We start from the raw sequence: 83,756 nt of genomic DNA on the forward strand, positions 1-83,756 counted from the left end.
CGCGGTCCTGCGCGGCGAAGTCGCCGTGGGCGCCGCGGTCCGCCACACGCGCTTTCCCAATCTCGACGCGCTGCCGGCAGGCCGCGCGTTCGAGAAACCCGACGTCGTTCAGTGCGTCCGGTTCTGCCGATTCTCGATGAGGTCATCGACCACCGCCGGTTCGGCAAGGGTCGAGGTGTCGCCCAGCGACGAGAACTCGTCCTCGGCGATCTTGCGCAGGATTCTGCGCATGATCTTGCCCGAGCGGGTCTTGGGTAGGCCCGGCGCGAACTGGATCAAATCCGGCGAGGCGATCGGACCGATATCCTTGCGGACCCAGGTCACGAGTTCCTTGCGCAATTCGTCTGAGCCCTCCTCGCCCTCCATCAGGGTGACGTAGGCATAGATGCCCTGGCCCTTGACGTTGTGCGGGTAGCCGACCACGGCCGCCTCGGACACCTTCGGATGCGCGACGAGGGAGGATTCGACCTCCGCCGTGCCCATCCGGTGGCCCGACACGTTGATGACGTCGTCGACGCGGCCGGTGATCCAGTAATAGCCGTCCGCGTCCCGGCGGCAGCCATCGCCGGTGAAGTAGTTGCCCGGGTAGGTGGAGAAGTAGGTCTGCTCGAAGCGCTCGTGGTCGCCGTAGACCGTGCGCATCTGGCCGGGCCAGGAATCCTTGATGCAGAGGTTACCTTCGCATGGGCCTTCCAGGGTCTTGCCCTCGGCATCGACCACGACGGGCTGGACACCGAAGAACGGGCGCGTGGCCGAACCGGGCTTGAGCTTCGTAGCGCCGGGAAGCGGCGTGATGAGGATGCCGCCGGTCTCGGTCTGCCACCAAGTATCCACGATGGGGCAGCGGGATTCGCCGACCACCTTGTAGTACCAGTCCCAGGCTTCCGGGTTGATCGGCTCGCCGACCGAGCCGAGGACGCGCAGCGAGGCACGGGAGGTCTTCTTCACCGGGCCTTCACCGCCGCCCATGAGCGAGCGGATCGCGGTTGGCGCGGTGTAGAAGATGTTGACCTTGTGCTTGTCGACGACGTCCCAGAAACGCGAGTTCGAGGGGTAGGTCGGAATACCCTCGAACATCAGCGTCGTCGCGCCGTTCGCAAGGGGCCCGTAGACGATGTAGGAATGGCCCGTGACCCAGCCGACATCGGCCGTGCACCAGTAGACCTCACCCTCGCGGTAATCGAAGACGTACTGGTGCGTCATCGACGCGTAGACGAGGTAACCGCCGGTGGTGTGAACGACGCCCTTCGGCTGACCGGTCGAGCCGGAGGTGTAGAGGATGAAGAGCGGGTGCTCGGCCTCGACGGGCTCGGCCGGGCAATCGTCCGTCACCTGTGCGGCGGCCTCGTCGTAATAGACGTCGCGACCGGGCTCCATGGCGATCGACGAGCCGGTCCGGCGCACGACCACGACGTGGTCCACGCTGTCCTTCGGCAAGCGGGCGATGGCGGCGTCGACATTGGCCTTCAGCGGCACCTTGCGGCCACCGCGCAGACCCTCATCGGCGGTGATTACCATCTTGGAGGCGCAACCCTCGATGCGCCCGGCCAGCGAGTCCGGCGAAAATCCACCGAACACGATGGAATGGATTGCGCCGAGGCGCGCGCAGGCGAGCATCGCGTAAGCGGCTTCCGGGATCATCGGCAGGTAGATCGTAACCCGGTCGCCCTTGGCCACGCCGCGATTGCGCAGCACGTTGGCCATCTTGCCCACTTCGGAGTGAAGCTGGCGATACGTGATGTGCTTGGACTCGTTCGGGTCGTCGCCTTCCCAAATGATGGCGACCTGGTCGCCACGGGTCTCGAGATGGCGATCGATACAGTTATGGGCGACGTTGGTGCGCCCGTCCTCGAACCATTTGATCGCGATATTGCCGGGCTCGAAGCTGGTGTTCTTCACACGCGTGAAGGGGGTCATCCAGTCGATGCGCTTGCCGTGTTCGGCCCAGAATGTCTCCGGGTCGCTCACGGACGCCTGATACATGGCCAGATACTTTGCGTCGTCGACATGGGCGCCCTCGCTCCATGCCGAACGGACTTCGACCACCTTCTCGTCCATCGCTTCTTCCCTGTCGGTGCCCGATCGTATCGCGACTGTTCACGCAGCCGGGTCTTCCGAATACCGTCTTAGGCACAAGGACATACCGGCCGCAAGCGCGGATCGGGAAAGTTCCGGGACAGACAGGCAAAATTGTTCACGCGCGCTTTAATTGCACCCAATGCAGATTCCGGTTTCCACCTTCCGGTCGATTGCTTGCTGCTTACGGGTGGAATCCGAAACACGGTTCTCGTTAGGCGCGCCCCCGCCGCCCGGCGGCTTCGTAACACCGGTCGAGGTGATGTTCCGAAATTGGCCGGCCGAGCCGATATTCGTGTCCGGCGGCAGGCGCCCGGCCTCTTGTGCCTGGGCGGCGATAGGCAGGTTCAGCGCGAAAGCGAGGACGAGGATCGAAGCACGCATCGGAATCTCCATGATTGAAGGTCCAACGCGAAGTCGGGGCGCGGGTTTCCGCGCCCGCGTGGTCTGCGCTCAAGCCCGCCGGGTTGCGGCGGCGCCGGGAAAAAGCATCTCCACCAGGGTGCCTTCGTCCCGTCGGCTGTCGATGCGAAACCGCCCGTGATTGGCCTCCACCAGGGCCTTGGTCAGTGGTAGGCCGAGCCCGGTCCCCTTGCGAGAGCCTTCCTTCCCAATCTGTCGAAACGGCTGCAGCGCACCCTCGACCTCCTCGGCTGTCATGCCCAAGCCGGTATCACGCACGCGAAGTGCGATATCGCCACGATCCGCCATGCCGGTCGAGACGATGACCTGTCCGCCGGCTGGCGTGAACGCGATGGCGTTGGCGATGACATTGAGGGTGGCCTGGCGCACCGAGCGTTCGTCGGCCATCAGGATGTCGAGGTCGGCGGAGAAGCTGGTGCGCAGCACGATGCGCTCCCGGGCGGCCTGGGGCTGAAGTTGCGCGACGCAGAGCGCGACGACCTCGTTCAGCGGGATCGGCGCCACGCGCAGATCGAGGCGCCCGGCCTCGATCTGCGCGAGTTCGAGGAGGCCGTTCATGCGGTCGAGCACCTGGGTGCCGGAGGCATGGATCTCCCGCAGTGACGCGCGGTAGCGCTCGGATCCGAGGGGGCCGTGCGGTTCGCCGAGCATGCGGTCTGCCCTTGCCAGGATGGCATCGATCGGCGCTCGAATCTCGTGGGTCACCTGGGCGAGGAGATCCAAGGGCTGCCGGCGTGCGGCGTTCTCATCCGCGTCGGCCCCCGCATCAATCGCCTCGGGTCGACTTAGGGGGATGGCGCGGGTGATCACGGCGCAGAGACGAACAGGCCCATCCTCCTCCATCGGAAGCACCTTGACCCGCAACGCGATACCGGTGGCTCGCGCCGTGACGGCGGCGTCCACCGGCTCGGCCCCGGGCTCCGCGTGCAGTCGCGCGAGCAGGTCGACCGCGTTCTCGGGTGTAAACAGGCTGAGGAAGCTCGCACCGACGATCTCCCGGGCCGCCAATCCGAAAGTCACGGCGGCGCTGCGGTTCAACGCGAGGATGCGGGCCTGCCCGTCGAGGGTGGCGATCCCGTCCTCGATCCGGTCGAGCACCGCGATCGCCTCGGCGCCCCTACGGCCGGCAAAATCCTGCGCCAGGGCGTCGGCGGCGCTGGCGCGGACGGCATCGCTGGATTCGGAATCCCGCGCCAGGAGCAATTCGGCCGGTTGCCCGGCCCAGTCGAGGACGGAGTGCTCGATCAGGGCGCCGAACCGGCCGCCATCGCGGGCCGTGAGAACGACCGGGGTGTCGCTCTCGGCTCGGGCATGCGGCATCAGACCACCGAACAGCCGCGCGATCCCCCCGGCCGCGTCCAGCGTTGCCGTGTCCGCGTAGCCGGTCAGATCGAGAAGGCGCCGGTTGGCGAACAGCACGGTATTGTCGCGGTAGACCAGGATTCCGGCCGGCAGGCGCTCCAGGGTCGCCACCATGGCGGCATCCGGGCTCACAGCATCCACGCTGCGAAAAGCCGATGCGGGGAACGGCATCACGGCGCAGGGCAGGCCACGCTCGGTCGGCGCTGCGCCCGCGTCATCGCCGGCAAATCGCGCCCCAAGCGCGCGCGCGATCTCACGGAACGCCGCGTGCTCGTGGCTGGAGAGGCTCGGATCGAGCGGGGAGGCCCCAACCTCTTGGGTCGTCTCGATCCCCGGGGGCACCATCTCGACCGCCTGGGACTGCCCCGCCTCCACGGATCGATCCTGCACCACGGTCGGTGAAGCCGCGTTGGGGGCCGCCCCAGGGATCGACTCAAGCTCCACGATCAGCGGAGACGCCGCCGGTGGCGTTACGGATCGAACCTGACCGAAGCCGCGAAAACCGCGCCCGGACCGATCGACCGGCGATCCGGACAGCTCCATTTCGAAGACGCGGTCGCCGCCCGCGACGAGGGTCACGGGAATAGCGCGGAAGGTTCTGGCCTCGCCGAGAGCCGCCAGCAGCCCGTCCGCGTCCCGCAATGTTCTGGCGTCCGCGAGGGCCCGCCACGTCCGACCCAGCAGCTGCTGCCGCAGGCGATCGCCCGGTGCCCACGAGAGATCCGACACCGTGCCGTCCGCCTCGCTCTTCCAAGTGAAGCGTCGGAACACGGCGTCGGGATCCTCTCGAAGATTTGCTCCTGCCGGAATGAGGTTCGTTGCGTCGGGCGGAACGTCGAGGGGAACTAGCCGAGTCGCTACCTCGACGGGGTCAGGTACCGGGCGGGTGCGCAGACGGGGCAGGGGCGTGGCGGCGAGCAGGATCAGGGCATCGATGCCCGCCTCGGTTCGCGTGCGCAGAATCGTGACGAGGGCGGGCGGCGCGATCCGTCGCGGATCGATGTGAAGACGCAGGAGCAGGGGATTGTCGAGGCGCGGCCTTGCATGGGCGATCTGGGCTCCGACCCGCAACGCCGGCAGGACGTGGCCGTGCGAATCGGAGATCGCCTGGCGCAGGCCCGTCGCTGCCTCCGAAGCATGCAGGATGCGTTCGCCCGCCCCGTCGAGCACGAGAACCACTGCCTCCGAATCAGTCATGCGAGATGCGAGAACCGAATCACTCCCGGCGGCACGCCGGATCAGCACCTTCGCTGCGTCGTTCTCCAGCACCGCCTCCGACCCAATCTTTTCCAACATCCGCACCCGTTTCGCGTGACGATTCTCGAGACGTGACGCCCTTTTTACTGCGTTGCAGCCCTCCGGTAAGCCACCGAGGGGGATGAAGCGCGTTTACCTGTTGTCAACGTTAATGCGCCGCAGCAGGGTGGCATAGGGCTGGAGCTGTGCTATGTTGCAGCGCACAACAAGCCATCAACAAGTGTGAACAAGGAGAGGATAATGAGCAGCACCCCGAACTACGAAGTGCCCGCCGAGATGCGCGACTTCGCCGAGAAGAGCGTCGACCAGGCGCGCAAGGCGTTCGACTCGTTCATCAGCGCCGCCCGCCGCACGGCCGATACCGTGCAGGGTTCCGCCGAGATGGCCCGCACCAATGCCCAGGACGTCTCCGCGCGCGGCTTCGAGTTCGCCGAGCAGAACGTGACGGCCGCCTTCGACCTGGCCCAGAAGCTGGTTCGCTCGCGCGACCTGCAGGAAGCCATGCAGCATCAGGCCGAGTTCGTCCGCAGCCAGTTCGCCGCGATCCAGGCTCAGGCCAAGGAGTTCGGCGGTCTGGCGCAGACCGCGATGCAGCAGAGCGCCGAGAAGGCCAAGGGCGCCATGCAGGAGACTGCCGAGCACGCCCGCAAGGCAATGGAGCAGAGCACCGAGGCCGCCCGCAAGGCCGGCAGCGATGCCGAGCAGGCCATGCGCAACGCCACCAACTCCTGATCACAGCCGAGGCGCCGCTCCGGCGGCGCCTATCTCGCAGCCCGTTCCGCCGCGCGCGGGTCGGGCTGTTCTCTTGTGCGCGCCCGCGCTTGCCCCGGACGGTCGGGTCTCCTAACCCTGGCCGCCGAGCAGCCGCGCTTCCCCTTCGAGGCCGGCGCTGTCGAGAGGGGCGAAACGCCATGCGGTGCATCTACCGAATCAGTCTCTTCCTCACGCTCCTGGCGAGCCTCTTTGGTGCTCAAGGCGCCAGCGCGCAATACTACGACGACGGCTACGACCGGCCCCCGCCGCGCCGCTACTACGACGATCGCCGCCCGCCGCGCCCGGATTACCGGGATGACGGCTACGCCCGGCCCGCGCCCCGGCGTGAGGTCGGCCTGAACTGCGATGCGGTTCAATCCGGGCTCAGCGGTCTGCAGCCCTATTCCTGCCCGCTGCCCGGCCCGCGGCCGCTCGGTGCCCGTTGCTTCTGCAATATGCCGATGGCACCCTTGAGTTCGCCCCAGACAGCGGTCGGGCGCGTCGTGCCCTGATTCGCGCGACGAGCGGCAGCTTTCGCTGCGCGTTGCGCGGCATCGGTGCCAGGGCGAAAGCGATCCGCAGGATGCCGATCCATCGAGGTGGTGGTGTCGGCTCTACGGATCAAACGAAAGACGCCGCGCCCTCCCTCGGGAGTGCGCGGCGTCTTTCGTATGTAACGCGGATTTCGAGCGGGATTCAGTTGAGGACGACCACCTTCGCGCCAACCTTCACCCGCTCGTACAAATCGGTCACATCTTCGTTGGTCATCCGGATGCAGCCCGACGAGACGGCCTGACCGATCGTGTCCGGCTCGTTCGAGCCGTGGATGCGGTATTCGGTGCTACCGATATACATGGCGCGGGCGCCCAGGGGGTTTTCGACACCACCGGCCATGTAGCGCGGCAGGTCGGGACGACGCGCGATCATCGCGGCCGGCGGGGTCCAGGACGGCCATTCCTTCTTCGCCGTCACGGTCTTCACGCCGGACCACGTGAAGCCAGGCCGTCCGACACCGACGCCGTAGCGGATCGCCTCGCCGTTCGGCATCACGAAGTACAGACGGCGCTCGGCCGTGGAAACCACGATGGTTCCGGGCTTGTAGCTGCCGTTGAAGGCAACGATCTCGCGCGGGATCGGAGCGACCTGTGCCTGAGGCGCGGCCTGCACGCCCTGGCCGACCGTGCCCTGGTAGCCGTAGGGATCGTCGGTGGCGCGACCGTAGGCATAAGCCGGATCGCTGCCATAGTCATCGCCAGCGTTGCTGCCGAAGGGATCATAGGGATTCGCGAGAGCAGGACTCGCGGAGAGTGCGCAGACACCGAGTATGCCCGCCAGGGCAGTCGCCAAGGTCTTCATCGTGGATACCTTACCTGTGCCGTAACCTTTGCTATACAAGCGTAAGCGTAGGCTGGTGGTTCCATCGCACCTCGACGATTTCGTCATCTTCGTGGCGGCACTCGGTGGACGCTCTCCCGAGCGGTCAAGCGCACCCTGCTCCCGTCCGGTCCGACAACATCGGTTGCGGTCTTCAGTAGACCTCGTCGGTATGCACGTCGAAGCGGGCGAGGTGCGCGTAGCCGAAGTTCGTGGTGATCGCGACGTCGGTAGCGTCGCGCCCGCGTGCCATCACGATGCGACCGATGCGGGGCGTGTTGTGGCGCGCGTCGAACGTGTACCAGACCCCATCCAGGTAGACTTCGAACCAAGCCGAAAAATCCATCGGATCGGGCACCGCCGGGATGCCGATATCGCCGAGATATCCCGTGCAGTACCGGGCCGGGATGTTCATGCAGCGGCAGAACGCGACGGCCAGGTGCGCGAAATCACGGCAGACGCCGTGACGCTGCATGAATCCGTCCCAGGCCGTGCGGGTGGCGTCGGCACACATGTAGTCGAAGCGGATGCGATCGTGGACGTAGTCGCAGATCGCCTGGACCCGGGCCCAGCCGGGCTGCGTGCCGCCGAACAGCGACCAGGCCGTCTCGGAGAGCTTGTCGGTATCGCAGTAGCGGCTGCCGAGGAGGAACACGAGCACGTCGCTGGGCAGGTACTGCACGTCGATCTGCTGCGCGTACGGCGCGTAGGCGTCGAGCTGCCCGGAATCCTGCACCACGAAATCCGCCGAGATCGTCAGCCGGCCCGGAGGGGTGACGATGCGGGTGCAGATGTTGTCGAAGCTGTCGCGGTAATCCTGGTACGGAATGGGCGGATCGAAGTTGATGACGTGCGGGGTGAGCACATCGGGCATCCGTGAGGGGTGCACACTGAGTGCCAGGATCATGGGCGTCGGTTGAACCGATTCGAAGGCGATGTCGAACCCAGTCCTGATTTTCATGACAACCACCTGATCCTGTCGAGAAACACACGCTGCGGTTCTGCTTGCCCGCGGGTCCGGCCGCGGCCGATCTGTCAACGCACCAGTTTCGGTTCCGGCGACCCCGGCACATCCGGGCTGGGTTCGATCTCATCGACCTGAACGTTCACCGTCATGCCGAGGTCGTCCGCGGGGAAACCGAAGAACGAACCATGCAACGGCACCGCCTGACGGGGATCGCGGGCGACCGCGACACGGATCAGGTCGCGATTGCCCACGATGCCGTTGGTGGGATCGAACTCGATCCAACCCGCCCCCGGCAGGTAGACCTGCACCCAAGCATGAGTCGAGCCACCCCCCACGTGGCGGTTGCGATCCCCCCGGGGGTTGTAGAGGTAGCCCGAGACGAACCGTGCCGCCATGCCCAGCGCACGCACGGCTTCGATCATCAACACCGCGAAGTCGCGGCAGGAGCCGCGCTTCAGCCGCAGGGTGGTCACGGGGTCCTGCACGCCCTTCTCTGACCGCGCGAGATACGCGAAGTTGCGGCGAACGCTACGCGTCATGTCCGCGAGGAGATCCTGCGTGCCGATGCGGCCCTCCGCGGGCACGAAGGCGCGTGCCCAGGCATCTACCTCGTTGCGAGGGTCGGAGTACTGGCGCTCCATCGCGCGGCTGAGATCGGGTATGTCCTCCGCGCTGTAGCCGAAGGGGTAGTAGGCGGCGTGCGCCGAGATCGGGAAGACCGGCGCGGATTCCGGCGTGTGGTCGAGGGTGATCGCGCACTCGAAGGTCAGCTGCGCGGCGCGGCCCGTGAACGACGCGACCGCGACGCAATTGCCGAACACGTCGTGCAGCCAGCGCAAATTGCTCGGCTCGGGCGTGATCTTGAGCGTCGCCGCGATCAGGCGCTGGTCGTAGCTGTCGCGCGGGCGGAACAGGATGCGGTGCTCGCCGAACGCCACGGGCTGGCGGTAGCGGTAGGTCGTGACGTGGCGAACGGAGAGGATCGGCAAGGCGGGGAGGCTCCACCGCGCATCTGGCGCGGGCGTGTCGGCACGGACGCTGGCCGAACACGATGCAAAAGGTGCGCCGGGGTCGCAGGTCGCCCTGCGCGCGAAGGCTCCGCGGATTGTCCCCGCGAAACCCGGTGATCATGGAACGATCGGCTGGCGCTCGGTGGTGGCGCGCTCGGCCTCGACCAGTAGATCGAAGGGCCGCCACGGTTTCGGGATGAAGACCGCCTGCGGCGGCAGATTGGCTGGCCGCTCCGCCTTCCGGCCGGAGGTTACCACCATTCGGGCCGTCGGCCACAGCAGCGTGATGGCCGCGGCGAGTTGCAGGCCGTCCATCGGTCCCGCGAGACGGACATCCGCGAACACGAGGGCGACGCGCCCGCCCTGTTCCTGCATGATCGCGAGGGCCGCTTCGGCATTGTCGCAACCGATGACGCCGAGATCCGTGTCACTGAGGAGGGCCTCGGCGAGTTGCCGCGTCGCCTCGTCGTCCTCCACCACCAGGGCCACCCGGTCGGATTTGACGGGCGCCGCCGGCTCGGGCCGAACATTGCGAACGAGGCTGGCGAGGTGCTCGGGCACCCCCTCGGCGATGAGATCGTCGTAGAAGGCGGCCAGCGCCTGTCCGATCCGGTCGAGGGACAGGCCTGGGCTGAGGGTGTCCGCGGGCGCGGCCGGACGGGTGGACGAGGATCGGTCCGGCGGGGTGCCTTTCAGGTCCGGCAAGCGAAGCCTCCGACAAGTGTGCTCGTGACGCGCCCTGCACGGGCCGCACGGACATTAAAGCCGGGACGCCACGCTCAGTTGCCAGAAATCATCCCGCCGACCGAAAGCCATGTGCCTTTTCTCAAGCACGTGACGATTCTGGGAGGGCGCCGTCCGTCAATCGACGGCAGCGTCGGCATAGGCCATCACGCCGGCCACCGAGCGCACGTCGCGATAGCGGGCACCGCGCGTGCTCATCATGGCCTCGAACTTCTCGTGGACCTGAGCCACCGAAAGGCTGGTGGCCTTGCGGCGCCCTCGCTGGGCGGCGAAGAAGATCGACTTGTTGGCGCGTGCCGGGCCCGGCAGCATCTGGGCGGCGGCGGTCTTCGGTTTGTCGACGACGGAGGCCAGGAAATCCTCGGCATCGTCGGGGCCGAGGAAGTGAGCGAGGTAGACTTCGCCCAGGGTGAGTTCGCGGCCGATGCGCAGGGCGATCCGGGCGGCATCGCGCTTCAGCATCTCGCCGGCCATCAGGGCCGAGAGATAGGGGTCGCGGCGCATCTCCAGGATGCGGGTGCGCTCGGCCGCATCCGTCACCGTGGGGCGGCCGTTATCCCCCGCCACGACGAGGGCGGCGTCGCTGGCGAGACCGTATTTCGGCCCGAAGTCCCGGATCACGCCGAGCCAGGTCCGCTCGATGAACTGGTAGAGCCCGGTTGCCGAGGAGGTCTGCGCCTGCACTTCGGTCTTGAAGCTGGATTCCTTGTCCGCCACCGCCATGAGCAGAACCGGGTCGGTCTGGACCGCCTGCGCGGCGCGGATGATCTTCTGGACGAGGTGGCGGCGGATCCGCATCGGGCCGAACTCGAGGACGTCGTTCGGGTCGCCGACCGCGCTCTCGGTCAGGAGAAAGTCGTAGGAGACGCGGTCCACCGCGTTCGAGCCGAGCTCGGTGTCGAGGTCGTGGACCGCCGCGAAGGCGGAGGAGGCGGTCATCATGGCGGGCGCCGCCGGTGCGACCGGGCTGGCCTTGAGGACGACCGAGACCGGCTGGACACGCGGCTTCGGCATCGTGATTTCGGTCATCGCCTGTGCCGATTGGACCACCGCCGCCTCGGGCCCGATCCCGTAGGAGACGATGGCACCGAGGCCGCCGGCCAGGAGCAACATCGAGAGCACGGAGCGGGTGAGGGCGGGGCGGCTGCCATGAGCGCTACCGACCCGGCCGGACAGCATCAGGGCGTCGGATGTTGCGGTCGTGGCCCGCAGGCTCGAGCCTGCGACGAGGAGCCCTTTGGCGAGGTGCGGGCCTTTGGCGAAGACGGTCCGTGACGATCCGACGTTTCGACCCTGCATCTGTGCGACCCAACCCCGTTCCCTGGCAACGGATTGAGATTAGCTTGACAGATGTGGCGACAACACGGCCCAGTTTGGGGCAATCCCGTGGCAACTTCGCCACGGTGTCGAGAGCGTTTTGGCACATCTCCAACTGAGACGGCCCGCCAAAACGTATAAAGCGGCCATGCGATGCACGGCCGCTGTGACAGCGTCACGATACGTAGGCGTTAATGGTACCACTGCCCCGGCTCGAACGGGGGACCTCTTGATCCACAATCAAGCGCTCTAACCAACTGAGCTACAGCGGCACTGCGGGCGATCTATCCCGAGCCGCGCCGCATTTCAACCCGCCTTCGGCGGATCGTCGGCAAAAGTGTGCGCTATCCCCACCCGGGGGTGTTCGCGCTTGGCGGTCGACGTCGTGACATCGGGCAGGCTAAGCAGGGCGCGGGTCCGTCTCCCAAGCGCTCACCTCCCGGCCCCCGCCTCCGACACCGGTCGATGCCACCACAACCCGTCCCGTCCCGCCCGCCGATCGCCAGACAGGTTCTCGTGCAGGCGCCCGGACACCTGCGCGCCCTGGTCCGCGGCAGCGAGATCGGCCTGATCGTGCTCGCCGCGCTGATCGGGTGCTGTGGAGGCGCGGCGGTGGCGGCGATGAGTCAGGCGACGCAGGTCATGCGCGAGTTGCTGTACGGGCTGCCGCCCGGACTGCGCCTCAGTGCGGCCACCGACCTTCCGGTCCTGGTGCTGCTCCTGGCGCCAGCGTTCGGCGGCATCCTGCTCGCCCTGTTCAACCTCGCCCTGCGCTGGCGCGGCCGCCCCCGCCGCGCCGTCGTCGACCCCATCGAAGCGAACGCGCTGCACGGCGGCCGGATGTCGATCCGCGATTCCGCGATCGTGGTCGTTCAGAATACGATCTCCAACGGGAGCGGCATCTCGGTGGGGATGGAGGCGGCCTATACCCAGTTCTGTGCCGGGCTGGCCTCGCGCCTCGGTCTGTCCTTCGAATTGCGCCGGGCCGATCAGCGCACCCTGGTCGGCTGCGGCGCGGCGGCCGCCATCGCGGCGGCGTTCGGCGCGCCGCTGACGGGTGCGTTCTACGCCTTCGAACTCATCATCGGCACCTACTCCATTGCGACATTGACCCCGGTCGTCGTGGCCGCCCTGTGCGGGAGCGTCGTCGCCCGCGCCCTGGTGGCGCAGACCTCCCTCGTCACCGTCGAGCGGGCGGACGCCATCACCACGACGATGCTCACCCCCCTCGACACGGTGCCGAGCCTCGCCCTCGGTCTGATCTGCGCCGGGCTCGGCATCCTCATCATGCGCGGAGTGACGCTGGTGGAGGCGGCGTTCCGCGCCACGCGCCTGCCGACCCTGTGCGTTCCGGTCCTCGGCGGGCTCTGCGTCGGCGGACTGGCACTCCTCGCCACACCACAGGTCCTCTCCGGGGGGCACGGGGCGCTGCACCTGCACCTCGACGCACACGGCACCACCCTCGGGCTCTCCGCCCTGGTCCTGCTGTTCGTCGCCAAGGCGACTGCCTCCGCGATCTCCATCGGGTCGGGCTTCCGCGGCGGCCTGTTCTTCGCCTCGCTCTTCCTCGGGGCGATCGCGGGCGAGATCTTCGCCGCCGGGATGCCGCTGATCCTGCCCGGCCTCGCCGCCTTCGGGCTGACCCCGCTTGCCTACGCGGTGATCGGGATGAGCGCCCTGGCGGTCGCGGTGATCGGCGGCCCGCTGACCATGACGTTCCTCGCCCTCGAGCTCACCGGGAGCTTCCCGATCACCGGCCTCGTTCTCGTCGCGGTGATCGCCTCATCGCTGACGGTGCGCAAGACCTTCGGCTACTCCTTCGCCACCTGGCGCTTCCACCTGCGTGGCGAGAGCATTCGCAGTGCGCACGATGTCGGCTGGATCCGCACCCTGACGGTGGGCAAGCTAATGCGCCGCGAGGTGCCGACAGCACCCCTCGACCAGACGCTGCCCGCCTTCCTGCGCAAGCACCCCCTCGGCTCGCCCTCGCGGGTGGTGATGGTGGACGGGGAGGGGCGCTACGCCGGCATCATCCTGGTGCCGGAGGCGCATGCCGCCTTGCGTGAGGCCGAGGACGGCTCCCCCGACCTTTCCGCCCTGTTGCGCCACACGGCCGACGTCCTCACGGCCGACATGAACGCCAAGATCGCCACGGCGATCTTCGACCGGACCGAGAGCGAGGCCCTGGCGGTGGTCGAGGATCTGAAGAGCCGCAAGGTCATCGGTTTCCTCACGGAAAGCCATACCCTGAAGCGCTACAGTGAGGAGCTGGATCGGCAGCGTCGGGCGGTGCTGGGCGAAACGGGCTGAGGTCGTCGGCGGCGCCATGCAATCCCGCCCGACAGCGTTCGCGTTCGGAAGATTGGCGAAGGCGAACCGCAGGCCGCTCGTGGCGACATGAAAAAAGCACGCGGTGCGTCGGCGCCGCGTGCTTTCGGTAGGTCGGACGAAGGGTCTGCTCAGGCTGCCGAGAAGCGGGTCTTGCGCGTCAGCGCCTCTTCGACCGTGCCGTCGCCGTCGAGGTATCCGTGCCGCTTCGGGTTCGGCATGATCAGCGAACCGATGAAGGCGATGCCGAGCATGATCGTCACGTACCAGAAGAACGTGCTCTCGGAGCCGATTTGCTTGAGGTACAGGGCGACCGCCTCGGCGGTGCCGCCGAACAGCGAGTTGGCGATGGCGTAGGAGAGGCCGACGCCCAGCGCCCGCACCTGGGTCGGGAACAGCTCGGCTTTCACGATGCCGCTGATGCCGGTGTAGAAGCTGATGACGATCAGCCCGATCATGATCAGCGCGAAGGACAGGACCGCGTTCTGCGTCGAGCCGATGGCCGTCATCAGCGGCACCACCATCAGGGTGCCGAGGCCACTGTAGAGCAGCATGTTCGCCTTGCGCCCGATCCGATCCGAGAGCCACCCGAAGAACGGCTGGATGATCATGTAGACGAACAGGGCGGCGGTGGAGATCTGCGAGGCCGTGACCTTGTCGATATGTGCCGTGTTGAAGAGGTATTTCGGCATGTAGGTCGTGAAGGTGTAGAAGCTCAGCGAGCCGCCGGCGGTGTAGGCCAGCACCACGCAGAAGGCGCGCCAATGCTTGAACAGGGCCGAGAAGGTCCCGGACTCCTTATTGGCCATGTCCTCTTTGGTTGCGGTCTCGTCGAGGGACGAGCGCAGGTAGAGCGCGACCGCCGCCGCGATGGCGCCGATGACGAAGGGGATGCGCCAGCCCCAGGCCGTGAGCTGCTGGGCGGTGAGGAAGCTCTGCAGAATGATTAGCACCAGCGAGGCAAGGAGCTGGCCGCCGATTAAGGTGACATACTGGAACGAGGCGAAGAAGCCGCGCCGGCCCTTCACGGCGATCTCGCTCATGTAGGTGGCGCTGGTGCCGTACTCGCCGCCCACCGACAGGCCCTGGATCATCCGCGCGAGGAGCAGCAGGGCTGGGGCGAGATGTCCGACCGTGGCGTAGGTCGGCAGGATCGCGATCATCAACGATCCGGCGCACATCATCAGCACCGAGATCAGCATCGAGGTCTTGCGGCCGAGGCGATCGGCGATACGGCCGAACAGCCACCCGCCGATGGGGCGCATGAAGAAGCCGACCGCGAAGACCGCCGCCGATTTCAAAAGCTGGCTGGTGTCATCGCCCTCGGGAAAGAAAACCGGCGCGAAGTAGAGCGCGAAGAACGCGTAGCAGTAGAAATCGAACCACTCCACGAGATTGCCGGACGAGGAGGCGACGATCGCCTTGATCCGACGGCGGTTGTCGGCGGCTTCGTCCGCCCTGAGCGCCATGCTTTCGGCCCCACCTGTCATCCGTCTCACCCCTGTGTGCTCGGCGAAGCCGCTCCGTGGCCCGCTTTGCGCCGGACGTTACTGCGTGAGGCGGATTTCACAAGGGCTGCCAGACGGTTGCTGGCCGGAGCCAAGATAACGATGAAACCAGCCTGTTGAGGAGCTAGATTTAAGCTTGGCCGGGGCTCGCGAATAGGTTCCGGCTACAGCGCGGAAAGATCAGCGCAAGAAAGCCTGGAACGGTTTCTCGAAGATCCTCGTTGCGGGTGGCATCGACGTCGAGCGGCGTCTGGCACAACGAGAACGGAATCGATCCCATGAACAAGCTCTTACGGAGCACGGTGACGGCGGCCGCGCTGGTGATTGGTGCGGCGAGCGCGTTCGCGCAGGGTGGGCCCGGTGGTGGCGCCGGCGGCGCCGGTGGTGGCGCCGGAGGTGCTGGGGGCGGTGGCGCCGGGGGCGGAGCCGGCATGGGCGCGGGCGGCGGAGCCGGCGCGGGCGGTGGTGCCGGCGGAGCCGGAATGCGCGGTGGCGCGGGCGGCGGTGAGGCAGGCGGAGCCGGAATGCGCGGCGGGGCCGGTGGTCCGGAGTCCGGGGCCGGTCCGGCCGGTGGTGCTCAGCGCGGCGGGGCCGAAGGACCCGGCGCCCGTGGTGCCGAGGGTGGAGCAGGCCGCCAGGATGGCCGTCCCGGTTCGGCGGCCGGAGAGCGCGGTGGCCGCGAGGATGGTGGCGCGGCGACGCGAGACGGCCGGGGCGACCGCGACGGCAAGGCGGATCGCGATGGCAAGGGCGATCGTGACGGCAAGATGGATCGTGACGGCAAGGCGGATCGCGACGGCAAGGCCGATCGTGATGGCAAGACCGATCGTGATGGCAAGATGGATCGCGACGGTAAGGCGGATCGCGGCGGCCGGATGGACCGGGACGAGCGCGGTGGCCGGGGCGACCGCGAGGGCAGGGGTGCTCGAGGCGACCGTGGCGATCGCGGTGCCGTCCGGGGTGCCTATGGCCGGCTCGGTGCGCCGCAGCGCACGGAATTCCGTCAGAGCGCCTTCCGTCGCGGGATACCGCGCCTCGCCGCTGGAGCTTTCGCGCTGACGGTCGGCACGGCCATCGCCCGTAGCTACACCCTCTACGACCTGCCGCCGGACATCGTCCGGATCGCGCCGGAATACGAGGATTACCGCTACGTGCTGGTGGACGACGACATCGTCATCGTCGATCCCGACACCTACGAGATCGTGGACGTGATTCGGGGCTGATCCCGCCGGTCAGGACGTTTAGGGGGCGGGGCTTCGGCTCCGCCCCTTCGCGTTTCGTCTTAGCGTTTGCGGTCGAGGAGGCCTGAGACGACCCGAGCGGTATAGTCGACCATCGGCACGATGCGGGCATAGTTCAGCCGCGTCGGGCCGATGACGCCGACGACACCCACGATCTTCTGGGACCCATCGCGAAAAGGGGCCGCGATCATCGAGGAGCCAGACAGCGAGAACAGCTTGTTCTCCGAGCCGATGAAGATGCGCACCCCCTCGCCGCCCTCGGCGCGCGACAGCAGTTCGATCACGTCTTTCTGGGTCTCGAGGTCGTTGAACAGCAGACGGATGCGGTCGAGGTCCTCGGCCGCGCGCAGATCGTCGAGGAGGTTGGCCTGGCCGCGCACGATGAGCTGGCGCGCATCCGAGGGGCCGACGCTGACGGCGAGACCGGCATCGACGAGGCGCTCGGTGATGACGTCGAGTTCGCGCTTCATCGCCTGACGGCCCGACTCGATCTCGGCGCGCAGCGTTCCGAGGGTGCGGCCCTGCAGCCGGGCGTTCAGGTAGTTCGAGGCCTCCTGCAGGGCGCTGGCCGGCAGGCCCGGCGGCAGGTCGAGGAGACGGTTCTCCACCGAGCCGTCGTCGGAGACGAGCACGACCAGGGCCCGGGTCGGATCCAGGCGCACGAACTCGATGTGCTTGAGATGGACGTTGGTCTTCGTGGTGAGCACAACCCCGGCGCCGCGCGAGATGCCGGAGAGCAGCATCGAGGCCTCCGCGAGGGCGGAATCGAAGGTGTGGCCCGAGGCGGCCGCGCGCATCTGCGCCTCGATCCGCTCCTGCTCCTCGCGCCCGACATCCCCGAGTTCGAGCATGGCGTCGACGAAGAAGCGCAGGCCCTGCTCGGTGGGGAGCCGACCGGCTGAGGCGTGCGGCGCGAAGATGAGGCCTGAATGCTCCAGATCCGCCATCACGTTGCGGATCGAGGCCGGCGACAGGGCCATCGGCAGGATGCGGGCGAGGTTGCGCGAGCCGACCGGCTCGCCGGTCGAGAGGTAGCTTTCGACGATCTGTCGGAAGATCTCGCGCGAGCGCTCGTTCAGCGCACTGAGCACCTGCATCTGCTGCGACGACGAAAAGGGGCGGGCGGGCTCTGTCACGGTCTGTTCCTGAAGCCTGATTGTGACCGGCCGGCGTCGTGAAGACAATGCCGCCGACGATCGCCGCACAGCGGCGAAGGCGTGAGCACAGCCATGCCTCCATCCTGATCCCGCCGCGCGTCAAGCAAAGAAACCGTGCTTCGGCATGAGACCGTTTGGCGGTTCGGTTCGTTGGCTTTCCTCATCGTCCGGTCCCGGGCGCTGACGACGATCGTCGAAACGTGTCCCTAGGAGTGATTGCCCCATGAGAAACTCAGCCCGATCCGGTCTGATCCGATCCCTCGCCATCGTCCTCGCGCTTGTCGGCATGACCCTGTTCGGGGCTCCCCAGGGTGCCCAGGCCGCGCCCGCTATCGTGTCCACCGAAGTCGCCGGGCCGGCCGCTGGTCTCACCGCGGTTCAGTATGGCCGCCACTGGCACCATCGCGGGGGTCGCGGCTTCCGCCACCACCATCATCATCGCGGTCGCCACTTCGGCCATCATCACCGCCGCCATTTCGGCCACCATTTCGGTCACCGCCACGGCCATCATTTCGGCCATCGCCGCTACCGCTACTGATCCCTTTGGTGGGCCGGGCCGCTTCACGGGCAGCCCGGCCCATTCGCGACCCTCGCTTGCCGCGCTGGGCTTAGGCCCGTAAAGCCCGCTCCCGACCCTCAAACGAGAAGGAGAGCGGCATGCGGCCCTCGAAGCGCGGACACGACGAGTTGCGCACCGTCACCCTGGAGCGCGCCGTCTCCCGCCATGCCGAGGGTTCCTGCCTCGTCAGCTTCGGCGACACCAAGGTCCTCTGTACGGCCTCCCTGGAAGAGCGCGGCCCAGGGTGGCTGCGGGGCTCCGGCAAGGGCTGGGTCACAGCCGAATATTCCATGCTGCCCCGCGCCACGCATGAGCGCACCCGCCGCGAGGTGACGTCCGGCAAGCCCTCCGGCCGGACACAGGAGATCCAGCGCCTCATCGGCCGCTCGCTCCGTGCCGTCACCAACCTGCCGGCCATCGGCGAGCGTCAGATCACGGTCGATTGCGACGTGATCCAGGCCGACGGCGGCACGCGCACCGCTGCCATCACCGGGGCCTGGGTCGCCCTGCACGACTGCTTCACCTGGATGCGCGGTCGCTCGATCATCTCGGTCGATCCCCTGCGCGACCACGTGGCGGCGGTGTCCTGCGGCATCTACAAGGGCAAGCCCGTTCTCGATCTCGACTACGCCGAGGATTCCGGCGCAGAGACCGACGCCAATTTCGTCATCACCGGCTCCGGTGGCCTGGTCGAGGTGCAGGGCACCGCCGAGGGCAAGCCGTTCTCGGAGGACGAACTTCTCGAGTTGCTGCGTCTGGCCAAGGGCGGCATCCACGCCCTCGTCGCGCTCCAGAAGCAGGCGGTCGGCCAATGAGCGGGCACCGCATCCTCAGCGGCCGCGTCGTCATCGCGACCCACAATGCCGGCAAGCTCGTGGAGATGCGCGAATTGCTGGCGCCCTTCGGCGTCGATGCCGTCTCGGCCGGTGAACTTGGGCTGGCAGAGCCCGACGAGACCGGAACGATGTTTGCCGAGAACGCCGCCATCAAGGCGCTCGCCGCCGCGACGGCCTCGGGGCTGCCGGCCTTCGCCGATGATTCCGGGCTCTGCGTCAATGCGCTCGACGGCGCCCCTGGGCTGTTCTCCGCGCGTTGGGCCGGCCCATCCAAGGATTTCTCCGGCGCCATGGCGCGCATCGCCTCCGAACTCGACAAGCGCGGCGCCACCACCCGGCGGGCGCACTTCGTCTCCGCCCTGGTGATCGCCTGGCCGGACGGCCACACCGAGACCTTCGAGGGCCGCGTCTTCGGCGAACTCGTGGAACCGCGCGGCGCGAGCGGGTTCGGCTACGACCCGATGTTCCTCCCCGACGGCTACGACCGCACCTTCGGCGAGATCTCCTCGGAGGAGAAGCACGGGGTCGACTGGCAGACCGGCGATGCGCTCTCGCACCGAGCCCGCGCGTTCGTGCTGCTGGCGCAGACCTGCCTGCGGCGTCCGTGAGACGGGCGCCGGGGTTGCCAAGCGCTCCCCCGGCGCGCACATCCGCCCCATGACGTGCGCCCCATGACCGAACCGACAGGCCCGGACCATCCGACCCGCGACGCGGGCTTCGGGGTCTATGTCCACTGGCCCTTCTGCGCCTCGAAGTGCCCCTATTGCGACTTCAACAGCCACGTGCGCCACGCGCCCGTGGACGAGGCTCGCTTCCTGAAGGCCTTCCGGACCGAGATCGCCCACGTGGCCGCACGCACGCCGGGCCGCACCGTGTCGAGCATCTTCCTCGGCGGCGGCACGCCTTCGCTGATGCAGCCCGCCACAGTGGCCGGTCTCCTCGAGGCGATCGGGAAAGCGTGGGGCGTCGCGCCCGGCGTCGAGGTCACCCTGGAGGCGAACCCGACCAGCGTCGAGGCGACGCGCTTCCGCGGCTACCGTTCCGCAGGCGTCAACCGTGTCTCCCTCGGCGTTCAGGCCATGGACGATGCGTCCCTGAAGCAACTCGGACGCCTGCATAGCGCCGCCGAAGCGATGGCGGCCGTGGCGGTCGCGGCGGCGCATTTCGAGCGCTACTCTTTCGACCTCATCTACGCGCGTCCGAACCAGAGCCCGGCCGCGTGGCGGGCCGAACTCGAGGGCGCCATCGCCCGCGCCGCCGAACACCTGTCGCTCTACCAACTCACCATCGAGCCCGGCACGCCGTTCTACGGCCTCGCCGCTGCCGGCAAGCTGGTACCGCCCGACGACGATTCCGCGCGCGTGCTCTACGACGTGACGCAAGAGGTCTGCGACCGGGCCGGCCTCCGGGCCTACGAGATCTCGAACCATGCCCGGGCCGGCGCGGAATCGCGGCATAATCTCCTGTATTGGCGGTATGGCGAGTATGCGGGCATCGGCCCCGGCGCGCATGGTCGCCTCGTGACCGAGACCGGCCGTCTGGGTACGGTCACCGAGCGGGCGCCGGAAGCCTGGCTCGCCCGCGTCGAGCGCGACGGCCACGGCATCGTCGAGACCGAGACGCTGGCGCCGTCCGACCAGGGCGACGAGTTCCTGATGATGGGCCTGCGCCTGCGCGAGGGCATCGACCCCGTCCGCTACGCCGCCCTGAAGGGCCGTGCCCTCGATCCGGCGCGCATTGCCGACCTCGTCGGCGACGGCCTGATCGCCGCAAGCCCCGAGGGCCGCATCGCCGCGACGCCCGCCGGGGCGCCGGTCCTCAACGCCGTGGTGGCGGCACTTGCCGCATGATTTTGCCGTCTGATATCGCCGCCTGATCAGGTGCCCGAGGGGCCGAGGGTGCGCGGCGCCGGGCTGACGACGGCCGGGGCGCCGCTGCGGATCTCGTAGATCGCGAGAGCGCGGTCGCTCGGGCCGTCCGGCCGGAACCGGAAGGTGCCGTCGATGCCCGAGAAGCCGGACGGGTTGGTGAGAGTGGTGTCGGCGAAGCGCTGCGAGCCGTATTGCCGCGACAGGGCCGCCAGGAGCGACACGGCGTCGTAGGCAAGCGTCGCCACGCGCGGTGGGGCGCTGCCGAAGCGCGCCTGATAGCGCTGCGCGAAGCCGTTGAAGCCGGCAGCATCGGGGGCGGCGTACCAGCCACCCTGGAGCGCCGGCAGGGCATAGACTCGCGGATCGCCCCACACTGCCGTCCCAATTGGCCGGACGCGGGACGGCGAGAAACCCGCTTTGGTCAGCGTCGCCGCTGCCGCGCCGAGGCCATCCGGGGTGTCGGGCAGGAACAGGGCATCGGCCTGGGCGCCCGGCCCGGTGATCAGGCTCGAAAGCCGCGCGACGGCGGCTCCGGGATTGCCGGCCGGGTACCGCTCGATGGCCACGAGGCGGGCCCCCTTGCGCGCCACAGCTTCGCGGAACTGCGCCTCCACGGCGTTGCCGTAGGCGGTCTCGGGGATCATCGCCGCGAAGGATTTGCGCCCGGATGCCACGGACTCGTCCACGATCCGGTCGACCTCCGCTTGCGGCAGGAAGCTGAGCAGGTAGGTCCCGCGCGCGGCGACCCCCGCGTCGGTGGAGAAGGCGATGAGCGGCTTGCCGGCGGACCGGATCACTGTCGCGGCCGCCTGGACGTTGGTGGCAAACAGCGGCCCGAGCACGAGTTCGACCCCGTCCGCGACGGCCGACTGCGCCGCTTCGCGGGCACCCTCCGGCGACCCGCGATCGTCCTTCACCAGGATCTGCAGATCAGGCTTCTGGAAATCCTCGATCGCGAGTTCGGCGGCGTTGCGCATCGCGGCGCCCACGGCCGAGCCCGGTCCGGAGAGCGGCACGATGAGCGCGACCTTGACCGAACCGGTTCCGATCCGGCTTCCCGCCACGGGGGGCGGAGTGTCCGGGGAGGGGGCATCGGCGGGCGCTGCAATCGGAGCGGGCTCGCGCGCGACACGAGCCCCGCCATCCGGACCACCGACGCAGGCAGCCAACGCAACGACCAGCAACGCACCTGCCGCGGCCGGCGCGAACCATCGCGCGGCTCCGGTTTGCCGCCTGTTCGTGCACGCCATCGAAGGCCCCCCTGTCGCCGGCAGACGACCCACGCTTAAAGTTTAGAGCCCAAAAGTAAATGTGAGCTCACCCCGTCCGGCGCATTCCGCCGGGGGGGTGGAACGTGGCAAGGTCCCGCCATGACGCAGAAGACCGATACCCGGCCCCGCCGCCGACGCGACCCGGCGGATGCAGGCACGAAGCCGCCCGCGACCTTCACCGCCTTCGGGCTGGCGGCCGAAGCGGAGGCCATCGAACCCGGGCTGCACGTGGTGGCGACGCCGATCGGCAACCTCAAGGACGTCTCGTTCCGCGCCCTGGCGACGCTGGCCGCCGCCGATACCGTCCTGGCCGAGGACACCCGTGTCACCCGCACGCTGTTGATGCATTACGGGATCACGACGCCGCTGGTGGCCTATCACGAGCATTCGAACGCGGCGGTACGCGAACGGATGGTTGCGCGCATGCTCGCCGGGGAAGCCCTGGCGCTGGTCTCGGACGCGGGCACGCCGCTGGTCTCCGATCCCGGCTTCAAGCTGGTCCAGGCCGCCATCGAGGCCGGGGTGCTGATCACTCCGATTCCCGGGCCCTCGGCGGTGATGACCGCCATCGTGGCGGTTGGCCTACCGACGGACCGCTTCTTCTTCGAGGGGTTCCTGTCGGCGAAATCCGGCGCCCGCCGCAACCGGCTGGAGACCCTCGGTCAGATCCCCGGCACCCTCGTGCTGTTCGAATCGCCTCATCGCCTGCCCGAGATGCTGGTCGATGCCGCCGAAACCCTCGGCGGTGCCCGCCCTGCCGCCGTGGCCCGCGAGCTGACCAAGCTCTACGAGACGATCCGACGCGGCAGTCTGGCCGAGCTTGCCGCGACCTTCGCCGAAGAAGGGCCTCCGAAGGGTGAGGTGGTGGTGATCATCGGCACCCACGATGCGGCCCCCGACGCGGCCGAGACCGATGCGGGGATCGATGCGGCCCTCGCCGCGGCTCTTGCCCGGCACTCGATCAAGGATGCGGCGACCCTGGTGGCGGAGGAGACTGGCCAGCCTCGCCGCGTCGTCTATGCCCGTGCCCTCGCCCTGGCGCGCCGCGACGATGCGTGAAGCAGGGGAGCACCGGCGCGTTACAGAGCGACGCGGGCGCTCGGCCGAGACGCTGGCCCTGGTGGCCCTGATGCTGAAGGGGTACCGCCCCCTCGGCACGCGCTTCCGCGCGGCGGGCGGGGAGATCGACCTCATCGTCCGGCGGGGCGACACGGTCGCCTTCGTGGAGGTCAAGGCGCGCGGCACCCTGATGGCGGCTCAGGGTGCCATCGATGCGCAGAAGGTGGCGCGTTTCTCGCGGGCGGCGCGGGCCTGGATCAGCCGCCACGCGACCTGCGATGCCGCGACGTTCCGGGCCGATGCGGTGTTCGTCTCACCGGGCGCCTGGCCCCGGCACGTGGTCGACGCCTTTCCGGTCGGCTGAGGTCAGACGGGCGTTCTCAAGCCTTTGCGGCGGCGACGGCGGCGATGAGCGTGCGCTTGAGGTCGGCCTGACTGAAGGGCTTCTGCACGACCGGACGGTCGCGGAAAGGCTCGCGGATCCCGGCGCCGCCATACCCCGTCGAGAACACGATGGGCAGATTGCGCTTCACGATCGCCTCGGCCACCGGATAGATCGGCTCACCCGCGACGTTGACGTCGAGGATAGCCACCTCGAAGCTCTCGGTCTCGGCCATTTCAAGGGCCGTCGACAGGCGCGCGGCCGGACCGACGACCGTGCAGCCGAAATCGAGCAGCATGTCTTCGAGAAGCATCGAGATTGCGGCTTCGTCCTCGACGACAAGCACGCGAGCCCCATTGAGAAGGTCTTCGTCCACTTGAGCACTCACGCCGGGGCTTCTTCCCTTCGATTCGTTCGGAATTCCGGAAGACCTTCCAGGAAGGCCATTCGCGGGTTCGCTCCCACCGTGTCCGATCAGCGCCGCGCGTCGCGGACGATACAGTCTCCGCGCGGCGCCGGAGGATGGTTCGACCACCTCGGCAGAGAGCGAGCCGTCGCCCGTTCCGACTGGCGTGTCAAGCACCGAGACCCCGGCAAACCCTGTCTCGAAGGCCGCAATGTTACGGGCTGATACATTTCTTGGCGGTTCGCGCTTTCGGGTACGGTGCGCGCCTCGGAGCGCAAATAATCTATGTTAAGCAGTCATTTCTCGGCGCGGTCTGTGTTGCGGCGATCCGTCCTCGGTGGCCTTGGGCTTCTGGCTTGGCGCGCCGGCACCCCCGCCCTGGCCGAAGCCCCCCTCGTCGTTGCCTCCAAAAGCGATACCGAGGGCGCACTCACCGGAGCGATGATCGCGCAGGTGCTCGACAGGCTCGGGCTTCCGGTGACACGCAAGCTCGGCCTCGGTCCGACCCTGATCGTGCGGACCAGTCTTCTGTCGGGCGAGGTGACGATCTATCCCGAATACACGGGCAACGGCGCATTCTTTACCGGCACTGAATCCGACCCCGTCTGGAAGTCGCCGCAGGGAGCCTACGAGACGATCCGCCGCCGCGACGCGGAGCGCGGTCTCGTCTGGCTTCAGCGCGCGCCGGCCAACAACACCTGGCTGATCGCGGTGAACGGCGACCTCGCCCGGCGCGAGGGCTTGGCGACGATGGTGGATTTCGCGGGCGCCGTGCGACGTGGCTTGATCCGCCTCGCCGCCTCCACCGAATTCGTCGAGAGCCCGGCCGCTCTGCCATCCTTCGAAGCCGCCTACGGCTTCACCCTGCCGCTCGACCGCATCATCAGCCTTCCGGGAGGCGACACCGCGGTGACCGCACGCGCGGCGGCACAGGGCATCAGCGGCGTGAACGCCGGCATGGTCTACGGAACGGACGGTGCGCTCTCGGCCCTGGACCTGATCGTGATGAGCGATCCCCTGGCCGCGCAGATCGTCTACGAGGTCGCACCGGTGATTCGAGCCGACGCTCTCGCGCGGCACCCCGGTATCGCGCCGGCCCTGGCGCGGGTCTTCACCACCCTCGACGCTCCGACCCTGCGCCGCCTCAACGCCCGCATCACCGTCGACGGCGCGGTGGCCGAGTCCGTCGCCGAGCGATACCTCTCGGAGAACGGACTGCTGCCGTGAGGATGTTCGCTTTGCCTTTGGCCCTCCCGTTCGGTGTCCACCCGTCGCGGAACCTCCCTCGTCTCGCGGGTATCGCCTGGACTTGCGCCCTCGCCCTGGCGCTGTTCGGCCTGCCCGTACTCAGCATCGCCGAGAACCGTCTGGCGCTGGGGCGTCCCGTCCTCGGTCTCCAGGCGCTCGGATGGCAGGCCTGGCTGATCCTCGCCCTGGGCGTCGCCGGCCTCGTGATCCCGAGCCGCCAGGCGTCAGGATGGCGGAGCGGGTTCGCCGTTGCGGTCTTCGCCCTCACGATCCTCGTGCTCGGCACCGGCCTCGGCCGTGGCGCGATGCAGGCGCTCGTGGGTTTCCCCCCTGCCGCGCGGGCGAGACTGGACGGCGGCGCATGGCTTGCTCTCGCCCTCCTCGCGGGCGGGCTCGGTCTGGCATTGCGCCGTGCCCGGGCGCCGTGGCTCGGGCGCGCGACGGTGGCGGCCCTCGTGCTCGGCGTCGTCCTGCTGGCGCGCTCCGGTGCCGTCGATGCCCTGTCCTTGGCCGTCGAATACGCGGCGCGCCGCCAAACGGTGAACGCGGCCATCGGCGAGCACCTCGCCCTGTCGGGTGCGGCCCTGGCGTTGGCGCTCGCCGGGGCCGTGCTGCTGTCGCTGTGGCGCCGAGGGCAGGGCCTCGTGGCGATCGTTCTGAGCGGCATCCAGGTGGTGCCGGCCGTGGCCCTCCTCGGTGGCCTCGTCGCCCTGACCGGCGGCCTCCTGCGCGCCGCCCCGGCCCTGCGGGACCTCGGCGTGTCGGCCCTCGGCGCGGTCCCCGCCATCGTCGCCATCGCGGCCTACCTGCTGCTGCCGCTCTGGCGGGGGCTCGCCCTCGCTCTGCGTTCCCCCGACGCCGCAACCCTGGAGGCCGCCGGAGCCCTCGGGCTCACCCCCACGCAGACTCTGTTCGGCGTTCGCCTGCCGCTGGGGGCGCCGATCCTCGTGGCCGCCCTGCGGGTCGCCGCCGTGCAGGCCGTCGGCCTCGCGACCCTCGGCGCGCTGGTGGGTGCCGGCGGTCTCGGCCGGATCGTCTTCGACGGCATGGCGCAGTTCGCCCCGGACCTGATCCTGCTCGGGGCGATCCCGGTGATTACCCTGTCTCTGGGAGCCGAGATCGGCTTGAGCCGGATCGAGGCGGCGGTGCGCCGACGCTGGCACGCCTGATGGACCGCGCTGCGCAGCCGACCGTCCGTCACCCGGCCTTGGGTCTCGCCGTCACCGGGCTGATCCTCGCGGGCATCAGCCATCCGGCCGCCGCGAGCTTGATCGCCGCCGCTCTCGGAGAACCGGCCCGGCGGCCCCTCGACGTGGGGCGCCTCCTGGCCTTGAGCCTGCAGCACGTCTTCCTCGCCGGCGCGGGGCTCGCCCTCGTCACGATCCTGGGCGTCGGGCTCGGCATCTTGGTGACCCGCCGGGCCGCGAGCCCCTGGCGGCCCATGGTCGACGCGATCGCGGCAGGCGCGCAGGCCGTTCCGCCGGTGGTGGTGGTGGCGCTGGCCCTGCCGGTGCTCGGGTTCGGCGGCCCGCCGACCCTGCTGGCCCTCGTCGCCTACGGAATCATGCCGGTCCTGCGCGGCACGGTCGGCGGGATCGAGGGCGTGGCACCGGATATCCGCGAGGCCGGCCGGGCGGTCGGCCTGACCCGCCTTCAGATCCTGACGCGGATCGAACTGCCCCTGGCCGGGCCAGCCATCGTCGAGACTCTGCGCACGGCCCTCGTGCTCGCCGTCGCCACGGTCGCGGTCGGGGCACTCGCCGGGGCCACCACACTTGGCACGCCGATCGTCGCCGGCCTGCAGAACCAGAACACCGTGCCCATGCTCCAGGGCGCGGCGGCCACCGCCGCCCTGGCGTTCCTCGGCGAGGCCGCACTCCTCGCCCTGGTTTCGGCTTGGGGCGCTATTCGTCCTTGAAGACCACTTCGGCGCCGCGGGCGACATGCGTGGCGAGGTCGCGCGCATCCCAGTTGGTGAGCCGGATGCAGCCGTGGGATTCGGTCTTGCCGACCTTCTCGGGTTCGGGCGTCCCGTGGATGCCGTAGGAGGGAATCGACAGGTCGATCCAGACGATCCCGACGGGATTGTTCGGCCCCGGCGGAATCGTGAACTTGGTCTTCGCCTTTACGCCCGCGAACTCGTATTTCGGGTTGTAGGTGTAGGTCGGCACGAATGCGACCCCCTCGACCTTCGCCTTGCCGGAGGGGGCCGGCTTCTCCTCGCTGCCGATGGAGGCGGGATAGAACGCCACCAGCCGGCCCGCCTTGTCGAAGGCCAGGACGTTGCGGCTTCCCTTATCGACCTCGATCCGGGTCACGTCCTTCGCGTCGGCCGATTTTTCCTTGGTTTCCGCGTCGGTTTTCGGCTTGCTGGTGTCCAGCGGCGGTACGGCGGCCACCTGGAGCACGGTACCGGCCTTGGCAAAATCCGCTCCGGGATTCAGGGCAGAAAGCAGGTCCGGCGACATGTGGAAGCGCTCGGCCAGCATCTCGCGTGCGCTGGTGTAGCCCAGCGCGTCGAGGTCGGCCTGATCTTCCATCTTGGGCGGAATCCGGTCGACGAACGGCCCGGCCACGTCCGCGTCGCTCAAGGTGTATGCCGTCAGCACCGGATCGGCGCTGGTCGCCTGAAGCTTGTCGGCGAGGTCGGCCTCGAGCGCTCCGCCCGACTTCAAGCCGTTGGCCGCCGCGAAGGCCGCGAGCGCTCCGCGCAGGTTGTCGCCGTCGCGCCCGTCGATGGCGCCGGGGGAGAAGCGGGCGCGATCCAGCAGAACCTGCGCCTTGATCAGCGCCGGAACGGTACGCTTCGCGGCGCCGCCCTTCGGGGCCTCCGTCTTGCCCGCCTCACCCTTGTCGCCCGCCTGCGCCAGGGTCGCCCCCTCGACCGCCTCCCGGGTCAGGGCGGGCGCCTCCTCGGCATCCTTCGCGACCGCCGGGACCGCGATCCAGGCCAAGGTCAGCGCGGCCAAGCCGCCGCCGATCGTCCGTCCACCCATCCGCACCGGAAACTCCCGCACCATCGCATTGCAACCACGAGGGTAAGGCGGATCGTCCCTCCGGCGTTCCGTCACCTATTGGCAGAGGCGGTGACCGGCGTTGCGCGCGCGCTCGTCGAGGTGGAGGTGGTTGGCATGGGCCGGGTCCGTGCCGGGGCCGAGCACCGTGCGGAAGAAATCGCAGGCCCGGGTGCGTACCGCCGTCAGGAACACCGCTTCCGGCGAGCCCTCGGGTGCCGGCGCGACGCTGATCGCCGGGCGCCCCGCGAAGCTGAAACCCATCACGTCGACCCCGTTGGCGAAGCTATGCTCGCTCAGCTTGGCATCGGGATCATGATTCTGGCCCCGGCACTCGTAGGACGTCCCGATCGCGAGACCCTTCAGCGGCTGGCCTAGGTCACGCTGGGCGGCGACCTGTACCTCCGTCGTCCAGCGGGCCAGGGACTCGGCTGCCTCGCAGACCAGGGTGACGGGTGGGGCCAGGGCGAGGTCGTCGGCGAGCGCCGTGACCTTCAGGGGCTTGGCGGCCCCGCACTGGCCGTTGGAGATCGGCGGCAGTGGTTCGAACCGGGCACCGAGGCGTTCCAGTCGGCGCCGGCAGGCGCTGTCGTCCACCGGCGTCACGGTGATGGCGAGGGCGGTGCCGGCGAGTTCCGGCGGGCGCGGCGGCGGCACGGGCGTCTCACCGGTCTCCGTGGGCTTCACGGACGCGCCGGGCCCCGTCGCCTCGGCGAGTTTCGTCGCCTCGGAAGGCTTCGCTGTCTCGGGAGACTTGGCCGCCTCCGAAGGCTTGGCCGCGTCGGGAGACTTGGCCGCCTCAGAAGGCTTGACCGCATCGGACGTCCTGCCTCCATCGACGGGCCGGGGGAGATCCGTGGGCCGTTCGGGTGGAAGCGGCGTCACGACCGGATCGGGCGCGGCCGGCGCCCCGAGTTCGGCCGGGCGTGCCGGCGGCACAGGCGGCGGCATCGGGATCGCAGTGGCGTCGGAGGGGACCACCTTCTCCTGCGCACGCGCCACGATGACCGGGCAGGTGAGCAGGACCGGCGCTGTCAGGGCCACCAGAAACAATCCGTGCAGGCGCATCGCGTCTCGATCCTGGTGCGGCCCTCCGTTGCGGTGGGACGGTGCGTTCGGACCGGACGATCCAGGGGTTTGCGGCCGTCCGCAAGGGCACGCCGACCACGTCCGGCGGCAATCGACGGGCTGGGCCGAGTTTGCGCTTTCGCCGCGCGCGCTTACCTTGGCGCAGAGCATCAGACGCTGAGAACGTAAGGAATCCGGATGACCTCTGGTACGCCCGCCGACACGCGCGACACCGAAGCCCCGACGGCGGCGATGGGGCCTTTCGCCGAAACCGCGTGGGCGACGCCGCACGGCCTGCCACCCTTCGAGCGGATCACCCCCGCCCATTATCTGCCGGCCTTCGAGGCGGCCCTGGCCAGCCACAGCGCGGAGATCGCCGCCATTGCGGGCGAGAGCGCACCGGCCACCTTCGCCAACACCGTCGAGGCGCTGGAACGCGCCGGGCAAGCCCTCGACCGGGTGGCCTCGGTGTTCTTCAACCTCAGCGGCAGCCACACCAACGCGGAACTCCAGGCGGTGGAGCGTACCATCACCCCCCGGCTCGCCCGTCATGGCAGCGCGATCTACCTCAATGCCGATCTCTGGGCGCGCATCTCGGCCGTGGATGCCGAGGCCGAGGGGCTCAGCCCTGAGCAGGCCCGCGTGCTCGACCGCTACCGGACCCGCTTCCGGCGGTCCGGCGCCGACCTCGCGCCGGAGGCCAAGGCCCGTATGGCCGAGATTGCCGCCCGCATGGCCGAACTCGGCACCAGCTTCAGCCAGAACCTGCTCGCCGACGAGGGGGCCTTCGCGCTTCCCCTCGAGGGCGAGGACGATCTGGCCGGCCTTCCAGCTTTCCTACGTTCGGCCGCCGCGGCGGCGGCGGAAGAGCGGGGCGGCGACCACGGCCACGTCATCACCCTCTCGCGCTCGCTGATCGAGCCGTTCCTGGTGTTCTCGACCCGACGCGACCTGCGCGAGAAGGCCTACGAGGCCTGGATCCGGCGCGGCGAGAACGGCGGCGAGACGGACAATCGCGGTCTGATCGCCGAGATCGTCTCACTGCGGGCCGAGCGCGCGCGCCTGCTCGGCTACGAGAGCTTCGCCCATTTCAAGCTTTCGGACACGATGGCGGGCTCGCCCGACCGGGCGATGGACCTCCTGCGCAACGTCTGGACCCCCGCCCATCACCGCGCGGCCGCCGAGCGCGACCGGCTCCAGGCCCTGATCCAGGCGGAAGGCCATAACTTCGCCCTCGCGCGGCACGATTGGCGCCACTACGCCGAGAAACTGCGGCGGGCCGAACACGACCTCGATGCCAGCGAGATCAAGGCGTACCTGCCGCTCGACGGCGTCATCGCTGCCGCGTTCGATACGGCGACCCGACTCTTCGGCCTGCGCTTCGCGGAACTCAGCGACGTGCCGCGTTACCATCCGGACGTGCGCGCCTGGGCGGTGCACGACGCGGACGGCTCGGAGATCGGCCTGTTCCTCGGGGATTACTTCGCCCGCGCCTCGAAGCGCAGCGGTGCTTGGATGAGTGCGTTCCGCTCGCAGGAACGTCTGGCGGGGGATATCAAGCCCATCATCGTCAACGTAATGAACTTCGCCAAGGCCCCGGACGGTGAGGCGACGCTTCTGTCCTTCGACGATGCCCGGACGCTGTTCCACGAGTTCGGCCACGCCCTGCACGGCCTCCTCTCGGACGTGACCTACCCGTTGCTGGCGGGCACCGCCGTGGCGGGCGACTTCGTCGAGCTTCCGTCGCAGCTCTACGAGCATTGGCTGGAGCAGCCGGAGGTCCTGCGCGCGCACGCCAGGCATCACCGCACGGGCGAGCCCATGCCTGAGGATCTGCTCGCCCGGCTGCTCGCCGCCCGCACCTTCAACCAGGGCTTCGCGACGATCGAGTACACCTCCTCGGCCATCGTCGACATGACCCTCCACCTGTCGAGCGCGGGCGAGGAGGGCCTCGACGTCACCGCCTTCGAGACGGACGCCCTCCGGCGCATCGCCATGCCGGCCGAGATCGCGATGCGCCACCGCACGCCGCATTTCGCGCACATCTTCTCGGGCGACGGCTATGCGGCGGGCTACTACAGCTACCTCTGGTCCGAAGTGCTCGACGCCGATGCGTTCGACGCCTTCCGGGAGGCCGGCGACATCTTCCATCCGGAGACGGCGGCACGCCTGCGCAAGTACGTCTACGGGGCCGGCAACCTGCGCGATCCCGGCGAAGCCTACACCGCGTTCCGGGGGCGGTTGCCCAGCATCGACCCGCTCCTGCGCCAGCGTGGCCTCGCCGCTTGAACGGAGAAATCGCCCGGTATGGTAACGGTTTCGTAAAGAAGCACGCTTAACCAATGCTTCCTGCGGACACAGGAAGCATCGGTCATGTCGGATAAGATCCTCGCGTCGTCGGCGGAAACCTCGCCCGAGGTCCTGCTTAAGCAGGCGATCCTCGGCGCGCGCGCCTCGGCCGAGAAGGCCGACAAGCCGTCCGCTCCGGTCGGGCGCTCGCTCCGCTTCAAGGCTCATCCGGCCTTGATCTCCACCGTGGCGATCGCATTCGGCGCGATGCTGGGCGCGGGTGCGATGGGCTTGGCCGCTTCGGGCACGTCCGGCCAGACCGAGACCGTCGGCCAGCTTCGCCTACAGTTGGACGCGATGCGGGCGGAGTCCGGGCGTCAGGCCGAGCGCCTGACGAAAAGCCTCGCGCAGCTTCAGGACATTACGGACGCGGCCCGCTCCGAGGCCAAGACCCGCAGCGCGACGCTGAGCGAGCGCCTCGGCCGCGCCGAACAATCGCTTTCCGCCAAGATCACCGCCACGGGCGATCGCCTGGAACAGGCGGAGAAGGACCAGACCGCGCGCCTCGCCGCTCTCACCACGCAGATCGAGAAGCGCGCCGCCGCGCCGACACCGACGCCGGTCGCGGCCCCTCAGGCCGCGAAGTCCACGCCGCCTGAACCGACCGAAACCGGCAGCCTGGCGGACAAGCCGAAGGCCGCACCGACCGAGAACTGGGCCGTGCGCGAAGTCTACGACGGCGTCGCGGTCTTGGAGGATCGCAAGCGCCGCCTCGTCGAGGTCGGGCAAGGCGATACAGTGCCGGGCCTGGGCCGGGTGGAGGCGATCGAGCGTCGCGGCAAGGCGTGGGTCGTCGTCACCAAGCAGGGTCTGATTACGCCGCAGGCGTGGTGAGCCCGCGCAAAGCGCTACCCTCAGAGGGACTGCGATTCGACCTGAGGCTCGGCGTTCCGCAAGGGAAAACGCGGCTCGATCGTCGCCGGATCGGCGATCAAGGCGCCTCGGGCGGCGCGAGCACGCCCATGCGTGAGGGCACGCGTCCGAGCTTCCGCAGACGGATGCAGGAGGGCTGCGAGGAAGGCCGCGCCTTCAAACTCGGTGTCGAGATTCTTTGCTTCGAAGACAGGCATGGCAGCCACCGGACCCAGGGTCCCGTCGGTCTCCCGGTGGGAGTCCAGACCCTGTCATTGGCAGAGAACGGGGATAACGGCGATAAGTTCCGAGGACCCTCGAATATTTACCGTTAATTCACTTCTGCACTGCGCTGAAGATTAGTGCGGTGCGGCAGCGCACGCGATTACAGTCTTCGCGCCGTTCGAGGGTGCTTCACTCCGCCACTGCCGGCCTATCGTTTCAGGTCGCATCCGGAGACCGGCCTCACCAAGAAGGCGAACTGATCCAAGGCGTTCAGGCGATATCCGCACGCAGAAGTTCGGTGTTGGCCGCGAATGCCGCCATGGCCCCTTCCGCCGCCGCCACGACAGCGAACTGGACCCGCCGGGACGCATCACCCGCCACGAACAATCCCGATACGTTGGTTGTCTCGTACGCGCCGGTCGGCACGACTCCCTTTTGTGTCAGGTCGCAGCCGAGCTGGGTGATGAGGCGGGACGGGTCGCACGGCATCGGCATCAGGAAGACCGCGTGGCAGGGCCGGGTGCCGCCATCCTTGAAGACGATGCGATGCGGCTGCTCTCCGTCGCCTTCCAGACGCCGAATCGCCGTTTCCACGATGGTGACGTTCTTGCGCTCCAGCTGGTCGCGGTCGCGCGACGAGAACGCCGTGGTCTTCGCATCGGTACAGAGGGTGACGTCGCGGCTCCAGACCGTGAGTTCGAGGGCCATGCCCTTGGCCGCCGCGCCGTGGGCGTAGACGACGAGGGGTCGGTCCCGGTTCTCGTAGCCGTCGCAATAGGGGCAGGAATGGACTCCGTGGCCCCAGTAAGCCGCGAAGCCTTCCACGTCCGGGAGAGCCTGATGCAAGCCCGTGGCGAGGATGAGCTTGCGCGCTTCCGCCTCCGTCCCATCCGACAGGGTCACGGCGAACCCGTCTTCCCGGCGCTGGGCCGCCACCACTTCGACCTCGCGGCGCACGACGGTGTGGTAGCGCGCGAGGTCCGCCTCCGCTTTGGCCCGCAGGACGAGGGGAGGCGTTCCATCACGGGTGAAGACGCCCCAGGTGCGCGCAGTGACGGCGTTACGCGGCGTACCGGCGTCGCAGAGGAGCACGTCGCGTCGGCATCGGCCCAGGATGAGGGCCGCGTTAAGGCCGGCCGGGCCGCCGCCGACGATGATAACGTCGTGCATGTCGTGTCGCTCCGGAACGGGTATGCCGCCCGTTCAACGAATCCCGACCCGATGATGTTCGAACGGTCTTGGCCCGCCCATGAAAAAGGGCGCTCGCGCGCCCCTCTCCGTCCTTATCGTGTCACCTGAACTCAGGCGGCGGTCGGCGCCTTCACCGGGATGCCCTTCTCGGACAGGAACTGGTGCAACTCGCCCGACTGGAACATCTCGCGGGTGATGTCGCAGCCACCGACAAACTCGCCCTTCACGTAGATCTGCGGAATGGTCGGCCAGTTGGAGAAGGCCTTGATGCCGTCGCGGATTGCCATGTCGTCGAGGACGTTCACACCCTTGAACGGCACTTCGAGGTAGTTGAGGATCTGCACGACCTGGCCCGAGAAGCCGCACATCGGAAATTGTGGCGTGCCCTTCATGAACACGACCACGTCTTGGGACTCGATCTCGGCTTTGATGGCGGTGTTGGCGTCGGTCATGGTGTCGATCCTCTCGGGTATCACAGTGATTTAGTGATGATCGGCTGGCCTGTTCAAGGCCGAGGCGAGGCGCTCCAAGGCCCAATCCATCGTGAAGGTCTCGGAAACGAGTTCTTCGGGTGTGAACGGGATCGTGTCGGGCAGACCGACGACGAGACGATCGTCGAACATCCGGAGGGAGGCTTCCGCCTGTAACTGCGCCGTCTTCCACAGCCATGACCAGTCGATCCGCTGCCGCATGCCGGGCGCGTAGGCCCGGCAGGCCGCGGCATGAAAGGCAACCACCTCGGATCGCCAGGATCGGGTCGACTGGGCGCTCGGCGCTGACATGTACTTGAGCACGTGGATGAGCATCTGCAGGAGCTTCTGCTCCACCGCACTGACCTGGGACCGCCCTACGCTCTCGATCTCCTCCGCGACGTTTTCCCAATCGAGGATATTCGACAGCTCGGGTCGGCGCGCGAGTTTGCGCAAGCTCGAAGCCTGCTGCTCGGCCCAGGTCACGATGTCGTCGTCATAAAGGCTCGGCTGGTCCATGCGGTCCGCCTCCGGTCGGGAGACCTCAATCCTGCGGGACACCCGTGGTCAGCGCAAGGGCGTGCAGCACGCCCCCCATCCGGCCCTGGAGCGCGCCGTAGACCATCTGGTGCTGCGCGACCCGGGTCTTGCCCTTGAAGGCCGCGGACAGGACCGTAGCGGCATAGTGGTCGCCGTCCCCGGCCAGATCCTTGATCTCGATCCGGGCGTCGGGCAGCGCCTCGCGGATCATCGCCTCGATCTCGCGCGCATCCATCGGCATCGGGTTGACTCCTGACGATCGGGAAAAGGGGCTTTAGGCGGGAACGCCCGCCGGCTGGCTCGCCATATAGGCCGGCAGCCAGCCCTCGTGGGCCTCGCGCAGGGCGGCCACCGATATGGTCTCGCCATGCGGCAGGGTCAAATGGTCGTTCCCCGTGATGCCGATCACGCTGGCCGGGATGCCCTGGGCGGAGGCGCTGTAGAGCAGGTCGGGCGCGGTCTCGGGGTCGACGGCCAGCAGGTAGCGGGCCTGGTCCTCACCGAAGAGGTAGGCGTGGGTGGGCAGACCCGGCGGAACCTCCGGCAGGGCGGCACCGATGCCGCCGGCCATCGCCATCTCGGCGAGGGCCACGGCGAGACCGCCGTCGGACAGGTCGTGGACGGTGTCGACGAGGCCGGAGGTGATCAGGCCGCGCACGAAGTCACCGTTGCGGCGCTCGACGGCGAGATCGACGGGGGGCGGCGCGCCCTCCTCGCGCCCGGCGATGACCGAGAGGTAGACCGACTGGCCGAGCCAGCCGGCCGTCTCGCCGATCAGCACGAGCATGTCGCCGGCGCGCTTCAGGTCGATCGTGGCGTGGCGCGTCACGTCGTCGAGGACGCCGACGCCACCGATGGTCGGGGTCGGCAGGATGCCGACGCCGTTGGTCTCGTTGTAGAGCGAGACGTTGCCGGAGACGACGGGGAAGTCGAGGGCCTTGCAGGCCTCGCCGATGCCCTTGAGACAGCCGACGAGCTGGCCCATGACCTCGGGCTTCTCCGGGTTGCCGAAATTCAGGTTGTCGGTGATGGCGAGGGGCTTGCCGCCGACCGCCGTGATGTTGCGCCAGGCCTCGGCCACGGCCTGCTTGCCGCCCTCGACCGGATCGGCCTCGCAGTAGCGCGGGGTCACGTCGGCGGTCATGGCGAGGCCGCGCGGGCCATCCTCGACCCGCACGATGGCGGCGTCGCCGCCCGGCTTCTGCACGGTGTTGCCGCCAATGAAGTGGTCGTACTGCTCGTAGACCCAGCGCTTCGACGACAGGTCGGGCGAGCCGACGAGGCGCTTCAGGGCCTCGGCGCTGCCTACGCTTTCGGGCACGTCGGCGGCGGCGAGTACCGGCTTGTGGGTGTTGGCGATGTGGGGGCGGTCGTACAGGGGCGCCTCGTCGCCGAGTTCCTTGATCGGCAGGTCGGCCATGACGACGCCGTCGTGCTTCACCACGAAGCGAAGCGTGTCGGTGGTGTGGCCGATGATCGCGAAATCGAGGCCCCACTTCACGAAGATCGCTTCGGCCTCCGCCTCCATGCCGGGCTTGAGCACCATGAGCATGCGCTCCTGGCTCTCGGAGAGCATCATCTCGTAGGCGCTCATGCCTGTCTCGCGGGCCGGGACCTTCTCGATGTGAAGCTCGACGCCGAGGTCGCCCTTGGCGCCCATCTCGACGGCCGAGCAGGTCAGGCCCGCGGCCCCCATATCCTGGATCGCGATCACGGCGCCCGAGGCCATCAGTTCGAGGCAGGCCTCCAGCAGCAGCTTCTCGGCGAAGGGGTCGCCGACCTGCACGGTCGGACGCTTGGCTTCGGAGGCGTCGTCGAACTCGGCCGACGCCATGGTGGCGCCATGGATGCCGTCGCGACCGGTCTTCGAGCCGAGATAGACGATCGGATTACCCACGCCGGTGGCGGCCGCGTAGAAGATCGCGTCGGTGCGGGCGAGGCCCACCGCCATGGCGTTGACGAGGATGTTGCCGTCGTAGCGGGGGTGGAAGCCCATGGCGCCGCCCACCGTCGGCACGCCGAAGGAATTGCCGTAGCCGCCGATGCCCGCGACGACGCCGGAGACGAGGTGGCGGGTGCGCGGATGGTCCGGCGAACCGAAGCGGAGCGCGTTCAATGCCGCAATGGGGCGGGCCCCCATCGTGAAGACATCGCGAAGAATGCCGCCGACGCCGGTCGTCGCGCCCTGGTAGGGCTCGATGAAGCTCGGGTGGTTGTGGCTCTCCATCTTGAAGACGCAGGCGAGGCCGTCGCCGATATCGATGACGCCCGCGTTCTCGCCCGGCCCCTGAATGACCCAGGGCGCCGAGGTCGGCAGGCCGCGCAGGTGCTTGCGGGAGGACTTATAGGAGCAGTGCTCGTTCCACATCGCCGAGACGATGCCGAGCTCGGTCAGGGTCGGGTCGCGCCCGATCAGGCCACGGAAACGATCGTACTCGTCCGGCGTCAGACCGTGCTGGCGGACCAGTTCGGGGGTGATCGGAACATCGTTGCGGAACATGCGACCCCTCTCGGGCCGGGCCCGCATCCCGGGTCCGGCCGTGACGGCTCTAGAGCGGAACGGCGCGCCCTGGCAACCGCCGATCATGAATCGAATGTCCCATGCCTTCTAAACCGCGACGTGATCCGCAGCCAGACGCCCCTTCGGCTGCTCCCGCACGTCGCGCCAGCGGTCGATCAAACCGTGGATCGGCTCGGGGCCCGCCACGAAGACGACGTAGTCGAAAGCTTCCGGGTCGCGGCTCGACATGAGAAGCTGGAAGTGCATGCGGAACAGGTTCCACTTGCGCCGCGCGATGATCCGCTTCTCGATGAGATCGTCGATCTTGACGTGGATCTCCACCGGACGATGGTCCGCGGGCGCGGGCAGGTTCGAGGCGCTCAGCGGGTTGCGCTGATGCACCGAGAGCCAATCCCACTTCGCCCGGACGTCGAGCCAGCCGATCGCGTCGCTGGCCGCCACCCTGGCAAGAGCGTCCCGGGTTTCCGTGGCCAGAGGGTCGAGGGTGATCCACGGGATCACGCTGCCGATGCTCACGAAGGAGACCGGCGTCCCGCGCGTGCCGAATTCGGGGTCGCGGGCGAGCACCCGGTCCAGGGCCTCGAGGCCGAGGAAGCTCGACGACGAATGGCCGATCACCACGATCTCGGAAGCGCCCGCCTCGGCCGCCCGGATGATGTCCGCGAAAGCGTCGAGCCTGGCACGCATGCGGGGCTCGACGCCACTGGCGTGGTCGTGGGTGAAGGCCGTGTCGTCCACGAGATGCGCCACGTAGAACGGCTTGCCCCGCGTCAGCCGCATCAGCAGGGCCAGGACCGCGTAGGCGAGGAGGGGGGCGGCGAACAGCGACCAGGGCCGGACGCTCTCCGGCAACAGGGCAAGGACAGCGGCCGCGAGCGCGAGGCTTAAGGTCAGCAGGAGCCCGTAGATGACATGGACGCCGAAGATGACCCGGGCGAAGCGTCGGGCCTCGCGCCGGAAGGGTGCGACATACCCGCAGCGCACGAGGCGCCACCACAGGGCGGGCACCTCGCGGAGCCGCCGTAGGTTCGAACGCGGGAAGCGGGCCCGGACGATGTCGTCCCAGCGCAGCAGCGTGTAGCGGGTCGCGTGCCCGTCCAGGGTGACGTCCCAGTCGAGGGCCAGATCGTCAGGCCTGCGAACGGGATCGGACACCGTGATGCTCAAGGCACGCCGGACCGCGGCCAGCCGGCTTTCCCGCCGAAACAAGCCCCAATAGGTCTCCGGCTCGCGCGGGTCGAAGCCCGGCATGTAGAAGACCTGACGTTTACGGGGCGAAGGCGCCTCTGAGGCCGGAGCGAGGGGGGATTGGGCGATGACGGGTCGTTCCGATTCGGGGGCTCACGGCCGGCGGCCGCGCCCGTCCCTACACGAAAGGCGCGCCGCGCGACGAGTGCGAAAGCGCATCAGGCGCATCCCGACCGGACCTCACCGCAGCGCGGGCGCATCCGCCAGGAATTCGGCGATGGCCGCGACGAAGCGCTCGCCATAGGCCTCGCGCTTCCGCTCGCCGACCCCGTGCACGGTGCGCAGCGCGTAGAGATCGACGGGTTTGGTGCGGGCCATCTCGATCAACGTGCGGTCGGGGAACACCATGAAGGCGGCGATACCCTCGGTACGCGCGATAGTGGCGCGCAGACCGCGCAGATGCTGGAACAGCGCCTCGGTGGCCGGGTCGAGGTCGAGGCTCGCGTCATCGCGGGACGCCCCACGCTTCCGGTCGCGGGGCTCGGCCACCTTCGGCTCGGGGTCGGGGCGCATCTGGATGGCCTCGCGGCCGAACAGGATCGCCTCGCCCTTATCGGTGAGCGAGAGGCCGCCGAATCCATCGCCGTTCTCAGTCACGGCGCCTGCCGCGAAGAGCTGGCGCAGCATCGCGCGCCAGGCGGCGACGGGCTTGTCGGCCCCGACCCCGAAGGTCTTCAGTGCCGTGTGGCCGTTGCGCCGGATCGTGTCGGATTCCTTGCCGTGGACGACGTCGCAGACATAGGCCGCGCCGAAGCGCTGGCCGGTGCGCACGATGGCCGAGAGCAGCTTCTGGGCCGGCACCGTGGCGTCGATGAGCGAGACGCCCGAACGGCAGAGGTCGCAGCGCCCGCACGGCTCGCTCGCTTCGCCGAAATAGCCGAGCAGGGACTGGCGTCGGCAGGTCGCCCCCTCGCACAGCGCGATCATCGCTTCCAGCTTGCGCCGCTCGACGCGGCGGCGCTCGTCCGGCACCTCCTTCTCGTCGATCTGGCGGCGGCGCAGCGCCATGTCGTCGAGGCCGTAGATGGTCAGCGTGTCGGCGGGCAGGCCGTCACGACCGGCGCGGCCGATCTCCTGGTAATAGCCCTCGACGTTGGAGGGCATGTCGGCGTGGCAGACGAAGCGTACGTCGGGCTTGTTGATGCCCATGCCGAAGGCGACGGTGGCGGTCATCACCACGCCGTCCTCCTGCAGGAAGGTGTCCTGGTTTCTCATGCGCGTGCCCTGGTCGAGGCCGGCGTGATAGGGCAGGGCGTTGAAGCCGTCCTTGGCCAGCATCTCGGCGAGTTGCTCGGTGCGCTTGCGGGACGAGCAGTAGATGATCCCGCTTTCGGAGCGGCGCGGGCGCAGGAAACGCTCGATCTGGCGGGTCGGGTTGTCCTTCGGCGCGAAGGTCAGGCGGATGTTCGGCCGGTCGAAGGAATGGACGAAGGCCTTGAGCTCGCGGCCCGCCGGAAACAACCGCTCGGTGATGTCGGCTCGGGTCGCCTTGTCGGCGGTGGCGGTGAGCGCGACGGTCTGGACGTTGCCCAGCGCCTCCCGGGCCCGGGCGAGGTCCCGGTATTCGGGACGAAAATCGTGCCCCCATTGCGAGACGCAATGCGCCTCGTCCACGGCGAGCCGCCGGACGCCAGCGCCGCGCAAGGCGTCCATCAGGCCCTCCATCATCAGCCGCTCGGGCGAGACGAAGAGCAGGCGCAGGTCGCCGGCCCGGATCTGGCGCCAGGTCTCCCGGGCCGTCGCCTCGGCGACCGACGAATTCAGGGTCGCGGCGGCGACACCGAAGCCGAGCATCTGCTGCACCTGATCGTGCATCAGGGCGATGAGCGGCGAGACCACGACCGTCAGCGAGGATTCCACCAGCGCCGGTAGCTGGTAGGTCATCGACTTGCCGGAGCCCGTGGGCATCACCGCGAAGACGTCCGTGCCGTCGAGGACGGCGCCGATCACCTCGTCCTGGCCAGGCCGGAAATCGTCGTAGCCGAAGGTGGTCTTCAACGCGGCGCGAGCCTCGTCGAGGCGGCTTGTCATGGGCATCCTGGCCTGAAGTTGAGCGGGCGGGCCGCTGGCGGCGCCGGTGTGTCGGCGACACGCCGGACGCGTCTACACGGGCGAAGAGTCGGTGGCGGGGACGGCATAATGCCTCTGGGCATCCGAAGCGAGGAGGTCAATCACCTCGCCGAGACGGCGGCTGGCGTGTTCGAGAGCGCGATCTCGGCCGGGGAGGAGGCAGACGCCGCCCTGTTCGCGTGCCTCGATGCCGCCGAACGACCAGCAACCTCGGCGCTGGCGATCTGCGCGCCCGCTTGCGCTTATCTGCCGCGAGGAGCGTCGCTCAGTCGCCGCGTCAGCCGTTCAGGTCTGCGCGATCCGCCCATCCGCGACCTTGACCATATCGGCGCGCCCGTCCAGTTCGCCGAACAGCGCCGGGTCCGCCCCCGTCATCCAGACCTGACCCTGCAGGGCTTCGAGGGCGTCGAACAGCCCGGCGCGCCGGCGCGGATCGAGATGGGCCGCGACCTCGTCGAGGAGAATCACCGGCGCCAGCCCGCTCATGGCCTGGACGAGGCGGGCATGGGCGAGGACGAGGCCGATGAGCAGCGCCTTCTGCTCGCCGGTGGAGGCAGTGGCGGCCGGCACGTCCTTGGGGCCGTGGCGGACCACGAGGTCGCTGGTCTGGGGACCGTTGAGCGTCCGCCCCGCCGCACGGTCGCGGGCGCGGCCCTGGCGCAGTGCCATGCGGAAACGGTCCTCCGCCTCCAGCGCCGGCCAGACCGCCACGAGGTCGTCGAGGTCGCCCTCCAGGCGCAGGCCGGCCCAGGGGAAGGGCTGGGAATCGTCGCGGCCCTCGGCGATGAGCCGGTCCAGGCGCTCTGTCGTCTCGCGACGGGCCAACGCCACCGCGACCCCGAGTTCAGCGACCTCGCGCTCGATCGCGTCGAGCCACTGGCCGTCGTTCGGCCGCTCATCCAGCAGGCGGTTGCGCGAGCGGAGCGCCCGCTCCATCGCGTTGACGCGGGCCCCGTGCGTCGTGTCGACCGCGAGCACGAGACGGTCGAGGAAGCGGCGGCGGTCGCCGGCCGGCCCTCGGAACAGGCCGTCGAGGTCCGGGGTCAGCCAGACCACGCGCAGGAATTCCGAGAAGGCCACGGGTGAGGGCGCGGTGGCGCCGTCGATTCGGCAGAGGCGGGCGGCGCGTCCGTCGAGCCCGGGCGGCTCGTAGCCGGTCCCGATCCGATGCTCGGCCTCGTCGCCCGCCAGCGTCATCGAGACCGCGAATCCGCCGGGGCCGCCGGCACGCGGCATGGCCGCGAGATCCGCCCGGCGCAGGCCGCGTCCCGGCGAGAACAGCGAGATCGCTTCCAGGAGGTTGGTCTTGCCGGCCCCGTTCTCGCCCACCAGGGCGACGAAGCGGCGGTCGACCGCGAGGTCGAGGTCGGCGTGGTTCCGGAAATCGCGGCAGATCAGACGGGTGAGGCGCACCCGGCTGCCCTTAGCCGATCGGCCCGGGCCTGTCTCGCTCCGCGACGCCCGCGCGTGACGGTTACACCCGCATGGGCATGAGCACGTAGAGCGCGGGCGCGCCCTCGCGGTCCTGGATCAGCGTCGGAGAACCGGGATCGGCGAGCTTGAACAAGGCGGTGTCGCCCTCGAGCTGGCTCGTGATGTCGAGAAGGTAGCGGGCGTTGAAGCCGATATCGAGGGCCGGCGCGTCGTAGTCGACGTCGAGCTCCTCGGTGGCGCTGCCGGAATCCGGGTTGTTCACCGAGAGCGCGAGGCGGCCCTCCTGGACGGCGAGCTTCACCGCGCGCCCGCGCTCCGACGAGATGGTCGAGACGCGGTCCACGGCCTTGGCGAAGACATCGCGCTCGACGGTGAGGCGCTTGTCGTTGCCCGATGGGATCACGCGCTGGTAGTCGGGGAAGGTGCCGTCGATCAGCTTCGAGATCAGCACCACGCCGCTGGCGAACTTGAAGCGGATCTTGGCCGGCGACAGGTCGATCTCGACGCTCTCGCCCCCGTCGTCCACGAGCTTGATGATCTCGGCCACAGCCTTGCGAGGCACGATGATGCCCGGCATCTCGCGGCTGCCTTCGGGGGCGTCGATCTCGACCCGGGCGAGGCGGTGTCCGTCCGTCGCCACGGCCCGCATGCGCAGGGCGCCCTCGGACTCGATCGTGTGCAGGTAGATCCCGTTGAGGTAGTAGCGCGTCTCCTCCGTCGAGATCGCGAACTGCGTCTTCTCGATCAGGCGCTTGAGGTCGGAGGCCGCGATGACGAAGCGGGTCGGCAGCTCGCCGGCCGCGAGGTCGGGGAAGTCACCCTCGGGCAGCGCGCCCAGGGAGAAGCGCGAGCGCCCGGATCGGATCGTCATCTGGCCGGTCTCGCCGCTAGTCTCCAGGGAGACCTGCGCGCCGTCCGACAGCTTGCGCACGATGTCGTAGATCACGTGCGCGGGCACCGTGGTGGCGCCTGCGTCCACGACATCGGCGGGGATCGTCTCGGTCACCTCGATGTCGAGGTCGGTGGCGCGTAGCTCCAGGCCATTGGCGCCCCCGCGCAGCAGCACGTTGGACAGGATCGGAATCGTGTTGCGGCGCTCCACCACCCGGTGCACGTGGCCGAGCGACCGAAGGAGGGCCGCACGCTCGACAGTCACTCTCATGGTCTGAACTCGTGGTCTCTCGTCGGCGCTGCCGGAACGAGCGCGGCATCCGCGCTCAACCCCTCGCGTGCGCCCTGGCACCGTGGCCGCTGAACTTGGCGAAGCCACCGGGCGAACGCAAGTGCGAGAGGCCGGCTATCCCGCGGATGATTCGGGGCGTCGCGGGCCGCCGCGACGCCCCCGCGGGCCTCAATCCTGGAGCATGCGCTTCAGGAGTTCGACCTCGTCGTTGAGGACGTTGTCCTCGCCGATCAGCTTGTCGATCTTGCGCACCGCGTGCAGCACCGTGGTGTGATCGCGCCCGCCGAAGCGGCGCCCGATCTCGGGCAGGGAGCGCAGGGTGAGCACCTTGGACAGGTACATCGCGATCTGACGCGGCTTGACCACGGCGGCGGTGCGCCGCTCGGACAGGATGTCGGACCGCGAGACGTTGTAGCGCGAGGCCACAAGCTTCTGGATGTCCTCGATCTTGATGCGCTTGGGCTCGCGGTTCTTCACGAGGTCGCGGATCGCGGTCTCGGCGGTCTCCATCGTCACCGCGGTCCCCGTGAGGGTGGCGTGCGCCAGCAGCCTGTTCACGGCGCCTTCGAGGTCGCGCCCGTTGGCGGTGATCGCCCGGGCAACGTAGGTGGCCACGGTGGGGGAGACCTCGAAGTTCGGGTGCGAGACCTGCACGGCGGCCAGACGCGCCGACAGGATGGAGGCACGCAACTGCTCGTCGAGGCTGCCGATCTCGACCACGAGGCCGCCGGCAAGGCGCGAGCGTACACGCTCCTCCAGGGCTTCGAGCTCGGTGGGCGGACGGTCCGAGGCGACGACGACCTGGCGGCCGGCATCGATCAGGGCGTTGATCGTATGGCCGAACTCGGCCTGGATCGACTTGCCCTGAATGAACTGCACGTCGTCGAGGATGAGCAGGTCGATGGCCCGGAGACGTTCCTTGAAGGCCAGGGCATTCTGGGTCTTCAGGGCATTGACGAAGCCGTACATGAAGCGGTCGGCGGTCAGGTAGATCACCCGGCGCCCGGCTTCGCGGGCCGCGTGCCCGATACCGTGGAGGAGGTGGGTCTTTCCGAGGCCGACACCGGCATGGAAATAGAGCGGGTTGTAGAGCGCGCCCTCGCCGTCGTGACGGGCGACACGCTCGGCCGCGGCATGCGCCAGGGCGTTGGAGCGACCCACGACGAAGCTCGCGAAGGTCAGGCGGTTGTCGAGGGGGGCACCGTTGAGGTCGCCGCTCGCCTCGGAGCGCAAGCCGGTGCTGATCTCGCCCTGAGACGCGACATGCGATTCGGTCTGGGACGACATCACGTTGCCGACGGCCTGGAGCCGGGCCAGCGGGCTCGCCGCGCTGCTGCCGGTCTTGGCGGGGCCGGACGCCGGACGGGCCGTGCCTGCGGCGGAGGGACCCCGCACCGACACGTCGAGGCGGGACACGGACTCGACCTCGCTACGGAAGGTCGTGAGCACGCGGTCGAGGTAGTGCGACTCGATCCAGCTCTTCAGGAATCGGGTCGGAACCGTGAGACGCGCCGTCCCGTCCACGACCTCGACCAATTCGAGCCGGGCGAACCAGCTCGCGAACACATCCTCACCCAGTTCCGCCCGCAGGCGACGCTTCACCCGAGCCCAGGCAGCCACCGTATCGGGGCCACTCACGCCGCTCATGCCCGTCTCGGCGTTGCCGGACACGCTACCGTCGACATGCATCATCGCTCTCCTCGTACCGAGAGCGGAGGGCCGCCACCGGAACGTACGCACACTTGACTGAAGTCGCGCCTCGCGAAAAACCCGCGAGACTCAGATTGCCGAACCAGAGTCAATGGCTCTGGAAGGGCTTTTGTCGATGAAACGAGCCTATCAACAATAAGCTACGGTTCTCCTAACAACGGGACTAACGGGGACAGCACAAAAAGCGACAATTTTTGCGTGGGTTTCGCGGGCCGAGTCGAGCGTGGGCCGTCACCTGTGCACGATTCGAGCGCGACTCGACGACGTCTTGGATTTGTCGGTTCATCGTCAGATATCGTTAAGCTACAGGCGCGCCGGACGCGCGACAACCGAACAGATTGCCGGTAGCGTTAACGATTGATCTCGAAAAGCGAATCGCCCCGGCAAGGCCGAGAGGCCGCGAAGCGGCGTCCAGTGGAGGTGTGCGAACGTTCGCCTCTTGCGGCCCCATACGGCATAGCGCCGAGGACCACCGGGCGCAGCGCCTCGCGGCAACGGAAGTGGACAGGTCAAAAAACAAAAAAGCCCGGCATCGCTGCCGGGCTTCTTCAGAACATCTCGGAGGGTCGGATCAGGCGGCGAGCGCCTTCACCCGCGCGGCGAGGCGCGAGACCTTCCGGGAGGCGTTGTTCTTGTGCACGATGCCGTGCTGAGCGGCCCGCATGATCTCGGGCTCGGCGGCGCGGAGGGCGGTCAGTGCGTTGGACTGATCACCGGTGGCGATGGCTTCCTCGACCTTGCGGACGAAGGTGCGCATGCGGCTGCGACGCGAGCGGTTGACCGCGGTGCGCTTCGCAATCTTGCGGGTCATTTTCTTGGCCGACACGGTGTTGGCCATGGGGCATCCTCGTCACGTTTGAGGCGATCGCGACGAGCCCGCGGGCTTGAGTGTCGGTGGATCGCGTGCAGGTTGTTCGGGCAATGGCGAAGCCGACGATCGCGGTGAGCGCGCCCGTCGGCGATGTGCGCTCTATAGACACGCGTTGCCGATCCGTCAACGGAACGTCATCCTGTTGTCGCCCGACCGGCGGTGAGCCCGCCGGTCGAAAGGCCGACACCCCGAGACACGAGGACACCGTATGCCGAGCGAGGCGGATCAGGAACGGATCGCGCGCTATCGCCCTCTCTCGGGGATGGAGACGCCTCGGTTCTCGGGTCTGGCCAGCTTCATGCGCCTGCCGGTCATGGAACCCAGAGAGGCGCCCGGGCGAATCGATATCGGCCTCGTCGGCATCCCGTTCGACGGCGCCACCACCAACCGGCCCGGCGCTCGCCTGGGTCCGCGCGGTGTGCGCGAGGCCTCCACCGGCACCCGGGCCCGCAATGCCGCCACCGGCATCGCCCCGTACGATCTGGCCGCCTGCGCCGATCTCGGCGACGTGCCGGTCAATCCCGTCGACGTCGCGGCCACCGCCCGGGCGATCGAGGCGTTCTACCGGCCACTGGCCCAGGCCGGCATCGTGCCGCTCTCGGTCGGGGGCGACCATTTCGTCACCTATCCGGTGCTGCGCGCCCTCGGGCGGACGCGGCCCCTCGGTTTGATCCACATCGATGCCCACAGCGACACCGACGACGGGCAGTACGACGGCACGCGCCTGACCCATGGCACTCCCTTCCGCCGCGCCATCGAGGACGGCGTCCTCGATCCACGCCGCATGGTGCAGATCGGCCTGCGCGGAAGTACCGATTCGGTGGACGAACTGGATTGGGCGCTGGGGCAGGGCATACGGATCGTGCCGATGGAGGCGGTGATCGACCGCGGCCTGCCGTCGGTCCTCGCCGAGGCGCGCACCGTCGTCGGCGACGGGCCGACCTACCTGAGTTTCGACGTCGACGCCCTCGATCCCGCCTACGCGCCCGGCACCGGGACGCCGGAGATGGGCGGCTTCACGTCCCGCGAGGCGCTACAGATCCTCCGCGCCCTGCGCGGGATCGATCTCGTCGGCGCGGATGTCGTCGAAGTCGCCCCGCCTCTCGATCCCTCCGGCGTGACGGCTCTGGTCGGCGCGACGCTCGCCTTCGAGATCCTCTGCCTCCTGGCGGAAGCCGTGGCCGCTCGGCGTGATTGACGGGGAGGGTCCGGGCGGAAACCCTGCGCGGACCTGATTCGCGGAGAACCGACCTTGGACGCCGACCTGATCCTTTACCATTCGCCCCAGACCCGTTCGTCCGGCGTACGAATCCTGCTCGAAGAACTCGGTGCGCCGCACCACCTCGAGGTCCTCGACCTGCGCTCGGGACAGGGACGCGAACCCGCCTATCTCGGGGTCAATCCATTGGGCAAGGTTCCGGCGCTGCGCCACGGCGATGCGCTGATCACCGAGCAGGCGGCGATCTACCTCTACCTCGCCGACCTGTTTCCGGAACGCGGCCTCGCCCCGCCGATCGGCGATCCGCTGCGCGGGCCGTACCTGCGCTGGATGGTGTTCTACGGATCGAGCTTCGAGCCCGCCGTGGTCGATCGGGCGTTGCAGCGTGAGCCCGGCCCCCAGGCAATGTCACCCTACGGAACCTTCGACGCGGTGCTGAACACCGTGGTTGATGCGCTGACGCCGGGGCCCTACCTCCTCGGCGAGCGGCACTCGGCGGCCGATGTGCTTTGGGGTGCCGCCTTGAGCTGGACCACGAGCTTCAAGCTCGTGCCCGAGGAGCCCGCGATCATGGCCTACCTCGCACGCATCAATGCGCGACCCGCTGTCCGCACGATCATGGCCGCCGAGGCCGCCCTCGCGACGGAACTGGAAGCGGCGCGGACCTGACCGCGCGGCCGCGATCGGAGCGCGGCCCGGCCGGTCACCCCGGCGGCAGCGGCGTTCCGGTACTACGAACGGCGACGTCGGAGGCCGCGGCGGTCGGGGCGTAGGCGGCGATCAAGTGGACGCCGATCACCGGCCCGAAGACCAGGGTCATCATCACGGCCATGATCAGGGCGACATTGGCGTCGCCCGAAGCCGCCTTGCGGGCCTTCGGGCGGCGTGCCTTGACGCGCACCAGCTTGGAGCCGTCCGCGCGGCGGAAGCTCAGTGTCCGAACGGGCGCCACGGCACCGCGCAGGCGTGGAAGGGCATTCGAGAAGGTCATCGGCTCACCTCGTTCGACCGGGCCATCGGGGGCCGGTCGCGGGCGAGCCGGATCAAGCGATCAGGCGCGGGTCTCGCGGAGGGCCATCGGCGGCGCGGTCCATCGACTACTGTCGCTGGGCATTAGGGTCGGGAGTTCCTGTGGAGCCGCACGGGCGAGCGAATGTGCTGCACGTGCGAACGACGCCGAAATGATGCGGCGGGAGGCGTTAGTCAAGCCTTAACGCGCGAGTCCACGATCGGCTCCGCCGGCTTTCCGTGAGGCTGTGGATCAGCTGCCGAGCAGGTCGGCGAAGTGCCGGATCAGGCGGCGTCCGACCTCGTCCTTGTCGAGGGTGGGCCAGGTCTCGACGCTGCCGTCGCGGCCGACGAGGTGAACGGTGTTGGCGCTGCCGCCCATCACCCCGCCGGCGGGCGACACGTCGTTGGCCACGATGAGGTCGCAGCCCTTGCGGGCGATCTTGGCGCGGGCATTGTCCAGGACCGTGTCGGTCTCGGCCGCGAAGCCGATCACGAGGCGGGGGCGCCCGGCGGACCGCCCCGCGATGGTGGCGAGGATGTCGGGGTTCTCCACCAAGGTCAGGGGCGCGGGCGCGGCGCCGTCCTTCTTGATCTTCGATTCGCGGGTCTCGGCCGGGCGCCAGTCGCCCACCGCTGCGGCGAAGATCGCGAGGTCGGCCGGGAGCGCGGCCTCGACCGCCTCCAGCATCTCGCGGGCGGTCTCGACCGCCACGACCCGTACCCCTGGTGGATCGGGGATCGCCACCGGGCCGGAGACCAGGGTGACCGTCGCGCCGGCTGCGGCGGCGGCGGCCGCGATGGCATGGCCCTGGCGCCCGGAGGAGCGATTGGCGAGGTAGCGCACCGGGTCGATCGGCTCGTGGGTCGGGCCGGAGGTGACGAGGACCCGCCGGCCCGCCAGGGGGCCGGACTCCGGACCGGAGGCCGCCCCGGCTGTCGCGCCGTGCCCCGCGAGGAAGCCGAAGCCGGAGGCCGGCCGGGCCTCGGCCAGCAGGGCTTCGACCGCGTCGGCGATCTCGGTGGGCTCGGCGAGACGGCCGGGTCCGAACTCCGCCTCAGCCATGGCGCCTTCGTTGGGGCCGACGACCCGGACGCCGTCGCCGCGCAGGGTCGCGAGGTTGCGCTGCGTCGCGGGGTGCTGCCACATCCGCACGTTCATCGCCGGTGCGATCAGGATCGGCAGGGTGGTGGCCAGCAGCACCGTGGCGGCGAGGTCGGACGAATCGCCCGTGGCCATGCGGGCCATCAAGCTGGCGGTGGCGGGTGCGACCACGATGGCGTCGGCGTCCCGCGCCAGCTTGATGTGCCCGATATCGGCCTCCTCGGCCCGGTCGAACAGGTCGGTATGGGCCCGCTCGCCCGCGAGCGCCGCCGCCGCCAGCGGCGTCACGAATTCCTGCGCACCCTTGGTCAGGAGCGGACGCACCTGCGCGCCGCGCTCGCGCAGGCGCCGGATCAGGTCGAGCGCCTTGTAGGCGGCGATGCCGCCGCCGATGACGAGGAGGATGCGGCGGTTCTGGAGCGGGCGGCTCATGGTCGAACCCTTCGGGAGGCGAGCCTGACGGATCGTTGCAACGCAGGCTACCGGAACGCCATCACCAGCGCACCGATGGCGATGCCCCAGAGGGCCACCGTCGACCAGATCGCGCGCCGGCGCTCGGACCGGGCGAATGCGTCGAGGCGATTGCCGTCGCCGGAGCCGGCCTCGTCGAGGCGCACGAGGATGCGGCGCAGGCGCTGGGCGAGATCGGGGATGTCCGACACCACGTCGGTGATGGTGAGGGCGGCGCGGCCCAGGCTCTCGACGCGTCCCACGGGCCCGAGGTTACGGGTGATCCAGGAACGCACCACGGGCTCGGCCCCGGTCCACATGTCAAGCTTGGGATCGAGGGAGCGGGCGACCCCCTCGACCACCACCATGGTCTTCTGCAGCATCACCAGTTCGGTGCGGGTGCTCATGTCGAACAGCGCGGTGATGTCGAACAGCAGGGTGAGCACCTTGGCCATCGAAATCTCGTCGGCCTTGCGCTGGTGGATCGGCTCGCCGATCGCCCGGATCGCCTGGGCGAAATCCTCCACCGAATGGTGCGCCGGCACGTAGCCGGCCTCGAAATGGACCTGGGCCACGCGCTTGTAGTCGCGCAGGATGAAGCCGAGCAGGATCTCGGCGAGGAAGCGCCGCTCCATGTGCCCGAGCCGGCCCATGATGCCGAAATCCACCGCCACCAGGGTGCCGGTCGGGTCGACGAACAGGTTCCCGGGATGCATGTCGGCGTGGAAGAAGCCGTCGCGGATGGCGTGGCGCAGGAAGGACTGGATCACCGCCCGGCCGAGGGCCTTGGCATCGTGCCCGGCCGCCGCAATGGCCGCGTGGTCGTTGAGCCGGATGCCCTCGATCCACTCGCTCGACAGGACGTCGCGGGCGGTCAGCTCCCAGTCCGGCTTCGGCACGCGGAAATCTGCGTCGTCCTTGGTGTTCTGCGCCAGTTCGGACATCGCGGCCGCTTCGAGCCGGAAGTCCATCTCCATCATCACCGAGCGGGCGAGGATCTCCACCACCTCGCGGGGACGCAACCGCTCGGCCTTGGGCGACAGGGCGTGCACCACGCGGGCCATGAACCGCATGACCTGGAGGTCGCGCTGGAAGCGCTCGCGCACGCCCGGGCGCATGATCTTGATCGCCAGGACCCGCTCGGTGCCGTCGACGTCGAGGATGTGGGCCTTGTGGACCTGCGCGATGGAGGCGGCCGCGACAGGCGGGCTGAACGAGACGAAGAGATGCGCCACCGGCTTGCCGAGGGCCGCCTCGACGACGCGGATCGCGGTCTCCTGTGGGAAGGGCGGCACCCGGTCCTGCAGGGTCTCGAGATCCCGGGCCGCGTGCATGCCGACGATGTCGGGCCGGGTGGCGAGGAACTGGCCGAACTTGACGTAGCTGGGCCCGAGACGAGTCAGGGCACGCTGCAGCGGACCGGCGCCGACGCCGAGGCCGGATCGCTCCAGCATCCGTCCGATCCGCAGGACCAGGCGCAGGTGCGGGGGAAGTTCGGCGGGATCGACGAGCGCGAGCGCGCCCTCGCGGGCGAGCACGAAGCCGACATGCGCGCCCCGGACCAGGTGAACGACGGAGCCGAGCATCAGGCGGCCTGATCCGTCACGAGACCTTCCAGCCCGAATGGATCGCCACGATCCCGCCTGTGAGCGGCCGGTGGCTGACGTGGCGGAACCCTGCCGCCTCGATCATCCCTGCGAACCGGCCGGGCGAGGGAAACTTGCGGATGGATTCCACGAGGTAGCGGTAGGAATCCGCGTCCCCGGCCACCCGGGCGCCGAGCCGCGGGATCACGTGGAACGAGTAGGCGTCGTAGATCCGGTCGAGGACCGGCAGGTCGACCTTCGAGAATTCGAGGCAGAGGAACCGTCCGCCGGGCTTCAGCACCCGGTGCGCCTCGGCGAGCGCCTTATCGATCCGGGGCACATTCCGGATACCGAAAGCGATGGTGTAGGCGTCGAACTGCTCCGCTGGCAGCGGCAGCGCCTCGGCATTGGCGGTCACGAAGTCGATGCGCCCGCGGAAGCGGTCGCCCGCGCGCTCGGCGCCGACCCGCAGCATCGCCTCGTTGATGTCGAGGACCGTGGTGTGGGTCGCGGGACCGCCGGCCTCCAGGGCGCGGAAGGCGATGTCGGCGGTGCCGCCGGCCACATCGAGATGGCGGAACGGCCGGTTGCGCAGCGGGCGCAGCATCGAGATGAGGTGCGACTTCCAGGCGCGGTGCAGGCCTCCCGACATCAGATCGTTCATGAGGTCGTAGCGCTTGGCCACGGACCGGAACACGTCGTCGACGCGTCCCTGCTTCTCGTCGAGGGCCACGTTTTCGAATCCGAAATGCGTGCTCGACGCGTCCGCGGATCGATCAGCAGTCTGTTTTCCCGAAGTCGTGCCTACCGAAGTCATGCCTACCGAAGTCATGGACCATCCTCTCGCCGACGCTCATAGCGAAAGGCGGCCAAGATCGCCATCTGCCATCGATCGTGATCGGCGGATCGTGTCGCCTCGCGATGCCGCAGCCCGGTCCCCATCGTCCACGCGCACCCCGTCCGGCCATGCCTGAACTTCCCGAAGTCGAAACCGTCCGCCTCGGCCTCGCGCCCGCCCTGGTCGATGCACGCTTCGCCCGCGTCCTCTTGCGGAGGCCCAACCTCCGTTTCCCCTTCCCGGACCGCTTCGCGGAGCGCCTCGAAGGCCGCACGGTGCGGGATCTGGCGCGCCGGGCGAAATACCTCGTGGCCGGCCTCGATTCCGGCGAATCCCTGATCATGCATCTCGGGATGAGCGGCCGCTTCGACGTGGCGCTGCCGGACGGCCGCAACCTCTCGCCGGGCGATTTCTATCTCGACGGAGCGCTCGGCAACGCCAAGCACGATCACGTGGTCCTGGCGATGTCGAACGGCTCGACGGTGACCTACAACGACGTGCGCCGCTTCGGCTTCATGGATCTCGTGCCCACCGAGACGCTGAGCGCCTGCCGGCACTTCGCCGGCATGGGCATCGAGCCCTTGAGCGAGGCCTTGACGCCGGAGGCGGTCGCCCGCTTGTTCCGGGGGCGTATCACCCCCCTGAAGGCGGCACTCCTCGACCAGCGCCTGATCGCGGGCCTCGGCAACATCTACGTCTGCGAGGCCCTGCACCGGGCCGGTCTGCATCCCGAGGCGCCCGCCGGCAGCCTCGCGCGGGCGGACGGAGGACCGACGCCGCAGGCCAAGCGCCTGACGCGGGTTATCGGCGACGTTCTGCGGGAGGCGGTGGCGGCGGGCGGATCGACTCTGCGGGACTATGCCCACACGGATGGCGGCGCGGGCGCTTTCCAGCACGCGTTCCGGGTCTATGACCGGGTGGGTCATGCCTGTGGGGCACGGGGATGCACGGGGACGATCGAGCGGATCGTGCAGTCCGGTCGTTCGACCTTCTTTTGCGCCACCTGCCAGGTGCGCGCCGCGCCGAAACAGAGCGCGACGAAGATCCGCGCTTGAACGATCGATCCGCACATCGATCATGAACGTCGGTGCTACGCCCCTTCGGCATAGGGGACGAAGCCAGGTTTGCGGACCTCGCCTCCGTGCTGGATGCCTGCTCGCCCCGACGCACACCAACCTTCGCCAGCGCGAGAGAGAGACCTGTCGGACATCCGCTGCGATCCTTGGGGGTAACGGCCCTAGGGTTACACAGCGCCGATCGACGACGGTACCGAACGCAGGGAGGTCGAGTACCGCATCGCCCGAACTGCCCCAGGAAGTATCGTCACCAACCTACCCAGCGGCCCCCCCTGTTCCGCGAGCGACGGGTGCAGGAGATCCCGCTGTCCCAACACGGGATCGGCGGTTTCGCGATGCTCCGTCCCGCCCTCGACCGCTTCCGGGTATTGAACGACAGACCGTATCACCGGGTCGTCGTGCGCAGTCACCAGCCGCGTTGATCCTCCCCGGTCGGGCGACGGCCTTGCGGGGTCAGGGCGTTGATGACCTGCGGCAGGGCCTGGGATAGCTGCGCCAAGAGATCGTCTCGGTTGAGGCCGGTGCGTTGCTCCAAGGCGCCAACGGTTTCCGGTCCGAGGGCATCCGCGAGACGGTTGGGCTCGACGGGACGGTTCTCGCCATGGCCGATCCAGGATTCCATCACGTCGCCGAGGCCGCCGCGCTGAAACCGGTCGATGAGGCCGTCGAGGCCGCTGCTCGGCTCCTGGTCCAGACGGGCGTAGGGACCGGCGCCGGGATCGCGCTCGCCGCCCGTGTTTCGATCGCCTGGGCCGTCCAGCATACCGGACAGGTCGCTGAAATCGCCCTCGCGGGACCGGGGACCCGAATCGGCCTCGCCGCGGTCCCATCCCGAGCCGGGTCGCTCCCCCGGATCCTGGCCGAACCCGCCCATGTCGCCGTCGTCGTGACGGCGCGGTGCGGGACCCTCCTGCTGACGCCCGCCGCCGAGGATGTCGCCCAAGCCGCCGGCTCCCTTCGACATCAGCAGCATCAGGAGCGCCTGGACGATGGGCGACATCGCCCCGCCAATGCCGCCACCAAGGCCGCCGCCTTGCCCACCACCCTGGCCGCCGCGCTCGGGTTCGCGACCGCCTCCGAGCACCTGACCGAGCACGCCGCCGATGACCTGATCGAGAAGACCCATGATCGCTTCCTCCCCTGTGAGTATGCCCTGGACACGGACCGGCGCGACATCCGCCGGTCCGAGGTGGCGCGCTCAGTCGCGGCGCGTTCCGCCGGTCGCTGCCCGGTCGCTGGCCGGTAGGTGGTCGAGGGGGTTCGTACGGGTCCGCGTCTTCGGGTCGGAGGCCACGATAGCGGTGCTCGACGAGATTGCCTTCGGCGGCGCGACCTGTCCGGTCGGCCGGTCTGCGGCCGCACCGGTCCGGTCCGGGATCGTGGCGGGGGTCGGCTGATCGTTCGGGTTGGCGGCACTCTGCGCTGCGGCGGGCGTCACGAGGGGCGTGATGATGACGCCGGATGCGGCGGAGATCGCCAGGGCACCGAGGAACAGGGATGTGACGGCGCCCCCGGCGCGGGGACGGAACGGCGGGCGTAGCGGGCGAGGCGTGGTCACGGGACACTCTCCTGGGTCGGCCGGGCACGTGTTGCCCAACCAAGCCCTGGTCCCACGTTGCGGTTCCGCCTTCCCGGCGCTCAGCTCCGCTTTCTGCCGCCGCCACCCTTGTATTTCGGCTTCTGCCCGCCGAGCCCCTGCGTCGAGCGCGCCTTCGGGCGCTCCTGCCAGACCGGCGCGCCGACGGGTAGTTCACGGTCGGTGCCCGGGCCCATATTGTCCAGCGTCGGCTTGGAGATGCGGCTCCGCTTGGCGCCGAAGCGCCCGGCCTCCCGCTCCACATCGCCCTGGCGGGCCATCGGGTCGTCCGAGACCAGCAGTTCGGTGGCCTGGAGCCGCTTGAGCTCGTCACGCAGGCGCGCGGCCTCCTCGAAGTCGAGGTCGGCGGCCGCCGTGCGCATCCGCTTCTCCAGGTCGGCCATGACCGCCTTGAGGTTGTGGCCGATGGTGACGGCGTTCTTGGCGAGTCCGGTATCGACCTGCACGTGGTCGCGCTCGTAGACGCTGTCGAGGATGTCGGCGATGCCGCGCTTCACGCTCTGGGGCGTGATGCCGTGTTCCTCGTTGTAGGCGAGCTGTTTGGTGCGCCGGCGCTCGGTCTCCGCCATCGCGCGCTCCATCGAGCCGGTGACCTGATCGGCGTAGAGGATGCAGCGGGCGTCCGCATTTCGGGCCGCGCGGCCGATGGTCTGAACCAGCGAGGTCTCCGAGCGCAGGAAGCCCTCCTTGTCGGCGTCCAGGATCGCCACCAGGGCGCATTCCGGAATATCGAGGCCCTCGCGGAGCAGGTTAATGCCGATCAGCACGTCGAAGGCGCCGAGCCGGAGATCGCGAATGATCTCGATGCGCTCCAGGGTATCGATGTCGGAGTGCATGTAGCGCACACGCACCGAGTTCTCGTGCAGGTACTCGGTGAGGTCTTCGGCCATCCGCTTCGTCAGCGTCGTCACGAGCGTCCGGTAGCCGGCCTGTGCGACCTCACGCACCTCGCCCAACAGGTCGTCCACCTGGGAGCGGGCGGGACGGATCTCGATCACCGGGTCGACGAGGCCGGTGGGGCGGATGACCTGCTCGGCGAAGACGCCGCCGGTCTGCTCCATCTCCCACTTCGCCGGCGTGGCCGAGACGTGGATCGATTGCGGGCGCATGGCATCCCATTCCTCGAACCGCAGCGGACGGTTGTCGAGGCAGGAGGGCAGGCGGAAACCGTACTCGGCCAGCGTCGCCTTGCGGCGGAAGTCGCCCTTGTACATGCCGCCGATTTGCGGGACCGTGACGTGGCTCTCGTCGGTGAAGACCAGGGCGTTATCCGGCAGGTACTCGAATAGGGTCGGCGGCGGCTCGCCGGGTTTCCTACCGGTCAGATACCGCGAATAATTCTCGATGCCGTTGCAGGCGCCGGTGGCCTCGATCATCTCGATGTCGAAGGTGCAGCGCTGCTCGATGCGCTGCGCCTCGATCAGGCGGCCCATCTTGGTCAGCTCGTCGACCCGCAGCTTCAGCTCGGTCTTGATACCCTTGATCGCCTGCTGAAGCGTCGGGCGCGGTGTGACGTAGTGTGAGTTGGCGTAGACCTTCACGAACTTGAGGTCGTTGATCTTCTTGCCGGTGAGCGGATCGAACTCGGTGATCGACTCGATTTCGTCGCCGAACAGGCCGATGCGCCAGCCGCGATCCTCCAAGTGGGCGGGCCAGAGCTCGATGACGTCTCCGCGTACCCGGAAGGTCCCGCGGGCGAAATCCGACTGAATGCGCTTGTACTGAAGGGCCACGAGATCAGCGATGAGCTGGCGCTGCTCGATCTTTTCCTCCAGCGAGACCGTAAACGACATCGCCGTGTAGGTCTCCACGGAGCCGATACCGTAGATGCAGGAAACGGAGGCGACGATGATGACGTCGTCGCGCTCCAGCAGGGCGCGGGTCGCCGAGTGGCGCATCCGGTCGATCTGCTCGTTGATCGAGGATTCCTTCTCGATGAAGGTGTCCGAGCGCGGGACGTAGGCCTCGGGCTGATAGTAGTCGTAGTAGGAGACGAAGTACTCCACAGCGTTTTCGGGGAAGAAGCTTTTGAACTCGCCGTAGAGCTGCGCCGCCAGCGTCTTGTTCGGCGCCAGGATCAGGGCCGGACGCTGCGTCTCGGCGATGATCTTGGCCATGGTGAAGGTCTTGCCGGAGCCGGTGACACCCAGCAGAACCTGATCGCGCTCGGCCTTTCTCACACCGTCCACCAGTTCGGCGATGGCGCGGGGCTGGTCGCCGGCCGGTTCGAACTCGGATTTCAGGGTGAAGGCGAGACCGCCCTCGGACTTCTTCGGCCGGTCGGGGCGATGGGGCGTCCAGGTCTTGCCGTCCCGGAAGAGTGGATTGCCCTCGGTGAGCAGGCGTGAGAGCGCATCCACCGTGGCGGAGACGCCGTCGCTGGCGAGCGAAGTGTCATCTTCGTCCAGCGCGGCCGGCGCTATCCCTTCCGGCAGCGGGCCATCCTCGGGCGGGGTGATGCCGAGGGCCTGGGCTAGGCGCGGGTCGACATCGGCGGCCTCGGCGTGCATGAACGCCGCCTGCGGAGCCTCGGCCATTCCCGTCGGCGCTGCCTTCCGGCCACGGCCCGGCGGCTTCCCGGCCGGCCGCGGCGGGGCTGGCTCCGGCAGCGGCGGCAGGCGGTTTCGGTTCAGCGCAGGGCTGAGCAGGGCGGCCAGGTGCTCGTCGAGTGGCTGCAACTCCGGCTTCGAGGCCTTCGGGTTCGACGTTCTTGCGCCTGAGGCCTTGGCGTTTGGGACTTTGGCACTGGAGGCCTGGGCATCGGAGGCTCGGGCGCCGGATGGTCTGGCGCGCGAATTCGTCTCGGATGCGTCGCGGGGCTTCTTCGGAGTCGGCATGGTGCAAGTATGGTTCCTGGCCTCCGCTTGGAAAAGGGCCCGGAGCGGCAAGATCTGGTCGCGGTTCCAGTCCGCCCCGGCGGACGGGCGGGCACGGGGCGATTTAGCGCGCCTCCTCCCGACGCCTCCGGTGCTGGGGCTGGCCACGCAACCGGGCGCGATGTTGATCCTGTGCGATCGGATCGACCCCGACCTGCTGAACTTCCAGGCCCATTTCGTCCACACCGCGATCTGCCTCGTGACCGGAAATCCCGCTCTGGCGGACGCGGCACCACCGGGGATCACAGTCGCCTGCGGTGACATCGGCGACCGACGCTGGCTGCGGTCTCTCGCTGCGTTCCACGGCCCGAATCTCATCATCGACCAGCGTCGCCGTGGCGCGCTCGCCCAGGCCTGGGCGCTCACGGTGCTGCACGGCGCACTCGCACGAGGTGGCGTGTACGCCGTGCGTGCCAGGGCCTTTCCGGGGGAACGCCGCGCCGGTCCCACGCCCCTGAACCCCATCCTCGAACGCCGATTCGCGACGGCCGGGCTCCTGCCCGCCGAGGACGACCCGAACCAGCGCCGCGCGGGCTACCGGCTGTTCGTCAAAACTGCTTCGGGGCCGACGCCGATCCGCGTCAGGCCGGCGGCCGAGATCCCCGCGCCACCGGCCGTGACGATCGCGGCCCCGACCTATCGGCGCCCGCTCGCCGAGATCGTCGATGCGCCCTCCTGGATCGACGAGACGGTGGCGCACTATGCCGGGCTCGAGGTCACGCCGCCCGAGGCGCGGGTCTATCGCTACCGCGACGCCGTCGTGTTCGGGTACGGAATCGTCCAGATCGGCGACGCCATCGTCGACGAGAGCCTGATCAATCGCGACCGAACCGACTTCCTGGGGGCCCTGTCCCTGCAGGCGGACGGAACCGGGCAGGTCCATCACACCCTGCCGGGCCCGCGCCGGATCGCCGGGCGCACAGTGCACCTGTGGCAGATGTGGGGTGAGAATTACGGGCACTGGCTCATCGAATGCCTGCCCCGGCTTCACATCGCCCAGCGCGCCGGGCTCCTCGACGGGGCCAATGTCACCGTTCAGGCCTCGATCGCCATGGAGCCGATCTACCGGCAATCCCTGGCCGTCCTGGGCATCGGCCCGGAGAGGATCGTCCGGCTCAACCACCGGGAAGTCGTCTTCGAGGAACTGGTCTACCCGACCCCGGTCACCCGGCAGCCCTTCGTCAAGTCGCCCCTGGTGATCGACGCGGCCTTCGACCTGCGCGATCGGATCGGACCACCGCCGGTGCCGCTCTCCGAACGGATATATGTCAGCCGCAACCGGACCGGCCGGCGCCGCCTCGCCAACGAGGACGCCGTGATCGCCCTCCTGCGCGAGCGCGGCTACCGCGTGGTGCATCCCGAGACGGAGAGCTTCGCGCGGCAGGTCCAGATCTTCGCGGCCGCGCGCCTCGTCGTCGGCAGCATGGGCGCGGCTCTGAGCAACCTCGCCTTCGCGCCCCAGGGCGTCCGCTGCCTGATGCTCACGAACCGGGACATGCTGGACGACTTCTTCCTCGACCTCGTCGGGCTCAAGGAGGGCACCTACGTCTCCCTGCACGGCACCAGCCTGTCGCCCGACCAGGGTATGCATTCCGATTACACTATCGCGATCGATACGCTCCGCGTGGTCCTCGACCGCCACGGCCTCTGAGGCTGAGGCCGGCAGCAATTCCTCGACTCTCGGCCGGATAGCCATAGATCTGGCTCGGCGCCCGAGACTTGGGGCACCCAGAACAGCAGCGGACATCCCGATGGACACCGACGCCCCGCAGAAGCCGGAACTCGACGCCGAAACCCTGGCCTTCGCCGGCCGGGTCTTTCAATTCGCCCGCATGGGCCACGCGGCGGAACTGGCCGACCTGTTCGCGCAGGGTCTCCCGGCCAATCTCTGCAACGACAAGGGCGACAGCCTGCTGATGCTCGCGGCCTATAACGGGCAGGGCGAGACCGCGCGCGTGATCCTGGAGAATGGCGGCGACCCGGAGCTCGCGAATGGGCGTGGCCAGACGCCGCTCGCCGGCGCGGCCTTCAAGGGTGACCTCGACATGGCGGCGCTCCTCCTGACCCACGGGGCGCAGGTGGATGGCACGGGCAGCGGCACGCGCACGGCCCTGATGACGGCGGCGATGTTCAACCGCACCGACATGGTGGCCCTGCTGCTGGCGCACGGAGCCGATCCCGACCTTCGCGACGGCGCCGGCCTCACCGCCGCCGAGATGGCGCAGTCGATGGGGGCCGCCGACACGCCCCTGCAACTGGCCACGGCAAAGCGATCGTCCGCCGTCTGAATCACCGCGGGTTGACGGTACGCGCGATCACTGCGCGGCCATGCGAGGAAACACACCGATGCGCATCAGACATGCCGCCGCCGTTGCTGCCCTCCTCGCCGGTGCCCCTTCGGGGCCAGTCCGGGCGGAGGATTGGCCGATGTTCGGGCGCGACCACACCAACCAGCACTTCTCGCCCCTGACGCAGATCGACCGATCCACCGTGAAGGGCCTGCGCCCGGCCTGGATCTTCCAGACCGGAATCACCGGCTACTTCCAGGTGGAGCCGGTGGTGGTCGGTACCACCCTGTACGTCTCGACCACCCAGAACCACGTGGCGGCCCTCGACGCACGCAGCGGCCGGGTTCTCTGGACCTACGTGCACAAGGCCCGGACGGAGAAGATCTTCGGGCCGCCTTCGAATCGGGGCGTCGCGGTCTCGGACGGAAAGGTCTTCGAGGCGACCATGGACGGCCGGGTGATCGCCCTCGACGCCGCCACGGGCAAGGTGCTGTGGGACCATGAGGCCGTGCGCCCGGAGGAGGGCGAGTCGGAGACCGCCTCGGCCCTGGCCGACACCCTCGGGGCCAACGGTGTACAGGGCTCGAGCCGGCTCGGATTCAAGATGCCGCCGCTCGTCGCCGACGGCCTCGTCATCGTGGGCGTGGCGGGAGCGGGTTACGGCCTTCACGTGGAGGACGCCAAGGGCGGCCTCGACGGCGGCGCCGTCGTCGGCATCGAGGGCGGTTACGGCCGACGCGGCTGGCTCGCCGCCTACGACGCGGCCACGGGCGCCGAGCGCTGGCGCTGGTACGTCACCAAAGCGGATGGCTGGGAGGGCGCGTTCTCCGCGACCACACCGGATGGCGTCGCGCTCCACCGCGACATCGCCGCCGAGAAGGCCGCCGCACCCGCCCATCGCGAGGCCTGGCGGGTCGGCGGCGGCTCGCTCTGGATGACGCCGGCTTACGACCGGGATCTCGGGCTGATCTATGTCGGCACCGGCAATCCCGCGCCCCAGAATTTCGGTCTCTCGCGGCCGGGCGACAACCTCTACACGATGAGCCTCGTCGCCCTCGACGTCCGGACCGGGCAATTGCGCTGGTACTACCAGCAGGTCCCCCACGACGAGTGGGGCTACGACGTGGCGAGCCCGCCCTTCCTTCTCGATCAGCCGACGCCGAAGGGGTCCGTGAAGGCCGTGGCGCAGGGCTCGAAGACCGGCTGGATCTACGTGCACGATCGGGCGACGGGCGAACTTCTGGCCCGGTCCGAACCCCTGATCACGCAGAAGAACCTCTACGCGCCGCCGACCGAGTCCGGCACCGTTGTGAGTCCCGGCCCCCTCGGTGCGATCTCCTGGCATCCGGTGGCGTACGACGCGCGGAGCGGCTCGGCCTTCGCCCAGGTTCGCCACGGAGCGACGACCTACGTGGTGAAGACCGTGCCGGCGACATCCGAGCGCCCGGCCATCCGCTACACCGAGACGACCGAGGCGAAGGGCGAGCCCAGCTTCAGCACCCTGACGGCGGTGGATCTGGCCCGCGGCGGCGCGATCAAGTGGTCGGTGCGGGGCGGGAGCCGGCTTTCCGGCGGGACGCTGGCCACGGCAGGCGGCCTGGTCTTCTCCGGCGAGGAGGACGGCCATCTCGATGCCCACGATGCCGAGAGCGGCGCAGTCCTGTGGCGCTTCCAGTGCGGGGCCGGCATCGGCGGCCCGCCGATCACCTATTCCCTCGACGGCCGACAGTATGTGGCGGTCGCGGCCGGCGGCGCTTCGTTCACCAAAGGATCTGGTTTCGGCACGGGCGATGCCCTCGTCGTATTCGCCCTGCCGGATTGAGGGCAGGGCAGCGGTACTCCGGCGTCGGGGTGGTATGGCATGGTCCTGATGGATCGCGCACCGCGCGTCTCGGAAGGCAAAAGCGCAAGCAGAGCCAGTACTAGTATAAATAGATCACCTTCGGCGGAAGGAGCGATCAATATTTCAGAAAGAAACAAATGTTAGGTTCTGGCGCTCGTGAGGTCGCTCATGTCCAGCCAGAAAATTCATCCCGACCTCATGTATCGCCTCTTGGTTCAAGGCGTGAATGACTATGCGATCTATCTTTTGGACAAAGATGGCATCGTCTTGAACTGGAACACAGGGGCCGAACGCGCGAAGGGATACATCGCGAACGAGATAATCGGCCGGAACTATGAGTGCTTTTACTCTCCCGAAGACCGGGCCAGCGGCGTTCCCCAGCGCAACCTCGAATTGACGCTGCAACGAGGGCACTATGCGACGCAGGGTTGGCGATATCGCAAGGACGGGACGGCATTCTGGGCCAGCGTGGCGCTCGACGCCATCTACGACGACGGCGTATTCCTTGGTTTCGCAAAGGTCACACGCGATCTGACGGAGCAGCGCGCCAGCGCCAAACGTCTCGAATACCAAGCACTCCATGATACGCTGACGGATCTGCCGAACCGCGCAGCGCTGACGGCCCGGCTGGAGCGGGAACTCCCCAAGGTCATCTACGGGTCTCGCATCGCCCTGCATTACATCGATCTCGATCGCTTCAAACCGGTGAATGATTCGTTCGGTCACCACGTCGGCGATGAGGTGCTGCGGGAGGTGGCGCGGCGGCTGATGGCGTTGGCGGGATCCACCCACCACGTCAGTCGGATCGGCGGCGACGAGTTCGCACTGCTGCAACTCGGATCACCCAGCCCGGACTGCGTCACCGCGATGGCGGGTGACATCATCGCCGTGCTCAACGAGGCATTCCAGTTCGGCGACAACACCGTGAACATCGGAGCCAGTGTCGGTGTCGCAACGGCGCCCAACGACGGCGTTCGCCTTGCGATCCTGCTGCGCAACGCGGATTTGGCACTCTACTCGGCGAAAGCAAGCGGGCGGAACCGTGCGTGCTTCTACGCTTCGTCGCTAGGCGAGGCGATGCTGGCGCGCCGCATACTCGAGGAAAATCTGCGCGGTGCCGTCGAAGCCAAGGACTTCACCCTCGTCTATCAACCCATCGTGAACGGCGCGACCGGATGCCGGATCGGCTTCGAGGCGCTGCTTCGCTGGGTGGACCGGACGGGTCGCCAGGTCCCGCCTTCAGACTTCATCCCGATCGCGGAGGAACTGGGCCTGATGGCGGATCTTGGCCGATGGGTTTTGCGGGCGGCCTGCCAGGAGGCGGTGTCGTGGGCGGACGGCGGAACGATCGCCGTGAACCTGTCGGCAACGCAGTTGAGCGACCCCAATCTGCCGGACATCGTCGGGGATGCGTTGACGGAGACGGGCCTGTCTCCCGAACGCCTGGAACTGGAGATCACCGAAACGGCGGTCCTCGGCAACCGGGACGTCGCCAGAGGTTTACTGCAGCAGCTTCGCGAGATCGGTGTCGGGATCGCGCTCGACGATTTCGGAACGGGGTTCTCGTCCTTGTCGCTGGTGCGTGAGCTTCCTCTGACGCGAATCAAGATCGATCGCAGCTTCGTCGCGGACATCGACGGGACGATGCGCTCGGTCGCCGTCATCAAGGCCGTGGTCGCACTGGCCCAAGGCTACGATCTGGCGCTGACCGGCGAGGGCATCGAGACCGAGGAGCAGCGCGATACGCTGCTCGCGCATGGATGCAGCGATCTTCAGGGCTACCTCCTGGGCCGCCCGGCGCCGGCAGCGCACTGGCGGACCGAAACGGGCCATTGGTCGTGCCGTTGAAGCGGTGTGCCTGAATGTCCGAGCGACGACCGATATCGGCGTGCGTGCCGCGCGGCGTGGCGCGGTCCGATCAACTGTTCGTCGCCCACCGGATGTGACATGAGGACACGGGCGGCGCGCTGCTTGCGTGGGCCGGACCATCGCAACGCGAGATCGCATCCCACCATGACCATCGACGCTTCCGAACCGCGCCAGCCCGACGACCGCGGACCGCCGGTTGTGCGCACCATCGCGATGCCGGCCGACACGAACCCGGCAGGCGACATTTTCGGCGGCTGGCTCATGGGCCAGATGGATCTGGCCGCCGGCAACATCGCCGCCCGCCGCTCGCGTGGGCGCTGCGCCACCATCTCGGTGGAGGCGATGACCTTCCACCGGCCGGTGATCGTCGGCGACGAGGTCAGTATCTATGCTTGGATCGTGCATGTCGGGCGCACCTCGATGCGGATCCAGGTCGAGGTCTGGCGCCGCGAGCGCGAGGGCGAGGAGACCATGAAGGTGACGGAGGGTCTGTTCACCTTCGTCGCCATCGGCGCCGACCGCCGCCCCCGGGTGATTCCGCCCGAGCGGTCGATGGTCGAGGCGTGAACCGCGTCGGGTTCTCCCGCCGCGCCGTTCTGGCGGGCGCGCTGGGAGCGTTGGCGCCCGGACCTGCGGCCGCGGGGCCCGGGTCGCCCTCCTGGTCGGCGGATTCGTTGAATGCGGCGGCGGCGCGCAAGGGCGTCGCCTACGGGTCGGCCGTGAACGGCGTGACCCTCCGACAGGCGCCCGCCTACGGGCAGGCGCTCGCCCGCGAGGCCGGCATCCTCGTGTCCGAGAACGCGATGAAGCTGACCTATGCCTGGCCTGCGCCGGACGCCCTCGGCTTCGCCTACGCGGACGAGGTCGTGGCCTTCGCGGAAGGCAACCGTCAGCGCATGCGCGGACACACCCTCGTCTGGCACGAAGGCCTGCCCGCCTGGGTGGGCGAGCGCCTCGCGGCCGGTCAGGGCGAGGCTTTCCTGCGCCGCTGGATCGGCGCGATGGCGGGCCGCTACCGGGGTCGGATCGAGGCCTGGGACGTGGTCAACGAGATCTGCGGTCCGCAGGACGGACGGCCCGACGGCCTGCTCCGGACGCCCTGGCTCGCAGCCCTCGGCCCGCGCTTCGTCGATCTGGCCTTCCGCATCCAGCACGAGGTCGATCCGCGCGCGGCCGGTGTCTGGAACGAGAACGATCTCGAACTCGACGCGGACTGGATCGACCGGCGCCGGGTCATGGTGCTCAAGACCCTGGAGGGACTGCGCGCGCGCGGAGTGCCGATCCGCCGGCTCGGCCTGCAGGGCCACCTCTACGCCAAGCACCCGCTGAATCAGGAGAAATTCCGGCGCTTCCTGCGCGAGGTCGCGGCGCTGGGCCTCGCCATCGAGATCACGGAGTTCGACATCAACGACAAGGATTACTCCGCCGACCTCGCGGCCCGGGATCGGGCGGTCTGCGATCTCGCCCGGCGTTTCCTCGACGTGGTGCTGGACGAGCCGGCCGTGCTCAACGTGCTGACCTGGGACATCACCAACCGCAACAGCTGGCTCAACGCCAACCCCGAGCGTCGACGCGCCGATGGTCTGGTGCAGCGCGCGCTGCCTCTGGACGAGGCGATGGCGCGCACACCGCTGTGGCGCGCAATGCACCGTGCCTTCTCGGACGCCCCCGATCATCGCAAGGTCCGCGACCGCTTACGCAAGGCGTAGGGGGTGTCGCGTCCACTCGGCGCCGTCGGGTCGACGAACTCAGTTTGCGAGCATCCGGGCTTGCTGCGGGCGCTCGCCCGCTTGCTGGCGCAGGAAAGCCGCCATCTCGGCGAGTTCCGGCGCCTTCGACCGGAAGGTGACCGAGAGCGCGAGCAGCGTGTCGGAATGGTCGAGGCCCGGATAAATCCGTTCCTGCACGGGCACGCGGGCTTCCCGCAGGCGGGCGGCGAGGTTGCGGGTGTTGGAGGGCCGCACGATGGTGTCGCCGTCGCCCGACGCGAGGAAGGCCGGGGGCGAGCGCGGGCCCGCGAAGGTGATGGGCTGTGTCGCGGGCTTGTCGGAGGCCTGACCGAACACCTCGGTCGCGGTCCCGGCATCGAGGGGCAGGAAGTCGTAGGGGCCCGAGAGTCCCGCCACCGCGCGCACGGCCCGGGGGTCGACCCCCGCGCGGCGCAGGTAGCGCGGATCGAGCCCGAGCATCACGGCGTTGTAGGCGCCCGCCGAGTGCCCGGCGAGCACGATCCGTCGCGGATCACCCCCATAGGCGGCGATGTTCGCTTCCACCCAGGCGATGGCCTGGGCCCCGTCGTCGAGGAAGTCGGGGAACTTCACCTCGGGGTAGAGCCGATAATCCGGCAGTACGGTGACGAAGCCCTGCGCGGCGAGCGCCTGGCCGACGAAGGCATAGTCTTCTTTCGCGCCGTTCTTCCAGGAGCCGCCGTAGAAGAACACCAGCACGGGGGCGCTGCCCGTGGCCGCCACCGGGGTGAACACGTCGAGGCGCTGGCGCGGATCCGAACCGAAGGCGGCGTTCTTCAGGCTCAGGCGCCCGCCATCGTCCCGGGGTCCGATCGCGTCGAAGAAGGCGAGCGGCGAGCAGGCCGTGATGCCGAGCGCGACGAGGGCGAGACCGGCGAAGCTGGCGAGGACGGCGAGAAACCGGTTCATGCATCTCTCTGTTGGGGCACGCCCCCCTGTGACGGGGCCCGCGCGGCGGATTGATGGCGCGATCGGGACGCATTCGCGCCCGCCCGATCACGATCAGGTTCGAAGGACGAGGCAGGCGCCCCCGATCTGGCGAATCCGGCTGCACAGACCATCGGCAGCTTCGCGGCTCTGGGCCGGGATTCGGACGCGGTAGAAGGCGCGCGTGCCACGGCTGCGCAGGCGTGTCCCGATGATCATCGGGCGAACATCGCCGATCACGCTTGTGTAGAGCTTCCGTGTCCGCGCGAAACTCTGAAGAGCCAGAGCCTTGGAGAAGTTTCCGGCCAGCTGGATGCCCCAGGGCGCCGCCGGCCCCTCGTTTCCGCCGAGGGCAAACCGGTCGCCCCGGGCGGGAATGCGCAGGGCCGCCGTCACCTTGAGGCAACTCGTCTCGGACTCGACCTTCGCCTCTGACGCCTTGGTGTCGACGGCCTCCTTAGTGGACGATGCCTTCGGCGCCTCGCCCTCCGGCATCTCGATCGTCGCACCCGGGCGCCAGGCCTCGGCGGGCGAACCGGTGATCGCCAGCACGTAGTTGCGGGTCTCCGTCGGCAGGCCGCCGGTTCCCGCGAGCCAGGCCGAGACCCGGCCGGGACCGCCGTTGTAGGCCGCCGCAGCGAGACCGAGATTGCCGAACTGCCGGTTGAGGTCGGCGAGCAGATGGGCTGCGTGCGGGATCGCCTGCTCGGGGTCGAAGGGGTCGGCGAGTCCCCGTTCGCGGGCGGTGCCGGGCATGAACTGCGCGACACCCTGCGCGCCGACCGGGCTGACGGCTCCGACCCGGAACGCGCTCTCTCGCCAGATCAGCCGGGTCAGGAACGGCACCGGCAACCCGCGCGTGCGGGCCGAGCCCTCGATGAGGCGGCATAGAGCCTGCTCGACGGTTTCAGTCGCGCCCTCGGCCGCCGCACGCGCGGGGCCGGACGCGAGCAGCAGGGCGAGGAGGATCAGGATGGCGGGGCAGCCGCGGGGGAGGGCGTTCACGAGGCGGTTTTAGGGCGTGGACGGCGCCGATCAATCGCCAAAGGTCCGACGGCGGCCGTCGCGGCGTTCGCCGATCGGGACGGCGCGCGCTATAACCGCTCTTGATAGCTGCTCTTGCCGACATTCGTTTTCGTGCGCATCCCTCGCAGACAGGCCTCAATGACCGACACGCTGCTCGACGTTCAGGACCTGTCGGTCGCCTTTCAGTCGCGGGAGCGCGCGACGCTGGCGGTCGACCGCGTCAGCTTCACCATCGCGGCGGGCGAGACGATGGCGCTGGTCGGCGAGTCCGGCTCCGGAAAATCGGTGACGGCGCTGTCGATCCTGCGCCTGCTGGACGGGAGCGCGCACCACCCGAGCGGCCGCATCCTTTTCAAGGGCCAGGACCTTCTGGCCCTGCCTGAGCGCCGCCTGCGCGGTATCCGCGGCGCCGACATCACCATGGTGTTCCAGGAGCCGATGACCTCGCTGAACCCGCTGCACACCATCCAGCGGCAGATCGGCGAGGTGCTGGAGGTGCATCGTGGTCTGTCCGGCCGCAAGGCGCGGGCACGCATCCTCGAACTCCTCGAACTCGTCGGCCTGCGCGACGCCGAGCGCCGCCTCAACGCCTATCCGCACGAGTTATCCGGCGGCCAGCGTCAGCGCGTGATGATCGCCATGGCGCTTGCCTGCGAGCCGGACCTCCTGGTGGCCGACGAGCCGACCACCGCCCTCGACGTGACGGTCCAGGCGCAGATCCTCACCCTGCTCGCCGATTTGCAGAAGCGGCTCGGCATGGCGATGCTGTTCATCACGCACGACCTCGGCATCGTCCAGCGCATCGCCAACCGCGTTTGCGTCATGCTCTGCGGCCGGATCGTCGAGGCCGGTCCCGTGGCGGAGATCTTCGCGCGGCCCCAGCACGAATACACCCAGCGCCTGCTCGCTTCGGAGCCGAAGGGACGCGCCAATCCGGTCCCGGCGGATGCGGAACATCTGCTGGAGGCCGGTCCGCTCAAGGTCTGGTTTCCGATCCGCGAGGGTCTCCTGCGGCGGACCACGAGCCACGTGAAGGCGGTGGACGGCGTCTCGCTCCGCGTGAGGGCGGGGGAGACCGTGGGGGTCGTCGGCGAATCTGGATCCGGCAAGACCACGCTGGGTCTGGCCCTCCTGCGCCTGACGGGCTGCGAAGGCCCGATCGTGTTCCTCGGCCGCTCCATCGCGGGACTGCCGCCCGCCGCCATGCGTCCGTTCCGGCGCGACATGCAGGTGGTTTTCCAGGACCCTTACGGTTCGCTCTCACCGCGCATGACGGTGGCCGACATCGTCGCCGAGGGCCTGGTGGTCCAGGGCGTCGTCAAATCCAGGGCCGAGCGCACCGCGATCGTCGCGCAGGCTCTGAGCGATGTCGGGTTGGATCCGGCGACGATGAACCGCTACCCGCACGAGTTCTCGGGTGGGCAGCGCCAGCGCATCGCCATCGCGCGCGCCATCGTTCTCAAGCCGAAATTCGTGGTGCTGGACGAGCCGACCTCGGCCCTCGACCGCTCGGTCCAGGCGCAGATCGTGACGCTGCTACGCGATCTCCAGGCCGAGCGCGGCCTCGCCTACCTCTTCATCAGCCACGACCTGAAGGTCGTGCGCGCGCTGGCGAACCACGTCCTGGTGATGCAGAACGGACGCGTGGTGGAGGAAGGTCCGGCGGAGGCGATCTTCGCCGCGCCGCAGACGGCCTACACGCGAGCGCTCTTCGCCGCTGCCTTCGACCTCCACAGCGACGTCGTCGCGGATCCCGCCGCCGCGGCGGTTCCGGCCTAAGGGCGAGACGATGGCGCGCGCCCTCCTGATCGTCCTCGATTCCGTCGGCATCGGCGGAGCGCCCGATGCCGATCGCTACGGCGACGCGGGCTCCGACACCCTCGGCCACATCGCGCGAGCCTGCGCAGAGGGGCGGGGCGACCGCCCGGGCCTGCGCGCAGGCCCCCTGGCGCTGCCGCATCTCGCGCGCCTCGGCCTCGGGCTCGCCGCCAAGGGCGCCACCGGGCAAATCCCGGCCGGCCTTACGGTCCCGGCGGCGCCGGAGGGCGCCTTCGGCCACGCCATCGAGCGGGCCGCCGGCAAAGACACGCCCTCCGGCCACTGGGAGATCACCGGCGTGCCAGTGCTCGAACCGTGGGGCACCTTTCCCGTCACGGTCCCGACCTTCCCGGCGGCGCTCACCGAAGCGCTGATCGCGCAGGCCGGCTTGCCCGGGATCCTGGGGGATTGCCACGCCGCCGGAACCGCCATCGTCGACCGCCTCGGGGCCGAGCACGTCCGGACCGGCCGGCCGATCTGCTACACCTCGGCCGACAGCGTGTTTCAGATCGCGGCGCACGAGGAGAGCTTCGGCCTGGAGCGCCTCTACGCCACCTGCCGCATCGCGCGGGACCTCTGTGATCCCTACCGCGTCGCCCGCGTGATCGCCCGGCCCTTCACGGGCGATTCCGGGGGCGGGTTCCGCCGCACGGCGAACCGCAAGGATTACGCGGTCGAGCCCCCGGGGCGCACGCTGCTCGACGACCTCCAGGCCGCCGGCCGGGCCGTGGTCAGCGTCGGCAAGATCGGCGACATCTTCGCGCATCGGGCCACCGGCCGCGAGATCAAGCCCGCGGGCAACGCAGCTTGTCTCGCAGCCGCCCTGAAGGCCTTCGCGACCTTGCCCGAGGGCGGCCTCGTGTTCCTCAACCTCGTGGATTTCGACACGGAGTACGGGCACCGGCGCGACGTTCCGGGCTATGCCGCCGCCCTGGAAGCTTTCGACGATCAGGTGCCCGCTCTAAGGGCAATCCTGGGCCCGGGCGATATCGGCATCATCACCGCCGACCACGGCAACGACCCGACCTGGATGGGGACCGAGCACACCCGCGAGCAGGTGCCGGTCCTGGCCTTCGGACCCGGGGTCGCGCCCGGCCCGATCGGTGCGCGGGACAGCTTTTCGGATATCGGCGCGACCTTGGCTCAGCATCTCGGCCTCGCCTTCAGCGGAACGGGAACGCCGTGGAATTGATTTGGAAGGGAGAAACGCATGCGGGACGAGGATGACGGCGGCCGTCGAAGCGCCACGGCGCACCGGATCGGTGAACCACTCGACACCCTTTCGGTCGAAGACCTGACCGAGCGCGTCGCCGTGCTGCGAGCGGAAATCGCGCGGGTCGAGGCGGCGCGCGACGCCAAGGAGGCGGCCCTCGCACGAGCCAGTTCGATCTTTCGCCTGTAACCGCCCGGGCAGGCGGGTTAGCGCGTGGCAACAAGACAGAAATATTTCCCCCAAACAGGGGATGAAGCTTCGTCCGCCCTGAGTTTTCATGTCGCTCCGCCAGTGCGGAATTGGACAGTCATGGAGGGGACGATGATAGTGGCGCCTTGGATGCGGCGGCGCATCGCGCGACACGTCGAGCGGGGTACGAGCGAGCGGGTGCTTGCCTGTCTCCTCGGAACGCATCCGGCGGAGCCCGCCTCCGACGGCCCGGCCGATTTCCAGACGATCGACCCCGGCGATGCCCGACCCGACCTGTCGAACGTCATCCTGTTTCGCGCCCTGAACCACACACGCGGTCATTCCGCGGTCAAGGCCACCTGAGGACACGGCGCGCCGGTCCTATCGAATCAGGCTGAAGCCCGAGATCAGCCGCGCCAGGTCGACCTGCCGCGTCACGCCCGTCTTGGCGAAGACCGCCTTCACTTGGCTGCGGATCGTCTCGACGCCGACCTTTTGTTGGGCAGCCAGAAGCGCCAGGGTTGCGCCATCCGCGATGCCGCGGGCAATGCGCGCCTCGGCGGCCGTGAGATCGAACAGGCCCGAGAGCAGTTCGGTGCCGGGCACGGGACGGGGCATGACCGGGGTCGCGACCATCAGGCGGGTTCCCCCGCCGAAGACGTCCTGGGCCGAGCCGCGCATCGGCAGGAGATGCATGACCATCGCGGGATGCGCGTCGCCGGCCGGAACCGCGATCGAGCGGGCGGATGCGCCGGCCTGCGCCAAAAGAGCGTCCGCCAGCAGCGCGTCGCCGCCTGGGTGCACCAGGGCGATCCGTTCACGCTGGTCGCGGACCACCTGGGGGACGAGGCCGGCGAAGGCCCCGTTGCGGTACTGCAGGCGGCCTCCGCTTCCCAGGATTGCCGCGGGAAGTCCGAGCAGTTCCAGCGTCTGGACCGACGCGTAGGCGCGCTCCAGCTTCAGTCGCGCCGAAAGAAGGGCGGCGCGCCCGAGATGGGGCCGGACGAGGTCGAGCGCGTGCGTGGCCGCGCGCGGCACGGGTCCGTCCGCGAAACGCCGCTCGATGCTGAAGATCAGTGTGTCGCCCGTCGAGAGCGGGAAAGCCGTCGCGACCCCCCAGCCGAGCCCGCGTGGGCGCAGGAAGTCGCGGATCAGCACGTCCTCTTCCACCTCCTCGGGCGTATACACGTCCTCCTCGAGCACGAAGCCGGCATGCCGGGCACTCAGGAGTTTAACGGTGCGCTGGTTGGCACGTCCCCAGCCTCCGGTCGCGAAATCCGACATGACCTGATCCAGGCTCGCGGAGTTGATCCAGCGATGCGCCTGAAGGTCCGAGGTGATCAGGACCGACCCTTGTGCGCCCGCGATCTCGGCGAGGTGATCGAGGACCGAAGGCCAAAGCTCTGGAAGAACCGCCGCTTCGTAGATTAAGTCGATCAGTCCTTCGAAGTCCATTTGCCCGAATTCGGCGGTCACGGCGCTGAATTTCCAAGATTGAATGCTTTTAGACGTTATACATTGATCACGGAATCTCGTCCGCCCACAATAGATCCGCAGCCCGCCGGATGACAACCAAGGGGCATCCGTGGCGCCAGGATGCGGTCGACGGCGGGGCGGGGTGACGAGGATGCGGCTCGAGATCGAGCGCCGCCGTGTTAGGGGAGTATGCAGGCAGGAACCCCGACCCCGCGCGCCTGGATGTGTGATGCGGGCGGGCCCGAGGAGAATGGTGTGCGACACTGGCGTGAAGGACCGGGAGACCGGCGCAGCTACCATCACGGCAATCTCAAGGAAGCGCTGATCGAGGCCGCGCGCCGCTTCATCGCCGAGCGGGGGATCGGCGGGTTCACGCTGGTGGATGCCGCGCGCCTCGTCGGTGTCACGCCCGCCGCGCTCTATCGGCATTTTCGCGGGCGCGAGGCGCTCCTCGAGGAGGTGGCGGGGCGCGGCTTCGCGGATTTGGCCGAGCGTCTCGCCCGAGCGCTCAACGCCCGGGGCACACCGCTGGAGCGCTTCACGCGGATGGGTGAGGCCTACCTCGCCTTCGCGGAGGAGGAACCTGGCTACTACGCGGCGATCTTTGAGACGCGAGGCCTCGCGGCGGGCGAACCGAACGCGGAGGCCGCATCCCGCCCGAGCCCCTTCGACCTCCTGGTGGACGCCCTGCAATCGACCTTCCCGGACGGCTTCGGAGGTGTCGCCCCTCGCTTCATCGCCCTGGAAGTCTGGGCCTTGTCGCACGGTTTGGCGACCCTGTCGGCCTCCGGGCATCTGCCGCAGGCGCCGGGGATGCCGGACAAGTACGAACTCCTGCGCGCCGGGGTCCTCGCCCTCGTCCATGGTGCCGGAGCTTCCCGCGTCCCCGCGTGATGCGGACCGCACGGCGCCCCTTGAAAGGCCGGGCCCGCGTTCGCAAGTGAATGTCGTTCACATTTACATCGGAGCCGTGAGCCGTGAGCTTCTCCACTTCCTCCCCCTACGCCACCGGGAAGGCCTGCCGCAGCGGCCCCTTCCCCCGCCGGTCCTTCGAGATCGGCGCCATCGTCGTGGCCTTCATCTACTGGTGGCCGCTCGCGGCCGCTTACGTCGCCTGGAAGGTCTCGGGCTATCCGGCCCTCGGTGAGCTGCGCGGTCTGGCCGGGCGCGGCCTGTCCTGGAACGCCTCCGCGACGCGCTCGCGCTTCGCCGCGGCGTTCGAGGCGGCCAACGGTGGTGGCATCACCGGCAACCGCGCGTTCGACGAGTATCGCCGCAGCGAACTCGACAGGCTCGACGCTCAGCGCCGCGCCCTTCAGGAGGAAAGCCGCGCCTTCGCCGAATTCGTCGAGGAGCTGAAGCGGGCCAAGGACCGCGAGCAGTTCGACGCCTTCATGCAGAAGCGTCGCAATGCGGATACGACCCGCTCGGTCTGACCCGCGTTCAGCGATCAGGGGGCTTCTGGCGCAGGCCGGGAGCCCCTTTTTCATAGGGACCTCCACGTCCGACACCCTCGCTCGCCTTGCCGTGATGCTCTAGGAATCCGGTTCCGGTTTCGCCTCGGTCTCCCCCGTGCCCCGGATCAGCCCCCGGCCACTCAAGTCCCCTTGGAGATCTCGCTATGCAGGCAGCCGCCGCGACCGTCCGGGTGGTGGATCACCCTCTCGTACAGCACAAGCTGACCCTGCTTCGCCAGCGCGAGCGCTCGACCAAGGGCTTCCGCCAGATCCTGAACGAGATCGGCATGCTGCTGGCCTACGAGGTCACACGTGACCTGCCGCTCGAGTCCGTCACCATCGAGACGCCGATCCAGTCGATGGAGGCGCCGCAGATCGCCGGAAAAAAGCTCGTCCTCGCGCCGATTCTGCGCGCGGGCGTCGGCTTCCTCGACGGAATGCTGTCCCTGGTGCCCTCGGCCCGGGTGGCGCATGTGGGTCTCTACCGCGATCCCGAGACGCTGGAGGCGGTGGAATACTACTTCAAGGCGCCCTCCGACCTCGTGGACCGGACGGTACTGGTCCTCGACCCGATGCTGGCGACCGCGAATTCGGCGGTGGCGGCGATCAACCTGTTGAAACAGCGCGGCGCCCAGGATCTGCGCTTTGTCTGCCTGCTCGCCGCGCCGGAGGGCATCGCCCGCCTGCAGGCCGCCCATCCCGACGTCCCGGTCTGGACGGCGGCCATCGACAGCCATCTCAACGACCACGGCTACATCGTGCCGGGCCTCGGCGATGCCGGCGACCGGATGTACGGCACCCGCTGAGGCACCGCCGCTGGTCGACGCGATCTTGCCAAGGGCGGCCCGGACGGCACATGACGGGGCTTCCAGGAGGAGACCCCGATGACGACCAGCCTGCCCGAGACCATGCGACAGATCCGCTTCACCGCTGCCGGCGGGCCGGATGTGCTGGCCCTGGAGACGGTGCCGTTGCCGCAGCCCGGTCCGGGCCAGGTCCTGATCGAGGTCGTGGCCGCCGGGATCAACCGGCCCGACATCCAGCAACGCGAGGGGAAGTATCCGCCGCCGAAGGGCGCGACCGAGATCCCCGGCCTTGAGGTCGCCGGCCGCATCGTCGGCCTCGGCGAGGGTGTCTCCGGCGTCTCCCTCGATGACGAGGTCTGCGCCCTGGTGATCAGTGGCGGCTATGCCGAGTTCGCCGTGGCGGAGATCGGACAGTGCCTGCCGAAGCCGTCCTCACTCTCGTTGGTGGAGGCCGGCGGACTGCCCGAGAACTACTTCACCGTCTACAGCACCGTGATCGAGCGCGGCCGGTTGAAAGCCGGCGAGGCCTTCCTTGTGCACGGCGGATCGAGCGGCATCGGCTCGACCGCGATCCAGATCGCAAAACACCACGGCGCCCGCGTCTTCGCCACCGCCGGCTCGGCCGAGAAGTGCGAATTCTGCCGCGAACTCGGCGCCGAGGCCGCGATCAACTACCGCGAGGCCGACTTCGTCGAGGAGGTGAAGCGGCTCACCGACGGCAACGGCGTCGACGTCATCCTCGACATGGTCGGGGCGCCCTACCTCGCCAAGAACCTCTCGGCGCTCGCGATCGAGGGACGCCTCGTCCAGATCGCCTTCATGCAGGGTTACAAGGTGGATGCCTTCAGCATGATGCCGATCATGATGAAGCGCCTGACCTTCACCGGCGCCACCCTGCGGGCTCGGCCCAAGGCCGAAAAGGAAGCCATCGCGGACGGTCTCGCCCGGGATGTCTGGCCGCTGCTGGAGGCCGGGACAATCCGGCCGGTGATCCACGCCACCTTCCCGTTGGAGGAGGCGCGCAAGGCGCACGAACTCATGGAATCCAGCGCCCATCTCGGCAAGATCATGCTGGTGACAGGCCGGTAACGCCCAGCCTAGGCGGGAACTCCGCTCTCGACCCTCGCGTTTCAGACCCGAGCAGGAATCACGAGTCCCCTCTAAGGGAGGCGGTGCTCGGGTCGAAACATCGGTCTTCAGGACCGTTCAAGCGAGGATCGAATGGCAGAGAATCTACACGGTCAGGACGCCCGGCAGGGCAAGCGCGGCAAGCCGGTGCTCTACGTCCTCGTGGCCAGCCTCGTGCTGCTCGCGATCGCCATCACGGGCCTGATGACCTGGCAGGGCGCGAATTCCCCGAAGGATTATGCCAGCCAGAGCCAGGACGCTTCCCGCCAGGAGGTCACGGGCTCGGTCAAGGGCAGCTCGAACGCCACGTCGTCGTCGAACACCGGCTCGGTGCCGGCCGCGAACCCGGCCTATCCGAGCCCGGCCCAGCCAGCCGCCAACGGCAACAAGCCGTAAGCCGAATCGCCCGTGCCGGTCCGCCTCAGCGGGTCGGCACGGGGGTCTCACCCCGGTAATCGTAGAAGCCGCGCTTGGACTTGCGTCCGAGCCAGCCGGCTTCGACGTATTTTACGAGGAGCGGACAAGGCCGGTACTTCGAGTCGGCAAGGCCCTCGTACAGCACTTGCATCACCGACAGGCAGGTATCGAGGCCGATGAAGTCGGCGAGTTGTAGTGGGCCCATCGGGTGGTTCGCACCGAGCCGCATCGCCGTGTCGATCGATTCCACCGAACCGACGCCTTCGTAGAGCGTATAGATTGCTTCGTTGATCATCGGCAGCAGAATGCGGTTGACGATGAAGGCCGGAAAATCCTCCGACATCGTCGAAATCTTGCCGAGCTTGGCGATGAAGGCCTTGGCCGACTCGTAGGTCGGGTCTTCCGTGGCGATGCCGCGGATCAGCTCCACGAGTTGCATCACCGGCACCGGATTCATGAAGTGAATACCGATGAAGCGCTCCGGCCGGTCGGTGGAGGCTGCGAGCCGCGTGATCGAGATTGACGACGTGTTGGTCGCGATCAGCGCGTCGGGCCTGAGGGACGCGCAAAGCGTGCTGAAGATCTGGCGCTTGGTCGATTCGTCCTCGGTGGCCGCCTCGATGACGAGATCGCAGGGCGCGAGATCGTCGAAGGTCTCAGCTCCCTTGATGCGCGAGACGGCCGCCCGGCGCTGCTCGTCAACGATGGTGCCCTTGGCGACCTGACGGGCCAGATTGCCGTCGACAGTGGCCAGACCATTATGGATGCGGGCCGGGTCACGGTCGTTCAGGCGAACGTCTAGGCCCGCCATCGCGCAGACATGCGCGATCCCGCTGCCCATTTGACCGGCACCGATGATGCCGACCGTCCTGATATCGATGCCCATCGTCTGCACTCGCACCCTTGGGGCGTCGCCTGATCGGCCACCGGGCCCCCCGCCCGGCCGCCGAGGGCGCCCGTCTTGCTTATAACGTCGCGCGCCAGCGGCGTCCTAGAGCAATTCCATGCAAGGAGGCCGCCGTGGTCGGCGACCGGCGCGCTTGTAGCGCCGGTCGCGTGTTTGTCCCGCGTCTTCACCGACTCAGGCCTTGGACTTAGCCCTTGGACTTAGCCCTTGGCCTTGGCGAGCTCGGCCTGGAAGTCGGGGACAACCTGGAAGAGATCGCCGACGAGGCCGTAATCCGCCACCTGGAAGATCGGCGCGTCCTCGTCCTTGTTGATGGCGACGATGACCTTCGAGTCCTTCATGCCGGCCAGGTGCTGGATCGCGCCCGAGATGCCGACGGCGACGTAAAGGTCCGGCGCCACGACCTTGCCGGTCTGACCGACCTGCCAGTCGTTCGGCGCGTAGCCGGCGTCCACCGCCGCGCGCGAGGCGCCCACGGCCGCCCCGAGGGTGTCGGCCAGGGGCTCGATGAGTTCCTTAAACTTGTCGGCCGAGCCCAGCGAGCGGCCGCCGGAGACGATGATGCGCGCGGCGGCGAGTTCCGGACGGTCGGACTTGGCGATCTCCTCGCCCTTGAAGCTCGACTTGGCCGAGGCGGCGGCCGCCTCCTGCACGGATTCGATGGGGGCCGCGGCCCCGCCCTCGGCCGCCGGCTTGAAGGCCGCCGTACGGACGGTGATGACCTTTTTGCCCGCGCCGGCCTGGACGGTCTGGATTGCGTTACCGGCGTAGATCGGCCGCTCGAATGTGTCGGCTGAGACGACCGCGATGATGTCGGAAATCTGCGCCACGTCGAGGAGGGCCGCGACGCGCGGCAGCACGTTCTTGCCCGTGGTGGAGGCCGCCGCCACGACGACGTCGTAGGCTTGGGCGATGGCGGTGATCAGAGCCGCGGTGGGTTCCGCCAGGGCGTGATCGTAGGCGGCATCCTCGTGGTGCAGCACCTTCTCGATGCCTTCGAGCTTGGCGGCGGCTTCGGCCGCCGGGCGGCTGCCCGAGCCGAGGACCAGGGCGTGGACCGGCCCGCCGAGCTGCACGGCGGCGCTGAGCGCCTTCTGGCTGGCGTCGCGCACGGCGCCGTTGTCGTGTTCGATGAAGAGGAGGGTGGCCATGGTGGGGTATGAATCCTCGAAAGGGCCGGAGCCGGTGCAACGGGCCCGTCGCTCGCGCGGCGCCGGGCCCCGACGGGGAGAGCGGTGCCGCTAGATGACGCCGGCCTCGACCTTGAGCTTCTCGACCAGAGCGGCGGCCGACTCGACCTTGACGCCTGCCTTGCGGCCGGCGGGTTCGACGGTCTTGATCACCGTGATGCGTGGGGTGACATCAACGCCCAGCGCGTCCGGCGTCATTTCCTCCAGAGGCTTCTTCTTAGCCTTCATGATGTTGGGGAGGGAGGCGTAGCGCGGCTCGTTGAGACGCAGATCCGTCGTCACGATGGCGGGCAGCGTCAGCGTGACGGTCTGGAGGCCACCGTCGATCTCGCGGGTGACGTCGATCGAACCCTCGCCGAACTCCACCTTGAAGGCGAAGGTGCCCTGCGGCCAGTCGAGGAGCGCGGCCAGCATCTGGCCGGTCTGGTTCGAATCGTCGTCGATGGCCTGCTTGCCGAGGATGACGAGGCCGGGGGCCTCCTTCTCGACGATGGCCTTGAGGATCTTGGCCACGGCCAGCGGCTCGACGAGGCCGTCGGTCTTCACCAGGATCGCACGGTCGGCACCCATGGCGAGCGCGGTGCGCAGGGTTTCCTGCGCCTGCTGCGGGCCGATGGAGACGGCCACGATCTCGGTGGCCTTGCCCTTCTCCTTCAGGCGGATCGCCTCCTCGACGGCGATTTCGTCGAAGGGATTCATCGACATCTTCACGTTGGCGAGATCCACGCCCGAACCATCGGCCTTGACCCGGATCTTGACGTTGTAGTCGACGACCCGCTTGACGGGCACCAGAACCTTCATGGCGTTCACAATCCTCCGCGCGGACAATTTTCTTCGACCAGGCCGGCGCGGCGCGCAGCGGAGATCCGGTCGAGCCGGAGATCCTGAACCCTGGTCATTGAGGCGGCGGACCGTAACGGCCTCATTTCGGCCTTGTCAACGCGGGCCCGCCGACGCGTCACGCGGCGGTCCGATCGCCGCGGCGAACGGCCGGGCTCGCGCCTGCCGTCAGCGGTTCTTGCCGGGCACCCAGAGTACGTCGTCGGCCCCGTTGGCATTTGCGGTCCGGCTCGCCACGAACAGGAAGTCGGATAGGCGATTGAGGTACTGCAGGGCTTCCGGCGAGACGACCTCACCCTCGGTGGCGGCCAGCGCCACGGCGAGGCGCTCGGCCCGCCGGCAGGTCGTTCGCGCGAGGTGAAGGGCGGCCGCGGCCGGCGAGCCGCCCGGAAGCACGAAGGATTTGAGAGGCGACAGGTCCGCGTTCAGGGCATCGATGTCCCGCTCGATCCGCTGGACCTGCGTGGCGACCACGCGCAGGGGTTCGTATTTCGGCGGCTCCGCGCTCTCCGGGGTCGCGAGATCCGCACCGAGATCGAACAGATCGTTCTGGATGGCGCCCAGCATGGCGTCGAGCCGGGGATCGGCGTGCAGGCGGGCGAGGCCGATGCACGCATTGGTCTCGTCGACGGTGCCGTAGGTCTCGATTCGCAGATCGGCCTTCGAGCGGCGTTCGCCGCTGGCAAGCGCCGTCGATCCCTTGTCACCGGTGCGGGTGTAGATGCGGTTGAGCGTGACCACGATGACGTCCGATCTTGAGGGGGCCAGATCTGCGGCGGGCGAAGGGGCCGCAGCTTGATACCCGCCAACCTAGCGCAGTTCCGGCCATGCGGAAGGCGCTCGGAAACACGAAGGGCCGGCCCCGCTGTTGCGAGACCGGCCCGGACGCCCGTGGAAGAAGCTCTGGCGTGTCGCTCAGAACGTGTAGCCGAGCTTGCCACCGAAATTGGTCAGGCCGCGGTTGTTCGCGCACAGGCCGGCATTCGACATGTGCTCGACGGTGGCCATGATGCTCCAGTGCTCGGTGAGACGGAAGCCTAGGGCGGCGGCCTCGCGGAACAGCGGGTTGCAGCCCAGCGTGTTGAAGCCGGCCGGGGCCGTGGGCTTGGGACCCGTATAGCCGTTGTGGGCGCCGGCGCCGAAGAAGCCTTCGAGGAACACGATGTTGTTCAGGGTCTGGGGGAACAGATCCACGGTCCAGGTCGCGCCGATATAGGCGTAGCTGGTGCGGCCACCGAAATTGTAGCTGCCGCCGACGGTCGGGCGCGGCACGAAGGCCTGCCAGAACGGATCGACGCTGACGAGCGGCTTGGCGAACAGGATTTCGCCGTTGATGTTGTTGGTGTTGTGTTCCGCGCTCCCTGGGTCCTGCACGGCCCCACCGATGCGAACCTCAGAGACGATGCTCAGCGGCTTGACCGGGCTCACATAGGCGGCCGGCGGCGGCTCGGACCGAAAGTCGGCGGCCTGGACCGGCACGGCCGCAGCGAGGGCGAAACCGGCGGCGGCGAGGCGGAACGAGTGGGGATGCATGGAAACGGTTCCGGTGGGACCGACCCTGTCTAGCATGGCGTCGCGCATCGACGGCAGGCGTTCCGGCACCGATAGCGGTTCAGGAACGTGGATAGCTGCCGAGTGACACCGCCGCGCCACACATGGAGCCCACGTGCCAGACTATCGCGCGTCGCTGGGATTAGGGTCCGGACGGTCAGGACGCGGATGCAACGGCAGGCTGCGCGCCCGCCTGCTGCCGGCGCCAGACGTACCAGCACAGCAGCGCGACGGGCAGGCCGATGATCGACGTCGCCACGAAGAACCAGACGAACCCCGTGGCCTCGATGACGAAGCCGGAGGCGCCCGCCAGAAGGCTGCCGGGGAGGGCGCACAGGGAGGTGAGCAGGGCGTACTGGCTCGCCGCATGCTCCGTCGCGGTCAGGGACGACATGTAGGTGATGAGGACGATCGAAGCGAAGGCGTAGGCGAAGCTGTCAATGCTGACGGTGGCGGCGAAGGTCCAGAAGGCGCCGCCTCCGTCGCCCCCGTGCAGGGCGAGGTAGGCCAAGCTGAGGTGCGAGGCGGACCCGAACACCGTGCCGGCCACGAGGCTTGCCATGATGCCGATCCGGGGCACGATGTAGGAGGCCAGGAAGGTGCCCCCGAGGGCAACGCCGAAGCCGAAGAGTTTCGTCACCGTCGCGATGTCGGTGTTCGAATAGTGCAGACTCTTGAAGAGCGGCATCGCCATCGCGCTGGAGACGTAACCGGGCATTCGAAAGCCCGCCACCATCAGGAGGACCGGCACCGCCATGGGGCCGAGTCGCCCGATGAGGTCGCGGATCGGGGCCACGATCGTCTCGACGAAGCCAACATGCGTGGGAGGCCTGCCCCGGTCGGAGTCCGGCTCGGGGGCGAGGAGCGCGGCGACGAGGCCGGGCGCCATCGCGACGGCCATGCAGAGATAGGCGGCCCGCCAGCCATAGGCGTCGGCGAGGTAGAGTGCGCCGGCTCCGGCCACGAGGTTGCCCATGCGCCAGCCGATCTCGGCCCAGGACGAAATCAGCGATTGCCGCTCCATCGGCGCCACGGTGATGCGCCAGCCATCGATGACCACGTCCTGCGTCGCGCCCGCGAAGCCCAGTGCGAGGGAGAACACGATGGTCCAGGCGAGCCAGTGCGCCGGATTGCCAAAGGCGATTCCCGCGAGCGCCAGGATCACGCCGATCTGCGAGACGATGATCCAGCCCCGTCGGCGCCCCAGCCAGCGGCCGAACACGGGGGCGTCGTAACGGTCGAGGAACGGCGCCCACAGGAACTTGAACTTGTAGGCCAGTGTCAGCTCGCTCATGAGGCCGAGGATGCCGATCGGCACCTTTGCCTCCGAAAGCCACGCCGAGTGCGTGACGTAGACGAGCAGGAACGGGATGCCGGAGCTGAAGCCGAGGCCCAGCATCGCCGCGATGCGGCGATCGCCGGTCAAACCCTTGAGCGCACCCCGGACGCCCATGGCGGGCGCGTCAGGCCGAGCGCCACCAGACCACGCCCATGATCAGGACGATCGCCAGGAACTGGAGCAGGACACGCAGCCGCATCAGCTTCTGCGAGACGTTGGCGCTGCCACCCCGCATCATATTGACGAGGCCGAGGAGCAGCACGACCGCCACCGCGAGGCAAGCGAGGAGCACGAGGGAGTTGGAGGAGATCACGGCGTAACGTCTCGCGGCTGGCGAATCTTGTCTTCAGGTCTTCTCCCTATGCACCCCGCGCGGCGCGGAGCCCATAGGGCAGGGCGGCGCATCGATGCCCCCGTCAGTTCCGACGCAGCAGGCGCTCGAAATAGTCGAGCTCCTCGCGGGGGCGACTCGGGTCGCCGAGCTTGCGGCGCAGTTCCTCCATGATACGCCGGGTGCGCTGAACGGCCGATTCGTCCGCGGTCGGCACGCGGGCATTGCCGTTGGACATGTCGCGCCCCTTGGTGGGGCGCCCGAGCGGGTCGTCCTCGCGATTGCCGGCCTGGCCCTGCTGGCTCGGCTGCTCGCCGCCTTCACCCTCGCCCTTGCCCTCGCCGTCCGCCTCGGCCATCTCCTGCATCTGCTTCTGCATGCCCTCGGCGCCACGCTTGAGCCCGTCGAGCGCCCGGCCCTGGGCCTCGACGGCATCGCCCTCCTTGCCCTGGCCGAGGGCGCCCTCGGCCTCGCGCATGGCTTCCTCGGCATCCGACAGGCCTTCCTCGCCCTGCATGCCGAGGTCCTTCATGCGGCGTTGAAGGTCCTCAAGCCGCTCGCGCAGAGCCTGCTGGCGCTGACCGGCGCCCTTCTGGCCCTCACCCTTCTGGCCTTGCTGCCCCTGGCCTTGCTGGCCTTGACCCTGTTGACCTTGACCCTGTTGACCTTGGCCCTGTTGACCTTGGCCCTGCTGACCGGGCTGGCCCTTCTGCCCGTCCTGTTGCTGACCCTGCTGCCCATGCTGCGGGCGCTGGCCCCGCTGACCCTGGCCCTGCTGGCCGCGTTTGTCCTGACCGTCCTTGAAGGTCTCGTCGCGCAGGTCCTGCTGCTCGCGGGAGAGCTTGTCGAGTTCGTCGGCCTGCTTGCTCATCTCGCGGCCGTTCGGATCGGACTTGCCGCCCGGCTCCGCTGTCTGAAGGTTTTCGAGGATCTCGCGTAGCTGGTCGAGCAGGCGCTGTGCTTCCGCGGTATCGCCCCGCTTCATGGCCTCGGCCATGTCGTTCATCAGCTTGTTGAGGTCGTCCGGCGTCACCGTCTTGGCGTTCGGGTTCGGAGGGCTCTTCTCGCCCTGTGGCTTCCCGTCCTTGCGCTGGCGCTCGGCCATGCCCTTCATGAACTTGTCGAGGGCCTGCTTCAGGTCCTCCGTGAGCTTCTTGATCTCCTCGTCAGGCGCGTTGCGCTCAATGGCCTGCTTGAGATTGTCCTGGGCGGCCCGGAGGCTCTTCTCTGCATCGGAGAGATCACCGTCCTCGATCTTGAGCGCCATCTCCCAGAGGAGGTCCGCCACCTCCATCAGCGCATCGTCGCTGCGGGCAGCCCGCAGGCGGCGCGAGGCCGTTTTCAGACCGAGGAAGACGCTCGGTTGAGGCGTGAACCGGTCCGGCGCGATGAGCAGGGCGTCGAGGGCGGTCAGGACGCGCCCACGGCTCTCGTCCGGCGCCGTGATCAGGCGGCGGCGTTCCTCGGCCAGTGCGCGCGCGAGGGGCTGCGCGAAGATGCGAGCCGGCAGGGTCACCTCGGCGGTCGGCGTGCGCCCTTCCTGCCCGGCCTCGTCCTTGACCACCAGCGTCAGGCGCACGCGCGCGCCGGACCAGGGATTGTCGGTGAGATCGACCAGCGTCTTGGTGTCGTGCTCGCCCGTGGCGTCGGCGGGCAGCGCGAGGGCGATGCGCGGCGGCGGCACCAGGGTCCGGGTGTTCGCCAGCGGCTTCGCCTCAGCCGAGGGCCTCGTCGAGCCGCTGG

77 protein-coding genes and 1 tRNA gene are annotated in these 83,756 nt (G+C 68.7%); 32 read left to right on the top strand and 46 right to left on the bottom strand.

The features are described 5' to 3' along the window. Positions 1-108: 108 nt before the first annotated feature. The 3 genes from acs to MFF30_RS01880 form a co-directional block, all read right to left on the bottom strand. Positions 109-2,058 carry an acetate--CoA ligase gene (gene acs, locus MFF30_RS01870; protein WP_238275857.1) on the bottom strand — a complete coding sequence of 650 codons (1,950 nt, stop codon included), beginning with the start codon at positions 2,056-2,058 and terminating at the stop codon, positions 109-111. A 147-nt stretch (positions 2,059-2,205) separates the two neighbouring features. Then, positions 2,206-2,472: a hypothetical protein gene (locus MFF30_RS01875; RefSeq protein ID WP_238275859.1), complete on the bottom strand. Its 267-nt coding sequence runs from the start codon at positions 2,470-2,472 to the stop codon at positions 2,206-2,208. Between the two features lie 57 nt (positions 2,473-2,529). Then, positions 2,530-5,157: a PAS domain-containing sensor histidine kinase gene (locus MFF30_RS01880; protein ID WP_238275861.1), complete on the bottom strand. Its 2,628-nt coding sequence runs from the start codon at positions 5,155-5,157 to the stop codon at positions 2,530-2,532. Between the two features lie 201 nt (positions 5,158-5,358). Between MFF30_RS01880 and MFF30_RS01885 the strand changes: the two genes are divergently transcribed. Together MFF30_RS01885 and MFF30_RS01890 are read left to right on the top strand one after the other, a co-directional pair. Continuing rightward, positions 5,359-5,850, top strand: a complete 492-nt coding sequence (locus MFF30_RS01885; protein ID WP_238275863.1) for a phasin — start codon at positions 5,359-5,361, stop codon at positions 5,848-5,850. 179 nt (positions 5,851-6,029) lie between these two features. After that, the gene (locus MFF30_RS01890) at positions 6,030-6,383 is read left to right on the top strand and encodes a hypothetical protein (protein WP_238275865.1); all 354 of its coding nucleotides are present in this window, start codon (positions 6,030-6,032) and stop codon (positions 6,381-6,383) included. A gap of 184 nt (positions 6,384-6,567) precedes the next feature. On the opposite strand, the gene MFF30_RS01895 is transcribed toward MFF30_RS01890, so the two are convergent. The 6 genes from MFF30_RS01895 to MFF30_RS01920 all read right to left on the bottom strand — a co-directional run bounded on the left by MFF30_RS01895 (position 6,568) and on the right by MFF30_RS01920 (position 11,555). Then, positions 6,568-7,227, bottom strand: coding sequence for a L,D-transpeptidase (locus MFF30_RS01895; RefSeq protein ID WP_238275867.1), 660 nt, complete (start codon positions 7,225-7,227; stop codon positions 6,568-6,570). A gap of 172 nt (positions 7,228-7,399) precedes the next feature. Beyond that, on the bottom strand, positions 7,400-8,206 hold the full coding sequence (locus MFF30_RS01900; RefSeq protein ID WP_238275869.1) for a transglutaminase-like domain-containing protein: 807 nt from the start codon (positions 8,204-8,206) through the stop codon (positions 7,400-7,402). Between the two features lie 74 nt (positions 8,207-8,280). After that, entirely contained in the window at positions 8,281-9,201 is a 921-nt protein-coding gene (locus tag MFF30_RS01905; protein ID WP_238275872.1) for a transglutaminase family protein, read from the bottom strand. A 138-nt stretch (positions 9,202-9,339) separates the two neighbouring features. Next, on the bottom strand, positions 9,340-9,846 hold the full coding sequence (locus tag MFF30_RS01910; protein ID WP_238276011.1) for a response regulator: 507 nt from the start codon (positions 9,844-9,846) through the stop codon (positions 9,340-9,342). A gap of 237 nt (positions 9,847-10,083) precedes the next feature. Then, positions 10,084-11,265, bottom strand: coding sequence for a transglycosylase SLT domain-containing protein (locus MFF30_RS01915; RefSeq protein WP_238275874.1), 1,182 nt, complete (start codon positions 11,263-11,265; stop codon positions 10,084-10,086). A gap of 213 nt (positions 11,266-11,478) precedes the next feature. Beyond that, positions 11,479-11,555 (bottom strand) — tRNA-His (locus MFF30_RS01920). Positions 11,556-11,748: 193 nt separating this feature from the next. Between MFF30_RS01920 and MFF30_RS01925 the strand changes: the two genes are divergently transcribed. Beyond that, the gene (locus tag MFF30_RS01925) at positions 11,749-13,593 is read left to right on the top strand and encodes a chloride channel protein (protein ID WP_238275876.1); all 1,845 of its coding nucleotides are present in this window, start codon (positions 11,749-11,751) and stop codon (positions 13,591-13,593) included. A gap of 149 nt (positions 13,594-13,742) precedes the next feature. On the opposite strand, the gene MFF30_RS01930 is transcribed toward MFF30_RS01925, so the two are convergent. Beyond that, a complete protein-coding gene (locus tag MFF30_RS01930; RefSeq protein ID WP_238275879.1) occupies positions 13,743-15,080 on the bottom strand; it encodes an MFS family transporter in 1,338 nt (445 codons plus the stop codon). A gap of 317 nt (positions 15,081-15,397) precedes the next feature. Between MFF30_RS01930 and MFF30_RS01935 the strand changes: the two genes are divergently transcribed. Further along, positions 15,398-16,342 carry a DUF1236 domain-containing protein gene (locus MFF30_RS01935; RefSeq protein ID WP_238275881.1) on the top strand — a complete coding sequence of 315 codons (945 nt, stop codon included), beginning with the start codon at positions 15,398-15,400 and terminating at the stop codon, positions 16,340-16,342. A gap of 59 nt (positions 16,343-16,401) precedes the next feature. Here MFF30_RS01935 and hrcA read toward each other — a convergent pair whose 3' ends face one another. Then, entirely contained in the window at positions 16,402-17,457 is a 1,056-nt protein-coding gene (gene hrcA / locus MFF30_RS01940; RefSeq protein ID WP_238276013.1) for a heat-inducible transcriptional repressor HrcA, read from the bottom strand. 292 nt (positions 17,458-17,749) lie between these two features. After that, positions 17,750-18,028 carry a hypothetical protein gene (locus tag MFF30_RS01945; RefSeq protein ID WP_238275883.1) on the bottom strand — a complete coding sequence of 93 codons (279 nt, stop codon included), beginning with the start codon at positions 18,026-18,028 and terminating at the stop codon, positions 17,750-17,752. 146 nt (positions 18,029-18,174) lie between these two features. Here MFF30_RS01945 and rph point away from each other — a divergent pair, with 146 nt between their 5' ends. From rph to hemW, 3 genes are all read left to right on the top strand, one after another. Continuing rightward, positions 18,175-18,891, top strand: coding sequence for a ribonuclease PH (gene rph, locus MFF30_RS01950; RefSeq protein ID WP_238275893.1), 717 nt, complete (start codon positions 18,175-18,177; stop codon positions 18,889-18,891). Further along, positions 18,888-19,520: an RdgB/HAM1 family non-canonical purine NTP pyrophosphatase gene (rdgB, locus tag MFF30_RS01955; protein WP_238275902.1), complete on the top strand. Its 633-nt coding sequence runs from the start codon at positions 18,888-18,890 to the stop codon at positions 19,518-19,520. The genes rph and rdgB overlap by 4 nt, the downstream gene beginning before the upstream one ends. A 63-nt stretch (positions 19,521-19,583) precedes the next feature. Beyond that, positions 19,584-20,762, top strand: a complete 1,179-nt coding sequence (gene hemW, locus MFF30_RS01960; protein ID WP_238275912.1) for a radical SAM family heme chaperone HemW — start codon at positions 19,584-19,586, stop codon at positions 20,760-20,762. Between the two features lie 26 nt (positions 20,763-20,788). On the opposite strand, the gene MFF30_RS01965 is transcribed toward hemW, so the two are convergent. Next, the gene (locus MFF30_RS01965) at positions 20,789-22,033 is read right to left on the bottom strand and encodes a penicillin-binding protein activator (protein WP_238275914.1); all 1,245 of its coding nucleotides are present in this window, start codon (positions 22,031-22,033) and stop codon (positions 20,789-20,791) included. A 120-nt stretch (positions 22,034-22,153) separates the two neighbouring features. On the opposite strand from MFF30_RS01965, the gene rsmI reads away from it, so the two are divergent. Both rsmI and MFF30_RS01975 read left to right on the top strand, forming a co-directional pair. Further along, entirely contained in the window at positions 22,154-23,113 is a 960-nt protein-coding gene (rsmI, locus tag MFF30_RS01970) for a 16S rRNA (cytidine(1402)-2'-O)-methyltransferase (protein WP_238275916.1), read from the top strand. Then, on the top strand, positions 23,106-23,477 hold the full coding sequence (locus tag MFF30_RS01975) for a YraN family protein (RefSeq protein ID WP_238275918.1): 372 nt from the start codon (positions 23,106-23,108) through the stop codon (positions 23,475-23,477). The genes rsmI and MFF30_RS01975 overlap by 8 nt, the downstream gene beginning before the upstream one ends. A 16-nt stretch (positions 23,478-23,493) precedes the next feature. On the opposite strand, the gene MFF30_RS01980 is transcribed toward MFF30_RS01975, so the two are convergent. Then, positions 23,494-23,883, bottom strand: a complete 390-nt coding sequence (locus MFF30_RS01980) for a response regulator (protein ID WP_238276015.1) — start codon at positions 23,881-23,883, stop codon at positions 23,494-23,496. A 303-nt stretch (positions 23,884-24,186) separates the two neighbouring features. On the opposite strand from MFF30_RS01980, the gene MFF30_RS01985 reads away from it, so the two are divergent. Genes MFF30_RS01985 through MFF30_RS01995 form a run of 3 tightly spaced genes read left to right on the top strand, consistent with a single transcriptional unit; the run spans position 24,187 to position 27,067 of the window. Beyond that, entirely contained in the window at positions 24,187-25,128 is a 942-nt protein-coding gene (locus MFF30_RS01985; protein WP_373320825.1) for a glycine betaine ABC transporter substrate-binding protein, read from the top strand. 11 nt (positions 25,129-25,139) lie between these two features. Beyond that, positions 25,140-26,318 (top strand): ABC transporter permease subunit, encoded by a 1,179-nt coding sequence (locus tag MFF30_RS01990; RefSeq protein WP_238275920.1) that lies wholly within the window; start codon positions 25,140-25,142, stop codon positions 26,316-26,318. Next, entirely contained in the window at positions 26,318-27,067 is a 750-nt protein-coding gene (locus MFF30_RS01995; protein WP_238275922.1) for an ABC transporter permease, read from the top strand. The genes MFF30_RS01990 and MFF30_RS01995 overlap by 1 nt, the downstream gene beginning before the upstream one ends. Here MFF30_RS01995 and MFF30_RS02000 read toward each other — a convergent pair. Further along, on the bottom strand, positions 27,054-28,145 hold the full coding sequence (locus MFF30_RS02000) for a L,D-transpeptidase (RefSeq protein ID WP_238275924.1): 1,092 nt from the start codon (positions 28,143-28,145) through the stop codon (positions 27,054-27,056). The genes MFF30_RS01995 and MFF30_RS02000 overlap by 14 nt on opposite strands. 75 nt (positions 28,146-28,220) lie before the next feature. Further along, positions 28,221-29,114: an extensin-like domain-containing protein gene (locus tag MFF30_RS02005; RefSeq protein WP_238276025.1), complete on the bottom strand. Its 894-nt coding sequence runs from the start codon at positions 29,112-29,114 to the stop codon at positions 28,221-28,223. A gap of 315 nt (positions 29,115-29,429) precedes the next feature. Between MFF30_RS02005 and MFF30_RS02010 the strand changes: the two genes are divergently transcribed. Together MFF30_RS02010 and MFF30_RS02015 are read left to right on the top strand one after the other, a co-directional pair. After that, positions 29,430-31,520 (top strand): M3 family metallopeptidase, encoded by a 2,091-nt coding sequence (locus MFF30_RS02010; RefSeq protein ID WP_373320827.1) that lies wholly within the window; start codon positions 29,430-29,432, stop codon positions 31,518-31,520. Between the two features lie 84 nt (positions 31,521-31,604). Further along, the gene (locus tag MFF30_RS02015; RefSeq protein WP_238275926.1) at positions 31,605-32,414 is read left to right on the top strand and encodes a hypothetical protein; all 810 of its coding nucleotides are present in this window, start codon (positions 31,605-31,607) and stop codon (positions 32,412-32,414) included. A 20-nt stretch (positions 32,415-32,434) separates the two neighbouring features. Here the strand turns inward: MFF30_RS02015 and MFF30_RS02020 are convergent, their stop codons facing one another. From MFF30_RS02020 to rpsT, 12 genes are all read right to left on the bottom strand, one after another. Continuing rightward, positions 32,435-32,650, bottom strand: coding sequence for a hypothetical protein (locus MFF30_RS02020; protein ID WP_238275928.1), 216 nt, complete (start codon positions 32,648-32,650; stop codon positions 32,435-32,437). Between the two features lie 277 nt (positions 32,651-32,927). After that, a complete protein-coding gene (locus MFF30_RS02025) occupies positions 32,928-33,827 on the bottom strand; it encodes an NAD(P)/FAD-dependent oxidoreductase (RefSeq protein WP_238275930.1) in 900 nt (299 codons plus the stop codon). Positions 33,828-33,958: 131 nt separating this feature from the next. Continuing rightward, positions 33,959-34,300 (bottom strand): Grx4 family monothiol glutaredoxin, encoded by a 342-nt coding sequence (gene grxD, locus MFF30_RS02030; RefSeq protein ID WP_238275932.1) that lies wholly within the window; start codon positions 34,298-34,300, stop codon positions 33,959-33,961. A gap of 30 nt (positions 34,301-34,330) precedes the next feature. After that, entirely contained in the window at positions 34,331-34,837 is a 507-nt protein-coding gene (locus MFF30_RS02035) for a DUF29 domain-containing protein (protein ID WP_238275934.1), read from the bottom strand. 25 nt (positions 34,838-34,862) lie between these two features. Then, positions 34,863-35,099 carry a BolA family protein gene (locus tag MFF30_RS02040; protein WP_056095688.1) on the bottom strand — a complete coding sequence of 79 codons (237 nt, stop codon included), beginning with the start codon at positions 35,097-35,099 and terminating at the stop codon, positions 34,863-34,865. Positions 35,100-35,132: 33 nt separating this feature from the next. Next, the gene (gene purL / locus MFF30_RS02045; protein WP_238275936.1) at positions 35,133-37,358 is read right to left on the bottom strand and encodes a phosphoribosylformylglycinamidine synthase subunit PurL; all 2,226 of its coding nucleotides are present in this window, start codon (positions 37,356-37,358) and stop codon (positions 35,133-35,135) included. A 108-nt stretch (positions 37,359-37,466) separates the two neighbouring features. Beyond that, positions 37,467-38,630: a hydrolase gene (locus MFF30_RS02050; RefSeq protein WP_238275938.1), complete on the bottom strand. Its 1,164-nt coding sequence runs from the start codon at positions 38,628-38,630 to the stop codon at positions 37,467-37,469. Between the two features lie 177 nt (positions 38,631-38,807). Then, positions 38,808-40,658, bottom strand: a complete 1,851-nt coding sequence (recQ, locus tag MFF30_RS02055; protein ID WP_238275940.1) for a DNA helicase RecQ — start codon at positions 40,656-40,658, stop codon at positions 38,808-38,810. A gap of 324 nt (positions 40,659-40,982) precedes the next feature. Beyond that, positions 40,983-42,110 (bottom strand): DNA replication/repair protein RecF, encoded by a 1,128-nt coding sequence (recF, locus tag MFF30_RS02060; protein ID WP_238275942.1) that lies wholly within the window; start codon positions 42,108-42,110, stop codon positions 40,983-40,985. Between the two features lie 61 nt (positions 42,111-42,171). Then, positions 42,172-43,293, bottom strand: a complete 1,122-nt coding sequence (gene dnaN, locus MFF30_RS02065) for a DNA polymerase III subunit beta (RefSeq protein ID WP_238275944.1) — start codon at positions 43,291-43,293, stop codon at positions 42,172-42,174. Positions 43,294-43,482: 189 nt separating this feature from the next. Continuing rightward, positions 43,483-45,003 carry a chromosomal replication initiator protein DnaA gene (gene dnaA / locus MFF30_RS02070; RefSeq protein WP_238276029.1) on the bottom strand — a complete coding sequence of 507 codons (1,521 nt, stop codon included), beginning with the start codon at positions 45,001-45,003 and terminating at the stop codon, positions 43,483-43,485. 592 nt (positions 45,004-45,595) lie between these two features. Beyond that, positions 45,596-45,862, bottom strand: a complete 267-nt coding sequence (gene rpsT / locus MFF30_RS02075) for a 30S ribosomal protein S20 (protein ID WP_056190238.1) — start codon at positions 45,860-45,862, stop codon at positions 45,596-45,598. Positions 45,863-46,103: 241 nt separating this feature from the next. Here rpsT and speB point away from each other — a divergent pair, with 241 nt between their 5' ends. Together speB and MFF30_RS02085 are read left to right on the top strand one after the other, a co-directional pair. Next, positions 46,104-47,093 (top strand): agmatinase, encoded by a 990-nt coding sequence (gene speB / locus MFF30_RS02080; RefSeq protein ID WP_238275946.1) that lies wholly within the window; start codon positions 46,104-46,106, stop codon positions 47,091-47,093. A gap of 54 nt (positions 47,094-47,147) precedes the next feature. Then, entirely contained in the window at positions 47,148-47,783 is a 636-nt protein-coding gene (locus MFF30_RS02085) for a glutathione S-transferase family protein (RefSeq protein ID WP_238275948.1), read from the top strand. Between the two features lie 34 nt (positions 47,784-47,817). On the opposite strand, the gene MFF30_RS02090 is transcribed toward MFF30_RS02085, so the two are convergent. The 4 genes from MFF30_RS02090 to ubiE form a co-directional block, all read right to left on the bottom strand. Beyond that, entirely contained in the window at positions 47,818-48,105 is a 288-nt protein-coding gene (locus MFF30_RS02090; protein ID WP_238275950.1) for a hypothetical protein, read from the bottom strand. A gap of 270 nt (positions 48,106-48,375) precedes the next feature. Beyond that, positions 48,376-49,659: a bifunctional phosphopantothenoylcysteine decarboxylase/phosphopantothenate synthase gene (locus MFF30_RS02095; protein WP_238275952.1), complete on the bottom strand. Its 1,284-nt coding sequence runs from the start codon at positions 49,657-49,659 to the stop codon at positions 48,376-48,378. Positions 49,660-49,706: 47 nt separating this feature from the next. Then, entirely contained in the window at positions 49,707-51,263 is a 1,557-nt protein-coding gene (gene ubiB, locus MFF30_RS02100) for a 2-polyprenylphenol 6-hydroxylase (RefSeq protein ID WP_238275954.1), read from the bottom strand. A gap of 16 nt (positions 51,264-51,279) precedes the next feature. Continuing rightward, positions 51,280-52,080, bottom strand: a complete 801-nt coding sequence (gene ubiE / locus MFF30_RS02105; protein WP_238276031.1) for a bifunctional demethylmenaquinone methyltransferase/2-methoxy-6-polyprenyl-1,4-benzoquinol methylase UbiE — start codon at positions 52,078-52,080, stop codon at positions 51,280-51,282. 149 nt (positions 52,081-52,229) lie between these two features. On the opposite strand from ubiE, the gene mutM reads away from it, so the two are divergent. Further along, on the top strand, positions 52,230-53,156 hold the full coding sequence (gene mutM, locus MFF30_RS02110) for a bifunctional DNA-formamidopyrimidine glycosylase/DNA-(apurinic or apyrimidinic site) lyase (protein ID WP_238275955.1): 927 nt from the start codon (positions 52,230-52,232) through the stop codon (positions 53,154-53,156). Positions 53,157-53,583: 427 nt separating this feature from the next. On the opposite strand, the gene MFF30_RS02115 is transcribed toward mutM, so the two are convergent. The 3 genes from MFF30_RS02115 to uvrB form a co-directional block, all read right to left on the bottom strand. After that, positions 53,584-54,303, bottom strand: coding sequence for a YidB family protein (locus MFF30_RS02115; protein WP_238275957.1), 720 nt, complete (start codon positions 54,301-54,303; stop codon positions 53,584-53,586). A gap of 72 nt (positions 54,304-54,375) precedes the next feature. Then, positions 54,376-54,735 (bottom strand): hypothetical protein, encoded by a 360-nt coding sequence (locus tag MFF30_RS02120; protein ID WP_238275959.1) that lies wholly within the window; start codon positions 54,733-54,735, stop codon positions 54,376-54,378. Positions 54,736-54,815: 80 nt separating this feature from the next. Next, positions 54,816-57,611, bottom strand: coding sequence for an excinuclease ABC subunit UvrB (uvrB, locus tag MFF30_RS02125; protein ID WP_238275961.1), 2,796 nt, complete (start codon positions 57,609-57,611; stop codon positions 54,816-54,818). 130 nt (positions 57,612-57,741) lie between these two features. Here uvrB and MFF30_RS02130 point away from each other — a divergent pair, with 130 nt between their 5' ends. The 6 genes from MFF30_RS02130 to MFF30_RS02155 all read left to right on the top strand — a co-directional run bounded on the left by MFF30_RS02130 (position 57,742) and on the right by MFF30_RS02155 (position 65,359). Further along, positions 57,742-59,301, top strand: a complete 1,560-nt coding sequence (locus MFF30_RS02130) for a glycosyltransferase family 61 protein (RefSeq protein ID WP_238275963.1) — start codon at positions 57,742-57,744, stop codon at positions 59,299-59,301. A gap of 100 nt (positions 59,302-59,401) precedes the next feature. Next, complete coding sequence (locus MFF30_RS02135; protein ID WP_238275965.1) at positions 59,402-59,938, top strand: ankyrin repeat domain-containing protein; 537 nt, start codon at positions 59,402-59,404, stop codon at positions 59,936-59,938. A 58-nt stretch (positions 59,939-59,996) separates the two neighbouring features. Continuing rightward, positions 59,997-61,760, top strand: coding sequence for a pyrroloquinoline quinone-dependent dehydrogenase (locus MFF30_RS02140; RefSeq protein ID WP_238275966.1), 1,764 nt, complete (start codon positions 59,997-59,999; stop codon positions 61,758-61,760). A 189-nt stretch (positions 61,761-61,949) separates the two neighbouring features. After that, positions 61,950-63,629, top strand: coding sequence for a putative bifunctional diguanylate cyclase/phosphodiesterase (locus MFF30_RS02145; RefSeq protein WP_238275967.1), 1,680 nt, complete (start codon positions 61,950-61,952; stop codon positions 63,627-63,629). A 165-nt stretch (positions 63,630-63,794) separates the two neighbouring features. Next, on the top strand, positions 63,795-64,217 hold the full coding sequence (locus tag MFF30_RS02150) for an acyl-CoA thioesterase (RefSeq protein ID WP_238275969.1): 423 nt from the start codon (positions 63,795-63,797) through the stop codon (positions 64,215-64,217). After that, positions 64,214-65,359 (top strand): endo-1,4-beta-xylanase, encoded by a 1,146-nt coding sequence (locus MFF30_RS02155; RefSeq protein WP_238275971.1) that lies wholly within the window; start codon positions 64,214-64,216, stop codon positions 65,357-65,359. The genes MFF30_RS02150 and MFF30_RS02155 overlap by 4 nt, the downstream gene beginning before the upstream one ends. Positions 65,360-65,398: 39 nt before the next feature. On the opposite strand, the gene MFF30_RS02160 is transcribed toward MFF30_RS02155, so the two are convergent. Both MFF30_RS02160 and MFF30_RS02165 read right to left on the bottom strand, forming a co-directional pair. Next, on the bottom strand, positions 65,399-66,307 hold the full coding sequence (locus MFF30_RS02160; RefSeq protein ID WP_238275974.1) for an alpha/beta hydrolase: 909 nt from the start codon (positions 66,305-66,307) through the stop codon (positions 65,399-65,401). Between the two features lie 93 nt (positions 66,308-66,400). Then, positions 66,401-67,330, bottom strand: a complete 930-nt coding sequence (locus MFF30_RS02165; RefSeq protein WP_238275976.1) for a lytic transglycosylase domain-containing protein — start codon at positions 67,328-67,330, stop codon at positions 66,401-66,403. Positions 67,331-67,489: 159 nt separating this feature from the next. Here MFF30_RS02165 and MFF30_RS02170 point away from each other — a divergent pair, with 159 nt between their 5' ends. From MFF30_RS02170 to MFF30_RS02185, 4 genes are all read left to right on the top strand, one after another. Continuing rightward, complete coding sequence (locus MFF30_RS02170) at positions 67,490-69,130, top strand: ABC transporter ATP-binding protein (RefSeq protein WP_238275978.1); 1,641 nt, start codon at positions 67,490-67,492, stop codon at positions 69,128-69,130. Between the two features lie 10 nt (positions 69,131-69,140). After that, entirely contained in the window at positions 69,141-70,361 is a 1,221-nt protein-coding gene (locus MFF30_RS02175; RefSeq protein ID WP_238275980.1) for a phosphopentomutase, read from the top strand. Positions 70,362-70,379: 18 nt separating this feature from the next. Then, positions 70,380-70,571, top strand: coding sequence for a DUF1192 domain-containing protein (locus MFF30_RS02180; protein ID WP_238275982.1), 192 nt, complete (start codon positions 70,380-70,382; stop codon positions 70,569-70,571). Positions 70,572-70,721: 150 nt separating this feature from the next. Next, entirely contained in the window at positions 70,722-70,934 is a 213-nt protein-coding gene (locus tag MFF30_RS02185; protein WP_238275984.1) for a hypothetical protein, read from the top strand. Positions 70,935-70,952: 18 nt separating this feature from the next. On the opposite strand, the gene MFF30_RS02190 is transcribed toward MFF30_RS02185, so the two are convergent. Continuing rightward, positions 70,953-72,143: a helix-turn-helix transcriptional regulator gene (locus MFF30_RS02190; RefSeq protein ID WP_238275986.1), complete on the bottom strand. Its 1,191-nt coding sequence runs from the start codon at positions 72,141-72,143 to the stop codon at positions 70,953-70,955. Positions 72,144-72,302: 159 nt separating this feature from the next. Between MFF30_RS02190 and MFF30_RS02195 the strand changes: the two genes are divergently transcribed. The 5 genes from MFF30_RS02195 to MFF30_RS02215 all read left to right on the top strand — a co-directional run bounded on the left by MFF30_RS02195 (position 72,303) and on the right by MFF30_RS02215 (position 75,834). Next, positions 72,303-72,941, top strand: a complete 639-nt coding sequence (locus tag MFF30_RS02195; protein WP_238275988.1) for a TetR/AcrR family transcriptional regulator — start codon at positions 72,303-72,305, stop codon at positions 72,939-72,941. An 83-nt stretch (positions 72,942-73,024) separates the two neighbouring features. Beyond that, a complete protein-coding gene (locus MFF30_RS02200) occupies positions 73,025-73,483 on the top strand; it encodes a DUF2852 domain-containing protein (RefSeq protein ID WP_238275990.1) in 459 nt (152 codons plus the stop codon). 185 nt (positions 73,484-73,668) lie between these two features. Then, positions 73,669-74,310, top strand: coding sequence for a uracil phosphoribosyltransferase (upp, locus tag MFF30_RS02205; protein WP_056190198.1), 642 nt, complete (start codon positions 73,669-73,671; stop codon positions 74,308-74,310). 78 nt (positions 74,311-74,388) lie between these two features. Further along, on the top strand, positions 74,389-75,399 hold the full coding sequence (locus MFF30_RS02210; protein ID WP_238275992.1) for an NAD(P)H-quinone oxidoreductase: 1,011 nt from the start codon (positions 74,389-74,391) through the stop codon (positions 75,397-75,399). Positions 75,400-75,531: 132 nt separating this feature from the next. After that, positions 75,532-75,834: a hypothetical protein gene (locus tag MFF30_RS02215; protein WP_238275994.1), complete on the top strand. Its 303-nt coding sequence runs from the start codon at positions 75,532-75,534 to the stop codon at positions 75,832-75,834. A 25-nt stretch (positions 75,835-75,859) separates the two neighbouring features. On the opposite strand, the gene MFF30_RS02220 is transcribed toward MFF30_RS02215, so the two are convergent. The 8 genes from MFF30_RS02220 to MFF30_RS02255 form a co-directional block, all read right to left on the bottom strand. After that, positions 75,860-76,741, bottom strand: coding sequence for a 3-hydroxybutyryl-CoA dehydrogenase (locus tag MFF30_RS02220; RefSeq protein ID WP_238275996.1), 882 nt, complete (start codon positions 76,739-76,741; stop codon positions 75,860-75,862). A gap of 221 nt (positions 76,742-76,962) precedes the next feature. Continuing rightward, positions 76,963-77,913: an electron transfer flavoprotein subunit alpha/FixB family protein gene (locus MFF30_RS02225; RefSeq protein WP_238275998.1), complete on the bottom strand. Its 951-nt coding sequence runs from the start codon at positions 77,911-77,913 to the stop codon at positions 76,963-76,965. Between the two features lie 90 nt (positions 77,914-78,003). Next, on the bottom strand, positions 78,004-78,753 hold the full coding sequence (locus MFF30_RS02230) for an electron transfer flavoprotein subunit beta/FixA family protein (RefSeq protein WP_238276000.1): 750 nt from the start codon (positions 78,751-78,753) through the stop codon (positions 78,004-78,006). A gap of 207 nt (positions 78,754-78,960) precedes the next feature. Further along, complete coding sequence (locus MFF30_RS02235; RefSeq protein WP_238276002.1) at positions 78,961-79,533, bottom strand: cob(I)yrinic acid a,c-diamide adenosyltransferase; 573 nt, start codon at positions 79,531-79,533, stop codon at positions 78,961-78,963. A 174-nt stretch (positions 79,534-79,707) separates the two neighbouring features. Then, positions 79,708-80,325 carry an acyloxyacyl hydrolase gene (locus MFF30_RS02240; protein WP_238276004.1) on the bottom strand — a complete coding sequence of 206 codons (618 nt, stop codon included), beginning with the start codon at positions 80,323-80,325 and terminating at the stop codon, positions 79,708-79,710. Between the two features lie 175 nt (positions 80,326-80,500). Then, complete coding sequence (locus MFF30_RS02245; RefSeq protein WP_238276007.1) at positions 80,501-81,796, bottom strand: AmpG family muropeptide MFS transporter; 1,296 nt, start codon at positions 81,794-81,796, stop codon at positions 80,501-80,503. 10 nt (positions 81,797-81,806) lie between these two features. Next, positions 81,807-81,992, bottom strand: a complete 186-nt coding sequence (locus tag MFF30_RS02250) for a twin transmembrane helix small protein (RefSeq protein WP_238276032.1) — start codon at positions 81,990-81,992, stop codon at positions 81,807-81,809. Positions 81,993-82,098: 106 nt separating this feature from the next. Next, positions 82,099-83,756, bottom strand: a 1,658-nt coding sequence (locus MFF30_RS02255) for a TIGR02302 family protein (RefSeq protein WP_238276009.1), incomplete at its 5' end; no start/stop codon positions are given.

It is taken from the genome of Methylobacterium goesingense (assembly GCF_022179225.1).
Classification (GTDB): domain Bacteria; phylum Pseudomonadota; class Alphaproteobacteria; order Rhizobiales; family Beijerinckiaceae; genus Methylobacterium; species Methylobacterium goesingense.

Bases quoted from the DNA above. Each gene is read 5' to 3' on its own strand.
- ubiE (WP_238276031.1), bottom strand. From the start codon at position 52,080: ATGACTTCGGTAGGCACGACTTCGGGAAAACAGACTGCTGATCGATCC.
- MFF30_RS02135 (WP_238275965.1), top strand. From the start codon at position 59,402: ATGGACACCGACGCCCCGCAGAAGCCGGAACTCGACGCCGAAACCCTG.
- MFF30_RS01995 (WP_238275922.1), top strand. From the start codon at position 26,318: ATGGACCGCGCTGCGCAGCCGACCGTCCGTCACCCGGCCTTGGGTCTC.
- MFF30_RS02025 (WP_238275930.1), bottom strand. From the start codon at position 33,827: ATGCACGACGTTATCATCGTCGGCGGCGGCCCGGCCGGCCTTAACGCG.
- hrcA (WP_238276013.1), bottom strand. From the start codon at position 17,457: ATGCAGGTGCTCAGTGCGCTGAACGAGCGCTCGCGCGAGATCTTCCGA.
- uvrB (WP_238275961.1), bottom strand. From the start codon at position 57,611: ATGCCGACTCCGAAGAAGCCCCGCGACGCATCCGAGACGAATTCGCGC.
- MFF30_RS02090 (WP_238275950.1), bottom strand. From the start codon at position 48,105: ATGACCTTCTCGAATGCCCTTCCACGCCTGCGCGGTGCCGTGGCGCCC.
- MFF30_RS01900 (WP_238275869.1), bottom strand. From the start codon at position 8,206: ATGAAAATCAGGACTGGGTTCGACATCGCCTTCGAATCGGTTCAACCG.
- MFF30_RS02215 (WP_238275994.1), top strand. From the start codon at position 75,532: ATGGCAGAGAATCTACACGGTCAGGACGCCCGGCAGGGCAAGCGCGGC.
- MFF30_RS01930 (WP_238275879.1), bottom strand. From the start codon at position 15,080: ATGGCGCTCAGGGCGGACGAAGCCGCCGACAACCGCCGTCGGATCAAG.
- MFF30_RS02180 (WP_238275982.1), top strand. From the start codon at position 70,380: ATGCGGGACGAGGATGACGGCGGCCGTCGAAGCGCCACGGCGCACCGG.
- MFF30_RS01965 (WP_238275914.1), bottom strand. From the start codon at position 22,033: ATGGCGTGCACGAACAGGCGGCAAACCGGAGCCGCGCGATGGTTCGCG.
- ubiB (WP_238275954.1), bottom strand. From the start codon at position 51,263: ATGCTCGGCTCCGTCGTTCACCTGGTCCGGGGCGCGCATGTCGGCTTC.
- upp (WP_056190198.1), top strand. From the start codon at position 73,669: ATGCAGGCAGCCGCCGCGACCGTCCGGGTGGTGGATCACCCTCTCGTA.
- MFF30_RS02175 (WP_238275980.1), top strand. From the start codon at position 69,141: ATGGCGCGCGCCCTCCTGATCGTCCTCGATTCCGTCGGCATCGGCGGA.
- rph (WP_238275893.1), top strand. From the start codon at position 18,175: ATGCGGCCCTCGAAGCGCGGACACGACGAGTTGCGCACCGTCACCCTG.
- mutM (WP_238275955.1), top strand. From the start codon at position 52,230: ATGCCTGAACTTCCCGAAGTCGAAACCGTCCGCCTCGGCCTCGCGCCC.
- rpsT (WP_056190238.1), bottom strand. From the start codon at position 45,862: ATGGCCAACACCGTGTCGGCCAAGAAAATGACCCGCAAGATTGCGAAG.
- acs (WP_238275857.1), bottom strand. From the start codon at position 2,058: ATGGACGAGAAGGTGGTCGAAGTCCGTTCGGCATGGAGCGAGGGCGCC.
- MFF30_RS01915 (WP_238275874.1), bottom strand. From the start codon at position 11,265: ATGCAGGGTCGAAACGTCGGATCGTCACGGACCGTCTTCGCCAAAGGC.
- MFF30_RS01925 (WP_238275876.1), top strand. From the start codon at position 11,749: ATGCCACCACAACCCGTCCCGTCCCGCCCGCCGATCGCCAGACAGGTT.
- MFF30_RS02005 (WP_238276025.1), bottom strand. From the start codon at position 29,114: ATGCCGCCGCCTGTGCCGCCGGCACGCCCGGCCGAACTCGGGGCGCCG.
- MFF30_RS02095 (WP_238275952.1), bottom strand. From the start codon at position 49,659: ATGAGCCGCCCGCTCCAGAACCGCCGCATCCTCCTCGTCATCGGCGGC.
- MFF30_RS02230 (WP_238276000.1), bottom strand. From the start codon at position 78,753: ATGAAGGTTCTGGTGCCCGTCAAGCGGGTCGTCGACTACAACGTCAAG.
- MFF30_RS01975 (WP_238275918.1), top strand. From the start codon at position 23,106: ATGCGTGAAGCAGGGGAGCACCGGCGCGTTACAGAGCGACGCGGGCGC.
- MFF30_RS02010 (WP_373320827.1), top strand. From the start codon at position 29,430: ATGACCTCTGGTACGCCCGCCGACACGCGCGACACCGAAGCCCCGACG.
- hemW (WP_238275912.1), top strand. From the start codon at position 19,584: ATGACCGAACCGACAGGCCCGGACCATCCGACCCGCGACGCGGGCTTC.
- MFF30_RS02225 (WP_238275998.1), bottom strand. From the start codon at position 77,913: ATGGCCACCCTCCTCTTCATCGAACACGACAACGGCGCCGTGCGCGAC.
- rdgB (WP_238275902.1), top strand. From the start codon at position 18,888: ATGAGCGGGCACCGCATCCTCAGCGGCCGCGTCGTCATCGCGACCCAC.
- dnaA (WP_238276029.1), bottom strand. From the start codon at position 45,003: ATGCATGTCGACGGTAGCGTGTCCGGCAACGCCGAGACGGGCATGAGC.
- MFF30_RS02000 (WP_238275924.1), bottom strand. From the start codon at position 28,145: ATGGGTGGACGGACGATCGGCGGCGGCTTGGCCGCGCTGACCTTGGCC.
- MFF30_RS01945 (WP_238275883.1), bottom strand. From the start codon at position 18,028: ATGATGGCCGTGGCGGTGACCGAAATGGTGGCCGAAATGGCGGCGGTG.
- grxD (WP_238275932.1), bottom strand. From the start codon at position 34,300: ATGACCGACGCCAACACCGCCATCAAAGCCGAGATCGAGTCCCAAGAC.
- MFF30_RS02035 (WP_238275934.1), bottom strand. From the start codon at position 34,837: ATGGACCAGCCGAGCCTTTATGACGACGACATCGTGACCTGGGCCGAG.
- MFF30_RS01885 (WP_238275863.1), top strand. From the start codon at position 5,359: ATGAGCAGCACCCCGAACTACGAAGTGCCCGCCGAGATGCGCGACTTC.
- MFF30_RS01875 (WP_238275859.1), bottom strand. From the start codon at position 2,472: ATGGAGATTCCGATGCGTGCTTCGATCCTCGTCCTCGCTTTCGCGCTG.
- MFF30_RS02210 (WP_238275992.1), top strand. From the start codon at position 74,389: ATGACGACCAGCCTGCCCGAGACCATGCGACAGATCCGCTTCACCGCT.
- MFF30_RS02160 (WP_238275974.1), bottom strand. From the start codon at position 66,307: ATGAACCGGTTTCTCGCCGTCCTCGCCAGCTTCGCCGGTCTCGCCCTC.
- speB (WP_238275946.1), top strand. From the start codon at position 46,104: ATGCCGAGCGAGGCGGATCAGGAACGGATCGCGCGCTATCGCCCTCTC.
- MFF30_RS02020 (WP_238275928.1), bottom strand. From the start codon at position 32,650: ATGCCTGTCTTCGAAGCAAAGAATCTCGACACCGAGTTTGAAGGCGCG.
- dnaN (WP_238275944.1), bottom strand. From the start codon at position 43,293: ATGAGAGTGACTGTCGAGCGTGCGGCCCTCCTTCGGTCGCTCGGCCAC.
- MFF30_RS01890 (WP_238275865.1), top strand. From the start codon at position 6,030: ATGCGGTGCATCTACCGAATCAGTCTCTTCCTCACGCTCCTGGCGAGC.
- MFF30_RS01935 (WP_238275881.1), top strand. From the start codon at position 15,398: ATGAACAAGCTCTTACGGAGCACGGTGACGGCGGCCGCGCTGGTGATT.
- rsmI (WP_238275916.1), top strand. From the start codon at position 22,154: ATGACGCAGAAGACCGATACCCGGCCCCGCCGCCGACGCGACCCGGCG.
- MFF30_RS02170 (WP_238275978.1), top strand. From the start codon at position 67,490: ATGACCGACACGCTGCTCGACGTTCAGGACCTGTCGGTCGCCTTTCAG.
- MFF30_RS02150 (WP_238275969.1), top strand. From the start codon at position 63,795: ATGACCATCGACGCTTCCGAACCGCGCCAGCCCGACGACCGCGGACCG.
- purL (WP_238275936.1), bottom strand. From the start codon at position 37,358: ATGTTCCGCAACGATGTTCCGATCACCCCCGAACTGGTCCGCCAGCAC.
- MFF30_RS02050 (WP_238275938.1), bottom strand. From the start codon at position 38,630: ATGCCGGGCTTCGACCCGCGCGAGCCGGAGACCTATTGGGGCTTGTTT.
- MFF30_RS01880 (WP_238275861.1), bottom strand. From the start codon at position 5,157: ATGTTGGAAAAGATTGGGTCGGAGGCGGTGCTGGAGAACGACGCAGCG.
- MFF30_RS02245 (WP_238276007.1), bottom strand. From the start codon at position 81,796: ATGGGCGTCCGGGGTGCGCTCAAGGGTTTGACCGGCGATCGCCGCATC.
- recQ (WP_238275940.1), bottom strand. From the start codon at position 40,658: ATGACAAGCCGCCTCGACGAGGCTCGCGCCGCGTTGAAGACCACCTTC.
- MFF30_RS01985 (WP_373320825.1), top strand. From the start codon at position 24,187: ATGTTAAGCAGTCATTTCTCGGCGCGGTCTGTGTTGCGGCGATCCGTC.
- MFF30_RS02115 (WP_238275957.1), bottom strand. From the start codon at position 54,303: ATGGGTCTTCTCGATCAGGTCATCGGCGGCGTGCTCGGTCAGGTGCTC.
- MFF30_RS01895 (WP_238275867.1), bottom strand. From the start codon at position 7,227: ATGAAGACCTTGGCGACTGCCCTGGCGGGCATACTCGGTGTCTGCGCA.
- MFF30_RS02220 (WP_238275996.1), bottom strand. From the start codon at position 76,741: ATGGGCATCGATATCAGGACGGTCGGCATCATCGGTGCCGGTCAAATG.
- MFF30_RS02140 (WP_238275966.1), top strand. From the start codon at position 59,997: ATGCGCATCAGACATGCCGCCGCCGTTGCTGCCCTCCTCGCCGGTGCC.
- MFF30_RS02185 (WP_238275984.1), top strand. From the start codon at position 70,722: ATGCGGCGGCGCATCGCGCGACACGTCGAGCGGGGTACGAGCGAGCGG.
- MFF30_RS02015 (WP_238275926.1), top strand. From the start codon at position 31,605: ATGTCGGATAAGATCCTCGCGTCGTCGGCGGAAACCTCGCCCGAGGTC.
- MFF30_RS02240 (WP_238276004.1), bottom strand. From the start codon at position 80,325: ATGCATCCCCACTCGTTCCGCCTCGCCGCCGCCGGTTTCGCCCTCGCT.
- MFF30_RS02145 (WP_238275967.1), top strand. From the start codon at position 61,950: ATGTCCAGCCAGAAAATTCATCCCGACCTCATGTATCGCCTCTTGGTT.
- MFF30_RS02040 (WP_056095688.1), bottom strand. From the start codon at position 35,099: ATGCCGATGGATGCGCGCGAGATCGAGGCGATGATCCGCGAGGCGCTG.